Source organism: Streptomyces sp. NPDC047453 (assembly GCF_040643155.1).
GTDB lineage: Bacteria > Actinomycetota > Actinomycetes > Streptomycetales > Streptomycetaceae > Streptomyces.
In genome coordinates, this window is sequence record NZ_JBEYTS010000014.1 from 1 (window position 1) to 114226 (window position 114226).

General features: G+C 72.0%; 98 protein-coding genes, 1 tRNA gene, 1 pseudogene and 1 riboswitch (1 of these 101 cut by a window edge). Of the genes and pseudogenes, 57 read left to right on the forward strand and 43 right to left on the reverse strand.

The genetic code is table 11. The features are described from left to right. Window positions 1-175: 175 nt before the first annotated feature. The 3 genes from ABZ818_RS15275 to ABZ818_RS15285 are packed head-to-tail and all read right to left on the reverse strand — an operon-like array spanning window position 176 to window position 3221. Entirely contained in the window at window positions 176-1309 is a 1134-nt protein-coding gene (locus tag ABZ818_RS15275; protein ID WP_361414352.1) for an Mrp/NBP35 family ATP-binding protein, read from the reverse strand. A gap of 42 nt (window positions 1310-1351) precedes the next feature. Next, window positions 1352-1948, reverse strand: coding sequence for a DUF1003 domain-containing protein (locus tag ABZ818_RS15280; RefSeq protein WP_361414354.1), 597 nt, complete (start codon window positions 1946-1948; stop codon window positions 1352-1354). Then, a complete protein-coding gene (locus ABZ818_RS15285; RefSeq protein WP_361414356.1) occupies window positions 1938-3221 on the reverse strand; it encodes a CBS domain-containing protein in 1284 nt (427 codons plus the stop codon). Before ABZ818_RS15285 ends, ABZ818_RS15280 begins: the two co-directional genes overlap by 11 nt. Before the next feature lie 219 nt (window positions 3222-3440). On the opposite strand from ABZ818_RS15285, the gene ABZ818_RS15290 reads away from it, so the two are divergent. After that, a complete protein-coding gene (locus ABZ818_RS15290; RefSeq protein ID WP_361414358.1) occupies window positions 3441-4187 on the forward strand; it encodes a hypothetical protein in 747 nt (248 codons plus the stop codon). 33 nt (window positions 4188-4220) lie between these two features. Here the strand turns inward: ABZ818_RS15290 and ABZ818_RS15295 are convergent, their stop codons facing one another. Then, the gene (locus tag ABZ818_RS15295; RefSeq protein ID WP_361414360.1) at window positions 4221-4733 is read right to left on the reverse strand and encodes a hypothetical protein; all 513 of its coding nucleotides are present in this window, start codon (window positions 4731-4733) and stop codon (window positions 4221-4223) included. Window positions 4734-4755: 22 nt separating this feature from the next. Next, on the reverse strand, window positions 4756-5871 hold the full coding sequence (locus ABZ818_RS15300) for a magnesium and cobalt transport protein CorA (protein ID WP_361414362.1): 1116 nt from the start codon (window positions 5869-5871) through the stop codon (window positions 4756-4758). A gap of 489 nt (window positions 5872-6360) precedes the next feature. On the opposite strand from ABZ818_RS15300, the gene ABZ818_RS15305 reads away from it, so the two are divergent. Beyond that, a complete protein-coding gene (locus ABZ818_RS15305; protein WP_361414364.1) occupies window positions 6361-6945 on the forward strand; it encodes a suppressor of fused domain protein in 585 nt (194 codons plus the stop codon). A gap of 30 nt (window positions 6946-6975) precedes the next feature. Here the strand turns inward: ABZ818_RS15305 and ABZ818_RS15310 are convergent, their stop codons facing one another. Beyond that, window positions 6976-8232: an MFS transporter gene (locus tag ABZ818_RS15310; protein ID WP_361414366.1), complete on the reverse strand. Its 1257-nt coding sequence runs from the start codon at window positions 8230-8232 to the stop codon at window positions 6976-6978. 149 nt (window positions 8233-8381) lie between these two features. Here ABZ818_RS15310 and ABZ818_RS15315 point away from each other — a divergent pair, with 149 nt between their 5' ends. The 3 genes from ABZ818_RS15315 (at window position 8382) to ABZ818_RS15325 (ending at window position 10707) form a co-directional block, all read left to right on the forward strand. Then, complete coding sequence (locus ABZ818_RS15315; protein WP_361414368.1) at window positions 8382-9023, forward strand: DUF6758 family protein; 642 nt, start codon at window positions 8382-8384, stop codon at window positions 9021-9023. A gap of 166 nt (window positions 9024-9189) precedes the next feature. After that, window positions 9190-10047 (forward strand): PHP domain-containing protein, encoded by an 858-nt coding sequence (locus ABZ818_RS15320; RefSeq protein WP_361414370.1) that lies wholly within the window; start codon window positions 9190-9192, stop codon window positions 10045-10047. 54 nt (window positions 10048-10101) lie between these two features. Then, on the forward strand, window positions 10102-10707 hold the full coding sequence (locus ABZ818_RS15325) for a MarC family protein (RefSeq protein ID WP_361414372.1): 606 nt from the start codon (window positions 10102-10104) through the stop codon (window positions 10705-10707). Window positions 10708-10806: 99 nt separating this feature from the next. Here ABZ818_RS15325 and ABZ818_RS15330 read toward each other — a convergent pair whose 3' ends face one another. Further along, window positions 10807-10959 carry a hypothetical protein gene (locus tag ABZ818_RS15330; RefSeq protein WP_100568199.1) on the reverse strand — a complete coding sequence of 51 codons (153 nt, stop codon included), beginning with the start codon at window positions 10957-10959 and terminating at the stop codon, window positions 10807-10809. A gap of 195 nt (window positions 10960-11154) precedes the next feature. On the opposite strand from ABZ818_RS15330, the gene ABZ818_RS15335 reads away from it, so the two are divergent. Further along, entirely contained in the window at window positions 11155-12051 is an 897-nt protein-coding gene (locus ABZ818_RS15335; RefSeq protein ID WP_361414374.1) for an NYN domain-containing protein, read from the forward strand. Here the strand turns inward: ABZ818_RS15335 and ABZ818_RS15340 are convergent. Both ABZ818_RS15340 and ABZ818_RS15345 read right to left on the reverse strand, forming a co-directional pair. Beyond that, window positions 12048-12935, reverse strand: a complete 888-nt coding sequence (locus ABZ818_RS15340) for an alpha/beta hydrolase (RefSeq protein WP_361414376.1) — start codon at window positions 12933-12935, stop codon at window positions 12048-12050. The two genes, ABZ818_RS15335 and ABZ818_RS15340, sit on opposite strands and share 4 nt — an antisense overlap. A 166-nt stretch (window positions 12936-13101) precedes the next feature. Further along, the gene (locus tag ABZ818_RS15345) at window positions 13102-15606 is read right to left on the reverse strand and encodes a DEAD/DEAH box helicase (RefSeq protein ID WP_361414378.1); all 2505 of its coding nucleotides are present in this window, start codon (window positions 15604-15606) and stop codon (window positions 13102-13104) included. A 490-nt stretch (window positions 15607-16096) separates the two neighbouring features. Here ABZ818_RS15345 and ABZ818_RS15350 point away from each other — a divergent pair, with 490 nt between their 5' ends. Further along, a complete protein-coding gene (locus tag ABZ818_RS15350) occupies window positions 16097-16843 on the forward strand; it encodes a ferritin-like fold-containing protein (RefSeq protein WP_361414380.1) in 747 nt (248 codons plus the stop codon). Between the two features lie 47 nt (window positions 16844-16890). Here the strand turns inward: ABZ818_RS15350 and ABZ818_RS15355 are convergent, their stop codons facing one another. The 4 genes from ABZ818_RS15355 to ABZ818_RS15370 all read right to left on the reverse strand — a co-directional run bounded on the left by ABZ818_RS15355 (window position 16891) and on the right by ABZ818_RS15370 (window position 18834). Beyond that, window positions 16891-17160 carry a hypothetical protein gene (locus ABZ818_RS15355; RefSeq protein WP_361414382.1) on the reverse strand — a complete coding sequence of 90 codons (270 nt, stop codon included), beginning with the start codon at window positions 17158-17160 and terminating at the stop codon, window positions 16891-16893. A gap of 177 nt (window positions 17161-17337) precedes the next feature. Next, window positions 17338-17565 carry a DUF3107 domain-containing protein gene (locus tag ABZ818_RS15360; RefSeq protein WP_141358638.1) on the reverse strand — a complete coding sequence of 76 codons (228 nt, stop codon included), beginning with the start codon at window positions 17563-17565 and terminating at the stop codon, window positions 17338-17340. A 175-nt stretch (window positions 17566-17740) separates the two neighbouring features. After that, window positions 17741-18385, reverse strand: coding sequence for a TetR/AcrR family transcriptional regulator (locus ABZ818_RS15365; RefSeq protein WP_361414384.1), 645 nt, complete (start codon window positions 18383-18385; stop codon window positions 17741-17743). Window positions 18386-18621: 236 nt separating this feature from the next. Then, window positions 18622-18834: a hypothetical protein gene (locus ABZ818_RS15370; RefSeq protein WP_361414386.1), complete on the reverse strand. Its 213-nt coding sequence runs from the start codon at window positions 18832-18834 to the stop codon at window positions 18622-18624. Between the two features lie 213 nt (window positions 18835-19047). On the opposite strand from ABZ818_RS15370, the gene ABZ818_RS15375 reads away from it, so the two are divergent. The 7 genes from ABZ818_RS15375 (at window position 19048) to moeZ (ending at window position 28098) form a co-directional block, all read left to right on the forward strand. Further along, the gene (locus ABZ818_RS15375) at window positions 19048-20244 is read left to right on the forward strand and encodes an alpha/beta hydrolase (RefSeq protein ID WP_361414388.1); all 1197 of its coding nucleotides are present in this window, start codon (window positions 19048-19050) and stop codon (window positions 20242-20244) included. 8 nt (window positions 20245-20252) lie between these two features. Further along, window positions 20253-21749, forward strand: a complete 1497-nt coding sequence (locus ABZ818_RS15380) for a DUF3152 domain-containing protein (RefSeq protein ID WP_361414391.1) — start codon at window positions 20253-20255, stop codon at window positions 21747-21749. A gap of 231 nt (window positions 21750-21980) precedes the next feature. Next, a complete protein-coding gene (locus tag ABZ818_RS15385) occupies window positions 21981-23720 on the forward strand; it encodes a DUF3492 domain-containing protein (protein WP_361414393.1) in 1740 nt (579 codons plus the stop codon). Next, complete coding sequence (locus ABZ818_RS15390; protein WP_361414395.1) at window positions 23717-24925, forward strand: hypothetical protein; 1209 nt, start codon at window positions 23717-23719, stop codon at window positions 24923-24925. The genes ABZ818_RS15385 and ABZ818_RS15390 overlap by 4 nt, the downstream gene beginning before the upstream one ends. Before the next feature lie 231 nt (window positions 24926-25156). After that, the gene (locus ABZ818_RS15395; RefSeq protein WP_361414397.1) at window positions 25157-26119 is read left to right on the forward strand and encodes an NAD-dependent epimerase/dehydratase family protein; all 963 of its coding nucleotides are present in this window, start codon (window positions 25157-25159) and stop codon (window positions 26117-26119) included. After that, complete coding sequence (locus tag ABZ818_RS15400; RefSeq protein WP_361414399.1) at window positions 26107-26856, forward strand: spherulation-specific family 4 protein; 750 nt, start codon at window positions 26107-26109, stop codon at window positions 26854-26856. Before ABZ818_RS15395 ends, ABZ818_RS15400 begins: the two co-directional genes overlap by 13 nt. 63 nt (window positions 26857-26919) lie before the next feature. Then, window positions 26920-28098: an adenylyltransferase/sulfurtransferase MoeZ gene (gene moeZ, locus ABZ818_RS15405; RefSeq protein WP_361414401.1), complete on the forward strand. Its 1179-nt coding sequence runs from the start codon at window positions 26920-26922 to the stop codon at window positions 28096-28098. A gap of 155 nt (window positions 28099-28253) precedes the next feature. Here the strand turns inward: moeZ and ABZ818_RS15410 are convergent. The 3 genes and pseudogenes from ABZ818_RS15410 to ABZ818_RS15420 form a co-directional block, all read right to left on the reverse strand. After that, window positions 28254-29588: pseudogene (locus ABZ818_RS15410) on the reverse strand (alpha/beta hydrolase); the annotation flags it as partial. Window positions 29589-29792: 204 nt separating this feature from the next. Further along, window positions 29793-31334, reverse strand: a complete 1542-nt coding sequence (locus tag ABZ818_RS15415) for an alpha/beta hydrolase (RefSeq protein ID WP_361414403.1) — start codon at window positions 31332-31334, stop codon at window positions 29793-29795. Window positions 31335-31407: 73 nt separating this feature from the next. Continuing rightward, complete coding sequence (locus tag ABZ818_RS15420) at window positions 31408-34260, reverse strand: lysylphosphatidylglycerol synthase domain-containing protein (protein ID WP_361414405.1); 2853 nt, start codon at window positions 34258-34260, stop codon at window positions 31408-31410. Window positions 34261-34446: 186 nt separating this feature from the next. Here ABZ818_RS15420 and ABZ818_RS15425 point away from each other — a divergent pair, with 186 nt between their 5' ends. The 5 genes from ABZ818_RS15425 (at window position 34447) to nudC (ending at window position 44886) form a co-directional block, all read left to right on the forward strand. Further along, a complete protein-coding gene (locus ABZ818_RS15425) occupies window positions 34447-34833 on the forward strand; it encodes an MGMT family protein (RefSeq protein WP_361414407.1) in 387 nt (128 codons plus the stop codon). Window positions 34834-35145: 312 nt separating this feature from the next. Further along, window positions 35146-38658: a UvrD-helicase domain-containing protein gene (locus ABZ818_RS15430; protein WP_361414409.1), complete on the forward strand. Its 3513-nt coding sequence runs from the start codon at window positions 35146-35148 to the stop codon at window positions 38656-38658. Between the two features lie 100 nt (window positions 38659-38758). After that, window positions 38759-42373, forward strand: a complete 3615-nt coding sequence (locus ABZ818_RS15435; RefSeq protein ID WP_361414411.1) for a UvrD-helicase domain-containing protein — start codon at window positions 38759-38761, stop codon at window positions 42371-42373. A gap of 10 nt (window positions 42374-42383) precedes the next feature. Beyond that, entirely contained in the window at window positions 42384-43787 is a 1404-nt protein-coding gene (locus tag ABZ818_RS15440) for a dipeptidase (protein ID WP_361414413.1), read from the forward strand. Window positions 43788-43941: 154 nt separating this feature from the next. Further along, window positions 43942-44886: an NAD(+) diphosphatase gene (gene nudC, locus ABZ818_RS15445; RefSeq protein WP_361414415.1), complete on the forward strand. Its 945-nt coding sequence runs from the start codon at window positions 43942-43944 to the stop codon at window positions 44884-44886. An 80-nt stretch (window positions 44887-44966) separates the two neighbouring features. On the opposite strand, the gene ABZ818_RS15450 is transcribed toward nudC, so the two are convergent. After that, the gene (locus ABZ818_RS15450; RefSeq protein ID WP_141358602.1) at window positions 44967-45209 is read right to left on the reverse strand and encodes a mycoredoxin; all 243 of its coding nucleotides are present in this window, start codon (window positions 45207-45209) and stop codon (window positions 44967-44969) included. Between the two features lie 213 nt (window positions 45210-45422). Between ABZ818_RS15450 and ABZ818_RS15455 the strand changes: the two genes are divergently transcribed. The 5 genes from ABZ818_RS15455 to ABZ818_RS15475 all read left to right on the forward strand — a co-directional run bounded on the left by ABZ818_RS15455 (window position 45423) and on the right by ABZ818_RS15475 (window position 49405). Further along, window positions 45423-47630, forward strand: a complete 2208-nt coding sequence (locus ABZ818_RS15455; RefSeq protein ID WP_361414417.1) for an ATP-dependent DNA helicase UvrD2 — start codon at window positions 45423-45425, stop codon at window positions 47628-47630. A 175-nt stretch (window positions 47631-47805) separates the two neighbouring features. Beyond that, window positions 47806-48126, forward strand: a complete 321-nt coding sequence (locus ABZ818_RS15460; protein WP_361414419.1) for a hypothetical protein — start codon at window positions 47806-47808, stop codon at window positions 48124-48126. Window positions 48127-48300: 174 nt separating this feature from the next. After that, window positions 48301-48669, forward strand: coding sequence for a WhiB family transcriptional regulator (locus ABZ818_RS15465; protein ID WP_141358597.1), 369 nt, complete (start codon window positions 48301-48303; stop codon window positions 48667-48669). Further along, window positions 48666-48989: a hypothetical protein gene (locus ABZ818_RS15470; protein WP_361414421.1), complete on the forward strand. Its 324-nt coding sequence runs from the start codon at window positions 48666-48668 to the stop codon at window positions 48987-48989. The genes ABZ818_RS15465 and ABZ818_RS15470 overlap by 4 nt, the downstream gene beginning before the upstream one ends. 212 nt (window positions 48990-49201) lie before the next feature. Then, window positions 49202-49405, forward strand: a complete 204-nt coding sequence (locus tag ABZ818_RS15475) for a hypothetical protein (protein WP_361414614.1) — start codon at window positions 49202-49204, stop codon at window positions 49403-49405. Between the two features lie 13 nt (window positions 49406-49418). On the opposite strand, the gene ABZ818_RS15480 is transcribed toward ABZ818_RS15475, so the two are convergent. Together ABZ818_RS15480 and ABZ818_RS15485 are read right to left on the reverse strand one after the other, a co-directional pair. Next, window positions 49419-50798, reverse strand: coding sequence for an AarF/ABC1/UbiB kinase family protein (locus ABZ818_RS15480; RefSeq protein WP_361414423.1), 1380 nt, complete (start codon window positions 50796-50798; stop codon window positions 49419-49421). Continuing rightward, on the reverse strand, window positions 50791-52005 hold the full coding sequence (locus tag ABZ818_RS15485) for a TOMM precursor leader peptide-binding protein (RefSeq protein ID WP_361414425.1): 1215 nt from the start codon (window positions 52003-52005) through the stop codon (window positions 50791-50793). Before ABZ818_RS15485 ends, ABZ818_RS15480 begins: the two co-directional genes overlap by 8 nt. Before the next feature lie 296 nt (window positions 52006-52301). On the opposite strand from ABZ818_RS15485, the gene ABZ818_RS15490 reads away from it, so the two are divergent. The 4 genes from ABZ818_RS15490 to ABZ818_RS15505 all read left to right on the forward strand — a co-directional run bounded on the left by ABZ818_RS15490 (window position 52302) and on the right by ABZ818_RS15505 (window position 56210). Then, window positions 52302-52901 carry a M48 family metallopeptidase gene (locus tag ABZ818_RS15490; RefSeq protein WP_361414427.1) on the forward strand — a complete coding sequence of 200 codons (600 nt, stop codon included), beginning with the start codon at window positions 52302-52304 and terminating at the stop codon, window positions 52899-52901. 134 nt (window positions 52902-53035) lie between these two features. Next, entirely contained in the window at window positions 53036-54745 is a 1710-nt protein-coding gene (locus ABZ818_RS15495; RefSeq protein WP_361414429.1) for a TerD family protein, read from the forward strand. Window positions 54746-54756: 11 nt separating this feature from the next. Next, complete coding sequence (locus ABZ818_RS15500; protein WP_361414431.1) at window positions 54757-55437, forward strand: AIM24 family protein; 681 nt, start codon at window positions 54757-54759, stop codon at window positions 55435-55437. 17 nt (window positions 55438-55454) lie between these two features. After that, the gene (locus ABZ818_RS15505) at window positions 55455-56210 is read left to right on the forward strand and encodes an AIM24 family protein (protein ID WP_361414433.1); all 756 of its coding nucleotides are present in this window, start codon (window positions 55455-55457) and stop codon (window positions 56208-56210) included. Window positions 56211-56271: 61 nt separating this feature from the next. Here ABZ818_RS15505 and ABZ818_RS15510 read toward each other — a convergent pair whose 3' ends face one another. Together ABZ818_RS15510 and ABZ818_RS15515 are read right to left on the reverse strand one after the other, a co-directional pair. Next, window positions 56272-56787 (reverse strand): NUDIX hydrolase, encoded by a 516-nt coding sequence (locus ABZ818_RS15510; protein WP_361414435.1) that lies wholly within the window; start codon window positions 56785-56787, stop codon window positions 56272-56274. After that, window positions 56784-58250: a zinc-dependent metalloprotease gene (locus ABZ818_RS15515; protein WP_361414437.1), complete on the reverse strand. Its 1467-nt coding sequence runs from the start codon at window positions 58248-58250 to the stop codon at window positions 56784-56786. Before ABZ818_RS15515 ends, ABZ818_RS15510 begins: the two co-directional genes overlap by 4 nt. A gap of 193 nt (window positions 58251-58443) precedes the next feature. Between ABZ818_RS15515 and ABZ818_RS15520 the strand changes: the two genes are divergently transcribed. From ABZ818_RS15520 to ABZ818_RS15530, 3 genes are all read left to right on the forward strand, one after another. Continuing rightward, window positions 58444-59553, forward strand: a complete 1110-nt coding sequence (locus ABZ818_RS15520) for an SDR family oxidoreductase (protein WP_361414439.1) — start codon at window positions 58444-58446, stop codon at window positions 59551-59553. A 175-nt stretch (window positions 59554-59728) separates the two neighbouring features. Further along, complete coding sequence (locus ABZ818_RS15525; RefSeq protein WP_361414441.1) at window positions 59729-60187, forward strand: molybdenum cofactor biosynthesis protein MoaE; 459 nt, start codon at window positions 59729-59731, stop codon at window positions 60185-60187. 356 nt (window positions 60188-60543) lie between these two features. Next, the gene (locus ABZ818_RS15530; RefSeq protein WP_361414443.1) at window positions 60544-61641 is read left to right on the forward strand and encodes a PDZ domain-containing protein; all 1098 of its coding nucleotides are present in this window, start codon (window positions 60544-60546) and stop codon (window positions 61639-61641) included. A gap of 54 nt (window positions 61642-61695) precedes the next feature. Here the strand turns inward: ABZ818_RS15530 and ABZ818_RS15535 are convergent, their stop codons facing one another. Beyond that, window positions 61696-62238 carry a PPA1309 family protein gene (locus ABZ818_RS15535; protein ID WP_361414445.1) on the reverse strand — a complete coding sequence of 181 codons (543 nt, stop codon included), beginning with the start codon at window positions 62236-62238 and terminating at the stop codon, window positions 61696-61698. Between the two features lie 155 nt (window positions 62239-62393). On the opposite strand from ABZ818_RS15535, the gene ABZ818_RS15540 reads away from it, so the two are divergent. The 3 genes from ABZ818_RS15540 (at window position 62394) to ABZ818_RS15550 (ending at window position 67598) form a co-directional block, all read left to right on the forward strand. Further along, window positions 62394-65405, forward strand: a complete 3012-nt coding sequence (locus ABZ818_RS15540; protein WP_361414447.1) for a UPF0182 family protein — start codon at window positions 62394-62396, stop codon at window positions 65403-65405. Window positions 65406-65623: 218 nt separating this feature from the next. Further along, window positions 65624-67453: a tetratricopeptide repeat protein gene (locus tag ABZ818_RS15545; protein WP_361414449.1), complete on the forward strand. Its 1830-nt coding sequence runs from the start codon at window positions 65624-65626 to the stop codon at window positions 67451-67453. A 71-nt stretch (window positions 67454-67524) separates the two neighbouring features. Further along, window positions 67525-67598 (forward strand) — tRNA-Met (locus tag ABZ818_RS15550). A 136-nt stretch (window positions 67599-67734) separates the two neighbouring features. On the opposite strand, the gene ABZ818_RS15555 is transcribed toward ABZ818_RS15550, so the two are convergent. After that, on the reverse strand, window positions 67735-68151 hold the full coding sequence (locus ABZ818_RS15555; protein WP_361414451.1) for a Fur family transcriptional regulator: 417 nt from the start codon (window positions 68149-68151) through the stop codon (window positions 67735-67737). Between the two features lie 143 nt (window positions 68152-68294). On the opposite strand from ABZ818_RS15555, the gene ABZ818_RS15560 reads away from it, so the two are divergent. Next, the gene (locus ABZ818_RS15560; RefSeq protein ID WP_361414453.1) at window positions 68295-69746 is read left to right on the forward strand and encodes a catalase; all 1452 of its coding nucleotides are present in this window, start codon (window positions 68295-68297) and stop codon (window positions 69744-69746) included. Between the two features lie 72 nt (window positions 69747-69818). Here the strand turns inward: ABZ818_RS15560 and ABZ818_RS15565 are convergent, their stop codons facing one another. Further along, window positions 69819-70229, reverse strand: coding sequence for a CBS domain-containing protein (locus ABZ818_RS15565; RefSeq protein WP_361414455.1), 411 nt, complete (start codon window positions 70227-70229; stop codon window positions 69819-69821). A gap of 177 nt (window positions 70230-70406) precedes the next feature. Further along, a complete protein-coding gene (hisN, locus tag ABZ818_RS15570) occupies window positions 70407-71204 on the reverse strand; it encodes a histidinol-phosphatase (RefSeq protein ID WP_361414457.1) in 798 nt (265 codons plus the stop codon). Window positions 71205-71383: 179 nt separating this feature from the next. On the opposite strand from hisN, the gene ABZ818_RS15575 reads away from it, so the two are divergent. After that, the gene (locus tag ABZ818_RS15575; RefSeq protein WP_361414459.1) at window positions 71384-71992 is read left to right on the forward strand and encodes a TetR/AcrR family transcriptional regulator; all 609 of its coding nucleotides are present in this window, start codon (window positions 71384-71386) and stop codon (window positions 71990-71992) included. 25 nt (window positions 71993-72017) lie between these two features. Here the strand turns inward: ABZ818_RS15575 and ABZ818_RS15580 are convergent, their stop codons facing one another. The 4 genes from ABZ818_RS15580 to ABZ818_RS15595 form a co-directional block, all read right to left on the reverse strand. Next, the gene (locus tag ABZ818_RS15580) at window positions 72018-72341 is read right to left on the reverse strand and encodes a multidrug efflux SMR transporter (protein ID WP_361414461.1); all 324 of its coding nucleotides are present in this window, start codon (window positions 72339-72341) and stop codon (window positions 72018-72020) included. A 120-nt stretch (window positions 72342-72461) separates the two neighbouring features. Beyond that, entirely contained in the window at window positions 72462-73472 is a 1011-nt protein-coding gene (rsgA, locus tag ABZ818_RS15585) for a ribosome small subunit-dependent GTPase A (protein WP_361414463.1), read from the reverse strand. 18 nt (window positions 73473-73490) lie between these two features. Then, window positions 73491-74807, reverse strand: coding sequence for a 3-phosphoshikimate 1-carboxyvinyltransferase (gene aroA / locus ABZ818_RS15590; RefSeq protein ID WP_361414465.1), 1317 nt, complete (start codon window positions 74805-74807; stop codon window positions 73491-73493). Window positions 74808-74965: 158 nt separating this feature from the next. After that, the gene (locus tag ABZ818_RS15595) at window positions 74966-75688 is read right to left on the reverse strand and encodes a M50 family metallopeptidase (RefSeq protein WP_361414467.1); all 723 of its coding nucleotides are present in this window, start codon (window positions 75686-75688) and stop codon (window positions 74966-74968) included. Window positions 75689-75738: 50 nt separating this feature from the next. On the opposite strand from ABZ818_RS15595, the gene ABZ818_RS15600 reads away from it, so the two are divergent. The 10 genes from ABZ818_RS15600 to ABZ818_RS15645 all read left to right on the forward strand — a co-directional run bounded on the left by ABZ818_RS15600 (window position 75739) and on the right by ABZ818_RS15645 (window position 86062). After that, entirely contained in the window at window positions 75739-76554 is an 816-nt protein-coding gene (locus ABZ818_RS15600) for an SOS response-associated peptidase (RefSeq protein WP_361414469.1), read from the forward strand. Between the two features lie 64 nt (window positions 76555-76618). Then, a complete protein-coding gene (locus ABZ818_RS15605) occupies window positions 76619-77254 on the forward strand; it encodes an alpha/beta family hydrolase (RefSeq protein WP_361414616.1) in 636 nt (211 codons plus the stop codon). A 255-nt stretch (window positions 77255-77509) separates the two neighbouring features. Next, entirely contained in the window at window positions 77510-78205 is a 696-nt protein-coding gene (sigR, locus tag ABZ818_RS15610) for an RNA polymerase sigma factor SigR (RefSeq protein ID WP_361414471.1), read from the forward strand. Continuing rightward, window positions 78202-78513 (forward strand): mycothiol system anti-sigma-R factor, encoded by a 312-nt coding sequence (gene rsrA / locus ABZ818_RS15615; RefSeq protein WP_361414473.1) that lies wholly within the window; start codon window positions 78202-78204, stop codon window positions 78511-78513. The genes sigR and rsrA overlap by 4 nt, the downstream gene beginning before the upstream one ends. 236 nt (window positions 78514-78749) lie before the next feature. Next, on the forward strand, window positions 78750-80183 hold the full coding sequence (locus ABZ818_RS15620; RefSeq protein WP_361414475.1) for an HD-GYP domain-containing protein: 1434 nt from the start codon (window positions 78750-78752) through the stop codon (window positions 80181-80183). Next, window positions 80180-81418, forward strand: coding sequence for an HD domain-containing protein (locus ABZ818_RS15625; RefSeq protein ID WP_361414477.1), 1239 nt, complete (start codon window positions 80180-80182; stop codon window positions 81416-81418). The genes ABZ818_RS15620 and ABZ818_RS15625 overlap by 4 nt, the downstream gene beginning before the upstream one ends. A 105-nt stretch (window positions 81419-81523) precedes the next feature. Then, window positions 81524-82504 carry a hypothetical protein gene (locus tag ABZ818_RS15630; protein WP_361414479.1) on the forward strand — a complete coding sequence of 327 codons (981 nt, stop codon included), beginning with the start codon at window positions 81524-81526 and terminating at the stop codon, window positions 82502-82504. 162 nt (window positions 82505-82666) lie between these two features. After that, entirely contained in the window at window positions 82667-83317 is a 651-nt protein-coding gene (gene def / locus ABZ818_RS15635; protein ID WP_361414481.1) for a peptide deformylase, read from the forward strand. Window positions 83318-83606: 289 nt separating this feature from the next. Further along, on the forward strand, window positions 83607-84692 hold the full coding sequence (gene cyc1 / locus ABZ818_RS15640; protein ID WP_361414483.1) for an epi-isozizaene synthase: 1086 nt from the start codon (window positions 83607-83609) through the stop codon (window positions 84690-84692). Then, window positions 84689-86062 (forward strand): cytochrome P450, encoded by a 1374-nt coding sequence (locus tag ABZ818_RS15645; protein WP_361414485.1) that lies wholly within the window; start codon window positions 84689-84691, stop codon window positions 86060-86062. Before cyc1 ends, ABZ818_RS15645 begins: the two co-directional genes overlap by 4 nt. Before the next feature lie 21 nt (window positions 86063-86083). Here ABZ818_RS15645 and ABZ818_RS15650 read toward each other — a convergent pair whose 3' ends face one another. Next, entirely contained in the window at window positions 86084-87049 is a 966-nt protein-coding gene (locus ABZ818_RS15650; RefSeq protein WP_361414487.1) for a helix-turn-helix domain-containing protein, read from the reverse strand. Window positions 87050-87142: 93 nt separating this feature from the next. Between ABZ818_RS15650 and ABZ818_RS15655 the strand changes: the two genes are divergently transcribed. Next, window positions 87143-87397, forward strand: a complete 255-nt coding sequence (locus ABZ818_RS15655; RefSeq protein ID WP_361414489.1) for a hypothetical protein — start codon at window positions 87143-87145, stop codon at window positions 87395-87397. Here ABZ818_RS15655 and ABZ818_RS15660 read toward each other — a convergent pair. The 6 genes from ABZ818_RS15660 to ABZ818_RS15685 all read right to left on the reverse strand — a co-directional run bounded on the left by ABZ818_RS15660 (window position 87310) and on the right by ABZ818_RS15685 (window position 94395). Next, window positions 87310-88323 (reverse strand): ribonucleotide-diphosphate reductase subunit beta, encoded by a 1014-nt coding sequence (locus ABZ818_RS15660; RefSeq protein WP_361414491.1) that lies wholly within the window; start codon window positions 88321-88323, stop codon window positions 87310-87312. The genes ABZ818_RS15655 and ABZ818_RS15660 overlap by 88 nt on opposite strands. Next, window positions 88323-90674 carry a ribonucleoside-diphosphate reductase subunit alpha gene (locus ABZ818_RS15665; protein ID WP_361414493.1) on the reverse strand — a complete coding sequence of 784 codons (2352 nt, stop codon included), beginning with the start codon at window positions 90672-90674 and terminating at the stop codon, window positions 88323-88325. Before ABZ818_RS15665 ends, ABZ818_RS15660 begins: the two co-directional genes overlap by 1 nt. Window positions 90675-90796: 122 nt before the next feature. Next, window positions 90797-90951, reverse strand: a riboswitch (cobalamin riboswitch). A 45-nt stretch (window positions 90952-90996) separates the two neighbouring features. Continuing rightward, window positions 90997-91503: a GNAT family N-acetyltransferase gene (locus tag ABZ818_RS15670; RefSeq protein WP_361414495.1), complete on the reverse strand. Its 507-nt coding sequence runs from the start codon at window positions 91501-91503 to the stop codon at window positions 90997-90999. Between the two features lie 77 nt (window positions 91504-91580). Continuing rightward, window positions 91581-93191 carry a monocarboxylate uptake permease MctP gene (mctP, locus tag ABZ818_RS15675; protein ID WP_361414497.1) on the reverse strand — a complete coding sequence of 537 codons (1611 nt, stop codon included), beginning with the start codon at window positions 93189-93191 and terminating at the stop codon, window positions 91581-91583. Further along, window positions 93188-93487: a DUF3311 domain-containing protein gene (locus ABZ818_RS15680; protein ID WP_361414499.1), complete on the reverse strand. Its 300-nt coding sequence runs from the start codon at window positions 93485-93487 to the stop codon at window positions 93188-93190. The genes mctP and ABZ818_RS15680 overlap by 4 nt, the downstream gene beginning before the upstream one ends. A gap of 143 nt (window positions 93488-93630) precedes the next feature. After that, on the reverse strand, window positions 93631-94395 hold the full coding sequence (locus tag ABZ818_RS15685) for a GntR family transcriptional regulator (RefSeq protein WP_141358515.1): 765 nt from the start codon (window positions 94393-94395) through the stop codon (window positions 93631-93633). Between the two features lie 464 nt (window positions 94396-94859). Here ABZ818_RS15685 and ABZ818_RS15690 point away from each other — a divergent pair, with 464 nt between their 5' ends. The 4 genes from ABZ818_RS15690 to ABZ818_RS15705 all read left to right on the forward strand — a co-directional run bounded on the left by ABZ818_RS15690 (window position 94860) and on the right by ABZ818_RS15705 (window position 99566). Further along, a complete protein-coding gene (locus ABZ818_RS15690) occupies window positions 94860-96143 on the forward strand; it encodes an extracellular solute-binding protein (protein WP_361414501.1) in 1284 nt (427 codons plus the stop codon). A gap of 109 nt (window positions 96144-96252) precedes the next feature. Next, complete coding sequence (locus tag ABZ818_RS15695; RefSeq protein ID WP_361414503.1) at window positions 96253-97239, forward strand: sugar ABC transporter permease; 987 nt, start codon at window positions 96253-96255, stop codon at window positions 97237-97239. Continuing rightward, window positions 97236-98066 (forward strand): carbohydrate ABC transporter permease, encoded by an 831-nt coding sequence (locus ABZ818_RS15700; protein ID WP_361414505.1) that lies wholly within the window; start codon window positions 97236-97238, stop codon window positions 98064-98066. Before ABZ818_RS15695 ends, ABZ818_RS15700 begins: the two co-directional genes overlap by 4 nt. A 9-nt stretch (window positions 98067-98075) precedes the next feature. Further along, complete coding sequence (locus tag ABZ818_RS15705) at window positions 98076-99566, forward strand: glycoside hydrolase family 3 protein (protein WP_361414507.1); 1491 nt, start codon at window positions 98076-98078, stop codon at window positions 99564-99566. 988 nt (window positions 99567-100554) lie between these two features. Here the strand turns inward: ABZ818_RS15705 and nagB are convergent. Continuing rightward, a complete protein-coding gene (gene nagB / locus ABZ818_RS15710; RefSeq protein ID WP_361414509.1) occupies window positions 100555-101340 on the reverse strand; it encodes a glucosamine-6-phosphate deaminase in 786 nt (261 codons plus the stop codon). A 698-nt stretch (window positions 101341-102038) separates the two neighbouring features. On the opposite strand from nagB, the gene ABZ818_RS15715 reads away from it, so the two are divergent. Continuing rightward, on the forward strand, window positions 102039-103505 hold the full coding sequence (locus tag ABZ818_RS15715; protein WP_361414618.1) for a PAS domain-containing sensor histidine kinase: 1467 nt from the start codon (window positions 102039-102041) through the stop codon (window positions 103503-103505). Window positions 103506-103688: 183 nt separating this feature from the next. On the opposite strand, the gene ABZ818_RS15720 is transcribed toward ABZ818_RS15715, so the two are convergent. Then, the gene (locus tag ABZ818_RS15720; protein WP_016639615.1) at window positions 103689-103946 is read right to left on the reverse strand and encodes a WhiB family transcriptional regulator; all 258 of its coding nucleotides are present in this window, start codon (window positions 103944-103946) and stop codon (window positions 103689-103691) included. Window positions 103947-104262: 316 nt separating this feature from the next. Further along, window positions 104263-105231: a diacylglycerol kinase family protein gene (locus tag ABZ818_RS15725; RefSeq protein ID WP_361414511.1), complete on the reverse strand. Its 969-nt coding sequence runs from the start codon at window positions 105229-105231 to the stop codon at window positions 104263-104265. 116 nt (window positions 105232-105347) lie between these two features. On the opposite strand from ABZ818_RS15725, the gene ABZ818_RS15730 reads away from it, so the two are divergent. Beyond that, a complete protein-coding gene (locus tag ABZ818_RS15730) occupies window positions 105348-105824 on the forward strand; it encodes a hypothetical protein (protein WP_361414513.1) in 477 nt (158 codons plus the stop codon). Window positions 105825-105883: 59 nt separating this feature from the next. On the opposite strand, the gene ABZ818_RS15735 is transcribed toward ABZ818_RS15730, so the two are convergent. The 3 genes from ABZ818_RS15735 to ABZ818_RS15745 form a co-directional block, all read right to left on the reverse strand. Further along, window positions 105884-107011, reverse strand: a complete 1128-nt coding sequence (locus ABZ818_RS15735; RefSeq protein ID WP_361414515.1) for an RNA polymerase sigma factor SigF — start codon at window positions 107009-107011, stop codon at window positions 105884-105886. Window positions 107012-107028: 17 nt separating this feature from the next. After that, window positions 107029-107445: an anti-sigma regulatory factor gene (locus ABZ818_RS15740; protein WP_361414517.1), complete on the reverse strand. Its 417-nt coding sequence runs from the start codon at window positions 107443-107445 to the stop codon at window positions 107029-107031. Between the two features lie 249 nt (window positions 107446-107694). Beyond that, a complete protein-coding gene (locus ABZ818_RS15745; RefSeq protein WP_361414519.1) occupies window positions 107695-107955 on the reverse strand; it encodes a UBP-type zinc finger domain-containing protein in 261 nt (86 codons plus the stop codon). A gap of 77 nt (window positions 107956-108032) precedes the next feature. Here ABZ818_RS15745 and ABZ818_RS15750 point away from each other — a divergent pair, with 77 nt between their 5' ends. Beyond that, window positions 108033-109628 carry a Na+/H+ antiporter gene (locus ABZ818_RS15750; RefSeq protein ID WP_361414521.1) on the forward strand — a complete coding sequence of 532 codons (1596 nt, stop codon included), beginning with the start codon at window positions 108033-108035 and terminating at the stop codon, window positions 109626-109628. Between the two features lie 222 nt (window positions 109629-109850). On the opposite strand, the gene ABZ818_RS15755 is transcribed toward ABZ818_RS15750, so the two are convergent. Then, entirely contained in the window at window positions 109851-110768 is a 918-nt protein-coding gene (locus ABZ818_RS15755; protein WP_361414523.1) for a pyridoxal-phosphate dependent enzyme, read from the reverse strand. Between the two features lie 222 nt (window positions 110769-110990). Here ABZ818_RS15755 and ABZ818_RS15760 point away from each other — a divergent pair, with 222 nt between their 5' ends. The 3 genes from ABZ818_RS15760 to ABZ818_RS15770 all read left to right on the forward strand — a co-directional run. After that, window positions 110991-112397 (forward strand): family 2B encapsulin nanocompartment shell protein, encoded by a 1407-nt coding sequence (locus tag ABZ818_RS15760; RefSeq protein ID WP_361414525.1) that lies wholly within the window; start codon window positions 110991-110993, stop codon window positions 112395-112397. A 126-nt stretch (window positions 112398-112523) separates the two neighbouring features. Beyond that, a complete protein-coding gene (locus ABZ818_RS15765) occupies window positions 112524-113699 on the forward strand; it encodes a family 2 encapsulin nanocompartment cargo protein polyprenyl transferase (RefSeq protein WP_361414527.1) in 1176 nt (391 codons plus the stop codon). Between the two features lie 175 nt (window positions 113700-113874). Continuing rightward, a protein-coding gene (locus tag ABZ818_RS15770; RefSeq protein ID WP_361414529.1) for a GNAT family N-acetyltransferase crosses the window boundary here: on the forward strand, window positions 113875-114226 show its 5' portion. The gene runs 272 nt beyond the window's last position; the window shows 352 of its 624 coding nt (coding positions 1-352); it begins with the start codon at window positions 113875-113877; the stop codon falls past the right edge of the window.

Below are 114226 nucleotides of genomic sequence, written 5' to 3' on the forward strand. Positions count from 1 at the left end.
GGTAGTCCAGTGCACGCTCGCGCGGCTCGGACCTGCCAAAACGGTGGGCGAACCGGGCATGCAGCCCGGCCATCCCCTCGGACCACGACTCAACCTGCTCGACCGTCAACCCATCAGCACACAGTCACATCAACGACAGACGCCGTTGATCGTCACCCCAGATGCGGTTGCAGTACTAGAACTTGTTCCTCGGGGTGATCCCCAGCGACAGTCCCGCGAGGCCCCGCTGCCGGCCCGCGAGCTTGTCGGCGATCGCCCGCAGGGCCGAGCCCGCGGGGGAGTCCGGGTCGGTCAGGACGACCGGCTTGCCCTCGTCGCCGCCCTCGCGCAGGCGGACGTCGATCGGGATGGAGCCGAGCACCGGGACCGTGGCACCCGTGGTGCGGGTCAGGCCCTCGGCGACCGCCTGGCCGCCGCCCGTGCCGAAGACGTCGACCATCTCGTCGCAGTGCGGGCAGGGCAGGCCGGACATGTTCTCGACCACGCCGACGATCTTCTGGTGGGTCTGCACGGCGATGGAGCCCGCCCGCTCGGCCACCTCGGCTGCCGCCTGCTGAGGCGTCGTCACCACCAGGATCTCGGCGTTCGGCACCAGTTGGGCCACGGAGATCGCGATGTCGCCGGTGCCGGGCGGCAGGTCCAGCAGGAGGACGTCCAGGTCGCCCCAGTACACGTCCGCCAGGAACTGCTGGAGCGCGCGGTGCAGCATCGGCCCGCGCCAGACGACCGGCGCGTTGCCCGGGGTGAACATGCCGATGGAGATGACCTTCACGCCGTTCGCCGACGGCGGCATGATCATGTTCTCGACCTGGGTCGGGCGGCCGTCCGCGCCCAGCATCCGCGGCACGCTGTGGCCGTAGATGTCGGCGTCGACCACGCCCACCTTCAGACCGTCGGCCGCCAGCGCCGCCGCCAGGTTCACCGTCACCGAGGACTTGCCGACGCCGCCCTTGCCGGAGGCGACGGCGTAGACGCGGGTGAGGCTGCCGGGCTTGGCGAAGGGGACCTCGCGCTCGGCCTGGCCGCCGCGCAGCGCGGCCGTCAGTTCCCGGCGCTGCTCGTCGCTCATCACGTCGAGCGTGACGTCGACCCGGGTGACGCCCTCGACGCGGGAGACGGCGTCGGTCACCCGCTGGGTGATCGTCTCGCGCATCGGGCAGCCGGAGACCGTCAGGTAGACGGTGACCGCGACCACTCCGTCCGCGCCGATCTCCACCGATTTGACCATGCCGAGCTCGGTGATGGGTCGGTGGATCTCGGGATCGTCAACCGTCGCCAGAGCTGCGCGCACCGCGTCTTCCGTAGCCATAAGGACGATGGTACGGCGCTCCGTGCGGGCCCCGGGACCCCGTCACCGGTCGTCCATGTCACGTGTGTGCGGGTGATCCGCCGGGAATACCCCGTGCCGGCGGTGGCCGTCGACGGTCCGCTCCTCCAGCTCCTTGACCAGGTCCTGGAGCTCCGAGCGCATCCAGTCGCGGGTCGCCACCTCGCCCAGGCCCATGCGCAGCGCGGCGATCTCGCGCGTCAGGTACTCGGTGTCGGCGATCGACCGCTCGTCCTGCTTGCGGTCCTGCTCGAGGTTGACCCGGTCCCGGTCGTCCTGCCGGTTCTGCGCCAGCAGGATCAGCGGGGCGGCGTAGGAGGCCTGAAGGGACAGGGCCAGGGTCAGGAAGATGAACGGGTACTCGTCGAACCGCAGATGCCGGGGCGCGGCCACGTTCCACAGCACCCAGACGATGATCACCACCGTCATCCAGACGATGAACCGCCCGGTGCCCAGGAACCGTGCGATGCGCTCGGACAGCCGCCCGAAGGCGTCCGGGTCCCACTCCGGCAGCAGTCGGCGCCGGGGCGGGCGCGGCTGGTCCAGCCGGCCGGCCCGCGGCCGCCCGGCGGCCGTGGCCCCCACCGGCCGCTCGCGGATGACCTCTCGCTCAGCCGCCATGCGTCGCCGCCCCCTCGTCCAGGTCGTACTCCGTCTCCCGCCAGTCGTCCGGCAGCATGTGGTCCAGGACGTCGTCCACGGTGACCGCGCCGAGCAGCGAGCCGGACTCGTCGACGACGGGCGCCGCCACCATGTCGTAGGTCGCGAAGAACCCGGCGACGACCGGCAGCGTGGCGTCGGGCGCGAGGGGTTGCAGGTCGTCGTCGAGGATCGAGCCGACGAGGGTGTAGGGCGGGTCGCGCAGCAGCCGCTGGAAGTGCACCGTGCCCAGGTACTTCCCGGTCGGGGTCTCGTCGGGCGGGCGGCACACGTAGACCTGGGCGGCCAGCGCGGGGGAGCGGTCGCGGTTGCGGACGCGGGCCAGGGCGTCGGCGACGGTCGCGTCCGGGCGCAGCACGATCGGTTCGGTCGTCATCAGGCCGCCCGCGGTGTGCTCCTCGTACGACATCAGCCGGCGCATGTCGGCCGCGTCGGCGGGCTCCATCAGCCCCAGCAGCCGCTCCTGCTCCTCCTGCGGCAGCTCGGCGAGCAGGTCGGCGGCGTCGTCCGGGTCCATCGCCTCCAGCACGTCGGCCGCGCGCTCGCCCTTCAGCTTGCCGAGGATCTCGATCTGGTCGTCCTCCGGGAGCTCTTCGAGGACGTCCGCGAGCCGGTCGTCGTCCAGCGCGGCGGCGACCTCGGCACGCCGCTTGGAGGACAGGTGGTGCAGCACGTTGGCCAGGTCGGCGGGGCGCAGCTGCTCGAAGGTGGCGAGCAGGCTCTCCGCGCCCTGCCCGTGCTCCTCCAGCGAGAAGCCGGTGACCGCGGACCACTCCACGGTCAGGGCCTCTCCCCGGTTGCGCCGGAACGCGCCGCCCTTCCTGCCCTTGCGTACGAAGACGCGGTCGACCTCCCAGTCTCGGCGCGCGGACAGCTGCCGCACCGACATGTCCAGGACCGTGACCTCCTCGCCGGTCTCCACGAGCGTCACCCGCCGGTCGAGCAGTTCGCCGAAGACGAGACGTTCGGTGGGGCGCTGCTCGAAGCGCCGGACGTTGAGTACGCCCGTGGTGATGACCTGGCCCGACTCGATGCCGGTCACCCGGGTCATGGGCAGGAAGATGCGGCGCCGGGTGGCGAGTTCGACGACCAGCCCGAGCAGACGGGGCGGCCGGCGCCCGACGCGCAGCATGACGACCAGATCGCGGACGCGGCCCACCTGGTCGCCCGTCGGGTCGAAGACGGCGACTCCGGAGAGATGCGAGACGAAGATCCGGGGGGCGCCCGCTGCCATGGCTGCGCCTCCTTTGCACGGCTGTGTGGTGCGTGTGTTGCGTGTCGTGTGTGCCGGGTTTCTTTTCCCAAATGCCCGCTCAGGTGCGCTTCAGGCTAGCCCGTCCACCTCGGATACGCCCTGGTGAGGGTCCGGACGAGCCGGGTCCGCCGGGCGCCCTCGGCCCCGGTACGCTGCCGTACGCCGCTCAGGACACCCGTCAGAAAGGCAGCTCCACCTGTGACCGTGATTCCCCAGGGCCGTACCCGCCGGGCCGCGCTGACGAGCGCGCTGTGTGCTCTGGTCGTCGCGGGCGCGGGTCTGACGGGGTGTTCCGGGGACGATCCGGACGCGGGCACCAACGGGGTGGGCAGACTCCCGGCCGACAAGATCCAGGCCAGGACGAAGGCGGCGGCCGCCACCGCGGACACCGTGCACCTGTCCGGGAACGTGGTCAGCAACGGCCGTACGTACCGGCTCGACATGCGTCTGAAGGACGACGGCGGCTCCGGTTCGGTCACCTCGGAGGGGGTGACCTTCGGGCTGCTGCGGGTCGGGGAACAGCTGTACCTGAAGGCGGACGCCGAGTTCTGGGGCAAGGTCGACGGCAGCGGCAAGGCCACCGGGGCCGCCGACAAGCTGGACGGCAAGTACGTGAAGGTGCCACAGGGCGACCCCGCGTACAAGCGGTTCAGCGGCTTCACGGACAAGGACCTCCTCCTCGACGGGCTGCTGACACTGCACGGCGCGCTGGCGACCGACGGGCACCACGCGCAGGCGGGCGTCCGCACGATCCGCATCACCGGCGGCAAGGGCTCCGGCGGCACCCTGGACGTCTCCCTGGAGGGCACCCCCTACCCGCTGCGCCTGGTGCGCGCGGGCGACGCGGGGACGCTGAGTTTCTCGGACTGGGGCAAGGACTTCGCCGTGGCCCAGCCGGCGAAGGACGAGACGGTCGACTACGGCAAGCAGTTGCCGACGTCCTGACCTCCGTGCCCCTCCCCGGTTTTTTGGAGGGGGCTACTTCCGGCGCCGTCTCTTCACCAGCAGCCGCGGCAGCCCGGCCGGGACCGGCCGGCGGGTCGTCGCCGGGGTCGGCAGCGGTGCCTCGGCCAGCGAGCCCTCCGGCAGCGGCGCGGTCGTCCCCGTGGGCTCCAGGCGCAGCACTCGGCACTCGCGGGCCCAGCGCGCCGTCATGGCCTCGCCGTCGGGCGCGTTGAGCCGCTTCCCCTTCAGCTCGGCCACGACCTCCTGCCACCGCGGGGTGTCCGGCGCGACCTCCACGACCCGCGCGGCCCAGGTGACCAGGCGGCCACCCTTGTCCTTGCTGCGCACCATCACCTCGGCGGCGGCCCCGTCGGCCAGTCCGGGCAGCGGCTGCTCGCCGGGCCCGTCGCCCACCACGCACGCGGCGCCCTCGTGCCAGACGTGCCACAGGGCACGCGCCGGGACGCCGGGGCCCTTGACCCAGATGAGGCCGGACTTCTTCGTGGCCTCCTCGACGAGGGCCTGGTCGAGCAGCTCGGTGTTCATGGCAGAAGAGTAACGAGCCCGCTCACAGCCAGCCGTTGCGCTTGAGCGTGCGGTGGATGCCCAGGCAGATCGCGGCGGTGACCGCCACGATCAGCGGGTAGCCGTACTTCAGGTGCAACTCGGGCATGTACTTGAAGTTCATGCCGTACACCCCGCAGACCATCGTCGGTACGGCGATGATCGCGGCCCAGGCCGTGATCTTCCGCATGTCCTCGTTCTGGGCGACGGACGCCTGCGCCAGGTTGGCCTGGAGGATGGAGTTGAGCAGCTCGTCGAAGCCGATGACCTGCTCCTGCACACGGGCCACGTGGTCGGCCACGTCCCGGAAGTACTTCTGGATGTCCGGGTCGATCAGCCGCATCGGACGCTCACTCAGCAGCTGCATGGGCCGCAGCAGCGGCGACACCGCCCGCTTGAACGCCAGTACCTCGCGCTTGAGTTGGTAGATCCGGCTGGCGTCGGTGCCGCGCGGGGTGCCGCCCCGGCCCGGCGAGAACACCTCCGTCTCGACCTCGTCGACGTCCTCCTGCAACGCGTCCGCGACCGCCATGTACCCGTCGACGACGTGGTCGGCGATGGCGTGCAGCACTGCTGAGGGGCCCTTGGCCAGCAGCTCGGGGTCGTCCTGCAGCCGGTGCCGCAGCGCGCGCAGCGAGCCCTGCCCGCCGTGCCGGACGGTGATGAAGAAGTCCCGGCCGGTGAAGCACATCACCTCGCCGGTCTCCACGATCTCGCTGTTGGCGGTCAGCTCGTCGTGGTCCACGTAGTGGATGGTCTTGAAGACCGTGAAGAGCGTGTCGTCGTAGCGCTCCAGCTTGGGCCGCTGGTGGGCCGTGACCGCGTCCTCCACGGCCAGCGGGTGCAGCCCGAACTCCCCGGCGATACCGGCGAACTCGGCCTCGTTCGGCTCGTGCAGGCCGATCCACACGAAGCCCCCGTCGCGCCGCACCTGGCGCATCGCCTCCTGCGGGGTGAGCGGGCGGTCGGTCGGGACGCGGGAGCCGTCGCGGTAGACGGCGCAGTCCACGATGGCCGAGGGCGTGGCCGGGTCGCGCGTGGTGTCGTACGCGCCGTCGTCCTGGCGCGCGGCCGTGCGGGAGGGGCGGACCACGGAACGCAGGTCGCGGATCATCGACATGGCGGGGCTCCTTCGCAGCGAGCGACGAGGGCCGCCGACGGCGGTTGGAACTGCCCGGAATGAGGACGTGTGGCCTCAAGGATGTTTGGCACGTCCACAAAGCGGGGAGCACCGCACCGTCGCGGTGGCGAGCTTCGTCACTGGTTCAGATCAGACAGATCAAACGAAACGAAGTGCTCTTCCGTATGACGTGCGCGAGGGCACGAACGCGAGAGGTGGCGGCCGACCGGAGTCAGAGCGACGACATCAGCGGCGGGAAGAGCGGGTGCTACTGCACGGTCGACTTCGATCCATGACAGCCCCACCTCCTCCGGCCGGTCCCTCGTAAGGGAGTCCCATCGGCGTCAGGGCCGGATCGAGACCTCCCAGGGCTGAACACCTGGGGGGCATCCCGCAGTGCGCTGCCCCGGACGACCGGCCAAGAGTATCAGCAGCCCGATGTGTCAAGGTGCCGCTTTGCCTGCCGCTGACGAGTTCTATGCTCGCCGCATGGCTGATGTTCTTCCTCTGGTAGAGGCCCGGTTGTGTTCCGCGCTGGGTGAACCGGACGCCCGCGCCGCGGTCACCTTCCTCGGCACGGACCGGTTCGAGGTGCTGCGCTTCCACGAGGGGGACATCGTCCGGTACGCCACCCTCGGCATGTCCGCGCGGCCCATGTCCGACCCCACCGCGCTGCTCGCCGACCCGGTCAAGGGGCCGCGCGCGGAACTGGTCCTCTCCGTCCGCGCCGGACTCGCCGACACCGACAAGGTGCTCCGCCCGCTTGCCGTGCTGGGAGCGTCTCCGCAGGTCGAGGGCGTGGTCGTGGCGCCGGGTGCCTCGCTCGACGTGGGCGAGCCGCTGTGGCCCGGCGCGTCCTTCACCTCGGTCCTGGTGGCCGAGCCGGGCGGCCTGGTGGAGGACCTGGAACTCGACGAGCCGCTGGACCCCGTACGGTTCCTGCCGCTGCTGCCGATGACCCCGAACGAGGCCGCCTGGAAGCGGGTGCACGGCGCGCAGGCCCTGCGCGAGCGCTGGCTGAGCCACGGGACGGACCTGCGGGACCCCGCCCGCGGTTCCGTCCCGCTGGAGTGAGCAAGCTCACCAACAGGCCGCCGGTCGGCGTCAGTTGGCGAAGACCGTGACGCTGTCCTCGGTGGCGTGCCGCGGCTGGAGCTCCTCCGCCTCGTGGGTGAGGGCTCCGCGCCGGACGGCGACCACCACCGCGCCCGCCACCGCGGTCGCTCCCGCGGCCACGAACGGCACGTGGATGTCCGTCCACTCCGCGATCTTCGGCGCGAAGAAGGGCGCGGCGGCGGCCGCGAACCAGCGCACGAAGTTGTAGCCCGCGCTCGCCACCGGACGAGGGGCGTCCGACACTCCGAGGGCCAGCTCGGTGTAGACGGTGTTGTTCACGCCGATGAAGGCACCGGACAGGATGGTGCAGACGACGGCGCTGGTGTGGTCGCCGTAGCCGAGGACGACCACGTCGGCGGCCAGCAGCACCAGCGAGCCGCCGAGCACCTTCAGCGAACCGAACCGCGCCTGCATGCGCGGCGCCACCACCACCGAGAACAGCGCGAGCAGCACACCCCAGGCGAAGAACACCGCACCCGACTTGTACGGGGTCATGTTCAGCACGAACGGCGTGAAGGCCAGCACGGTGAAGAACGTGTAGTTGTAGAAGAACGCCGAGACCGCAGCCGAGGCCAGGCCGCCGTGGCCGAGCGCCTTGACCGGGTCCAGCAGGGAGGTCTTGCGGGCCGGCTTCGGCTGCTCCTTCAGGAACGCCGTGATGCACAGGAAGCCGACGGCCATCAGGAACGCGGTGCCGAAGAACGGATAGCGCCAGCTGGCGTTGCCGAGCAGCGCGCCGAGCAGCGGGCCGCAGGCCATGCCGAGGCCGAGCGCCGACTCGTAGAGCAGGATGGCCGCCGCGCTGCCGCCCGCCGCCGCGCCGACGATCACCGCGAGGGCGGTGGAGACGAAGAGCGCGTTGCCGAGGCCCCAGCCGGCCCGGAAGCCGACGAGCTGGGCGACGGAGCCCGAGGTGCCGGCGAGTCCGGCGAAGACCACCACGAAGGCGAGGCCGAGCAGCAGGGTCTTGCGGCCGCCGATGCGGCTGGAGACGAAGCCGGTCACCAGCATCGCGAAGGCGGTGATCAGGAAGTACGAGGTGAAGAGCAGGGAGACCTGGCTCGCGGTGGCGTTCAGGCCCTTGGCGATGGAGGGCAGGATCGGGTCGACAAGCCCGATGCCCATGAAGGCGACGACGGACGCGCCGGCCGTCGCCCAGACCGCCCTGGGCTGCCGCAGGATGCTTCCCGCGCCCGCGTCGAACGGGTCGTCGCCCTCCGCGGGGCCTCCTGTGCTGCTGTGCATGCTGCTCCCTCCGATCGTTGCTGTTTACACATAATAAGTTAGCTACCCTAATTGATGCAACATGCATCTAGTTGGCTGTGGCCGGGTGCCCGGGCCGGACGGGTGATCGTCCTTGACGTGGCGCTGCCGGGGTAGGACCGTGGGGCCCTATGAGGGGCGAACCCAGTTGCCCGAAGTGCGGTGGCCGGGTCAGGGCTCCCGGACTCTTCAGCGATTCCTGGCAGTGCGACGTGCACGGGACCGTGTATCCGCTGCAGCCCGTGATCCCGCCCAGCGTCGAGGCCCTCGGTGTCGTGGTGCAGCGCACCCAGGTGCCCGTGTGGATGCCGTGGCCCCTGCCGGTCGGCTGGCTGTTCACCGGCGTGGTCTACGCCGGGGACGACCGCAGCGGCGGCCGGGCCACGGCCGTGGCCTGTTCCGGACCCGGTCCGCTCGGCGGCATGGGGGAACTCATCCTGGTCGCCGAGGAACTCGGCGTCGGCCTCGGCGCGCGCTACGCCGGCATCGACGGCCCGGACCCCGGCACCTACCTGGACGTGGAGAAGCCACCCGACGCCAAGGTCCTGGCCGGCGGCCGCCCCACCCCGCTGTGGCACGTGTCCGGCGCCCCGGACGACCGTGCCGTCTTCGCGGGCGAGGCGCTCGGGCTGTGGCTGTGGGCGGTGGTGTGGCCCGAGCGGTCCGGGCTGCTGATGTACGACGAGCTGGTACTGGCGGACCTGCGGGACGCGGGCGCCGAACTCGAACTGGTCCCGTGCGGGGCGCTGTCGCCGCGACTGCTCCGTCCGTAGGGGCCGCCGAGAGCCGCAGGGAGTGCGCGAGCACGGGGGTGCGTGAGCCGCAGGAGCGCGTGAGTCGTAGGGGGCGCACCGCTCTTGCGGGTGTGACAGGGCACCCCTGGGCGCCCGTTATCCTGGGGTGTCCCCTTCCGTCCCGTCAGAGCCTGGAGTCCGTGTCGTGCGCATCGATCTGCACACCCACTCCAACGCGTCCGACGGCACGGACACCCCTGCCGAGCTGGTGCGCAACGCCGCCGCGGCGGGTCTGGACGTCGTCGCGCTGACCGACCACGACACCACCCGCGGGTACGCCGAGGCGATCGCCGCGCTCCCCGAGGGGCTCACCCTCGTCACCGGTGCCGAGCTCTCCTGCCGAGTCGACGGCATCAGCATGCACCTGCTGGCCTACCTCTTCGACCCCGTGGAGCCCGCGCTGCTCGCCGAGCGCGAGCTCGTCCGCGACGACCGGGTGCCGCGGGCCAAGGCCATGATCGCCAAGCTGAACGCGCTGGGCGTGCCGATCACCTGGGAGCAGGTCGCGCGGATCGCCGGCGACGGCTCGGTCGGGCGGCCGCACGTCGCCTCGGCGCTGGTCGAGCTCGGCGTCGTGCCCACCGTGAGCGACGCCTTCACCCGGGACTGGCTGGCCGACGGCGGCCGCGCCTGGGTCGAGAAGCACGAGACGGACCCCTTCGAGGCGATCCGGCTGGTCAAGGGCGCGGGCGGAGTGTGTGTGTTCGCCCACCCGGCGGCGGCCAAGCGGGGCCGTACGGTGCCGGAGCCCCGTATCGCCGAGATGGCCGCGGCCGGGCTGGACGGCCTCGAGGTCGACCACATGGACCACGACCCCGACGCCCGTGCGCGGCTGCGCGGGCTGGCCGGCGAACTGGGCCTGCTCGCGACCGGCTCCAGCGACTACCACGGCAGCCGCAAGACCGTCTCGCTCGGTGAGTTCACGACGCATCCCGACGTGTACGGGGAGATCACGCGACGGGCCACCGGCGCGTTCCCGGTCCCGGGGACCGGCGGGGTCTGAGGCCCGCCTCCCCCGCCCTCACGTCACTTCTCTCTTCCTCAAGGCCTCTCACCGATGTTCGACGCTGCCGTTTTCGGTTCCCTGTTCCTCACCCTTTTCGTCATCATGGATCCCCCCGGGATCACCCCGATCTTCCTCGCGCTGACCGCCGGACGACCGGCCAAGACGCAGAAGAGGATGGCCTTCCAGGCCGTCTGCGTGGCCGGCGGAGTCATCGCCGTCTTCGGCGTGCTCGGCAACCAGATCCTGGGCTACCTGCACGTGTCCGTCCCGGCGCTGATGATCGCCGGCGGACTGCTCCTGCTGCTGATCGCGCTCGACCTGCTCACCGGCAAGACGGACGAACCCAAGCAGACCAAGGACGTCAACGTCGCGCTGGTCCCGCTCGGCATGCCGCTCCTCGCCGGTCCCGGCGCGATCGTGTCCGTCATCCTCGCCGTGGAGAAGGCCGGCAGCGTGGCCGGCCAGGTCTCGGTGTGGTCGGCGATCCTCGCGATCCACGTGGTGCTGTGGCTGGTCATGCGCTACTCGCTGCTGATCATCCGGGTCATCAAGGACGGCGGTGTCGTCCTGGTGACACGGCTGGCGGGCATGATGCTCTCCGCGATCGCCGTGCAGCAGATCATCAACGGGGTCACGCAGGTGATCCAGGGCACCTGAGCGCGTACATGCGCGAAGCCCCCGTACGGCAGCCGTACGGGGGCTTCGAAGCTTCTGCGGTGGTCCGCGTCTGTTATGAGGCCGGGGTCTCGGCCTCTGTCATGAGGCCGTGGTCTCGGCCGGGCGGATCCACAGCCGCTGCCCGACAGCGGCGGCCTGCTGAACGATCCGGTTGACGGAGGCGGCGTCCACGACGGTGCAGTCCACGGGCGTGCCGTCGACCTCGTCGAGTCGCATGATTTCGAAGCGCATTGCCTCTCCCTTCGTCTGGTCATCCTCCTGAGGAGAACTACTGGCTTCACCCGGGTACAACGACCTGCACGATGCAAACATTCCCTACGCTAAGGAAATTTTTCGAATGTCTAATCAGTGACCGGTAAGACAGCTTCAATTGACCGACCGGGACCGGTTGTGTTCGCAGCGTGACCGCCGGGACAATGGAAGGCGATGAACGATGACCTCGCGGCGCTGTCCGCCCGCATCGACCGCACGAACGAGTTGCTGGAACGCATGCTCGCCGAGGTGGCGAAGACGCCCTCGACCCATGCGATCTTCGTCGACGCCGGGTACCTCTACGCGGCGGCGGGGCGGCTGGTGGCCGGGACGGAGGACCGCCGCGCCTTCGACCTGGACGCCGAGGGGCTGATCGACGCGCTCATCGACCGGGCCCGCACCGTCTTCGCCGACAGCCGCCTGCTGCGCGTCTACTGGTACGACGGCGCTAGGCGCCGCATCCACACCGCCGAGCAGCAGTCGATCGCCGAACTGCCGGACGTCAAGGTCCGCCTGGGCAACCTCAACGCCAACAACCAGCAGAAGGGCGTGGACTCCCTCATACGCACGGACCTGGAGTCACTGGCCCGGCACCGTGCCATCAGCGACGCCGCGCTGCTCGGCGGCGACGAGGACCTGGTGTCGGCGGTGGAGGCCGCCCAGGGCTACGGCGCCCGGGTGCACCTGTGGGGCATCGAGGCCCCCGACGCCCGCAACCAGGCCGAGCCGCTGCTCTGGGAGGTCGACAGCCAGCGCACCCTCGACCTCGAGTTCTTCAAGCCGTACGTCTCCCGGCGCACCGCCCCCGCGTACGACCCCGCCCAGACGGCCCGCCCGACCCGCGAGAACGTCCGCTTCGTGGGCGCGCAGATCGCCGCCAAGTGGCTCGCGGCGCGCGGCCGCGAAACCCTGGCGGAACTGCTCCCCGGGCATCCGTATCTGCCGGGGTCGGTGGACCAGGACCTGCTGGTCGAGGCCGAAGGCATCCTCCAGTACTCCCTGCGCGGCCAGGCGGACCTGCGACGCGCGCTGCGGGACGGCTTCTGGGAGCACCTTCAGACGCAGTTCTAGCCGGCCGTCCGGTCCTCCGTGTCCCAGAAGCCGGCGAGGGCGTGGGCGGTGGCGAGCGGCTGGTCGCAGTTGGGGGAGTGCTCGGCCCCCTCGACGACCGCGCGCCGGGCGCCCAGCCGCCGGGCCATGTCGTCCAGGAGGGGCACCGGCCAGGTGTCGTCCCGCGCGCCCGAGAGCACGTGGAACGGCAGCGGCAGGGCGGCGAGTTCGGCGACGCGGTCCGGCTCGATGCACAACTGGAGCCCGGTCGCCAGCAGTTGGGCGGGCTTGTGGCCCAGCCAGCGGCGGCGCAGGTCCGCGCGGTCGTCGAGGCCCGCGTCGAGTCCGGCGCCGGTGTCGGTCTCCTCGGGCGGTTCCATCGCCTGGATGACCTCCCACACCTCGGCCATCGACATCACGCCGAGCGCGTCCCGCAGCAGTTTCACGCGCTGCTGCTGGGAGCCGGAGATCTGCGCCGGGCCGGAGGCCATCAGGGTGAGCGAGGCGAAGGGGGAGTGGTCGAGGAGCACGGCCGCGCGTGCGACCAGCCCGCCCAGCGAGTGCCCGAGCAGATGCAGCGGCGTGCCGAGCGCCTCCGCCTGCGCGAGGACGTCCCGGGCGAGTTCCCTCTGGGCGTACGCGGAGTCGTCGTCCACCGGCCCGTCCGACTCGAACTGCCCGCGGCCGTCCACGGCCACCGTGCGATACCCGCGCGCCGCGAGCGGCTCGTGCAGCGGGTTGAAGTCCTCCTTGCTCCCGGTGAACCCCGGCAGCAGCAGCGCGGTGCCCCGCGGCTCGGCACCGGCCGCGACGGGCGCGTCGACCACGGCGAACTCGCCGCGCGCGGTGCGCAGCCGGTAGGCGCGCGCCCCGGGCGGCGGGACGAACGTAGGGGGCCTGCTCATGCGCCGAGGCTATCGGGCGCGGCGCCCTCGGGGGCGTGGGGACGGCAGTTCGGGTGAACCGGTCGGCGGTCGGGGTGGACCGGCCGGGCCGCCGCGTACGCCGGCGGCCCGGTCCCACACGGGGTGGGCCGGGCCGCCGGGTCGTACGGGCGCCTGGAGCGCTGGATCAGGCCTCCGTGGACTCCACCGCGGTGGCGGTCTTCCCGGTGGTCTGCGCCGGGATCTCGGCGGCGTCCACCGTTGCCTTGGCGGCGGCCGCCGTCTTGCGCGTACGGCGCGGCTTCGGCTCGGCGGCCGTGCTCCCGGCCGTGTCGACGGCCTCCGCGGGGGCCTCGGCGGCCTTGCGGGTCCGGCGGCGGGGCTTGGCCTCTGCCTCTGCCTCTGCCTCCGCCGTCGCCGCGACCGCCTTCCGGGTGCGGCGGGGCTTGGCCTCGGCGGTGTCCGTCACGGTCTCGGGCGCGGTGGCCGTGGCCTTGCGGGTGCGGCGGGGCTTGACTGCCGTGGCCTCGTCGGTGAGGGGTGCGTCGGCCGTCTCGGCGGCCTTGCGGGTCCGCCGGCGCGGCTTGGTCTCCGCCTCGCCGGTGGTGCCCTCGGCGGTGTCCGTCACGGTCTCGGGCGCGGTGGCCGCGGCCTTGCGGGTGCGGCGGCGCGGCTTGGTTTCCGTAGCCTCGGCGACGCCGACCGCCGCCTCGGCGGCGCTGTCGGGCCCGTCGGCCACCTGGGCCGGGATCTCCGCGGCGACCGTGTCGGCGGCCTTGCGGGTGCGGCGCGGCTTGGCCTCGGCAGCGGCTTCCGGCGCGTCCGTGGCGGCCGTGGCCTTGCGGGTGCGGCGACGGGGCTTGGTCTCCGCCTCGTCGACGGTGCCCTCGGCGGTGTCCGCAGCCGCTTCCGGTGCGGTCGCCGCGGCCTTGCGGGTCCGGCGGCGCGGCTTGGCCTCCGCCTCGTCCGCGGTGGACTCCGCCGTGGCCAGGGCCGTCTCGGCGCCGGTCTCGGCCGGAGCCGCCGGTTCCGGGGCGACCTCGGTCTCGGCCGGGGCCGTCGTGACCGCCTGCTCCGCCGACTTGCGGGTACGGCGGCGGCGCGACTTCGCGGGCGCCTCGGTGGCATCGAGAGCGAGGCCCTCGGCCGTCGTCACCGCGGACTCGGCGGACGCAGCGGACTCGACGGGCTCAGCGGGCTCGGACGGTCCCGTGGGCTCGCCGGCCGTCACCGGCTGCGCCGGCGCACCGCCGCGCAGACGGCGCCGGCGGCGCGGAGTGCGTGTGGCGGATGCCTCCTCCGCGACCGTGGACTCGACCGGCACGGCGTCGGCCGACGTGCCGTCGGCCGGCGTGACCGCTGCCGGGTCCAACGGAGCGCCGCCACGGGTGCGGCGACGGCGTCGCGGCGTACGTGCCGGGCGCTCGCGCTCCGCCGAACGCTCACGGTCCGCCGGGCGGGCCTCGCCCCGGCCACCGCGGCCGCGTGCACCGCGACCGCCGGTCTCGCCGAGGTCCTCCAGCTCCTCCGCCTCCAGTCCGGCACGGGTGCGCTCCGAGCGCGGCAGGACACCCTTGGTGCCCTCGGGGATGCCCTGCTCGGCGAAGAGGTGCGGCGAGGTGGAGTACGTCTCGATCGGGTCGTTGAAGTCCAGCTCCAGCGCCTTGTTGATGAGCTGCCAGCGCGGGATGTCGTCCCAGTCGACGAGCGTGATCGCCGTACCCTTCGCGCCCGCGCGGCCCGTACGGCCGATGCGGTGCAGGTACGTTTTCTCGTCCTCGGGCGACTGGTAGTTGACGACGTGCGTGACGCCCTCGACGTCGATGCCCCGGGCGGCGACGTCGGTGCAGACGAGCACGTCGACCTTGCCGTTGCGGAAGGCGCGCAGCGCCTGCTCGCGGGCGCCCTGGCCGAGGTCGCCGTGGACCGAGCCGGAGGCGAAGCCGCGGCGCTGGAGCTGCTCGGCGATGTCGGCGGCCGTGCGCTTCGTCCGGCAGAAGATCATCGCCAGTCCGCGGCCGTCGGCCTGGAGGATACGGGCGACCATCTCGGGCTTGTCGAGCGAGTGCGCGCGGTAGACGAACTGCTTGATGTTCGCGACCGTCGCGCCCTCGTCGTCCGGCGCGGTGGCGCGGATGTGCGTCGGCTGCGACATGTAGCGGCGGGCCAGACCGATGACCGCGCCAGGCATGGTGGCCGAGAACAGCATGGTCTGCCGCCTGGCCGGCAGCATGTTGATGATCTTCTCGACATCGGGCAGGAAGCCCAGGTCGAGCATCTCGTCGGCCTCGTCGAGCACCAGGCACTTGACGTGCTTCAGGTTCAGCTTCTTCTGGCCGGCGAGGTCCAGCAGGCGGCCCGGGGTGCCGACGACCACGTCGACGCCCTTCTTCAGGGCCTCCACCTGGGGCTCGTAGGCCCGGCCGCCGTAGATCGCGGTGACGCGTACGTTGCGCACCTTGCCCGCGGTCAGCAGGTCGTTGGTGACCTGGACGCACAGCTCGCGCGTGGGGACGACGACGAGCGCCTGCGGGGTGTCGGTGAGGGCCTCGGGCTGCGCGCGGCCCGCCTCGACGTCGACGGGGACCGTGACGCGCTCGAGGAGCGGAAGGCCGAAGCCGAGCGTCTTGCCGGTGCCGGTCTTGGCCTGGCCGATGACGTCCGTGCCCGTCAGGGCCACGGGCAGCGTCATCTCCTGGATGGGGAAGGGAGTGGTGATGCCGACGGCTTCCAGGGCCTCGGCGGTCTCGGGGAGGATCCCGAGTGCTCGGAACGTCGTAGTCAGGGTGCTGCCTCTTCTGTGTGCGCGGTGCGAGGCGAGCGCGGGGGTCGTGTCTGACCGGGCCGGGGACGTCGGCCGCCCACGCGGGCGGGCCGTGTGGCACGGGACCACAGCCGACGCTCTAGCGCTCGAACCGCTTGGAGGTCCCTCCGATCGTCGTACGCACAGTGCCGTACGGTCAGGGAGGGCTGTCGGGTCGGAGCCGATCGGGCCACCGACCGGGCATCCTCATGCGTGCGGCCTGTCGACATACGCCGAAACACGTCGGCGTACTCAGCAGGCGCATTACCACCATACCCCGGAAACACGCACACGTGATGGCCGATTCGGTCACGTAGTCGTCATCACACTGGTTGGCCAGGTCCTTCGCAGGCGCGGAGGGCGGGCTATTGTGCGCTTCATGACGAGCTCTGACAAGTCTGACAACGCCTCCGACGCGCCCGCCGAACCCACCGGCATCGCCGCCCAGGGCTGGGCGACGGCCGCCACCGACCCGCAGTACCGCGCCGCGGTCGTGGACCTGCTCGGGGCCCTCGCGTACGGGGAGCTCGCGGCGTTCGAACGGCTCGCGGAGGACGCCAAGCTGGCGCCCACCCTCGCGGACAAGGCCGAGCTGGCGAAGATGGCGTCGGCCGAGTTCCACCACTTCGAGCGGCTGCGCGACCGGCTCGCGGAGATCGGCGAGGAGCCGACGCTCGCGATGGAGCCGTTCGTGGCCGCGCTCGACGGCTTCCACCGGCAGACGGCGCCCTCGGACTGGCTGGAAGGGCTCGTCAAGGCCTACGTCGGCGACTCGATCGCCAGCGACTTCTACCGGGAGGTCGCCGTCCGTCTGGACTCCGACACGCGCGAGCTGGTCCTGGCCGTCCTGGACGACACCGGGCACGCCGGCTTCGCGGTGGAGAAGGTGCGCGCGGCGATCGACGCGGACCCGCGCGTGGGCGGCCGGCTGGCGCTGTGGGCGCGACGGCTGATGGGCGAGGCCCTGTCGCAGTCCCAGCGGGTCGTGGCCGACCGGGACGCGCTGTCCACGATGCTCGTCGGCGGCGTCGCGGACGGCTTCGACCTCGCCGAGGTCGGCAGGATGTTCTCCCGGATCACCGAGGCGCACACCAAGCGGATGGCCGCGCTGGGGCTGGCCGCGTAGGACCACCGGGAGGCGCGGTCAGGGGGTGCGCCGCCGTCGGCGCCGGATCAGGCCGGCGCCGACCGCCGGCGCAGTCTTCCCGCGGGGCGCACCAGCAGGGACAGCGAGGCGGCCGAGACGACCACCGCGCCGAGCAGTGTCGGCAGCAGGCTGCCGGAGCCCAGCGCGCTGTGTGTGACGAAGCCGCCGAAGAGACCCCCCGCGACACCGGTCGACTGCACCAGGAGACGGGACGGCAGACGGTGGGACAGGCGGTGGAACGCGGTCCAGCCGAACAGCAGACCGATCAGCGCGGAGCCGAGCGTTTCCAAGAACATGTTTGTTCCCTCCCACACGATCGGCCGGTGCCTGACGGTCGTAGCCGGTCATACCCCTGACCTGCGGAAGGCAACCCTCCCTGTGAGTGGATTGTGCGCCACCCGTGAAAGGGAGACACGGGAGGGGCCCGGCGGTTCTCCACCGCCGGGCCCCTCCCGTCGTTCGTGACGCGGCGACTACAGCGCGCCGAAGCCCACCTTGCGCGGGGCCGGCTCACCGAGCTCGACGTACGCGAGGCGGTCGGCCGGTACCAGCACCTTGCGGCCGTGTTCGTCGACGAGGGTCAGCAGCTGTGACTTCCCGGCCAGCGCCTCGGACACCGCCCGCTCGACCTCCTCGGCAGTCTGACCGCTCTCCAGAACGATCTCGCGGGGCGCGTGCTGCACGCCGATCTTGACCTCCACGGCTATGTCCCTCCGACGGTCAGTGAAGTGCGCGACCTTCCGCGCCGTACCAGCACACATTAGCCCGGTGAGGGGACGAGCACGCTCCGCCCGGGAACGCCAGGAGCGAACAGCCCACGGGAACAGAACCCCCGTACGGCGGTGTCCCGGCGGGGTGCCGTGGTGCCGCCGGCGCTCAGTGGTGCTGCTCGGCGCCGTGCAGCGGGAAACCGGCGATGCCGCGCCATGCCAGGGACGCCAGCAACTGGACCGCCTGGTCGCGGGGGACGCTGCGGTCGCTGTGCAGCCAGGAGCGGGCCACCACCTGGGCGAGTCCGCCGAGGCCCGAGGCCAGCAGCATCGACTCCGCGCGCGAGAGGCCGGTGTCCTCCGCGATGACGTCGCAGATCGCCTCGGCGCACTCGTTGGCGACCTTGTCGACGCGCTCGCGCACCGCCGGCTCGTTCGTCAGGTCCGATTCGAAGACCAGCCGGAAGGCACCGCCGTCGTCCTCGACGTAGGCGAAGTACGCGTCCATCGTGGCGCGCACGCGCTGCTTGTTGTCGGTGGTCGAGGCGAGCGCGCCCCGCACCGACTGGATGAGCGCCTCGCAGTGCTGGTCCAGCAGGGCGAGGTAGAGGTCGAGCTTGCCCGGGAAGTGCTGGTAGAGCACCGGCTTGCTGACGCCGGCGCGCTCGGCGATGTCGTCCATGGCGGCCGCGTGGTACCCCTGTGCCACGAAGACTTCCTGGGCGGCACCCAGCAGCTGGTTCCGTCGGGCACGGCGCGGCAGGCGCGTGCCTCGCGGGCGTGCCGCCTCTGTCTGCTCGATGGCTGTCACGCCGCCTCCCAAAGTCGTCCACATGCGGTGTGCGCCGCGCCGCCATCGTACTTTTCGGTAACCGTGGTGTGCGCGGTGCGAGCGCAGGATTTCACGGACCGGACGGCGACAAAAGCGGCATAGAGCGTTTCAAACGGACTCAAGATGGGCATAAAGCTCCGCTCCTGCTCAGCGGCGGTCTTTGCCGTCGCGTGTCCCGAGCGTCGCCTCACGCGCCACCTTGTCCGCCCCGCCCCTCACCGGTAGTCGTCCTCGTCGATGGAGACGACCCGCGCCTGTTCGATGAGATCGGCCTCGTTGGCCCTGTCCGGGTCCCCGGTGAGGGGTTCGTCGCGGTCCGGCGCGACGTCCGCGTGCTGCTCGGCGGCGTCGCCCTCCGGGGCCTCGACGGCGATCTCCGTGGCGTCGTCGTCCTCGAACGTCTCGGGATCGGTGGGGTCGAATGCCATGCTGGGCTCCCTTCCTGCGGAATGTCCCTGCGGAATGTCCCTGGAAGAAGCAGGGGCCATGGGCGGGTGCCCTCTGTATGAGCGTAGGAGACACCCGATCGCGACGCTATGCGATCCGCGGCCCGATCGGCGGTCCTGTACGCGCACAATCTGTGACCGCGAACACAGGCGAACACGCGAGTCGCTACGTGATCGTCTCGTAACATTGCCCGCATGTCTTCGACCGAGCTGCCCTTTGTGCCGCCCGCCAACGTATTTCCGCGGGTGACGCCCGTCGGGGTCGAGGAGGGCGAACGGCTGCGCTCGGTCGAACTGCCGGGGATGACGCTGTCGGTACGCGCGCGGCCGCCCGCGCGGGAGGGACTGCCGCCCGCGCTGTACGTGCACGGCCTCGGTGGCTCCTCCCGGAACTGGTCCGCCCTGATGCCGCTGCTCGGCGATGTCGTCGACGGCGAGGCGGTCGACCTGCCGGGCTTCGGCGACTCCCCGCCACCGGACGACGGCGACTACTCCGTCACCGGGCACGCGCGCGCGGTGATCCGCTTCCTCGACGCCTCCGGTCGCGGACCGGTGCACCTGATGGGCAACTCGCTGGGCGGCGCCGTGTCCACGCGCGTCGCGGCGCTGCGGCCCGATCTCGTGCGGACGCTCACGCTCGTCTCGCCCGCGCTGCCCGAACTCCGGGTGCAGCGCACCGCCGTGCCGACCGGCCTGCTCGCGGTGCCCGGCGTGACCGCCCTGTTCACCCGGCTCACCCGGGAGTGGACGGCGGAGCAGCGGGTCCGCGGGGTCATGGCCCTGTGCTACGGCGACCCGGGGCGGGTGACGCCCGAGGGGTTCCGCAACGCGGTGGGGGAGATGGAGCGGCGGCTTCAACTGCCATACTTCTGGGACGCGATGTCGCGCTCCGCGCGCGGGATCGTGGACGCGTACACACTGGGTGGCCAGCACGGCCTGTGGCGGCAGGCCGAGCGGGTCCTCGCGCCCACGCTGCTGATCTACGGGGGCCGCGACCAGCTCGTCGGCTTCCGCATGGCGCAGCGGGCGGCCCGTACCTTCCGCGACTCCCGCCTCCTCACCCTGCCGGACGCCGGCCATGTGGCGATGATGGAGTACCCGGAGACCGTGGCCACCGCGTTCCGCGAACTGCTGCTGGACACGGGAGAGTTGGAGACCGGATCGATGACGGAACCGGGAGCGGCCGCCGGGGCCGAGGGGGACGGCGGTGTACGGACCGGTGTCGAGTCCGCCGGGGCCGAAGCCGGCCGTGGGGCTTCCAGAGCCGAGACGGCCGGCCGGACTTCCGGCGCGCAGACCAGCGGTGGCGCTTCCGGCGCGGGGGCGGTCGGTGGTGCTTCCGGCTCGGAGGCCGGCGGTGGAGCCTCCTCCGGCGCGGGTGCGGGGGGCTGAGGGCCGACGTGGGACGCCACAGCCGCCGCGGGCCCGCGCCCAAGGGCAGGACCGAGAACACGAGCACCGGCCGGGACGACCGCGCACCCCAGGAGGGGTACGGACCACGGGACGGCCACGGGCCGCACGGCGGTCCGGAGCGCTGGGACGCACGCGAGAACCGGGACGGCGCCGAGCCGTGGCACGGCCCGAGCGGTCGGCCGGGGCCGGGTTCGAGGCCGAGCCCTGGCCCGATACTCGGACATGGCACACCGGCTCGCGGGGTAACGCGGTTGCCTGACGGGACGCCGGCCGGCGGGATTCCTCCGGTTCGTGGTGGGCACCCGGAGCCGCGGGAAGCCGGTGGCGGCTGGGGGCAGTTGGGAGCGCAAGCCATGAACGGGAGCGGGGCGCAGGGGCCGACGACCGCCGGTCTCGGCAGCTCGACGGGCCTCGGCGGTTCCGCCGTTCCCACCGCCGCCTCCGTGCGCACCCGCGCTCCGATTCCCCGGCAGCGGCGGGCGTCGTCCGCCGGGCCGAGGCAGGACTACCTGGACGCCTTCGACGAGGACGACGACGTCTTCGCCCCCCGGCCCCGCCGTGACGTGAGCACCGCGAGCCCGTCCGTGGCGCCGCCCTCCGCTCCGGCCCGGCAGAACGCGGTGGACGACGGGGACGACGACGCCGCACATCCGACCGGCGAGCCCGCGCGGGGCACCGCGGCCAAGGGGAAGACGTTCACCGGCATAGCGGCCGCCGCCGTCACCACGGTGCTCGCCGTCGTCGTCGCCGGACAGGTCGCCGAGGACCAGTCCGGCGCCGGGGCGCTCTCCCAGTCCGCCACCGACCAGGCGGGGCCCGACGCCGCCGACATCGCGGGCGCGGACGGCAAGGCGGCCCCGCCCGCGCCGCCGAACGTGTCGGCACTGACGTACGACCAGAAGATGAGCACGAAGTACCCGCTCAGCCCCGCACTCAAGGGCTCCGGCCGGTTCGACGCGGTCCCGGGCTTCGCCAAGGCGCCCGGCACGGGACGCAAGTACACCTACCGCGTCGACGTGGAGCAGGGCCTCGGCCTGGACGGCGAGCACTTCGCCGCGGCCGTGCAGAAGACGCTCAACGACCGCCGCAGCTGGGCCCACGGCGGCGCCCGCACCTTCGAGCGCATCTCCTCCGGCCGCCCCGACTTCGTCATCACGCTCGCCAGCCCGGGCACCACCGCCACCTGGTGCGCCAAGTCCGGCCTGGACACCACCGTGGACAACGTCTCCTGCGACTCGGCCGCCACCGAACGCGTGATGATCAACGCCTACCGGTGGGCGCAGGGCTCCAAGACCTACGGCGACGAGATGTACGCCTACCGACAGATGCTGATCAACCACGAGGTCGGCCACCGGCTCGGTTACGGCCACGTCACCTGCGACAAGGACGGCGCGCCGGCGCCCGTCATGCAGCAGCAGACGAAGTTCCTCGACCACGACGGAATCCACTGCCTGCCCAACGCGTGGCCCTACCCGGGGAATTGACCGGAGGTCGGCCGGACCGGTTCGCGGCGTGACGTTTCGTGTCCGGCTGATCTCCTAGCGCGACGGAACGCCGTCCGTACGGGAAAGTTACGACTGTTCACCCCTTTTGGTGGCGTGATGGACAACCGTCCATCGCGCCACCGTCATGTCCGCATACGTTCGTCCCGCTGCGAGCCGCCGGTGCCACGGCGGCTCCCCACACGGGACAGACGGGAGATCGGGGGTGCACGCGTGCGCATCGGACTGGTGACGGAGGGTGGCTTTCCGTATGTGAGCGGTGACGCCGGACTCTGGTGCGAACGGCTCGTGCGCGGGCTCGAACGGCACGAGTTCGACCTCTACGCGCTCAGCCGCAGCCGGCAGCAGGAGGACGAGGGCTGGGTGCCGCTGCCGCCACAGGTCAGCCGGGTCCGCACCGCGTCCCCGTGGGCGGCCGAGGACGACGGGGCCGTGTACGGACGGCGTGCGCGCCGGCGCTTCGCCGAGTGCTACGGGGAGTTGGCGTCGGCACTGGTCGCGGCGAGCGGCGGCGATCTGCGCGAGTTCGGCGAGCCTGGCACGGCGGCGGCCACCGACGGTGCCGGAATTGAGGCGGACCGTTTCAGCAGCGGGCTGTACGGCCTCGCCGAACTCGCCCGCGACGAGGGCGGCCTGGCGGACGCCCTGCGCTCGGAAGCCGCCGTCCGCGCGCTGGAACGCGCCTGCCGCGCGCCCGGCGCACCGCGGGCGGCGAGCGAGGCCCGCGTCCCCGATCTGCTCGCGGTCGCCGCGCACCTGCGGCAGGCGCTGAGCCCGCTGTCGCTCGACTGGTACGAGGACGACGGCCTCGGCGCCACCGACCTCTGCCACGCGGCGGCCGGCGGCACGGCGGCCCTGTCCGGTCTGCTCGCCCGCCACTTCACCGGCGTGCCCCTGCTGGTCACCGAGTACGGCGTACAACTGCGCGCGCACTACCTCGCCACCGGCGCCGACGGGACCGCCCCGGCCGTGCGGGCCCTGCTCGCCGCCTTCCACGGCAGTCTCGCCGCCGAGGTCTACCAGCGGGCCGCCGTCGTCACCCACGGCAACGCGCACGCCCGCCGCTGGCAGGAGCGCTGCGGCGCAGACCGCGCCAAGCTGCACACCGTCCACCCGGGCATGGACGCCGCTCCCTTCGCCGAGGCAGGGGAGTCGCCGGAGGCCGCCGACCCGGACACGCTCGTGTGGGTCGGCCGCGTCGGGCCGGCCAAGGACCTGGTGTCCCTGCTGCACGCCTTCGCCGAGGTGCACAAGCGGGAACCGAAGGCACGGCTGCGGATCGTGAGCGCGGGAACCGGCTCCGACGGCGCCGCCTACCTGGGCCACTGCAGGGCGCTCGCCGCCCAGCTCTTCCCCGACGAGGCCGAGGGCCCGCACACCGTCGGGCACAACCCGGTGTCCTTCGAGGAGGTCGGTGGCCCGGAGGTGCCGACCCTCGCCGACGCCTACGCCTCGGGCGCCGTGGTCGTCCTGTCGAGCGTGGTCGAGGGCTTCCCCCTCGGCCTGGTCGAGGCCATGCTCTGCGGCCGTGCGACGGTCTCCACGGACGTCGGCGCGGTCGTCGAGGTCGTCGGCGGCACCGGGGTGGTCGTGCCCCCGCGCAATCCACGGGCGCTCGCCGAGGTGTGCGTGAACCTGCTGCGCGACCCCGAGCGCCGTGCGCGCCTCGGCGCCGCCGCCCGCGCCCGCGCACTCGAACTGTTCACCATCGAGCAGAACATCGCGGCCTTCCACGGCATCTACCTGGAGGTCGTCTCGCACTGTCCGGTCCAGCGCGTCGTTCTCGACGAGACCGGTGAGCCCCTTCCGTTCGCCGCCCCCGCCGAGGCCCATGTGCCCGGCCGCTGGACCCGGGCCGTGGACCACGTCGCGGCACGCTCGCGCCCCAGCTGGGCCACCGGCTCACCGACGGGGTGCGCGGCCCCCACGACCACCACGGAGGCTTCCCGATGAGCGGTCCGAGAACAGGAGACGACCTCGGCACCCCGGCCGACTGGGGCGGTCCGGTCGGCGGTTTCGGCGGGCCCGCCCTCGACCCGAGCCCCTCCGTGCCCTCCCGGCGCGGTGCGGCCGACCCGGTCAAGGTGCTGATGCACCGTCACCGCGAGCTGTGCGAACAGGCCGTCGACCCCCTGGAGATCGCCGCGGGCCTGGAGGCGCACGGCGTCACCGACCGCACCGCCGCCCGCTTCCGCCACCGTGACGTCTTCTCCCTCGCCGAGGAGATGTACGCCCGGATCGGCCGAGACGCCGAGACACCCCAGCGGCACGAGACTGCCGCCGTACCCCGGCTGGGCCTCGGCCGGGCCGCGTTCGGCCTGCTGCCCGGCGCCCTGTGCGCGGCCGCCGTGGCCGGACTGCGCCTGACCGAGGGCCGGACGCGGCTGGGCGTCGCCGCGCTTGGTGTCGTGGCCGTGGGCCTGGGCCTGCGCGCCGTACTCCGCCGCGGCCCGCTGAGCGCCGAGGAGCGTACGCCCCCAGGCCCGCACACGCCCGGCACCCGCACGTGGACGTGCTGGCTGCTCGGCTACGCCCTCCTCGGCGACGGCCTGCTCGGCGCGGCCGTCGGCGGCGGGCCCGACGGACTGCCCGACGGCACCGCGGCCGGGTCCTGGCCTCTGGCCACCGCCCCCGTGCTGGCCCTCGCCCTGGCCTGCGCACCGGCGGCCTGGACCGCGCACCTCTTCACCGTGGGCGCCCGGCGCAAGGTGACCGCAAGCCGGGGCCTCAAGGAGTTCGCCGCGTCCGTACGGCCCCTGCTGCTCGGCGCGTTCGGCCTGTTCCTGTGCGCCTTGGCCGCCCTGCTCGCGGTGTGCGGCGCGATCCTGGACGAGCCCGTCGGCTACGCCTCGGCCCTCACACTGGGCGCGCTGCTGCTGCTCGCGCGCCTTCTCACCACGCACGGCTTCACACACGCCCCGGCCGTCGCCCTCGGCGCCGCGGCCGCGGCCGAAGTGGCGGCCCAGGCCATCGTCTTCACCGCCCGCCTCCCCGGCTGCGGCGCCCTCGCCGCCCCGGTCGACACCCTCGTGGCCGCCTGGGGCCCCGGTGGCGTACCCGCCCTCGCCTGCGGAGCCGCCGCCCTGGCCCTCCTCCTGCACGCGATCCGCACGCTGACCCGGGCCTCCGCCCATGCCCTGGCGGAGCGGCAGCCGTGAGGGACACGGGGCCGGTCCCGGTCACCCCTGCGCGCCCCCGTACGGCCGCAGCCACGGGTCCAGCCTGCGTTTCCCCGCCGACCGCAGGCACTTGAGCCGACGCAGGCCCCCGGCTCACCGCCGGAGCCCGTCGCACCACCGCCCAGAAGGAGAACACCAAATGATCACCGCCCGATCCGGAGCGTCCGGAGCATCCGGAGCCACCGGAGCGCACACCCCGGGAGCCGCCCGATGAGGGTTCTGCTGATCGGAGCCAGCGGATACCTCGGCCGCTTCGTCGCCGACCGCCTGCTCGCCGACCCGGCCGTCCAGCTCACCGCGCTGGGCCGCGGCGACGACGCCGACGTCCGCTTCGACCTCGCGTCCGGCAGCCCCGGAGCGCTCACCCGCTTCCTGGACGCGGTCCACCCCGGCGTCGTCGTCAACTGCGCGGGCGCCACCCGCGGCGGCGCCCGCGACCTCACCCGGCACAACACCGTCGCCGTCGCCACCGTCTGCGAGGCCCTGCGCCGCAGCGGCTGCGGCGCCCGCCTGGTGCAGGTCGGCTGCAGCTCCGAGTACGGCCCCAGCCAGCCCGGCTCCTCCACGGCCGAGGACGCCGTGCCCCGCCCCGGCGGCCCGTACGGCGTCAGCAAGCTGGCCGCCACCGAACTGGTTCTCGGCTCCGGCCTCGACGCCGTGGTGCTCCGTGTCTTCTCGCCCGCGGGACCCGGCACCCCGGCCGGCTCGCCGCTCGGCCGGCTCGCCGAGGCCATGCGCCGCGCCATGCAGTCCGGCGACAGCGACCTCAAACTCGGCGGTCTCGGCGTCCAGCGTGACTTCGTCGACGTCCGCGACGTGGCCCGCGCCGTCCACGCCGCCTCCCTCTCGGCCGCGCAGGGTGTCATCAACATCGGCTCGGGCCGCGCCGTCCGGCTGCGCGACGCTGCGGCGATCCTCGCCCGTGTCGCCGGATACGGGGGCGCCCTGCACGAGCTCGACGGCCCGCCCGGCGGCCACCTCAGGGCCGCCATCGGGCACCCCCGGACCGAGTCGGACCACCCCGCCCCGGTCGCGTACCCGTACCCCGACGGCTGCGGCAGCTGGCAGCAGGCCGATGTACGCACGGCCCGCGACCGGCTCGGCTGGCGGCCCCGGATCAACCTCGAAGAGTCCCTGGCCGACATCTGGATGGAGGCGGCATGCCGTATCTGACCAGCACCCCTGTGGGCATCTCGAGCACCGGACTGCGCACCGGACTCGGTGTCCCCGGCTGGGCCCACCCCCTTCTCGCCCCGGCCGAGTGGAGCGAACTCACCCGGCCCGGCACCCCTCTGCACTGGGTCGTCCTCAACGTCGCCGATGGCCCCGGCGTCCAGCCCGACCCGCACTGCCTGGAGGCGGCGGGACGGCTGCGCAACGCGGGCGTCCGCGTCCTCGGCCACCTCGACGCCGGGCACGGCGCCCGGTCCTCCACCGAGCTGATCTCCGAAGCGCGCCGGTACCTCGAGTGGTACCGGGCCGACGGCTTCCTGCTGGACCGCTGCCCCGCCGACCGCGCCGGGCTGCCCGAGGTCCGCCGTACGATCGGCGCGCTGCGGGCCGTGCGTGACGATGCCCATATCGTCCTCGGCCACGGCGCCCACCCGCACCCCGGCTACGCCGAGAACGCCGACCAACTGGTGACCTTCCGCGGCCCGTGGAGCGACTACCGCTGGTCGCAGGCCGCGGAGTGGACCGCCGACTATCCGCCCGAGCGCTTCTGCCACTTCGTGCACGGCGTTCCGCGCGGCCACCTCGACGAGGCGCTGCGCATCGCCCGCTGGCAGGGGGCGGCGACCATCTGGTTCACCGACCGCTCCGACCGCGACGGCACGGCCGCCCCCTGGGAGGACATGCCCGGTTACTGGGACGAAATCGTCTCGCGGATCGGACGAGGTGTCTCGGAATGAAGGAGGCCGTGGCAGTGTTACCAGAAGAACAACCGTAGTGTTTGACCGACCAACGGAGTCCCCGTGTCGCTGCCACCCCTGGTCGAGCCCGCTCCCGAGCTCACCGTAGACGAGGTCCGCAGGTACTCCCGCCACCTGATCATTCCCGACGTGGGGATGGACGGGCAGAAGCGGCTGAAGAACGCCAAGGTGCTCTTTGTGGGTGCCGGCGGGCTGGGTTCGCCGGGTCTGATGTACATGGCCGCGGCGGGCGTCGGCACGCTTGGCATCGTGGAGTTCGACGAGGTGGACGAGTCGAACCTGCAGCGCCAGGTCATCCACAGCCAGTCCGACATCGGCCGCCCCAAGGCCGAGTCCGCGCGCGACACCATCAAGGGCATCAACCCGTACGTGGACGTGGTCCTTCACCAGGAGCGGCTCGAGGCCGACAACGTGAAGGAGATCTTCAGCCAGTACGACCTGATCGTCGACGGCACGGACAACTTCGCGACCCGGTACCTGGTCAACGACGCCTGCGTGCTGCTGAACAAGCCGTACGTGTGGGGCTCGATCTACCGCTTCGACGGCCAGGCCTCCGTCTTCTGGTCCGAGCACGGCCCCTGCTACCGCTGCCTCTACCCGGAGCCGCCGCCGCCCGGCATGGTCCCCTCCTGCGCCGAGGGCGGCGTCCTGGGCGTGCTGTGCGCGTCCATCGGCTCCATCCAGGCCAACGAGGCCATCAAGCTCCTGGCGGGCATCGGCGAGCCGCTGGTCGGGCGCCTGATGATCTACGACGCCCTGGAGATGCAGTACCGCCAGGTCAAGGTCCGCAAGGACCCCGACTGCGCGGTCTGCGGCAAGAACCCGACCGTCACCGAACTCATCGACTACGAGGCCTTCTGCGGCGTCGTCTCCGAGGAGGCCCAGGCGGCGGCCGCCGACTCGACGATCACTCCCAAGCAGCTCAAGGAGTGGATCGACGACGGTGAGAACATCGAGATCATCGATGTCCGCGAGCCGAACGAGTTCGAGATCGTCTCCATCCCGGGCGCCCGGCTGATCCCGAAGAACGAGTTCCTCATGGGCTCCGCCCTGGAGAGCCTCCCGCAGAACAAGAAGATCGTCCTGAACTGCAAGACGGGTGTCCGCAGCGCGGAAGTCCTCGCCGTGCTGAAGTCCGCGGGCTTCGCGGACGCCGTGCACGTCGGCGGCGGCGTGATCGGCTGGGTCAACCAGATCGAGCCGGACAAGCCGGTCTACTGATAGCCCGGTTCCGTCGACCAGCGAGACTGACGAAGCCCACGGTTCTGACCAGGTCGGATGCCGTGGGCTTCAGTCGTTGTCGGCACGAGGCCGGCACTCGCTCACGCCGACCGCCCCCAGCCGCAGCCTTCGGGTGCCCGGAGCCCCCGGCGTCGTCAGGGACAGACCTTGCCGTCCCTCGGCACCGTGCCGTGCAGCAGATAGGCGTTCACCGTCGAGTCCACGCAGTCGCTTCCGCTGCCGTACGCCCCGTGGCCCTCTCCCTTCCAGGTGAGTTCCACACCGACGCCCTTGCCGAGCGCGTCCGCCATTCTCCGGGCGCCTTCGTAGGGCGTCGCCGGGTCCCCGGTGGTGCCGATCAGCAGGATCGGCGCCGCACCCGGCGCGCTGACCCGAGGGGTGTCGTACTGACCGGGCACCGGCCAGTCGTGGCACCAGCCGGCCGTGTCCCAGGCCATGAAGGCGCCGAACACCGGCGAGATCCGCTCGAACTCGGGCAGCAGCTTCCTCGCCTCCTCCGGCGTCTGCCGCTGCTTGGCGTCCAGGCACGATATGACCCGTTGGGCGTGGGTCGTCGTGCCGTAGTGGCCCGAGTCGTCACGGTCGTTGTAGGCGTCGGCGAGGGACAACAGCCCTGAGCCGTCGCCCTGTTCCGCCGCGGCGAGGGCGCTTGTCAGGGCCGGCCAGCCGCTCTTGCTGTAGAGCGGCAGCGCGATGCCGGTGAGTGCCGACGCCTGCGTCAGCTTCCGCCCGGAGGAGGTCGTGGGCAGCGGCTCGGCGTCGATTCGCCGCAGCAGGTCCGCGATCTTCTGCGAACCGCGCTCCGGATCCTGGCCGGTGGACTTCAGGTAGGCGTCCAGCGCCCGCTGGAATCCCCTGGTCTGGTTCAGCGCGTGGCCCACGGAGTCCGCGGTCGGGTCCACCACCGCGTCCAGCACCACCCGCCCGACGCGCTGCGGGAACAAGTGGGCGTACACGCCGCCGAGTTCTGTGCCGTAGGACATGCCGAAGTAGTGCATCCTGGCGTCGCCGAGCACATGGCGGATGAGGTCCATGTCCCGGGCGGTCTCGGTCGTCGAGACGTGGGCGAGCAGCTTTCCGGCCGCCTTCCGGCAGCCCTGGCCGAAGTCGGCCGCGTCCTGGAAGTAGGCCCGCTCCTCGGCCGCGGTGTCCGGTGTCACGTCGATCGCCTCGGCGGCCTGGATCCGCCGGTCGCTGCGGCAACGCACGCCCGAACTGCCGCCGACCCCGCGCGGATCCCAGCTCACCAGGTCGTATCGCTGCCGCAGGGCGGTGACCCCGGACGCGTACGACGGCAGCGCGGCCACGCCCGAGCCACCGGGGCCGCCGAAGTTGAACAGCAGGGAACCGGTGCGCTCCGCGGTGGCCGTGGCACGGATGAGGAAGAGGCCGATGGTCTCGCCGTCCGGCCGGGACCAGTCCAGCGGTGCCTTGAGCGTCGCGCACCGCCATTCGTCGCCCGGCGCGGGCCAGCAGCACCGCGGCGGCGACCGCGGCCGCCCACTGCGTCAGACGCGCCATGTGCTTCCCCCCTCACAGGCTCTCCGCGGATCGGCCGCGGGAAGCGTTCAGGCCATGGTAGGCGGATCCCACCACCCTCGTGGGAGCCTGTGGATAACCATCTGACCTGCTCTTTTGTGTGTGAGATGGGGAGGTAGCGGCCCCTCGCCCGGCTACGCGCAGACCGTCCCGGCCGGTGGCACCTTTCCATCGAGCAGATAGCTGTTCACCGCGTTCTGCACGCAAGGGTTCTTGCTGTTGTACGCGCCGTGCCCCTGGCCCTGCCAGGTGAGTTCGATGCCGACGCCCTTGCCCAGCGCGTCCGCCATCCTCTTGGCGCCGCCGTACGGAGTCGCCGGGTCGCCGGTGTTACCGACCACGAGGATCGGCGCCGAACCCGGCGCGCTCACGTCGGCGTGGGCGGCCGCACCCGGCACTGCCCATTGGGTGCAGCTGAGCATGCCCCAGGCGAGGAAGTCCCCGAACACCGGCGAGGCGGCCCGGAACTCGGGCAGCTTCTGCTCCACGAAGGCGGGGGTGTAACGCTGCTTCTGGTCGGCGCAGTTGATGGCGGTGTTCGCGGCGGCGAGGTTGTTGTACTCGCCGTTGGCGTTGCGGCCGTTCAACGCGTCGGACAGCAGCATCAGGATCTGGCCGTTGCCGGCGTAGGCCAGCTGGAGCCCCTCGGTGAGCGGGGCCCAGAGCTCCTTGGAGTACAGGGCCTGGGCGATGCCGTTGGTCGCGGCGGTCCGCGTCAGCCGGCGCGGGAAGATGCCGGAGAGCGGATTGGTGTCGAGCTTCTTGAGCAGAGCGGCGATGCGGTCCTCGACGTCCCGGACGCTGCTGCCGATCGGGCATTTGGCGCCCTTCGAGGCGCAGTCCTTCGCGAAGCTGTCGAGGGCGAGCTGGAAGCCCCTGGCCTGGCCGAGCGAGCCCTGCTCGGGCGTCTGCGTGGGGTCGACGACCCCGTCGAAGACTGCGCGGCCCACGTGCTTGGGGAACAGATGCGCGTACACGCCGCCGAGTTCGGTGCCGTAGGAGATGCCGAAGTAGTGCAGCTTGGCGTCGCCGAGGACCTGGCGGATCAGGTCAATGTCGCGGGCGGCGTCGGTGGTGCGCACATGCGGCAGGATCTTCCCGGAGTTCTTCTCGCAGGCGGCGTTGAACTGCTTGGTGTTGTTCACGAACGTGGCACGTTCGGCGGCGGTTTGCGGTACCGCGTCCTGCTGGAAGTGCTGGTCGAGCTGTGCGTCGGTCTTGCATTTCACGCCGGCGCTGCGCCCCACCCCGCGCGGGTCGAAGCTCACCAGGTCGTAGCGGGAGCGCAGCTTGGTGTAGTCCTGGGCGATCGCGGGCAGCGTGGCGACGCCGGAGCCGCCCGGGCCGCCGAAATTGAAGAGCAGCGAGCCGATGCGCTTGCCGGGCCCGATCGCCTGCGTCCGGATCAGCGCGATGTCGATCGTGTCGCCCTTTGGCTTGCTCCAGTCCAGCGGCGCCTTCATGGTGGCGCACTGCCACTTGCCGCCGTTGGGCAGCGGCGAGGGTGCGGCCCCGCCGCCCTCCGACGCGGATGGCGCCGGGCAGTCCTTCCAGTCCAGCCCCGAGTCCGTCGGCCCCCCGCCGACGGAGAGCCCGCCGCAGCCTGCCGTCAGGGCGCTCAGCAGGACGATGGTCGTGGTCAGGGCGGCGGCGCGCAGCCCGTGGCGCTTGTGCATGCCCCCATCCTCACGCCGTCGGCGGCCACCCGCGCGGGACGCGGGCCGTTCGGAGTACGTGCGGCCGCCGTCCCTACAGGGCGCCCTTGCGGGACAGGTGGTTGAAGGCCAGCCAGCCAGGCAGGACCGGCAGCCACAGCGTCAGCAGCCGGAACATCAGCACCGCGGGCGCGGCCACTTCCTTCGGCAGGCCCACCGCGATCAGGCCGACCGTGAGGGTGGCCTCGACCGCGCCCACGCCGCCCGGGGTCGGCGCGGCCGAGCCGAGCGCGTTGCCGGCGAGGAAGACGACGGCGACGCTGGCGATACTGAGTGAGGTCGACTGGTCGCCGAAGGCCCGGATCGAGGCGTCCAGGCACATCACGAAGCAGAACGTCAGCAGCAGCATGCCGCCGATGCCGGTGACCAGCTTCTGCGGCCGCTGGAGCACGTCCAGCATGCGCGGCACGACACCCGCGAAGAGCGAACGCACGCGCGTGACGACGAACTTCCGCAGGAACGGCACCGAGGTGACCACCAGCACGAGCACCGCGACCGTCAGCAGGCCCGCGATGACCGTCCGGGACGGCGACAGGGACGGCGTCTTCTCGGTGCCGGTCAGATAACCGAAGGACAGCAGCATCAGGATGTGGCAGCCGAGCCCGAACAGCTGTGAGGCGCCGACGCTGGCCACAGCGAGCCCCGGGCGCACGCCCGCGCGTTGCAGGAAGCGCGTGTTCAGGGCCACGCCGCCGACCGCGGCCGGTGCCACGATCTTCACGAACGAGCCGGCGACCTGCGCCGCCACCGTCCGTACGAACGGGACACGTTCCGGTACGAAGCCCAGCAGTGCCATGGCGGCGGCGACATAGCTGAGCGCCGAGAAGAGCACCGCCGCGATCACCCAGCCCCACTGGGCGTGGGCGAAGAGCGTGCCGAACTCGATGTGCGTGAGCTGGGTCAGCAGGTAGTAGGCGCCGATGGCACCCGCGATGAAACTGATCAGCGTGCGGGGCCGGACCCGCTCCAGCCGGGCCGGCTCGACCGGCGCCTGCGGCCTGATCCGCAGGACCTGGTGGCGGATCTGGGTGAGCAGATCCTCTTCGCGGGCCTCCTCCAGTGCCTCGCCGATGGCCCGCTTCTCCGCCCGTGCCTCGGCGCGCTCGGCCTTCTTGTCCTTCTTGTCGGGCCTCTCCGGCTTCTCCAGCTTTCCTGCTTTTTCCGGTTTCTCTGTCTTCTCTGTCTTCTCTGTTCTTTCCAGGTCGACCGTGGCGGTGTCGCCGGTGCCACCACTGTCCTGGGCGGCCTGCTCCAGGCGGGCCTGCTTGGCCTGCCGGGACGACTCGAGCACCGCCTCGCGTTCCCGCTGCGCCCGCTCCCGGGCCAGCCTGCGCAGCGTCGCGCGCGTGGAGCGCGTCAGCGCGATGGGCTGGAGCATGGGCAGACAGTCGGCGACCGCGTCGGGTCCCAGGACGCCGACCGCGGAGGCCACGGAGCGCTCCGCGCCCACCCGCAGGCCGAGCGTCGTCAGCAGTTGGGCGATGTCCATGCGCAGCAGCAGATCACCGGCCGCGATCTCGCCGCCGCGCAGGTCGGTGAGGATCACCTTGCGGGAACGGTCCACCAGGATCGCGTCACCGGCCAGCCTGCGGTGTGCGATGCGCCGTGACTGCAAGGCCCGCACCTGCTGCCAGGTGTGGTGCAGCAGTTCGTCGGTGATCTCTTCGTCCGCCAGCGAGTCGAGCGTGCGTCCGCCGGTGTGCTCGTAGACGAGCATCACGGCGTCGGGGCCGAGCTCGGAGGTCGCGATCAGCTTGGGCGCGTTGGCACCGGCCGCGATGGCCGCGTAGGCGAGGAGGGCCTCCTGCTCCAGGGCCTGGCGCAGCGACTGCAGGCTGCGGCGGGTGGCGAAACCGCGCAGCGTGAGGTTGCGCCACACACGGTAGAAGAAGCCCTGTGCCTGCTGCTCGCGGTCGACGACCGTGACGTCCAGCGGTGGTCCGTCCTCCAGGGTGACGAAGTAGCGCCGGCCGCGGTCGCCGCTGTCCGCCGTCTCGGCCGCCTCCTCGCGGGCCGCGCTGACCGGGTGGAAGCCGACGGTCCGCAGGCCCGCCACCAGGGTCCGTCCCGTGGGGCGGACGTTCGGTGAGCCGACCGCGTACAGGGTTCCGTAGGCGATGGTCCAGCCGATCAGCACCGTCAGGATGATCGAGAACGGCGTGGTGTACCCGGTGACCAGCATCGAGAAGGCGTCGAGCAGCAGCACGATCCACAGCACCGCGCGCCAGCGTGGTCGACGGGACATGCCGACCGCCGTCATGTACGCGATGACGGGGGCGAGGTAGCCGTGCACCGGATCGGTGAGCGCGTGGACGTTGCCGGGGGAGGGCTGGGTGAGCGCGTCCTGGATCGAGTGCGGGGCGCCCTTGGCGACCCACAGGTCGGTGGCGAGCGTCACCCCGTGCGCCAGGACGGCCGCGAGCACGCCGTCGGCGATCCGCAGCCCGTCCCGTTTGATCAGCCGCTCGATCGCGAAGGCGACCGGGACCAGCAGGATCGCGATGCTGGACGCCAGCCCGGCGATCTTGATGAGCAGGTCGGGGGCCTGGCCGGTGCCCTTGTTGATGTCCTGTTCGAGGCCCGAGGTGGTGCCGTGCGCGAACCCGGCGATCGCCAGCAGTACGACGATGGCGAGCACGCCCACCAGCAGCCGCATCAGGTCGGAGGGACGGTGCACGCGCGCGGGGAGCAGCGGCTCGTCGCCCTCGAGTTCGTCGGCGTGCGTCACGACGTCCTCCTCCGCGGGCTTCCTGCCCGCCTTCGGAGCGTCCGTGTCACCGGCCTTCGGAGAGCCCGTGCCCCCCGCCCTCCGAGCGTCCGTGCCGGGGCGCGACGAAACTCCAGAAGTGCCCTCCGCGTCATCGGGGTGCACGCCCTGCTGCTTCATGGTCTCTTCTTGGTCTCGTATCACCGGTCACCGCCCGCACGATGGTGGCATGTCCCACCGGCACACAGGGGCATCAGGGTGCATATGCGGGGCCGCACAGTCTGCCCGAGGCGCCGCCCGGGAGCGAGGGCCGCGCCCCGAACGCGGCACGGTCCGCTGTCGGTGGGGTGGGGCAGGATGGGACGGATGAGCGAAGTGAGCACTTCGGACGACGGCCGCCCCGAGCACCCCGACGCGCTGCCCGAGTACGCCGAGCGGATCCTGGAAGTCGCCGAGATGATCCCGCCCGGGTGCGTCATGACGTACGGCGACGTCGCCGAGTGGCTGGAGCGGGGAGGTCCCCGCCAGGTGGGCCGCGTGATGGCCCTGTACGGCGGCGCCGTCCCGTGGTGGCGGGTCGTCCGCGCCGACGGGGTCCTGCTCCCGGGCCACGAACTGCGTGCTCTCGCCCACTACCGCACGGAGGGCACACCCCTGAAGGAGGCGAGCAGGGCGGCCGAGGGCCACCTGCCCCGCCTCGACATGAGACGGGCCCGGTGGGACGGCGGCGAACGTGCGCAGGGTCACACCTGACAGCTTCCGCCATTCGAGGGGCCTGTGGGGAGCCCATGGCCCGTACGAGGGAATCGAGGGACGTCCGTGGCATGCCGTACGTTCGTGGTTCGGGGGACACACGTGACGGCGGTGTCGAGGGAGGACCGGGAGAAGCAGGGGAAGAAGGCGAAGCCCTCCTTCCGCGCCCGGCCGCGGCGTAGCGTCGGCTCCGCGTGTCCCCCTCACCCCAGCGGCCACCGCCCCACGCCCCGGGCCGTCCGTCCCCGCGACGACGGCGCTGCGCGCCGGCCGTGACAGACCCCAGCACACCCACCAGGACCGGCGAACCACGTGAGCTCCTCTTCCTCCACCAGGCGCCTGCCGCACCCCCGGGTGCGGCAGGGGGACCCTGGCGCCTACCGACTGGTGCGTACCCCGCCGACCAGACCGGATCCCCCTCGTCTGGACGCCGCACAGCGCTCCGTGGTTGACCACCGGACCGGTCCGCTGCTCGTCCTCGCAGGTCCGGGCACCGGCAAGACCACCACGCTGGTCGAGTCCGTGGCCGCCCGGATCGCCCGCGGCCAGGACCCCGAGCGGATCCTGGTGCTCACGTTCAGCCGCAGGGCCGCCGTCGACCTGCGCGACCGCATGGCGCTGCGCACCGGCGCGGCCCACGTCCCGCAGGCGACCACCTTCCACTCGTTCTGCTACGCCCTGGTCCGCGCCCACCAGGCCGGCGAACTGTTCGTCGAGCCTCTGCGGCTGCTGTCCGGACCCGAGCAGGACGTGGCCGTCCGCTCGCTGCTGGCAGGCCAGGTCGACCTGGAGCGGCTGGGCCTGGCGCACGTGCGCTGGCCGGACGAGCTGCGCGCCTGCCTGACCACCCGCGGCTTCGCCGACGAGGTCCGCGCGGTCCTCGCCCGCAGCCGCGAGTTGGGCCTCGGACCCGACGCCCTGGCCGACTTCGCCCGCCGTATCGGCCGCCCCGACTGGCAGGCCGCGGCCGCCTTCCTCGCCGAGTACCTCGACGTCCTCGACCTGCGAGGCGTCCTCGACTACGCCGAACTGGTCCACCGCGCGGTACTCCTCGCCCGCCGCCCCGAGGTCGCCGAACAGCTCGCCGCGCGGTACGACGCGGTCTACGTCGACGAGTACCAGGACACCGATCCCGCCCAGGCACGGCTGCTGCGCGCGCTGGCCGGAGACGGCCGCACCCTGCTCGCCTTCGGCGACCCCGACCAGTCGATCTACGCGTTCCGGGGCGCGGACGTGAACGGCATCCTCCAGTTCCCGCAGACGTTCCCGCGCGCGGACGGCACTGCGGCGCCCGTGCGGGTCCTGCGCACCTCACGGCGTTCGGGCGCCGCCCTGCTGGCCGCGACCCGGCTGCTGACCCGCCGGATGCCGCTCACCCGCCTGCCCGCCGACAAGGTCCGCGCCCACCGCGAGCTCACCCCGGTGCGCGACGGCGGCCGCGTCGAGGCCCACACGTACCCGACTGCGGGCACCGAGGTGGACAACATCGCCGACATCCTGCGCCGGGCGCACCTGGAGGACGGCGTCCCGTGGGGCGAGATGGCCGTCCTGGTGCGCGCCGGCGCCCGCTCCATCCCGGGCCTCCGCCGCGCCCTGACGGCAGCCGGAGTGCCCCTGGACGTCGACGGCGACGACCTGCCGCTGCGCCACGAGCCGGCGGTGGCGCCGCTGCTGACGGCGCTGCGGGCGGTGGCGACCGCGGAGACGGTGCGGCGCTCGGAGAAAACGGAGAGAGCAGGGGGAGCGGCGGAAGGGGTTGCCGAGGAGCAGGTCGCCGACGCCGACGGGCCGGCCGCAAGCACCGGGGAGCAGGCTGCCGTCACAGGGGAGCAAGCTGCCGGCAGCGGGGAGCAGGCCGCTGGCAGTGGAGAAGAGGCCGCCGTCACCGGAGAGCAGGCCGCCCCAGCGCAGGCCCCGGAGCGGCCCGAAGCGGATCCGGAGGCGGACGCCTGCTGGCTGGACACCGAGACCGCGCTCTCCCTCCTTGCCTCGCCGCTGGCCGGCATGGACGCCGCCGACCTGCGCCGCCTGGGCCGCGCCCTGCGCGAGGAGGAACGCGCCGCGGGCAACCCGCTGCCCCCGCCCTCGGACGAGTTGCTCGCGAGGGCGCTTGCGGAACCCGAGCGCCTGGTCGCGCACGACCCCACGTACGCGCGTGGTGCCCAGCGCCTCGGCGCGCTGCTCAGGAAGGCAAGGGAGCGTCTGGCGGGCGGAGGGACCGCCGAGGAGGCGCTGTGGGACCTGTGGGACGGCACACCGTGGCCCTCCCGCCTGGAACGGGCGGCCCGGCGCGGCGGCGCGGCGGGCCGCAACGCGGACCGCGACCTCGACGCCGTGTGCGCGCTGTTCGCGACCGCCGCCCGCGCGGAGGAGCGCACCGGCGGCCTGGGCGCTCTGAACTTCCTGGCCGAGGTCGAGGCCGAGGACATCGCCGCCGACACGCTCACCCGGCGCGCGGTGCGCCCCGACGCCGTGCGGCTGATGACGGCGCACCGCTCCAAGGGCCTGCAGTGGCGCCTGGTCGTCGTCGCGGGCGTCCAGGAAGGCCTGTGGCCGGACCTGCGGCGCCGTGGCTCCCTGCTGGAGGCCGACCGCATCGGCCGCGACGGACTCGCCGCCCCGCTCACCCCCGGCGCGCTGCTCGCGGAGGAGCGGCGGCTGTTCTACGTGGCCGCCACGCGCGCGCGTGAACGCCTCGTGGTGACCGCGGTGAAGGCCCCCGCCGACGACGGCGACCAGCCCTCCCGCTTCCTCACCGAACTCGGTGTCGAACCCAGGGACGTCACCTCCCGCCCGCGCCGCCCGCTGTCGGTGGCGGCACTCGTCGCCGAGCTGCGTGCCACGACGGTCGACCCGCGCGCCTCCGCCACCCTCCGTCAGGCCGCCGCGCACCGGCTGGCCCGGCTGGCCGCGCTCGCCGACGAAGAGGGCCGTCCGCTGGTGCCCGCGGCCCACCCCTACCGCTGGTGGGGCATGGCCGACCCGACCGAGAGCAAGGTGCCGCTGCGCGACCGCGACCAGCCCGTGGCGCTGTCCGGCAGCGCCCTCGACCAGCTCGCCAACACCTGTGCCCTCCAGTGGTTCCTCAGCCGCGAGGTCAAGGCCGACGCCCCCGCGACCGCCGCCCAGGGCTTCGGCAACGTGGTGCACGTCCTCGCCGACGAGGTCGCCTCCGGGCGCAGCCCCGCCGACCTCGCGGTCCTCATGGAACGCCTGGAGACGGTGTGGAACGCGCTCGCCTTCGACGCGCCGTGGAAGTCGGCGCAGGAGAAGGAGCACGCGCGCGTGGCGCTGGAACGCTTCCTGAACTGGCACGTCCTGGAGCGCGCCGGCCGCACCCCGGTGGCCGGCGAGCACGACTTCGACGTGACCCTGGAAGCGGGCGGCTACCAGGTGCGCATCCGCGGCTCCATGGACCGCGTGGAGGCCGATGGCGAGGGACGTGCCTACGTCGTCGACTTCAAGACCGGCAAGCAGGCGCCCACCGGGGCCGAGGTGGCCCGCCATCCGCAGCTGGCCGTCTACCAGCTCGCCGTCCGCGAGGGCGCCGTCGACGGAGTCTTCGACGGGGAACGCCCCGAACCGGGCGGTGCCGAGCTGGTCCAGTTGCGCCAGGGCGCGGCCAAACGGGACGGCGGCGACGGCCTGCCCAAGGTGCAGACCCAGGAGCCGCTGGAGGGCGAGTGGGCCGGCGAGCTGCTGGCCACCGCCGCCGGGAAGGTTCTCGACGAGCGGTTCACGCCGACGGCCGGGCAGCACTGCGCGCACTGCGCCTTCCGGGCGTCGTGCAGCGCGCGGCCGGAGGGGCGCCACATCGTCGAGTGACCCGCGTGACGAACGGCACCACCCGTGCTGACCTGCGTGTCTTTCGACCCCGGCGGCCATCTGGCACGGATTGTCAGTGCCCGCCGCTAGCCTCTGTGAGGTGCCCGCCAGTATCACCGATCCCGAGCAGCTCAAGGAGCTCCTCGGGATTCCGTTCACCCCGGAGCAGACGGCCTGCATCATCGCGCCGCCGGCCCCGCAGGTGATCGTGGCCGGCGCCGGCTCCGGCAAGACGACCGTGATGGCGGCCCGCGTGGTGTGGCTGGTCGGCACCGGGCAGGTGGCCCCCGAGCAGGTCCTCGGGCTGACCTTCACCAACAAGGCTGCCGGCGAGCTCGCCGAACGCGTCCGCAAGGCCCTGATCAGGGCCGGCGTCACCGACCCCGAGGCCATCGACCCCGACAACCCGCCGGGTGAGCCGCTGATCTCCACCTACCACGCCTTCGCCGGCCGTCTCCTGAAGGATCACGGACTGCGCATCGGGCTCGAACCCACCGCCCGCCTGCTCGCCGACGCCACCCGCTACCAGCTCGCCGCGCGCGTGCTGCGCGAGGCACCCGGCCCCTACCCGGCGCTGGCCCGCTCCTTCCCGGACCTGGTGAGCGACCTCCTGGCCCTCGACGCCGAGCTCGCCGAACACCTCGTACGCCCGGAGGACCTGAGCGCCTGGGACACCGGGCTGCTGCGCACCCTGGAAGGCGCCAAGCTCACCAACGCCGACCTGCGCAAGGTCCCGGAGACGGCCGCCGCCCGCCGGGAACTGGCCGAGCTGGTGCTCCGCTACCGGGCCGCCAAACGCGAGCGGGACCTGCTCGACTTCGGCGACCAGATCGCCCTGGCCGCACGGCTGGCCCGCCTGCCGGAGGTCGGTCGCGTCCTGCGCGAGGAGTTCCGGGTGGTCCTGCTCGACGAGTACCAGGACACCTCCGTAGCGCAGCGCATCCTGCTGGCCGGTCTCTTCGGCGACGGCACCGGCCACCCCGTCACCGCCGTCGGCGACCCCTGCCAGGCGATCTACGGCTGGCGCGGCGCCTCCGTCGCCAACCTCGACGACTTCCCCGAGCACTTCGCGCACGCCGACGGCCGCCCCGCCACCCGTCAGGCCCTCAGCGAGAACCGCCGCAGCGGCGGCCGCCTCCTCGACCTCGCCAACGGCCTCGCCGAACCCCTGCGCGCCATGCACGCGGGCGTGGAGGCCCTGCGCCCGGCCCCCGGCGCGGAACGTGACGGCCTGGTGCGCTGCGCCCTGCTGCCCACCCACGCCGAGGAGATCGACTGGGTCGCCGACTCGATCGCCCACCTCGTGGGGACCGGGACGGCACCCGGCGAGATCGCCGTCCTGTGCCGTACGGCGGGCGACTTCGCCGAGATCCAGGGTGCCCTGGTCGCCCGTGACGTCCCGGTCGAGGTGGTCGGCCTGTCCGGGCTGCTGCACCTGCCCGAGGTCGCCGACCTCGTCGCCGTCTGCGAGGTCCTTCAGGACCCCGGCGCCAACGCCGCGCTGGTACGGCTGCTCACCGGCCCGCGCTGGCGCATCGGCCCGCGCGACCTCGCGCTCCTGGGCCGCCGGGCGAGGCTGCTCGTCGCCCACGCGCGCGTGGACGCCGCCGACGACCCCGACAGCCGACTCGCCGAGGCCGTCGAGGGCGTCGACCCGGCCGAGGTGATCTCGCTCGCGGACGCCCTCGACACCTTCCTCGAAACGCCCCTGGACGGTGCCCGGGACGACGACCGGCTGCCGTTCTCCCCGGACGCGCGCGTGCGGTTCGCCCGGCTCGCCGCCGAACTGCGCGACCTCAGGCGTTCGCTGTCCGACCCGCTGTTGGACGTCCTGCACCGCGTCCTGGCCGTCACCGGTCTGGAGGTGGAACTGTCGGCCTCCCCGCACGCCCTGGCCGCCCGCCGCCGCGAGACCCTGGCGAACTTCCTGGACATCGCCGCCTCCTTCGCCGCGAACGAGAGCGAGGCGAGCCTGCTGGCCTTCCTCGGTTTCCTGCGCACCGCCGCCCAGTACGAGAAGGGCCTCGACAACGCGCTGCCCGGCGGCGAGAACACCGTCAAGGTGCTCACCGCGCACAGGTCCAAGGGCCTGGAGTGGGACGTCGTCGCCGTCCCCGGCCTGGTCACCGGTACCTTCCCCAGCGGGCAGGGCCGGGAGAAGTGGACCAGCCAGGGCAAGGTGCTGCCGCACGCCCTGCGTGGCGACGCCGACACCCTCCCCGACATCGACGGCTGGGACGCGCGTGGCATGAAGGCCTTCCACGAGGCCATGAAGGACCACCAGCACACCGAGGAGCTCCGCCTCGGCTACGTCACCTTCACCCGTCCCCGCTCCCTGCTCCTCGGCTCCGGCCACTGGTGGGGCCCGAGCCAGAAGCGGCGCCGCGGCCCGTCCGCGTTCCTTCAGGCCCTGTACGACCACTGCGCCGCCGGCCACGGCGAGATCGAGGCCTGGGCGGACGAGCCCGGTGAGGACGAGGAGAACCCGGCCCTGCACCGGGCCACCGCCGACCAGGTGTGGCCCCTGCCGCTGGACGAGGCCGCCCTGGCCCGCCGCCGTGAGGCCGCCGCGATCGTCCTCGCCCACCTGGAGGACCTCGCCACCGGCGCGAACGGCCGCCCGGAGGCCACGCACGACCCCGCGTCCCACGACGACCCCGACTGGCCCGCGGCACCGCAGGACGACGCACCTCCAGACGACGAGGCACTTCCGAGCGACGACGGACCTCTGCACGACGACGCGCCTCCGTACGACGGCGAGCCGCCCTTCGGCGAGGAGGACCCCTTCGAAGACGACAACCCATTCGAGGGAGACACCGACGACTGGGACTCCTGGAGCGGCGACCGCCCGACCGTCCCGCACCAGGCGCCCCCGCCCGACCACCATCCGGCGCCCCCAGCCGCACGCGAGCGCTCGGAGCGCCTCAACCCGGACCGCGCCCCGGACCATGCACCCGGATCCAGCCCCCTCACCCCGGAGGAGGCCCGCATGATCGCTTCCTGGGACCGCGATCTCGAAGCGCTGACGGGAGAACTCCGGCGCGCCCGGCAGACCGTCACCGACGTACCCCTGCCGACGACCCTGACCGCGTCGCAGTTGCTGCACCTGGCCGCCGACCCCGACGGGTTCGCGCGGGAACTCGCGCGCCCCATGCCGCGCCCCCCGCAACCGGCCGCACGCCGTGGCACCCGCTTCCACGCCTGGGTGGAATCCCGCTTCGAAGAGCTGACGCTGCCCATGCTGGACCCCGGGGAACTGCCTGGTGGCGACGCCGAGATCGCCGACGAACGCGACCTCGAGGCCCTCAAGGAGGCCTTCGAGCGCACCCCGTACGCCCACCGCACGCCCCACCGCGTCGAAGCGCCCTTCCAGCTCGCCCTCGCCGGCCGTGTCGTCCGGGGCCGGATCGACGCCGTCTACAAGGAGGGCGACGGCGAGCGGGCGACGTACGAGATCGTGGACTGGAAGACGCTCCGCTCCCGCACGGCGGACCCGCTCCAGCTCGCCGTGTACCGGCTGGGCTGGGCCGAGCAGCGGGGCATCCCCCTGGACCGTGTCACGGCCGCGTTCGTCTACGTACGCACCGGCGAGGTGGTACGGCACGACGACCTCCCGGGCCGTGCCGAGCTGGAACGGCTGCTGACGGAGGAGCCGCAGCCCGAGCAGCGGTGGTGTGACGAACCGCCCGAACGGGAAGCCATGGCGGGCCGATAGGCTCGGAGCCATGAGCCAGACCCCGGACAGCGCCGTCCGTACGTACATCGAGCAGCACCGCACCGCCTTCCTCGACGACCTCGCCGAATGGCTGCGCATCCCGTCCGTGTCGGCCCAGCCCGACCACGCGCCCGATGTACGGCGCAGTGCCGACTGGCTCGCCGGCAAACTCCAGCAGACCGGTTTCACCACCACCGAGGTCTGGCAGACCCCGGGCGCCCCCGCCGTCTTCGCCGAGTGGCGCTCCGACGACCCCGAGGCCCCCACGGTCCTCGTCTACGGCCACCACGACGTCCAGCCCGCCGCCCGCGAGGACGGCTGGGACAGCGAGCCCTTCGAGCCCGTCGTCCGCGAAGGACGCCTCTACGCGCGCGGGGCGGCCGACGACAAGGGCCAGGTGTTCTTCCACACACTCGGCGTCCGCGCCCACCTCGCCGCCACCGGCCGCACGGCCCCGGCGGTGAACCTGAAGCTGCTGATCGAGGGCGAGGAGGAGTCCGGCTCCCCGCACTTCCGGGCGCTCGTCGAGGAGCACGCGGAGCGCCTGGCCGCCGACGCGGTGATCGTCTCCGACACCGGCATGTGGTCCGCGGACACCCCCACGGTGTGCACCGGAATGCGCGGTCTCGCCGAGTGCGAGATCCGGCTGTACGGACCCGACCAGGACATCCACTCCGGCTCCTTCGGCGGCGCCGTGCCCAACCCGGCGACCGCCGCGGCCCACCTCGTCGCCGCCCTGCACGACGAGCACGCGCGCGTGGCCGTCCCCGGCTTCTACGACGGCATCGTGGAACTCACCGACCGGGAGCGCCGGCTCTTCGCCGAGCTGCCGTTCGCCGAGGAGCAGTGGCTGCGCACCGCCAAGTCGTACGCCGCCCACGGCGAGGCCGGGTACACCACCCTGGAGCGCATCTGGGCCCGCCCCACCGCCGAGGTCAACGGCATCGGCGGTGGCTACCAGGGCCCCGGCAGCAAGACGATCATCCCCTCCACGGCGATGGTCAAGCTGTCGTTCCGCATGGTCGCCGGCCAGGACCCCGACCAAATCGAGAAGGCCGTCCGCGCCTGGGCCGCCGAGCAGGTGCCCGCGGGGATACGGCACGAGATCGTGTTCGGCGCGGCCACGCGCCCGTGCCTGACGCCGCTGGACCACCCAGCCCTGCAGTCCGTGGTCCGCGCCATGGGCCGTGCCTTCGAGACCCCCGTCCGCTTCATCCGCGAGGGCGGCTCGGGCCCGGCCGCCGACCTCCGGGAGGTGCTCGGCGCGCCCGTCCTCTTCCTGGGCATCTCCGTCCCCTCCGACGGCTGGCACGCGCCGAACGAGAAGGTCGAGCTCGACCTCCTGCTCAAGGGCGTCGAGACCAGCGCGTACCTGTGGGGCGACCTCGCGGAGCACTGGCACGATGCGCCCTGACGGGCGCCCACCGGCCCGGGCGGTGTCGTGCCGGGCGCACACTGGTAAGGCCGTCCCGTGCCCCCAGGCCCCGCCGGACGCGGACGCCTCCTGTCGCACGTCCCGCTGAACCGCCGCCGAAACAACCGTTGCACCGGGGGAGTTGGAAGCACCCGTGACCACCTGGACCGACCACACCGCCGATCGACCCATCTCGCTCACCGCGCCCAGCGGCATCGACCGGGCCGCCCACCACCGGCTCGACGAGGCCTGGCTCGCCGCGGCGTGGAGCCACCCCTCGACGCGCTGCTTCGTGGTATCCGGCGGTCAGGCCCTGATCGACGAGACACCCGACGGCCGGACCGAACTGGTCACGACGCCCTCCTTCGAGGCGCCCCTCACCGAGGCGCACCGCTACTTCCTCGGCACGGACGCGGAGGGCGTCAGCTACTTCGCCCTGCAGAAGGACTCCCTGCCCGGCCGCATGGACCAGTCCGCCCGTCCGGCCGGCCTGCGCGAGGCCGGCCTGCTGCTGTCACCCCGGGACGCCGGCCTGCTGGCGCACGCGGTGGCCCTGGAGAACTGGCAGCGGCTGCACCGCTTCTGCTCCCGCTGCGGTGAGCGGACCGTGATCGCCGCGGCCGGACACATCCGCCGCTGCCCGGCCTGCGGCGCCGAGCACTACCCGCGCACCGACCCCGCCGTGATCATGGCGGTCACCGACGACGAGGACCGCATCCTGCTCGGCCGCCAGGTGCACTGGCCCGAGGGCCGCTTCTCCACGCTCGCCGGCTTCGTCGAGCCCGGGGAGTCCATCGAGCAGTCGGTGCGCCGCGAGGTCCACGAGGAGGTGGGCGTCACCGTCGGCGAGGTCGAGTACGTCGCCAGCCAGCCCTGGCCGTTCCCCTCCAGCCTCATGCTGGGCTTCATGGCACACGCCACCTCGACCGAGATCGCCGTCGACGGCGACGAGATCCACGAGGCCCGCTGGTTCTCCCGCGAGGAACTGCGCGCGGCCTTCGAGTCCGGCGAGGTCCTGCCGCCCTACGGCATCTCCATCGCGGCCCGGCTCATCGAGCTCTGGTACGGCAAGCCGCTGCCGACGAGGAGCGCCGTCTGAGGCCCTCGGACGACGAGAAGGCGGCCTCCCGGGGATGCCGGGGAGGCCGCCTTCGGCGTCTGCCGTGCGGTGCGCCGCGATCAGGCGCCGACCTTCTCCTTGACCTGTGCCAGCGACGGGTTCGTGAGAGTCGAACCGTCCGGGAAGAGCACGGTGGGAACCGTCTGGTTTCCGCCATTGGCCTTCTCGACGAAGTCCGCGGACTCCGGGTCCTGCTCGATGTTGATCTCGGTGTACGCGATGCCCTCGCGGTCCATCTGGCTCTTCAGCCGGCGGCAGTAGCCGCACCACGTGGTGCTGTACATCGTCACAGTGCCCGGCATGTCTCTCGCGCTCCTTCGGCGGCTCGGGGACGTATTCGTCGCAGGGAAGGAACGTACGCCATCGCTCCGGCATTCCCACCGGGGGTATCCGGCAGGGCGTGACGCGCGGCACGAGGAGCCGCGGCACGAGGACGCGCGGCATTAGTACGACCGCGGGGGCTGCCTGTGGACAACCGGCTCATACGTCCCACGGCGACCTGGCAGCATGGCTGTGTGACAGCAGCAACGCACTCCCCGCCCTTCCCCCGGGTCCCGGACTCCGCCGACGCGGTGCTCGAAGGGCTGGACCCCGAGCAGCGCGAGGTGGCCACCTCTCTTCAGGGCCCGGTGTGCGTCCTGGCGGGCGCCGGCACGGGCAAGACCCGGGCGATCACCCACCGCATCGCCTACGGAGTGCGCGCGGGTGTCCTCCAGCCCTCCAGCGTGCTGGCCGTCACCTTCACCAACCGTGCCGCGGGGGAGATGCGGGGCCGGCTGCGCCAGCTCGGCGCGCACGGCGTGCAGGCCCGCACCTTCCACTCCGCCGCCCTGCGGCAGTTGCAGTACTTCTGGCCGAAAGCGATCGGTGGCGCCATGCCCCGGCTCGTCGACCGCAAGATCCAGCTCGTCGCGGACGCGGCCGCCGCCTGTCGCATCCGCCTGGACCGGGGCGAGCTGCGGGACGTCACCGCCGAGATCGAGTGGTCCAAGGTCACCCAGACCGTCCCGGCCGACTACGCCCTCGCGGCCGCGAAGGACGGCCGCACCGCCCCCCGCGACCCTGCCGAGATCGCCCAGCTGTACTCGGTGTACGAGGACCTCAAGCGGGACCGCTCGGTGATCGACTTCGAGGACGTCCTGCTGCTGACCGTCGCCGTCCTCCAGGACCGGGCCGACGTCGCCGAACAGGTCCGCGCCCAGTACCAGCACTTCGTGGTGGACGAGTACCAGGACGTCTCCCCGCTCCAGCAGCGCCTGCTGGAGCTGTGGCTGGGAGACCGTGACAGCCTGTGCGTCGTCGGCGACGCCAGCCAGACGATCTACTCCTTCACCGGAGCGACCCCCGACCACCTGCTCGACTTCCGCACCCGCCACCCCGGCGCCACCGTCGTCAAGCTGGTCCGCGACTACCGCTCCACCCCGCAGGTCGTCCACCTCGCCAACGGACTGCTCGCCCAGGCCCGGGGCCGGGCCGCCGACCACCGGCTGGAACTGGTCTCCCAGCGCGCCCCCGGCCCCGAGCCCGCCTACACCGAGTACACCGACGAGCCCGCCGAGGCCGAGGGGGCCGCCCACCGCATCCACGACCTCATCGCCTCCGGCGTCCCGGCGAGCGAGATCGCCGTCCTGTTCCGGACGAACGCCCAGTCCGAGACCTACGAGCAGGCCCTCGCCGACGTCGGCGTGCCCTATCAGCTGCGCGGCGCCGAGCGCTTCTTCGACCGGCCCGAGGTGCGCAAGGCCGGCGTCGCCCTGCGGGCCGCCGCGCGCTTCGGCGGCAACGACTCCCTCCTCGACGACGCCGCCGACCTGCCCTCACAGGTGCGTGCCGTGCTGTCGGGGGAGGGCTGGACCCCACAGCCGCCGGCCGGCTCCGGCGCGGTCAGGGAACGCTGGGAGTCGCTGGCCGCCCTGGTGAACCTCGCCCAGGACTTCGCCGCCGCCCGGCAGGGCGCGACGCTCGGCGACCTCGTGACGGAACTCGACGAGAGGGCGAACGCCCAGCACGCCCCGACGGTCCAGGGCGTCACCCTTGCCTCCCTGCACTCGGCCAAGGGCCTGGAGTGGGACGTCGTCTTCCTGGTCGGCGTCGCCGAGGGCATGATCCCCATCACCTACGCCAGAACCGACGAACAGATCGAGGAGGAGCGCCGCCTCCTCTACGTGGGTGTCACCCGCGCCCGCGAGCGGCTGCACGTCTCCTGGTCGCTGTCCCGCTCGCCCGGCGGCCGTCCCAGCCGCCGCCCCAGCCGCTTCCTCGACGGGCTGCGCCCCGGCTCGGCCGGCGCCGCGGGCCGCACCGCGCCCGGCGGCTCAGGGGGCATCGAGCGCGGCTTCACCGCGGTCGCGGGGACGCGGGAAACGCCCGCCCCGCGGCGCACGCAGCGCACCCCGGCCCGGTGCCGGGTCTGCGGCCGCACGCTCACCGAGGCCGGCGAGATGAAGCTGATGCGCTGCGAGGGCTGCCCCTCCGACATGGACGAGGGCCTGTACGAGCGGCTGCGCGAGTGGCGGGCGGGCCAGGCGGGGCGCAGCGGGCAGCCCGCCTTCTGCGTCTTCACCGACAAGACCTTGATGGCGATCGCCGAGGGCGTCCCGGACGACGAGCGCGAACTGGCGCGCATCCCCGGAGTGGGGATGCGCAAGCTGCGCCGGTACGGATCGGATGTTCTCGCCATCTGCGCAGGCCGGGAGCCCGCGGGAGAAGCGGTCGAGGACTGATCGAGGACTGAGGGGAACTCGTCGGAAAAATAGTTTGCGTACCCGCCGTCCGTCCCCATAGGTTCTTGGTCACGGGAACGGTGGCCTTCCTGAGGCCCTGATTCCGTGTTCTACTTGCATATCCGTACGGACTGGCTCACCCCAGTCCCTCAGACGCCGAGAGGAGGCGAGCCCAGTGATCACTCTTAAGACCAGCTCCATCAGCACCGCCAAAATGACCGATCGCTCGGTCGTCTCCCTGTGCATGCTCGGCGCCTTCAACCAGGGCACCGGTCTGTCCGGCATCGCTGCCGTGCGTCCGGAGTCCTTTGTGTCCCTCGCGGGTCTTCCCGTCCGTGAGCGTGACGAGCGACCGACCGAGGCACTGGAAGCAGTAGCGGCACAGGCACAGGCCTATGCCGTTCAGGCGGCCGGTGCCGGTAACCGGGAGCAGACGAAGCAGCACCACCTGACGTGGGCCTTCCGTGGGCCAGAACCCTGGAGTGATCCAGCCTGATCGCCGATCAGGCCGGCGCCTTCAGGGCCGCGGAACCCCATCCGGGATCCGCGGCCCTTCTGTTTTCCCCGAACGGGGACAGCGAAGCGAAGGGGCCTCGGGACAAGACAAGAACCCGGTAGCCAGCCGACACCCGGCCGACCGGCCGACCCGAACAGACGAGGAAGACGAACCGTGCAACTCGAAGCGCACGTCCCGTCCGTACCGCCTTCCGACACGATCCCCAAGCCTGGTCTCACGGAGGACCCCGCCTTGACCCCGCTCACCGCGCTCACCGCGCTCGACGACGCCATCGAGAACCTCGGCGTGCCCGTCCCGTGCCGCTCCTACGACCCGGAGGTCTTCTTCGCCGAGTCGCCGGCGGACGTGGAGTACGCCAAGTCCCTCTGCCGCACCTGCCCGCTGATCGAGGCCTGCCTCGCCGGCGCCAAGGAGCGGCGTGAGCCCTGGGGCGTCTGGGGCGGCGAGCTGTTCGTCCAAGGTGTCGTCGTCGCCCGGAAGCGGCCGCGTGGCCGCCCGCGTAAGAACCCGGTCACGGCATGAACACCGCAGGAACGATCGACCGCCCCCTCACGCACGACCCCCAGAAGCAGGCCCCGATGAAGCCGTCCGCCAGCGAGCCCGCAGGCTCCGCGACCGAAGACGTCACCACCACCGGCGCGAACGACTCGCGTCAGAACAGGAACCGAGAGATGCAACTCATCCCAGAAGCGCTGGCTCGTGCGCATATGCACGAGCGGCTGCACGAGGCGGAGAGGGAGCGCCAAGCCGTACGCCTGGCGGCCGCCCGCCGGATGCAGCGCCGCGCCGAGCGCGCCTCGCTGCGCGCCCGCCGCGCGCTCGCCATGGCAGTGATGCACTGACCCACAACGCTGTTCCCCACCGCCTGGCGGTGGCCTCCCGGCCCGGGAGGCCGGAACTCTCCCCGCGGGGGCCGGTCCGTTCGGACGGACCGGCCCCCGCGGTGCGTTGTTCCCGCCGATCAGCGGCCCGGCGGTATGGTCGCGGAGTGACGAGTCTTCCCGGAGGCACGAACCACGCGAGCGCGGCCCACGCGGGCACGGCGCACCGTGGTATGACCCGCGACGGCACGGACCGCGACGGCGAGAGCGCGGAGCGTCCCGCCCTGGTGTGCGCGCGCTGCGGCACCCTGGCCGAGGGCCGGCCGCCCACCTGGACCTGCTCCGTGGAGAACGGCGCCCGGCGCTACTTCTGCGACGCCTGCTCCCGCGAGAACCTCCGCTCGATCGAGGGGCGCCTGGACTCCGCCTGGTGGTAGTCCCCCCGCGTGCTCACGCCTCGGCGGCCGACTGCTCGTCGTCCGGCTCCTCGCCTTCCGGACGGGCGGCGAAACCCGGCAGCCACTCCTCCAGCTCCTCCCGCAGCCGCACCGTGGCCCCCAGCTGGCACAGCACACCGATGGTGCTGAGCGTGACCCGGTGGATGAGCAGGTACGACGGGGGCAGATTGAGCTGCTTGCCCAGTTGGTAGGCGGGAGAGCGGGGATCGGCGATCCGGGCCGCCTGACTGCGCATCCAGCCGCGGGTGAAGGTGAACTCCTCCACCTGGGCCGGTTCGATGATCGGCAGGAGGTAGTCGAGGACGGCGTCCGGGTCCAGCTCGATGGACTCCTTCACGAAGCCCTCCGTGGAGAGCATCTCGTAGACCGCTTCCGCCTCTCCGTCGAGCGCCATGCGCAGCGCTGAGCCGATGGGCGTCGGCAGGCCGCCGGGAAGGCGGTCGACGGTACCGAAGTCCAGGACGCCCAGGCGCCAGTCGTCCTCGCCCTCCGGTCCGCCGGGCAGAAGACGGAAGTTGCCGGGGTGCGGGTCGGCGTGCAGCAGGCCGGTGCGGGCCGGGCCGGAGAACAGGAAGCGGGCCAGCAGCTGGCCGGCGCGGTCGCGTTGGGCCTGGGTGCCGTCCGCGATCACCTCGGACAGCGGAACACCGTCCATCCACTCGGTGACCAGGACCTGGTCGCGCTGGTGGACGACCGCCGGGACGACGACGTCCGGGTCGTCGGCGAACTCCTCGGCATGAGCCTGCTGGGCCTGCGCCTCCAGTCCGTAGTCCAGCTCCTCGGAGACGCGGTCCTTGAGCTCGGCGATCAGCGGCTTGATGTCCACGCCGGGAACCAGCGGCCCCAGCAGACGGGCGAAACGGCTCAACTGGGTCAGGTCGGATACGAGGGCCTCACCGGCGCCGGGGTACTGCACCTTGACCGCGACCTCGCGGCCGTCGTGCCATACCGCCCGGTGCACCTGCCCGATCGAGGCCGCCGCGGACGGCTTGTCCTCGAACTCCTCGAACAGCTCGCGCCAGTGCGCCCCGAGCCGCTCCTTCAGTACGGAGTGCATCGTGCGCGTCGGCATCGGCGGCGCCGCCTCCTGGAGCTTGGTCAGCGCCACCCGGTAGGGGCCGGCGACCTCTTCGGGGAGCGCCGACTCGAAGACGGACAGCGCCTGCCCGAACTTCATCGCCCCGCCCTTGAGCTCGCCGAGCACCTTGAACAACTGCTCGGCCGTGCGTTGCTGCAGCTCACGGCCGACGAGATCGGCGGACTCGCCGACGATCCGTTTGCCGAGTCCCCAGGTCGCTCTCCCGGCGAAACCGAGCGGGAGCGCGGCGAGCTTGGCGGTCCGGGTGACCGCCTTCCGGGGAAGATCAGACATGCGCCCTCCAAGTCCCAGCAAGCCGCGCCGCGTCTGCCCGACGGCAGGGCGTCGATGACGGCCGTTGCCCAGCCATTGTCGCGCGTGCCTCCCCGTTCTTTGAGGCGCGCTCCCTCTCGGCTCTCCCGGCCGCGCCGCACGAACAGGACGGATGCGGCCACACCGGTCGCGCGCGCCAGTTCAGGCCGGGCAGCGACACCTCCCAGCGGGCGCCCGCGCTGGAGGGCGACTCCCCGTCCAGGAAGGCGAGCGCGTGCGCGGCCGACAGGGCGGCCACGGTCGCGGCGAGAGCCAGATCACACGGACGTACGTGACGTGGCCTGCCCGAGCGCCACTGCGCCACCAGACGCGGCCACGTCCCGTCCCGGTCCGTGCGGTCCCGGTGCAGGCAGCCGGCGCAGCCGGTCTCGCCGGGCAGGACGAGCGGGCCCACGACGCCCGTGCCCTCCACCACCCCGGCGTACAGATGAGGGGTTCCGGACTCGATCAGGGCGGCGGCCGCGGACGGATCGGGCGCGTGCACGGCGATGTCGTCCCGCGGGGCGAGGACCACCAGGGCGAATCCCCGCTCCTCCCGCTCGGGCTGCGTCCGGGGGGTGCGGCGGGCCGGACGGTCCGGGGCCGCCGCCCGCACGGCCCGCCGCGCCGCGGTGTCCCGGCGTTCGCCGACGGCCTCGGCGGACATCCCGCCCGGGGCGACGTCCCACGGCTCCACACAGCCGCCGTCGCGCACGTCGACCTCGCCGACCCCCGCCCCGGACAGCAGCGCGGCCAGGACGGCGCCCACCCGGCCCGCGCCTTTGACCTGCACACGCGCCTCACGTCTGGCGGCGAGGCGTTCCACCGCCTCGCCGGGTTCGCGCGTGATCAGGGAGAGGGAGGCGAGATCGGGCCCCAGCCGGTCCATGGCCTCCTTCCGCTCCCGCAGCGCGCCGGCCGCCGCGCCGCCGCCCCGGGCGTCGTCCAGGAGCCCGGCCTGGGCCAGCCGCTCCACCAGACGGTCGACATGGCCGTCGGGCAGATCCATGCGGCGCGCCTCCTCCCGCAGCAGGGGCAGTCCGCGCGTGCCGTTGAGCAGGTCCAGGAAACTGCCCGTCGCGGTGTCCAACAGGCCCAGTGTCATCGCGTGCGCGGGAGTCATCCCGAACTGCACGGTGCCGAGATCACGCCAGCCGCGCCTGAGCGCGGGTTTCACCATCGGATGCATGCGAGCCCCCGTAGCCCGAAGAAGGAGAAGCATCGAAAACGAAGGAAACGAACAGAGCGAAGGGAACGAAGGAAGTGAAGAAAGGCATCGGGACGTCCTCGTGCGCCGGTGGAGCCGGTCCGAGCCGCCACCGACGACTGCCACGACTGCCAGCATGCCCGGCCCGGACAGCGGGTGCCGGAAGTTGTCCACAGGCGGTGGGTACTCATCGTACGAATCGGACCCTCGGTGGGGGATCCGCACGGAACCGTTCCGGGCCCGGGACTTCTCGTCCCCGCACCCGGTAACGTCGGGGCGTGTCCGCCGACCCACTGAACCGTGCCGGAACGCCACAGCGCGGCAAGACCAGCCGGCCGCCGGAGGGCGAGGCGGCGAGCGAGATCGAGGTCCGCAGGAGCGCCCGGCGCCGCCGGACGGTCTCCGCGTACCGCGAGGGCGGTCGCACCGTCGTGCTCATCCCCGCCCGGATGTCCGAGGCGGAGGAGCGGCGCTGGGTGAGTGTCATGCTCGACAAGCTGGCCGCCCAGGAGAGCCGGCGGGCGCTCGGCGACACGGAGCTGGCCGAACGCGCCGAGCGGCTGTCCGCCCAGTACTTCGACGGCCGTGCCCGGCCCGCCTCGGTCCGCTGGGTCACCAACCAGAACACGCGCTGGGGCTCGTGCACCCCGGTGGAGGGAAGCATCCGCCTGTCCCACCGTCTTCAGGGGATGCCCGAGTACGTCGTCGACTACGTGCTGCTGCACGAGCTGGCCCATCTGCTCGTCCCCGGACACGGCCCCGACTTCTGGCGGCTGCTGGAGGCGTACCCGCGCACCGAGCGGGCCCGGGGCTACCTGGAGGGGGTGGCCGCGGCCGCGCGGCTGCCGCATCCTCCGCAGGGAACGCGCGGCGAGTGACCGGGCCGCCGGGGGCGTCCGGTACGCCGGACTGTGTTTGTGTACCGGGTCTGTACCGACTTCGTCCGGTGTCGGAGTTTGCCGTTAGCCTGGCGCGACGCACTCGCACTCGGGACGGGGGACGGTCGTTACGCATGCCCAGGGAATTCCAGCGCGGCCACAAGGCCAGGATCAGTGACCTGACCGCGGGGACGGATCTGTACGTAGGCGTGCAGATCTCGGCACCCGGACTGACCGTCGACATCAGCTGCTTCGGGCTGGACGCCGACGAACGCCTCTCGGACGACCGTTACTTCGTCTTCTTCAACCAGCCGAAGTCCCCCGAGGAGGCCATCCAGCTGCTGGGCGCTCAGGCAGGCGACACGGAGTCCTTCCGGGTCACGCTGGAGAAGATCCCGCCGCACATCCGGAAGCTGTCGTTCACGGCCGCCGTCGACGGTGCCGGGCAGATGTCGCAGATCGAGTCCGGGTACCTGCGCATCGTGGCGGGCGGCGAGGAGGTGGCCCGGTACGCGTTCGACGGCTCGGAGTTCTCCACCGAACGGGCCGTGATGCTGGGCGACTTCTACGTCAAGGACGTGTGGCGGTTCGCGGCCGTCGGCCAGGGCTTCGACGGAGGCCTCGAGGCGCTGCTGAAGAACTTCGGCGGCGAAGTCCTGGAAGAGGAGGAGGGCCCCGCCGCGGGCCAGGACCCGCAGCCCGGTGCCGCTTCGGGCTTCGCCTCGCCCGCCCAGGCCACCGCGCCCCCGGAGTTCGCCGTCCCCTCCGGGCCGGCCGCACCGGCCCCTGCCGCTCCCGCGCCCCCTCCGGCCAGCCCTGCTCCACCCCCGGCCGCCCCCGCGCCGCCACCCGCCGCGCACGGCTTCACGCCGCCCCCGGGAGCCACCCCGCCGCCCCCGCCCCCGGCGCCGGGTCCCGCGCCCTCGGTGCACGCGGCGCCGACGATCATCGCCCCCCTGACCCCGCCCGGCGGCCCGGTCCCGCCGCCCGCCCCGGCACCCGCGCCCTACGGGCAGCCGCCGTACGGCCAGGCACACGGCCAGACCCCGCCCCCGCCGCCCGCCCAGTACCAGGCACCGCAGGCCCCGCCCCCGCCTCCCGGCTACGGTCACCAGCCGCCTTTCGGCCAGGTCCCCGGCCAACCCGCGCCGTACGGAGCGCCGCAGGCCGCTCCCCAGGCCGCCGGGGTGTCCACCGCGCTGAACCTGTACAAGGAGGCGCCCACCGGCCGGCGCTGGACCCTGCAGAACAGCAAGCTGGTCCGCGCCGACCTCGGCACGGAGGGCGGCCGGCCCGTGCTGGCCCGGCAGGGCAGCATGGTGCTCTACCAGGGCAAGGTCGACTTCACCTACAAGGGCGCCGGCTTCGCGGGCCGGATCACGGGCAACGTCACGGGCCAGGAGATGCAGCTGATGCGCTGCACCGGCCAGGGCCAGGTGTTCTTCGCCGAGAACTCCACCCATCTGCACCCGGTCGAGCTTCAGGGCGACGCGATCTGCGTCTCCGCCGAGAACGTGCTCGCCTTCGACGAGAGCCTGGAGTACGAGGTCCGCCGCGTCGAGGGACACGGCATCCCCGGCGGCGCCCTGTTCACCATGCAGTTCCAGGGCACCGGCACGATCGTCGTCAAGACGCACGGCACACCGGTCGTCCTGCCCGTGACGCCGACGACGTTCGTCGACTCCAACGCCGTGGTCGCCTGGTCGGCCGCCGCCCAGGTGATCGTCTCCAGCCAGGTGCGGATGCGCCGCAACGCCTACCCGGGCGACACCGGAGAGGGCGTCAACCTCCAGTTCCGCGCAGCCCCCGGCAATTTCGTCGTCGTCCAGCCCTATGAGGTCTGAGGGAGCCCGTCATGAACCAGCCGCTCGCGGGTTACGCCCCCGCACCCGTCACCGCCCGCATGGAGAACCACGGCAGCCACATGCTGAAGGTCGCCATGCAGACCGGGAACGACCTCTTCGCGCGCGTGGGCTCGATGGTCGCCTACGAGGGCTTCATCCAGTACGAGCCCAGCCCCTCGGCCGTGCGCCAGATCGCGCGTGACTGGGTCACCGGCGAGGGCGCCCCTCTGATGAAGTGCACCGGCGACGGACTGCTCTACCTCGCCGACTACGGAGCCAACGTCGTCGTCATCAACCTCGGCGGTGACGCGATCTCCGTCAACGCCACCAACCTGCTGGCCTTCGACGCCGGCCTGACCTGGGGCGTCGAGCGGGTCAAGGGGCTGGCGAAGTTCGCCGGGCAGGGCCTGTGGAACACCAGGATCTCCGGACAGGGCTGGGTGGCGCTGACCTCCCGGGGCGAGCCGATCGTCGTCGACTGCGGCGAGGGCGAGAACGAGACCTACGTCGACCCGGACGCCCTCGTCGCCTGGTCGCCGAACCTGAAGGTGAAGGGCAAGCGCAGCTTCAGGGCGCAGTCCCTGATCGGCCGGGGCAGCGGAGAGGCCTACCAGATGGCCTTCTCCGGTCAGGGCATCGTCGTCGTACAGCCCAGCGAGGACAGCACCGACCGCCTGCGGACGCGCGGCTGAGGGGGAGACAGGAGACCATGCAGAGCCCGCTTTTCGCCTTCAACGAAGCCCAGACGCAGGAGCGCTGGAGCGTGCAGAACAAGCAGATGCTCCGCGTCACCCTGGAGGGCCACGACGACATCCTCGCCCGCAAGGGCACGATGGTCGCCTACCAGGGCATGATCGAGTTCGACGCCGAGTACCAGACCCGCAGCCAGGCACGCACGCGCGCGTACACCGGCGAGGGCCTTGACCTGATGCGCTGCCACGGACAGGGCACGGTCTACCTCGCCAACCTCGCCCAGTACGTGCACATCATGGACGTCGAACAGGACGGCCTGACCGTCGACAGCAGCTATGTGCTGGCGATGGACTCCTCGCTGTACCACGAGGCCGTCGCCGTCGACAGCATGTACGGCATCTCCGGCTCGGGGAAGTACCAGCTGAACATCACCGGCCACGGCAGGGTCGCCCTGATGACCTCCGGCGCGCCGCTGCTGATGCAGGTGACGCCGGACAAGTACGTCAACTGCGACGCCGACGCGATCGTCGCCTGGTCCACCGGACTGCGCGTACAGATGCAGGCCCAGACGCACTCCACTGGTGTGTGGCGTCGCCGCGGCAACACCGGCGAGGGCTGGGAGCTCAGCTTCATGGGCAGCGGCTACGCGCTCGTCCAGCCCAGCGAGCTGCTGCCGCCGCAGAACGCGGTGATCGGGCAGGGCCTCGCCGCGCAGTTCGGCATGGGGCAGCAGGGGGCGCGGGGACAGAACCAGGGGAACGTCTGGGGCTGAGCCGAGGCCACGGGCAGGGGCGACCACCACGGTGGTCGCCCCTCGCACGGTCAGAGCACGGTCAGACCCGGGCGCGCGTCGCCTCCAGCAGGCGGACGACCGACTTGTCCGCCACGTCCGGCACGTCGTCGTAGGCGAACCAGCGCAGGTCCAGGGACTCGTCGCTGATGGCCGCGACCGCCCCGCTCGGCGCGAGCGCGGCGTACTGGACGTCGAGATGCCAGGCGCACGGCGTGTGGTGGCGGTCGAGGCGGACGGGACCGCCGGGCAGCAGGACCAGCCCCTCGATGCCCGACTCCTCGGTCGCCTCGCGCAGGGCGGCGTCCGCCAGCGTGGCGTCCTCCGGCTCGCAGTGGCCGCCCATCTGGAGCCACATGCGTAGCTTCCTGTGGAGGGTCAGCAGCACCCGGCCGCGCTCCGGGTCGATCACCAGGGCGCTCGCCGTGATGTGCCCGTCCGCGCAGGCCTTCCACAGGCCGTTCGGACGCGTCCGCAGGTGCTCCAGGTAGAGCGGGCGCAGATCCTCCTGGTCCCCGTACTCGCGCAGGACGAGGACCGCGTCGTCGTGGAGGCTCACTCGGCGTTGTCGCCCTTGTCGTTCTCGGAGTCCTTGTCGGCTTCGGTGCTCTCGGTCCTCTTGTGCAGGTCCGGCTTCGGCGCGGAACCGCCCGCCGCCTCGCCGAGCATCCTGTCCAGCTCGGAGAAGTCCATCTGCTCGCGGTGCACGAAGCCGTCCGGGTCGTCCAGGTCGGCGGCGGTGGGCAGCATGTCCGGGTGCGCCCACAGGCCGTCGCGGCCCTCCACCCCGCGCGCGTCGGTGAGCGAGGCCCACAGACGGGAGGCGTCGCGCAGCCGGCGCGGGCGCAGCTCCAGGCCGATCAGCGTGGCGAACGTCTGCTCGGCCGGGCCGCCCGAGGCCCGGCGGCGGCGCAGCGTCTCGCGCAGCGCGTCGGCGGACGACAGGCGCGGCTTGGCCGCCGCGTGCACCACGGCGTCCACCCAGCCCTCGACGAGGGCCAGAGCGGTCTCCAGGCGGGCCAGGGCGGCCTTCTGCTCCGGGGTGTCCTCCGGCTGGAACATGCCCTGCTGGAGGGCGTCCTGCAACTGCTCGGGGTTCTGCGGGTCGAACTGGCCGACCACGTCCTCCAGCTTGGCGGTGTCGACCTTGATCCCGCGCGCGTACCCGTCGACCGCGCCGAACAGGTGCGAGCGCAGCCACGGCACGTGGGAGAACAGGCGCTGGTGGGCGGCCTCGCGCAGGGCGAGGTACAGCCGCACCTCCTCCTTGGGCACGCCCAGGTCCTTGCCGAACGCCTCGATGTTCAACGGCAGCAGCGCGGCCCTGCCGGCCGGGCCGAGCGGCAGACCGATGTCGGTCGAGCCGACGACCTCGCCGGCCAGCACGCCGACGGCCTGGCCGATCTGCGTGCCGAACATGGCGCCGCCCATGGAACGCATCATGCCGATCAGCGGGCCGGCCATGGCCTGCATCTCCTCCGGCAGCACGTCGCCCATGGCGGTGCCGACCCGCTCGGCGACGGGGTCGACGAGCTCCTGCCACGCCGGGAGGGTGGCCTCGACCCACTCCGCGCGGGACCACGCCACCGCGGAGCCGGCGCCGGACGGCAGGGACGTCACGTCGTCCAGCCACAGGTCGGCGAGCCGGACGGCGTCCTGGACCGCGGTGCGCTCGGCGGGGCCGACGCTGGCGTCCTTGGTGCCGTCGGAGGTGCCCTGGGAGACCGTCTGGCGGGCGATCTGCTTGGCCATGTCCCAGTTCACCGGCCCGCCCTCGTAGGAGAGCATCTGGCCGAGCTGCTGGAACGCCGCGCCCAGGTCGGTGGGGTTCAGCGAACCGAACATGGCTGCGAGCGGATTGTCGGCGCCGGGCCCGCCAAAGCCTCCGGCTCCGGGCAGTCCGAAACCGAACGGGTTGGCCGGTCCCTGCTCACCGCCGCTCTGCTGGTCCTTCTTCTTGCCCTCGTCGCCGTCGTCCGGCTCCTCCGGCGGAAGGCCGAATCCGAATGGGGTGTCACTCACGGGGTTCCTCGGCTGGTAAGGCCACCGGTTCTCTCCGGCGGCGCGGCTGCCCGACAACACCACCCAGCGTAGACACCGCGAGCGGTTCGGGCCTCGGTGCTTCGCCGACAGAACGCCTGCGGCAGGATGGATGCCACCTGGTACGTACGCGTCATTCGCGCCCGTATGTGAAGACAACCGCTGGAGACGCCCGGTGAGTTCCCCAGATCCACAGGTTCGCGCAGCGCGAAACCACGAGAGCACTCCCGCCGCGCGCGGGCCCGTCGTCGCGGTCACCGGAGCCGCCCGCGGGATCGGCGCGCTGCTCACCGAGCGGCTGGCCGAGTCCGCCGAGGTCAGGCAGGTCATCGCCATCGACGAGCGGCGCGGGGAGTGCGCGGCGGCGCAGTGGCACATCCTCGACGTGCGGGATCCGGTGATCGCGGAGAAGCTGCGCGGCGCGGACGTCGTGGTGCACCTGGCGCTCGACCTCGACCTGGAGACCGATTCGGCCGCCCGGACGGCGTACAACGTCCGGGGGACGCAGACCGTGCTGACCGCGGCTGCGGCGGCCGGGGTGCACCGCGTGGTGCTGTGCACCTCCGCGATGGTCTACGGGGCGCTGCCGGACAACGAGCTGCCGCTGTCGGAGGAAGCGGAGCTGCGGGCGACCGCCGAGGCGACCGGGGTCGGCGACCTGCTGGAGATCGAGCGGCTGGCGCGGCGCGCGCCGCGGGCGCACCCCGGGCTGAACGTCTCCGTGGTCCGGCCCGCGGTGCTGGTCGGCGGCACGGACACCGCTCTGACCAGGTACTTCGAGTCGCCGCGCCTGCTGGTCGTGGCCGGGTCGCGGCCCGCGTGGCAGTTCTGCCACGTGGAGGACCTGTGCAGCGCGCTGGAGTACGCCGTGCTGGAGAAGGTCGACGGGGAACTGGTCGTCGGGTGCGACGGGTGGCTGGAACAGGAGGAGGTCGAGGAGCTCAGCGGGATCCGCCGCATGGAGCTGCCGTCGGCGGTCGCGCTGGGGGCGGCGGCCCGGCTGCACCGGATCGGGCTCACGCCGTCTCCGGCGGGGGACCTGGCCTACACGATGTACCCGTGGGTGGTGAGCGGCAGCCGGCTGCACGACGCCGGATGGCGGCCGCGGTGGACCAACGAGGAGGTCCTTGAGGCGCTGCTGGAGGAGGTGTCCGGGCGGCACACGGTCGCCGGGCGGCGCCTGGGCCGCAAGGACGCGACGGCGGCGGGGGCGGCCGGGGCGACGGTGGCCCTGCTGGGCGCGGCGGCGGTGGTGCGGCGGGCCCGCAAGGCACGCCGGCGCTGAGAGGCGGACCGCGGGGCCTTTCGGACGCGGCCGTCCCCGCATGAGCAGTCCTTGTACGAGCCCTTGTACGAGCCCCTGTACGAGGCACCCCCTGTAGGACACTCCGAACCCGCACGCGCGCGTGCGGGTGATCGCGCTATTCCCCGGCCTTCCGCGTGTGCGGCACGATGGACGCATGGCAGCCACCAACGATCATCCCGGCGAGTACGCCGCCGAGGACCCCATCAAGCTGATCGGCGTCAGGGAGACCCCGCTTTCCCTGGACGAGGTGTTCAAGGCGCTCGGGGACGACGCCGCCGGCGGGACCGCGCTGTTCGTGGGGACCGTGCGGAACCACGACGGGGGCTCGGGTGTCGACGCGCTCGGATACTCCTGCCATCCCAGCGCGGAGGCGGAGATGCGCCGGGTCGCCGAGAACGTCGCGGCCGGGTACCCCGTCCGGGCGCTGGCGGCCGTGCACCGTGTGGGGGACCTGAAGGTGGGGGACCTCGCCGTCGTCGTCGGGGTGTCGTGTCCGCACCGGGGCGAGGCCTTCGAGGCCTGCCGGAAGCTGATCGACGACCTCAAGCACGAGGTGCCGATCTGGAAGCACCAGAGGTTCTCGGACGGCACCGAGGAATGGGTCGGCGCCTAGCTCGCCGTCGCCCGGGGCTCGGAGCCCCGTCGCCGCAGTTCCGGTTGCGTAACCGAACCCCTGCCGTGAGCGTTGTCAGTGCGGATGGTTAATCTGCTGATCAGTCAGTTGCTGTCGCTCATCTGGGGTTGGGAGGTCGGCATGGCGGCGCTCGCCTGGTTGCTGATTCCGTTTATGGCTGCGATAGGCGCCGGACTGTGGGGGAGCTGGGCGAACCGGACCCGCAGGGCGCGCAGCGACGGTCCCGAGCTGGACGGTTACGCCCGTTTCCGTGAGGCCATGGAGAGGTCCCACTCCGGTACATGAGCGTTCCGCCCTGACGGTGCGCTGACAGAACCGTCCCGTACTGTCGAGTCATGCCACGCCGCACCGCGACGATGCTCGCCTCCACCCTGATGCTGATCGCGCTCCTGTGTGCGGGAGTCCTGTTCCCCGTGCCGTATTCGGAGATGTCACCGGGGCCGACGGTCAACACCCTGGGCGAGCACGGCGGCGAGCCGGTGCTGCAGATCTCCGGCCGCAAGACCTACCCGGCGGACGGCCATCTCAACATGACCACCGTCCGGGTCACCAGCGCCGACTACCGCATGAACCTCGTCGAGGCCGTCTACGGCTGGCTGGCGCACGACAGCAAGATCGTCCCGCACGACACGCTCTACCCCGACGGCAAGACAGAGGAGCAGTCGACCCAGGAGAACGCCGAGGAGTTCACCCTCTCCCAGGAGAGCGCCAAGGTCGCCGCACTGAAGGCACTCCGCATCCCGGTGCAGTCCTGGGTGATCGTCTCCACGGTCGTCAAGGACACCCCGGCGCAGGGCAGGCTGCACGCGGGCGACGTCATCAAGGCCGTCGACGGCACGCCGGTCAAGCAGCCCTCCGACGTCTCCAAGCTGGTCACCAAGCACGAGCCCGGGCAGAACGTGGTCTTCACGATCGTGCCGGCCAAGGAGCAGGCCGCCGCCGCGAAGCAGCACAGGACGGCGACCGTCACCAAGGACGTCACCATCACGACCGCGCAGTCCGCCGACACCGGGGCCAAGCGGGCCATCGTCGGGATCTCCGCCGGGACCGATCACACGTTCCCGTTCACGATCGACATCAAGCTCGCCGACGTCGGTGGCCCGAGCGCGGGGCTGATGTTCGCGCTCGGCATCTACGACAAGCTCACACCGGGCAGCCTGACCGGCGGGAAGTTCGTGGCCGGCACCGGGACGATAGCCGATGACGGCAAGGTCGGCCCGATCGGCGGGATCGAGATGAAGACCGTCGGCGCGCGCAGCAAGGGTGCCCGGTTCTTCCTCACCCCCGCCGAGAACTGCGCGGCCGCCGCCAAGGACACCCCCTCGGGGCTCACCCTCGTCAAGGTGCACACGATGGGCGACGCGCTCACCGCACTGAAGGAGATCCGCGGCGGCAAGACCGCCGATCTGCCGAAGTGCACGGCCAAGGGCTGACGGGCAGCGCCCCGGCCGTGTACCGGACGGGTACCGAAGGGCGGCGGGCGGAGCTCAGTCCTCGAAGGTCGCGGCCAGGGCCTCGGCCAGACCCGGCACCAGGTCGGCGCCCGTGAGGACCTCCGTGGCGGAGTCCTTCTCACGCAGGCGCAGGGCCGACTCGCGGGCGCCGTCGCGCAGGACCGCGACCGTCATGCGGACCTCCTGTCGCTCGGGGTGGCCGGCCACCCATTTCGCCAGCTTCGGCCCGTCCAGTCCCTGCGGGACCTGCGCCTCGGCGGACGGGGGCAGCATCAGGCGCTCCACGGTCAGCGCGCAGCCGGCCACCGCATCTGGCCAGGCGATGGTGGCGAGGAACTCGTCGAGGGGCCGGTCGGCCGGGACCTCGTCCTGCTCGACCGGGGTGAGACCGGAGGTCTCCTGCTCGTCCTCCAGGCCGAGCTGGGCCGCGAGGGCGGGTTCCTGGGTCCGCAGCCGCGCGGTGTCTACGAGGGCGAAGAGGCGAGCGGGCTGGTCCCAGCCGAGGCCGGAGGCGTACTCGTCGATTTCGAGTACCGCCCGGGTGAGCGGGTTCGCTGCCATGGGAGTGTTGGACATGGTCACAATCCTGCCTCGTTCCTGGGCGGAATCGGGAACCGAGTAAACGGTGAGTAAGTTGCATAGGTGTGGGCCCACGATTCCGGGGGCCCACCGTACGGTCCACGGACTCGGGGGCCTGACGCAACGAAACCGAACCAACAGCGACTTTCGAGGTGCACACCTTGGCTTTCCAGATGCCGGACCGCGGCGGAGGCCCGACAGGGCCGCGGATGAGAGTGGGCCGTCCGTCCCGGCGTTCCAGGACCCTGCTCATGACACTGGGCGTCCTCGCCGTCCTCGGCATGGTCTTCGCCATGTTCGCGGGCTTCTGGACGGACTGGCTGTGGTACCGGTCGGTGCATTACTCGTCCGTGTTCACGACCACACTGTGGACCAAGATCGGACTGTTCTTCGTCTTCGGCCTGCTGATGGCGGCCGCGGTCGGACTGAATGTCTGGCTGGCGCACCGGCTGCGGCCGCCGCTGAGCGCCATGTCGATGGAGCAGCAGAACCTCGACCGCTACCGGATGAGCATCGCGCCGTACAAGAAGTGGCTGCTGTGCGGCATCACGGCGCTGGTCGGGCTGATCGCCGGTGCCTCCGCCGCGAGCGAGTGGCGGACCTGGCTGATGTGGGTCAACGGCGTGCCGTTCGGCAAGCAGGATCCGCAGTTCCACCTGGACGTCTCGTTCTACGCCTTCGACCTGCCCTGGTACCGCTTCCTGCTGGGCTTCGGCTTCGCCGCCACGATCCTGTCCCTGATCGCCGCGGTGCTCACCCACTACCTGTACGGCGGGCTGCGCGTCACCAGCCCCGGCGCGCGTGCCACGGCCGCGGCGACCGGGCACCTGTCGGTGCTTCTCGGCGTCTTCGTGACGCTGAAGGCGGTGGCCTACTGGCTCGACCGGTACGGACTGGCGGTGAAGTCCAGCGACTTCAAGGCGACCGGCAACTGGACGGGCCTGAGGTACGTCGACGCCAACGCCTATCTGCCGGCCAAGACGATCCTGTTCTGCATCGCCGTCATCTGCGCGGTGCTGTTCTTCGCCACCCTGTGGCGGCGCACCTGGCAGCTGCCGGTCATCGGCTTCGGCCTGATGGTGCTCTCGGCCATACTCATCGGCGGCCTGTACCCGGCGATCGTGCAGAAGTTCCAGGTCGAGCCGAACGAGCAGGCCAAGGAAGCCCCGTACGTCCAGAAGAACCTCAAGGCGACCCGTGAGGCGTACGGCATCGACGACTCCAAGGTCGCCGACTACGCGGGCACGAGCAGCACCCAGGACAAGGCGAAGCTGCGGGACGCCGCCGCCGACACGGCCAGTTACCGGCTGATGGACCCGAACATCGTCTCGCCGACGTTCGAGCAGCTCCAGCAGGTGCGCAACTACTACGGGTTCCCGTCCAACCTGGCCGTCGACCGGTACAAGACCAAGGACGGCAAGGTCCAGGACACCGTCATCGGCCTGCGCGAGCTGAACCTCGCCGGGATCCCGAAGAACAACTGGATCAACGACCACTTCCGCTACACCCACGGCTACGGTGTGGTCGCGGCCAAGGGCACCGAGGCCGACTCCGAGGGCCGCCCGGTCTTCACCGAGTACAACCTGCCGTCCACGGGCGACCTCCCGCGGTACGAGCAGCGGATCTACTACGGCGAGAAGACCAGCACCTACTCCATCGTCGGCGGTCCCCAGAAGGAGATCGACTACTCCGACGACAGCGGTGAGAAGACCACCAGCTACAAGGGGAACAGCGGTGTCAGCCTCTCCAACCCGCTGAACCGGGCCGCGTACGCGATGGCGTTCAGCGAGCCGCAGATCCTCTACTCCGGCGCGATCGGCGACGGTTCGCGGATCCTGTACAACCGCACGCCCAAGCAGCGCGTCGAGGCGGTCGCCCCGTGGCTGACGATCGACGGCGTCTCGTACCCGGCGGTGGTCGACGGGCGCGTCCAGTGGATCGTCGACGCCTACACGACCACCAACGGCTATCCGTACTCCTCGCGCACCACCCTCGGGGACACGACGCTGGACTCGCTGACCGCCGCCAACAACCAGCGGGTGGTGGCCCAGCAGAACCAGGTCAACTACATCCGCAACTCGGTCAAGGCGACCGTCGACGCCTACACGGGCGAGGTCAAGCTGTACCAGTGGGACACCAAGGACCCGGTCCTGAAGACCTGGATGAAGGCGTTCCCGGGCACGGTCGAGCCGAAGAAGGACATCTCTCCGGAGCTGATGTCCCACATCCGGTATCCGCAGGACCTGTTCAAGGTGCAGCGCGAGCTGCTCACGCGCTACCACGTCACGGACGCGCAGACCTTCCTCAGCGGCAGCGAGGTGTGGCAGATCCCCAACGACCCGACCAACAAGTCGGGCGACGCGGTGCCGCCGTACTACCTGAGCCTCAAGATGCCCGGTGAGTCGTCCCAGACGTTCTCGCTGACGACGACGATGACGCCGAACGGCCGTGACAACCTGAGCGCGTTCATGACGGTCAACGCCGACGCGAACACGAGCGACTACGGCAAGATCAGCATCCTGAAGCTGCCCACGGGCAAGACGATCGACGGCCCGAAGCGGGTGCAGAGCCAGTTCAACTCCGAACCCTCCATCGCCGAGTCCATCCGGCTGCTGAAGGGCGGCGACTCGGAGGTCGAGTACGGCAACCTGCTGACGGTGCCGCTCGACGGCGGACTGCTCTACGTGGAGCCGGTCTACCTGCGCGGCGGCGGCCTCAAGTACCCGCTGCTGCGCAAGGTCCTGGTGACGTATGGCGGGAACACCGCGTTCGAGGACACGCTCGACAAGGCGCTCAACAAGGTCTTCGGCACGGAGGGTTCGACGACTGAGCCACCCGGCTCCGAGACCGGCGGCGGTGGCACCGGCAGCGGCAAGACCAACCCGCCGCCATCGAACAACCCGACGGTCCAGGAGGCGTTGAAGGACGCCCAGAAGGCCTTCGACGACGGTCAGACCGCCCTGAAGAACGGCGACTGGCAGGCGTACGGCCAGGCGCAGAAGGACCTTCAGGACGCGCTGAAGCGGGCCGAGGACGCGCAGGCGCAGGCGGAGAAGGCCGGCGGCAGCGGCAAGAACGGCGCCGGCGAGGGCGGCGCGAGCCCTGGGGCGAGCGCCGGTCCGACTCCGGACAGCAGTCCGAGCGGTAGCCCGAGCGGGGGCTGATCGCTCCCCGTCGAGCCCAAGGGCCCGGATCCGTACTGCGGATCCGGGCCCTTCGCCGTGGGCGAACGCATGTGCCGACGGGCCCGGCGGCCGTGCCGCCGTGGGGAGTTGGGCGATCTGTGTTTGACTTGTCTCTCTGTGGGCATGTCGACAAAACGCTGAAGTGACCTCACTGGCTGGGGTATTACAGATGTACCCGGGTTGCAGGTGGTGCGACGATGGACGTTATGGGGGACAAGGCAACTCTGTTCGAGACGGGGCGATTTGTGCAGGCTTCCGACTCCGAGGAGACCGGGGGCGAGACCCGGGACGAGTCCGTGGCGGCCGCCGACGAGGCCGCCGAGCTGGCGCGCCGTCGCCTCGCCGCCGAGGCGGGCGACGTCGAGGCCATGAGCGTCCTCGGGGCCATGCTGCTGCGCCGCGGCGATCTCGACGGAGCCGAACCCCATCTGCGCTCCGCCACCGCGGGCGGTGACCGCGCAGCGGCCAACAACCTGGGAGTCCTGCTCCACCAGCGCGGATACGCCGACGAGGCCGCCGGGTGGTGGCGTATCGCCGCCGTCGCCGGCTCCGCGGCGGCCGCGCACGCGCTCGGGCGGCACCACCGCGAGCGCGGCGACGAGCCCGCAGCCGAATACTGGCTGCGCCAGTCCGCCGAGCAGGGGCACGTCCTCGGCGCCTACGTCCTCGCCGACCTGCTGGAGCACCGCGGCGACACCGGGGCCGAGCGCTGGATGCGGGTCGCCGCGGAGCGGGGGCACCGGGAGGCGGAGTACCGGCTGGCGCGGGCTCTGGACCGGCGGGCCGGGGGAAAGCCCGGCGGCGACGGGGCCGGGCTGATGGCGGAGGCCGAGCAGTGGTACCGCCAGGCCGCCGCGCGCGGGCACCGGCGGGCCGCCCTGCACCTGGGCGCCATCCTGGAGCGGCGCGGCGACCTCAAGGAGGCCGGCCGCTGGTACCTGACCTCGGCCAAGGACGGCGAGGCCAGGGCCGCCTGCGCGCTCGGGTTCCTGCTGCGGGACGCCGGCGACGCCGAGAACGCCGCCCTGTGGTGGCTGAGGGCCGCGCAGGACGGCGACGGCAACGCGGCGAACGCGCTGGGCGCGCTGCACGCCGAGCGCGGCGAGACGCAGACCGCCGAGCGGTGGTACCGGGCGGCGATGGACGCGGGCGACGTCAACGGCGCGTACAACCTCGGGCTGCTCTGCGCCGAGCAGGGCCGTACCGCGCAGGCCGAGCAGTGGTACCGGCGCGCGGCCTACGCGGGGCACCGGGAGGCGTCGAACGCGTTGGCCGTCCTGCTGCTCCAGGGCGGCGACACCGGCGGTGCCGAGCCGTGGTTCTCCAAGGCGGCGGAGTCCGGGAGCGTCGACGCCGCGTTCAACCTGGGGATCCTCTACGCCGGACGGAACCTGGACGCCCAGGCCCTGCGGTGGTACGAGCGGGCGGCGGCGGCCGGGCACACGGAGGCCGCGTTGCAGGTGGGGATCGCCCGGCTGCGGGCGGGCGACGAGCGGGCGGCCGAGCGGCACCTGCGGTGCGCGGCCGGCGGCGGGAGTGCGGAGGCCGCGTACCGGCTGGCCACCGTGCTCGACGCCCGGCGCCCGTCGGCGCCCGCGCACGGGCTCGGGGAGCCGGCGATCCAGGAGAAGACCGAGTGCGAGGAGTGGTACGAGCGGGCGGCCGACCAGGGGCACCGGCGCGCGCAGGTGCGGGTCGGGATGCTGGCCGCGGCTCGCGGGGACGTGGTCGAGGCGGCGCGGTGGTACCGCAGGGCGGCGGAGTCCGGGTCCCGCAACGGCGCGTTCAACCTGGGGCTGCTGCTCGCCCGGGAGGGCAGTGAGCCCGAGGCGGCCACGTGGTGGGCGCGGGCGGCCGACGCCGGGCACGGGCGGGCGGCGCTGCGGCTCGCCCTGGTGCACGCGCGGCGCGGCGAGCTGGCCGAGGGGCAGGGGTGGGCCGACCGGGCCGTGGCGCTGGGGCCGGCGGAGGTCGCCCAGCGGGCCGCGCGCCTGCGGGACGCGCTGCGCGAGGAGCTGTCGGCCTGACGAGGATCACCGGCGTCCCCGTAAGCGATTTGCTTCTTGGTCCGCCGGTCACGTAATGTTCCATTCATCGACGCGGGGTGGAGCAGCTCGGTAGCTCGCTGGGCTCATAACCCAGAGGTCGCAGGTTCAAATCCTGTCCCCGCTACTGAAGGCCGAGGGCCGGAATCCGATCAAGGATTCCGGCCCTCGGTGTTTCCGGAGGCGCTTCCGAGGGCGGATCACGAAAGAAGGACCCCCGGCACCGTCGAGGTGCCGGGGGTCCTTCTCGCGAGTGTGGCGGGTCAGGCCGCCGTGCAGTTCGGGCAGAGGCCGCGGTACGTGACCTCCACGTCCGAGACCGTGAAGCCGAAGCGCTCCGAGTCGGGCAGGTCGGCCAGTGGGTTGCCGCTCGGATGGACGTCGCGGATCGCGCCGCAGCCGGCGCAGACCAGGTGGTGGTGCGGCTGGTGCGCGTTGGGGTCGTACCGCTTGGCGCGCTTGTCCGTGGCGACTTCCAGGACCTCGCCGAGGGAGACCAGCTCGCCCAGCGTGTTGTAGACGGTCGCCCGGGAGATCTCGGGCAGCTTGGCGACAGCCCTGGCATGGACCTCGTCGGCCGTCAGATGCACGTGTTCGCCGTCGAGGACCTCGGCCACCACGCGCCGCTGCGCGGTCATCCGCCATCCGCGTCCGCGCAGCCGTTCCAGAAGGTCACTCATACCGACCAGCCTAACAGCAAGGGGAAATAGTTCCCGAACCAGTGTGACTTTGGAGCTCCACTTGACTTGGACTAAGTCCATTGTAGGATCGAGACTGGCTTTGGCCAAGAGACAGGCACGATGGAAATGACCCAGGAGGCGACGTGACCCAGGGGCCGCTCACGACGGAGGCCGGTGCTCCGGTTGCCGACAACCAGAACAGCGAGACGGCGGGCGTCGGCGGCCCGGTGCTCGTCCAGGACCAGCTCCTGCTGGAGAAGCTCGCCCACTTCAACCGCGAGCGCATCCCGGAGCGCGTGGTGCACGCCCGTGGCGCCGGCGCCTACGGCACCTTCACGGTCACGGCCGACGTCACCCAGTACACGCGTGCCAAGTTCCTCTCCGAGGTCGGCAAGCAGACGGAGACCTTCCTCCGCTTCTCGACCGTGGCGGGCAACCTCGGCGCCGCCGACGCGGTCCGCGACCCGCGCGGCTGGGCGCTGAAGTTCTACACCGAAGAGGGCAACTACGACCTCGTCGGCAACAACACCCCGGTGTTCTTCATCAAGGACGCCATCAAGTTCCCCGACTTCATCCACACCCAGAAGCGCGACCCCTACACGGGCAGCCAGGAGGCGGACAACGTCTGGGACTTCTGGGGCCTGTCTCCGGAGTCGACGCACCAGGTGACCTGGCTGTTCGGCGACCGCGGCATCCCGGCGTCGTACCGGCACATGAACGGCTACGGCTCCCACACCTACCAGTGGAGCAACGAGGCCGGCGAGGTCTTCTGGGTCAAGTACCACTTCAAGACCGACCAGGGGATCAAGAACCTCACCGCCGAGGAGGCCGCAAGGCTCGCCGGTGAGGACCCCGACTCCCACCAGCGCGACCTGCGCGAGGCCATCGAGCGCGGCGAGTACCCGACCTGGACCGTGCAGGTGCAGATCATGCCGGCGGCCGACGCGGCGGCCTACCGCTTCAACCCGTTCGACCTCACCAAGGTGTGGCCGCACGAGGACTACCCGCCGATCGAGATCGGCAAGCTGGAGCTCAACCGCAACCCGGAGAACATCTTCGCCGAGGTCGAGCAGTCGATCTTCAGCCCCGCCCACTTCGTGCCGGGCATCGGTCCCTCCCCGGACAAAATGCTCCAGGGCCGCCTCTTCGCGTACGGCGACGCCCACCGCTACCGCGTCGGCATCAACGCCGACCACCTGCCGGTGAACCGTCCGCACGCCACCGAGGCGCGCACCAACTCACGTGACGGCTACCTGTACGACGGCCGCCACAAGGGCGCGAAGAACTACGAGCCGAACAGCTTCGGCGGGCCGTTCCAGACGGACCGGCCGCTGTGGCAGCCCGTGCCGGTCTCCGGCGTCACCGGTGACCACGAGGCGGCGGTCCACGCCGAGGACAACGACTTCGTCCAGGCCGGCAACCTCTACCGCCTGATGTCGGACGAGGAGAAGGAGCGCCTGATCGGCAACCTGGCGGGCGCCATCTCGCAGGTCTCGCGCGAGGACATCGCCGAGCGCGCGATCGGCAACTTCCGTCAGGCGGACGGCGACTTCGGCAAGCGGCTGGAGGCCGCGGTCCAGGTCCTGCGCGGCTGATCTCCAGCACTGGACCGCTTGTCGTGGACGGCGGGCCGGATCCCTTCGGGGGTCCGGCCCGCCGGCGTGAGTTCAGGCCGTGCCCGCACCCGCGGCCGCCACGTGCTGCCGGACCGGCGCCCAGCAGCGGATGATGTCGCGGACCGAGACGATGCCCGCGGGCTCGTCGTGGTCCAGGACGATGAGGTGCCGGAAGCCGCCGCGGGTCATGGCCCGGGCCGCCTCCTCCAGGGTCCAGGACGGCGCGGCGAACACGACGTCGGTGGTGGTGTGCGCGTGTACACGCTCCGTGTCCGGGTTCTGGCCCAGGCCCACGGAGTTGAGGACGTCGCGTTCGGTGAGGATGCCGATGCCGCCTGCGTCCGGGTCGTGGACGACGGCGGCGCCGACGTGGCGCGCGGACATCAGGGCCGCCGCCTGTCGGAGGGTGTGTGCGGGACCGATGGTGAGGACCACCGTGCTCATGGCGTCGCGGACGAGCATGGGATGGAGCCACCTCCTCGGGGAATCCGGCTGATGCGTGCCCGGCGCCGAAGGCGCCTGTGGATCACTGCACAAGTTCACAAGTGAGGGAACTCCCAGAGTCTCAGGCAAAGCGGGGGCCAACAAGGGGGCGTGCGCGGTCGGCCGGGGGCGCGCGCACGCGGCCCCTGTCGAGCGTCAGCGCTGGTTGAGATACCCGAGCATCTCGTCGTGCAGCAGCCCGTTGGACGCGGCGGCGTTGCCGCTGTGCGGACCGGGGCGGCCGTCGAGGCCGGTGAAGGTGCCGCCGGCCTCGGTCACGATGATCGCGTTCGCGGCCATGTCCCACAGGGACAGCTCCGGCTCGGCGCAGAAGTCGATCGAGCCCTCGGCGACCATCATGTACGGCCAGAAGTCGCCGTAGGCGCGGGTGCGCCAGACCGCGCGGGTCAGGTCCAGGAAGCCGTCCAGCCGGCCCCGCTCCTCCCAGCCGCCGAGCGAGGAGTACGAGAAGGAGGCGTCGGCGAGTTCCGCCACGCGGGACACCTGGAGCCTGCTCGCCTGCGCCAGGCTGCGGCCCGTGAAGGCGCCGTGGCCCTTGGCGGCCCACCAGCGGCGGCCCAGGGCGGGGGCGGAGACGACGCCCACGACGGGCTGGTAGCCGCCCGCGCCGGCCTCCATCAGGGAGATGAGAGTGGCCCAGACCGGGACGCCGCGCACGTAGTTCTTGGTGCCGTCGATCGGGTCGACGACCCAGCGGCGGGGGCCGGTGCCCTCGATGCCGTACTCCTCGCCGAGGACCGCGTCGCGGGGACGGGCGCGTTGCAACTGGCCGCGGATGAGTTCTTCCGCCGCCTTGTCCGCTTCGCTGACCGGGGTCATGTCCGGCTTCGTCTCGACCTTGAGGTCGAGGGCCTTGAAACGGTCCATGGTCGCGGCGTCGGCGGCGTCCGCGAGGACGTGGGCCAGGCGCAGGTCGTCGAGGTAGTCCGGCATGCGAGAACCGTATCCGTCCGGGGCGACACGGGGCTACGGGGGGCCGGGTGGCCCGGTGTGCGGAAGTGCCGCGCGACGCGGGTGCGGCGCCCGCAGTGGTGCGCACGCTGTCACGGACCCTTGACAGTGCGTTCGGGGGCGTCAAATCTGGGCGCAGAGCCGCTCGCCCCAGGGAGGCGATGATGCCTGCAGCGCGGGAATCCCTGCTGGACGCCGCCTACACGGCGCTGACACGGCGGCCGTGGTCCGCGGTACGGATGGTCGACGTGGCCGCGGCGGCCGGGGTCTCCCGGCAGACGCTGTACAACGAGTTCGGCAGCAAGGAGGGGTTCGCGCGGGCCCTGGTCAGGCGAGAGGCGGACGGCTATCTCGCCGGGGTCGAACGGGCCCTGACCGCCCCCGCCGACCCGCGCGAGCGGCTCACCGCCGCCGCCGAGTGGACCGTCTCCGCCGCCCGGGACAACGCGCTGGTGAAGGCGATGCTCACCGGCTGCTGGAGCGGACGGCTGCCCTCGCCGACGCTGTCGGCGGTGCCGTCCTCCAGCGCGGTTCCGGCCCAGCGCCGGGCCGACGGCCCGCTGCCGTCGCCCGGCGACTTCGTGGCGATCGTCCGCGACCGTGCCGTGACCCTGCTCTCCGCCCCCGGCACACCCAGGGCGGACACCGCCGAACTGGCCCGCGCCTGCGAGCTGGTGATCCGTCTCGCCCTGTCGTGCGTGGCGGCGCCGCCGGGCCAGGGCGGGGTCGCCGAACTGGTACGCGGCGCGCTCCCGCGCCAACCGGCCTGACCCGTCCGCTCTCCGCGCCGTCGCGTCAGTGCGTGGAGCCGGACAGCTGGAGCCCGATCACCCCGATGATGACCAGGCTGATCGAGACGATCTTCAGCGTGGAGACCAGGTCGCCGAGGAAGACCATGCCGTAGATCGCGGTGCCCGCCGCGCCGATGCCGGTCCACACCGCGTACGCGGGACCCACGTCGAGCTTCTTCAGGGACAGGGTGAGCAGACCGAAACTGCCCAGGGCGAAGCAGCAGAAGGCGATGGTCGGCCAGAGCCGCGTGAAGCCGTGCGACAGTTTCAGGCACACGGCGAAGCCGGTCTCGAGCAACCCGGCAACGATGACCAGCAGCCACGCCATGTGCTGTCCTCCCGTGGGTCCGCATGCCGTGACCGCTTGGTCGTGCTTGGGGCAGGTCATGATCCGGCTCCGTGCGATTATGCACTTGCCGGACCGCACCGCACCCAAACAACGCGGAGGTCAGTCGCCTTCCTTGCGCTCCCGCGTGGCCAGCAGGCGGCGCAGCGAGTACAGCCGGGCCGGGTCCGCGTGCCCCTCGGCGACCCACGCGTCCAGCGCGCAGTCCGGCTCGTCGTGGCTGCACGCACGCGGGCAGCCCTCGGTGCCCGGTTCCAGGTCGGGGAAGGCGTGGATGACCCGGGACGGATCGATGTGCGCGAGCCCGAACGACCGTACGCCCGGGGTGTCCACGACCCAGCCGTCCGCGCCCGCCAGCGGCAGCGCGAGCGCGGAGGTGGTGGTGTGCCGGCCCCGGCCGGTCACCGCGTTCACATGTCCCGTCACCCGCCGCCGCTCCGTCGGCACCAGCGCGTTGACGAGTGTCGTCTTGCCCACGCCGGAGTGGCCGACGAACGCCGTGACCTTCCCGTCGAGATGTTCGCGCACCCGGTCCGCGGCGGCGCCGGCGTCCAGCTCCGCGCGGCTGGTGACGACGTAGGGGATGTCCAGATCCCCGTACAGCCCCAGGAGTTTGTCCGGCGGGGCCAGGTCCGACTTCGTCAGGACCAGCAGCGGCTCCAGACCGCCGTCGTACGCCGCCACCAGGCAGCGGTCGATCAGCCGGGGGCGCGGCTCGGGGTCGGCCAGCGCGGTGACGATGGCCAGTTGGTCGGCGTTCGCGACGACCACGCGCTCATAGGGGTCGTCGTCGTCCGCGGTGCGGCGCAGGACCGAGGCCCGCTCCTCGATGCGGACGATGCGCGCGAGGGTGTCCTTCTTTCCGGAGAGGTCACCGACCAGGGCCACCCGGTCGCCCACGACGGCGGCCTTGCGGCCGAGTTCGCGGGCCTTCATCGCGACGATCGCGCGGTCGTCGACGAGGCACGTCAGCCGTCCCCGGTCGACGGTGAGGACCATGCCCTCGGCGGCGTCCTCGTGCTTGGGGCGGATGTTCGTGCGCGGCCGGTTGCCCCTTCGGTTGGGGCGGCTGCGGATGTCGTCCTCGTCGGTGTGCTTGCCGTAGCGGCGCATGGCGTGATCCCCGCGTCCCTACGCCCCGAGCATCCCGGTCCACAGATCGGGGAAGTCCGGCAGTGTCTTCGCCGTCGTCGCCACGTTCTCGATCTGCACGCCCTCGACCGCCAGGCCGATGATCGCGCCGGCCGTCGCCATGCGGTGGTCGTCATAGGTGTGGAAGACCCCGCCGTGCAGGCGGCGCGGGCGGATGCGCAGGCCGTCGGCCGTCTCGGTCACGTCACCGCCGAGCTCGTTGATCTCCTTGGTCAGCGCGGCCAGGCGGTCGGTCTCGTGCAGCCGCAGATGGGCCACGCCCCGCAGAGTCGAGGGCGAGTCCGCGAGCGCGGCGACGGCCGCGATGCCCGGGGTCAGCTCGCCGACCTCGCCGAGGTCCACGTCGATGCCGTGCACGGCACCCGAACCGGTGAACACCAGGCCGTAGTCGGTGAGTTCGCAGGAACCACCCATCTCGGTGAAGATCTTCCGCAGCCGGTCACCCGGCTGGGTCGTCCGGGCCGGCCAGTCGGGGATGACGACCTTGCCGCCGGTCACCAGCGCCGCCGCGAGGAAGGGCTGGGCGTTGGACAGGTCGGGTTCCACGACCAGGTCCCGGCCGAGCAGGGCGCCCGGGGTGACCCGCCAGACGTTCGGCTCGCCGCCCGACTCGGGGGTGTCCACCTGGGCGCCGACCGCCCGCAGCATGTCGACCGTCATCCGGATGTGCGGCAGCGACGGCAGCGAAGACCCGGTGTGCCGGACCTCCACGCCCTGGTTGAAGCGCGGTCCGGACAGCAGCAGGGCGCTGACGAACTGGGACGAGGAGGAGGCGTCGATCTCGACAGGCCCGCCATCCAGCGCGCCGCTGCCGTGCACGGTCATCGGCAGCGCGCCGCGGCCGTCGTCGTCGATCCGGGCGCCGAGGACGCGCAGTGCGTCGATGACGCCGTCCAGCGGGCGCTCGTACGACCGCGGGTCGCCGTCGAAGCGGATGGGGCCGTCGGCCAGCGCGGCGACCGGCGGCAGGAAGCGCATCACCGTGCCGGCGTTGCCGACGTCGACCGTGGCCGGGCCGTGCAGCCCCGCGGGGATCACCCGCCAGGCCTCCCCGGTGCCGTCCGGCCCCACGCCCTCGTCGATGCCGACGCCCATGGCCCGCAGCGCGCCGGCCATCAGCAGCGTGTCGCGGGAGCGCAGCGGGCGGCGCAGCCAGCCCGGCTCGGAGGCGAGGGCGGCGAGCACCAGGGCACGGTTGGTGACGGACTTCGACCCCGGCACGTGGACCGTCGCGTCGACGGCTCCGCTCGCGTGCGGGGCGGGCCAGAGGGCGGTGTGCGCGGGGTTCGGGGCCATGGTCCCCACCTTAATGGGCGGCCGTGGTTCGGGTACGGCCGCGTAGTCGCTGGTCGCGCCCCACTGCGGAGCCGCACACCGGCACGCTCGCACGCCCCCTCGGAGCCCGTCGCCGCCTTCCCGCCCGCCCGGCGACGAGGGAGGCCGGAGGGACCGCCTCACCCCGCCAGCAGCCACCGCCCGCCGCCGATCAGCGAGCACAGCGACACCGCGTGGAACAGGAACAGCCACAGCGCCGCCGGGACGTGCGTCAGCCGCGACAACTGGTCCGCGTCCGAGTCCCCGGCGCCCCCGCGCGCCCGCTTGGCCTGGAGCTCGAAGGCCGGGCGCACCCCGCCGAGCAGCAGGAACCACACCACCACGTACGCGAACGCGGCCTGCACCTGGGGCCCGGTCAGCCAGGACACCAGCAGGAACGTGCCGCCGGTGAGGAGCACGGTGAGCGCCCCGTAGGCGTTGCGGATCATCACCAGCATCGCCACCAGCAGCGCCGTGGCCACCCACAGCAGCAGCGTGATGCGACCGGTGGCGAGCAGGGCCGCGCCGCCCAGGCCCAGCAGCGGGGGAGCGGTGTAGCCGGCCGCCGCCGTGAGGATCATGCCGACGCCGTGCGGCTTGCCCCGGCTGACGGTCAGGCCGCTGGTGTCGGAGTGCAGGCGTATACCGGTCAGCGTCCGTCCGGTGAGCAGCGCCACCAGCCCGTGCCCGCCCTCGTGCGCGATGGTGATCGCGTTGCGCGAGACACGCCACAGGCCGTGCGGGACGACCACCGCGAGCGCGGCGGCCGCGGTGATGAGCACCACCCACAGGTCGGGGTCGGGCTGGGTGCCGACGAGCCGGTCCCAGAGATCGGGCAGCGCGGTGGCGGCGAGGCTGTCCATGTTTCCGAGTGGCTCCCTGTCCGTGTGCGCGGTCTGGCAGTGTTGCACGTATGTGCGGACGGTATGCAGCGAGTCGCGGCCCCGAGGATCTCGCCGGAGTCTTCGAGGTCGAGAAGTGGGACCCGGAGGAGACCCTGGAGCCCGACTACAACGTGGCCCCGACCAAGGAGGTCCACGTCGTCCTGGACCGTCCTTTGAAGGACGCCGACGACCGCAGCCCGGTTCGCCAGCTGCGGAAGCTGAGGTGGGGGCTCGTCCCGTCCTGGTCGAAGTCCCCCGAGGGCGCCGCCCGGATGATCAACGCGCGCGCGGAGACCGTGCACGAGAAGCCGTCGTACCGCCGCGCCTTCGCCGCCCGGCGCTGTGTCGTGCCCGCCGACGGCTACTACGAGTGGGTCACGGGCACCCAGGAGCGGGATCTGGAGGTCGAGGGCAGGCGCAAGCGGCCGCGCAAGCAGCCCTACTTCGTGACCCCGGCGGACGGATCGGTCTTCGCGATGGCCGGGCTCTACGAGTTCTGGCGGGACCGGACACTGCCCGACGACCACCCGCGGGCCTGGTGGGCGACCTGCTCGGTGATCACCACGGACGCCGAGCAGACCCCGCTGGCGGTGGCCCCGGCCGAGGGACCGAGCTCGCTGGCCGACATCCACCCCCGGATGCCGCTGATGCTGACCCCGGACCGCTGGGACGCCTGGCTGGATCCGGCCCGCACCGGCCCGGACGACCTGCGCGCGCTGCTCACCCCACCGCCTCCCGGCCTGATGCGCGCCTACGCGGTGTCCACGGCCGTCAGCAACGTCCGCAACAACGGACCGGAGCTGCTCGAGGAGCTCGCGGCACCGGAAGAGGGCACACTCTTCTGACGTGAGCGACGTGAGCGACATGAGCGACCTGAGCGACGTGAGTGACGCAGCCGACGGGAACGACATGAGCGACGTGAGCGAGATCGTCGAGACGGAGGCGGGCGCGGCCCGGATCACCTGGCACCGGGCCCACGGGTCACGTCTGGTGCTCGCCGTGAGCCACGGAGCCGGCGGCGGCGTCGAGGCCCGCGACCTCCAGGCCCTGGCGCGCACACTCCCCGGGCACGGGGTCACCGTCGCACTGGTCGAGCAGCCCTGGCGGGTGGCCGGCAAGAAGGTGGCGCCCGCGCCGCGGACGCTGGACGCCGGCTGGCGCGGCCTGTGGCCCGCCGTCACCGGGCCGGGGCTGCCGGTGGTCGCCGGCGGCCGGAGCGCCGGGGCACGTGTCGCCTGCCGTACGGCGGCCGAGCTGGGCGCGCACGCCGTGCTCGCCCTCAGCTTCCCGCTGCACCCGCCGAGCAGGCCCGAGAAGTCCCGCGCCGACGAGCTGCTCGGCGCGGGGGTGCCCACGCTCGTCGTCCAGGGCGGCAACGACCCGTTCGGCAGGCCCGGGGAGTTCCCGGAGGGTCCCTACCGGCTCGTCGAGGTGCCGTACGGCGATCACGGCTTCGTCGTGCCGAAGCGGGCGGGGATCACGCAGGACCAGGTCCTGGAGATCATCACCGAGAGCGTCGCCCAGTGGATCGCGTCACTCCCGTGACCCCCGGGAATGCCTGGCGGACCGCCGCTGTTGAGCCGGTCAGTAGTGCCGCTCAGCGGCGCCGACGTCACACGAGAGGAAGTCCGCCGCATGGGTTCGACCGTTTGCCCGAGCCGCAGCAGCCGCACTGACCTGGACTGGACGGTGCTGCACGCGGCGAGGACCGCTCCTGTTCGAGCGGCGGCAGGCACGCGTCGTCGTCTATCCTCCGATTCGAGTGGAACCGCATTCGGTGCCACGACGTCGCTTGAGGAGGTGGGTCCGGTTCCCGGTACCGACGCAGGGACCGACAACGGCCAGGCGGAGCAGCCCGAGGGCCGGGGCACGGGCGTGGGCGCATCCGCGGAGTCGACGGCCGCACGCAGCGCGCGCTTCGAGCGGGACGCGCTGGAATTCCTCGACCAGATGTACTCGGCCGCCCTGCGCATGACGCGCAACCCGGCCGACGCCGAGGACCTGGTGCAGGAGACGTACGCCAAGGCGTACGCGTCCTTCCACCAGTTCCGCGAGGGCACCAACCTCAAGGCGTGGCTGTACCGGATCCTCACCAACACCTTCATCAACTCCTACCGCAAGAAGCAGCGCGAGCCGCAGCGCAGTGCCGCCGAGGAGATCGAGGACTGGCAGCTCGCCCGTGCCGAGTCGCACATGTCGACCGGTCTGCGCTCCGCCGAGTCGCAGGCGCTCGACCACCTGCCCGACTCGGACGTGAAGGAAGCGCTCCAGGCGATCCCCGAGGAATTCCGCATCGCCGTCTACCTCGCGGACGTAGAAGGCTTTGCGTACAAGGAGATCGCGGACATCATGGGGACACCCATCGGGACGGTGATGTCCCGGCTGCACCGGGGCCGCCGTCAACTCCGCGGCATGCTCGAGGACTACGCCCGCGAGCGCGGACTGGTCCCGGCCGGCGCCGGAGAGTCGAACGAAGCGAAAGGCTCGGGCTCATGAGCTGCGGAGACCCGCACGAGACGGACTGCAGTGAGGTACTCGACCACCTCTACGAGTTCCTCGACAGTGAGATGCCGGACGTCGATCGCACCAAGTTCGAGCACCACTTCGAGGAGTGCTCGCCGTGCCTCGAGAAGTACGGCCTTGAGCAGGCCGTGAAGAAACTGGTCAAGCGGTGCTGCGGGCATGACGACGTCCCCGCCGACCTGCGCGCCAAGGTCATGGGGCGGCTCGATCTGATCCGCTCCGGCCAGGCCGTCCCCGAGCACGACGTGACCGCGGCACCGGTGACTCCGCAGGAGTCCTGAGCCGCCGCGCGCGGACGCCCGCGCGGCGCCCCGCCGGACACCCCTCGCACCCACCGCCCGCACCCGGCGCTCGCACAGACGTCGGACGCGCCTCGGACATGCGTGCGGACCCGCTTCGGGCACCCACCCGGAGGCTCTTCACCCGAACGTGCTAATCCCCGGGTCTTCGGCCCGTGGACTCCCGGCTGTGCGCCCTACGCTCCCACCCTGGACAGGCATGACGGGGGAGGGGCGGCATGGAGGCGGTTCCACCGCGGGCCCGTGCGTACGTCGCCTGTACCGTCCTCGGCGCCCTGGCCTGTCTGCTGCCGCTGCCGGTGACGCCCACCCCCTGGTGGGCGGTCGCCCTGCTCACCGCGCTGTACGCCGGGTGCAGGCAGTTCGCCCGGCTCGGCTTCGCCGGACCCTTCTACCCCGTACTGCTCGCGGCGGTCTTCCTGCTGCCGCCGCCCGCCGCCGCGCTCGTCCCGCTGCCCGGTGTCCTGCTCGCCCGCGCCGGACGGCGGCCCGAGGGGCTGCGCCGGATCTGGCGGGCCGCGCAGCTCGCCCTCGCGGTGTGGGCGGCCGCCCGGGTGCACGGGGCGCTGGGCGGCCGGGACGCCGTCGGCGGGTGCGACTTCCCCTATGTCCTCCTCCCCGCGGGCGCCGCCGTGCTCGCCTTCTGCCTGGTGCTGACGGCGCTGGACGGCGGGGTTCTCGCGCTCGCCGAGCACGTGCCGGTACGGCGCGCCTGGCAGGAGCTGTTCGCCCGGTCGCCGGCGCCCATCGCGGTGCACGGGCTCGCGGGGCTGATGATGGCCGTGCTGTGGCTCAGCCCCTACGGTCCGGTCGCCGCGCTGCTCGTGCTGCTGCCGATGTGCGTGTCCGGCTGGGTGTACGCCCAGTACCACCGGGAGCGGTCCGCGCACCGGGCCACCATCCGCGCGCTGGTGCAGGCCGTCGACATCAAGGACGGCTACACGCGCGGGCACAGCGAGCGGGTGGGGCAGGCCTCCATGCTGATCGCGCGCGAGCTCGGCATGGACGACGAGCGGGTCGAGGTGCTGCGGTTCGCGGGCATCCTGCACGACGTGGGCAAGCTGGGCGTCCCCACCCGGCTGCTGCGCAAGGACGGGCCGCTGACCCCCGAGGAGCGGCGCGTGATCGAGCTGCACCCCGAGTACGGGCACGAGATGGTGCGCGGGATCTCCTTCCTGGGCGAGGCGCGCTCGGCGATCCTGCACCACCACGAGCGGCTCGACGGAGGCGGCTACCCGTACGGACTGGCAGGTGGTCAGATCCCGGAGAGCGCACGTGTGGTGGCCGTCGCGGACGCCTTCGACGCGATGACGTCCACCCGGTCCTACCGGCGGGCCCGGCCGGTGCCCGCCGCGCTGGCGGAGCTGGAGCGCTGCGCGGGCAGCCAGTTCGACCCGCGGATGGTCACGGCGCTGGTCCGGGCCCTGGACCGGTACGGCTGGCACCCGGCCGTGACCGCGCAGGACGGTACGCCCGTCGCCCCGCCGGCACCGTTCCGTGCCGTCCCCGGCACCACGGGCCCGACGGCGGCGGCTCTCGGCGGCGCGGAGGACGCGCCCGTCGTTCCGGCGGCGCGGCACGCCCCCGAGGGCGGTGGCCCCGGCGGCGCGCCGGGGCGGTCCGCGGGCGGCCGGCCGGAAGCCCGTCGATGAGCCGGTCCCTCCTGCTGCTCCTCGTCCGCGGCTCGGCGGTCCTGGTCGCCCTGCTGTCCCTCGCCGTCACCCTGTGGACCGGCCTCGAGGAGCGCGGGGCCGCCCTCGCCTTCGGGCTGCTGGTCCTCGTCGGCGAGCTGACCCGGTGGACCGGGTCCGAGGCCCGGGAGGCCGCGCCGCTCGGCGCAGCCGGGGCGCTGTCGTACGCCCTGCTGGGCGAGGACGCCGGCCTGCCCAGCCACCACGGCGCCTTCCAGGTCGTCGCCGTGGTGCTCGCCGCCTGCCTCCTGGGCGGAGTGCCGCACATCGCGCGCGGGCGCGGGCGGACGCTCGACCACCTGGTGCGGCGGATCCTCACCGTCGCCTTCGCCGCCGTCTGCTTCCAACCCCTTTACGGCAAAGGGGCGTTCCGGGGGTGGGTCGGTCCGGCGTACGCCCTGCTGCTGCTCGCTCTCCTGGTGCTCACCGCGCTGTGCGGCGCCGTGCTCGCCGCCGTGCAGGCGCACTGCCGCACCCGGTGGCCGTTCGGCCCGCTGCTGCGGGAGGAACTGCGAAGCCTGCTCGGGATCGGTTCGGCGGTGTGCGCGACCGGCGCGGTCATGGCCCTCGCCGTCGCCGTGGCCGGACTGTGGGCGCTGCCCGTGTTCTCGCTGCCGCTGCTGCTCACCCAGCTGTCCCTCAGACGGTACGCGGCCGTGCGGAGGACCTATCGGCAGACCATCGCCTCCCTGGCCCGGGCCACCGAGGTCGCCGGGTACACCCCGGCCGGGCACGCCCGGCGGGTGGCCGCGCTCAGCCGGGCCGTGGGCCGGGACCTGGGCCTGACCGAACCGGAGCTGACCGTCCTGGAGCACGCGGCCCTGATGCACGACATCGGGCAGCTCAGCCTGGTCGACCCGGTGCCCGCCGGGGCCACCGCGGGGCTGCCCGCCGAGGAGCAGCGGCGGATCGCGCTGCTCGGCGGGGCCGTGGTGCGGCAGACCGGGGTCGACGCCCGGGTCGCGGTGGTGGTGGAGCGGCAGGCCGACCCCTGCCCGGAGCAGCCGCTGCCCGCGCGGATCGTGCGGGCGGTCAACGCCTACGAGGAGAAGGCCCGCGACGCCGGGCCCGGCGGCCCGCTCACGGCCCTGGAGGAACTGCGGCTGGCGGGGGCCGGCGCGTACGCCCCCGAGGTGGTGGAGTCACTGGGCCGGGTGCTGTCGCGGGACCGCCTGACCCTTCCCGCCGAGGGGTAACCCATGGGTAATGAGCGTCCCTCCAGTCGTACGTGGTTGGATGCGAATGAGAGGGTGTCCGGGGGCAGAAGCCGACCCACTCGACGGAACTGGCAGGCGGGAATCGTGAGGATCTTCGGCAAGGGACGGCACCGGCCCTCCGCCTCCTGGCGGCAGGCCACCGACCGGGCGTTCACGCTGATCGGCGACGGCCGGTACGAGGACGCGGGCGCGCTGCTGACACGCGCCGCCGATCTGGAGCCCTGGCTGGCCGAGTCCTGGTTCAACCTCGCCCTGCTGCACAAGTTCCGGCACGACTGGGAGCAGGCGAGGGCGGCGGGCCTGCGCGCCGTGGCCCTGCTGGAGAAGGAGACCGGGGCGCCGGACTGGTGGAACGTCGGCATCGCCGCCACCGCCCTCCAGGACTGGCCACTGGCCCGGCGGGCCTGGCAGGCGTACGGACTGAAGGTGCCCGGAAGCGCGGCCGCCGCCGGGGAGCCGATGGGCATGGAGCTGGGCAGCGCGGCCGTGCGGCTGTCGCCGGAGGGCGAGGCCGAGGTGGTCTGGGGCCGGCGCCTGGACCCGGCCCGGATCGAGGTGCTGTCCATCCCGCTGCCCTCCTCGGGGCGGCGCTGGGGCGAGGTCGTGCTGCACGACGGCGTGCCCCACGGGGAGCGGACCACCGCGGTCGGCCACACCTACCCCGTGTTCGACGAGATCGAGCTGTGGGCGCCCTCGCCGGTGCCCACCTGGGTGGTCCTGCTCGAGGCCGCCACCGAGGCCGACCGGGACGCGCTGGAGCAGCTCGCCGCCGACGCCGGCTTCGCCGCCGAGGACTGGTCGTCGTCCGTACGGCTGCTGTGCCGGATGTGCTCGGAGTCGCGGATGCCGTCCGACGAGGGCGACGGCGTGCACCTCGACCCGCACGACCACAGTGAGCCGGGGCACCCGGGACCGCTCGGGCACCGCACCGACGGGCAGCTGTGGGTGCCGGAACGGGAGTGCGGAGTGGCCGCTCCGGCGTCGCTGGTCCGCGGGCTGCTGGACGGGTGGGTGGCCGACAGCCCGGACTCGCGGGACTGGCGGGACCTGGAAGAGGTCTGTTGAGGACGCCGGTCCGCTCAGGGCCCCGGGCGGGTCCGCCGTGGCCGGCCGAGTCCTCCCGGCACAGTCGCATATCGGACACTCCTGGGCCGGGTCGGGGGCGCGGGCCCCGTACTCTGTATCAGAATTCACTCCTCGTTCTTGTCAGGAAGGCGTACGTCGGTCATGGCGCAGCAGGACACCGATCAGCAGCACGCGGGCGTGCTCCCCGTCGACGACGAGGGGTACGTCGTCGACACGGAGGACTGCGAGGAGCGCGAGACGGCCTGGCGTGAGCGCGGCACCTCCCGGCCCATCACGGTCGTCGGGAACCCCGTGCTGCACAAGGAGTGCAGGGACGTCACCGACTTCGGCGAGGAGCTCCAGCAGCTGGTCGCCGACATGTTCGCCAGCCAGCACACCGCCGAGGGCGTGGGCCTGGCCGCCAACCAGATCGGCGTGGACCTGAAGGTCTTCGTCTACGACTGCCCGGACGACGAGGGCGCCCGGCACGCCGGGGTCGTCTGCAACCCCCGGCTGGTCGAGCTGCCCGCCGAGCGGCGCCGGCTGGACGACAGCAACGAGGGCTGCCTGTCCGTGCCCACCGCCTACGCTCCGCTCGCCCGCCCCGACTACGCCGAGGTGACCGGGCAGGACGAGCAGGGCAACCCGATCAAGGTGCGGGGAACCGGCTACTTCGCGCGGTGCCTCCAGCACGAGACGGACCACCTCTACGGCTACCTCTACATCGACCGGCTCTCCAAGCGTGAGCGCAAGGACGCGCTGCGGCAGATGGCCGAGAGCGAGCCGCGCTACCCCGTGGTCGCCAACGACTGAGCCTCTGCCGCCCGTTGGGGCGCGCATGGCCCGTGCACACGGCGCCCGACCGGAACGTCCGGTCGGGCGCCGTACTTGTGTCCTCACCCACTCGATCCTCTGTGCGCTTCTGGTGATTCGTAATCAGTCACACAAGGGGAGATTCTCGGCATCCCGGGGTGATGAATGGAGCAAATCCATTCCCAGGACGGTCAGTTGTGGTGCTGAATGGGGGTGCGGGGATACGCGACGGCGTGCGCCCGGCACGGCGGAAGGGCGTGCGCCACCGGCGGCTGAGAGGGGTTTGTTCGTGCCAGCTTTCCCATACAGCACCACACCGACGACGACAGCGGTCGCAGTCCCACCATCGCTCGCACTTCCGGTGATCGAGGCCGAGTTTCCCAGGCAGGTGCACGGGTATTGGCCCCAACTCCAGGAGAAGACACGCGGCTGGCTGCTGGAAAAGCGGCTCATGCCCGCGGACAAGGTGGAGGAACACGTCGACAGCCTGTGCTACACGGACCTCATGGCGGGGTACTTCATCGGCGCCCCCGACGAGGTGCTCCAGGCGATAGCGGACTTCAGCGCGTGGTTCTTCCTCTGGGACGACCGCCAGGACCGCGACGTCGTCCACGGCCGGCCCGCCGCCTGGGAGCGGCTGTGCCACGCGCTGCACACGGCCCTGGATTCCCCCCAGGACCACCTGCACCACCAGGACGCCCTGGTCGCGGGGTTCGCGGACAGTGTGCTGCGCTTCTACTCGTTCCGGTCGGCGCGGTGGAACGCCCGCTTCGCGCGGCACTTCCACGCGGTGATCGACGCCTACGACCGGGAATTCCAGAACCGCGTCGGAGACGTTGTGCCCACGGTCGAGGAATACCTCGCGCTGCGCCGTTTCACCTTCGCCCACTGGATCTGGACCGACCTGCTGGAGTCGAGCGCCGGCTGTGAACTCCCGGACGCCGTCCGGAAGAATCCCGCGTACCGGCGTCCGGCGCTGGTCAGTCAGGAATTCGCCGCCTGGTACAACGATCTGTGCTCACTGCCCAAGGAAATAGCGGGCGACGAGGTGCACAATCTCGGGATCAGTCTCGTCAAACACGACGGGCTGAGCCTGGAGGAGGCGATCGCGGAAATGCGCGGGCGCATCGAGGGGTGCGTATCCGAATTCCTGCTCGCGGAACAGGAGGGACTGCGATTCGCCGACGGCCTCGCGGACGGCACGGTACGGGGTAAGGAGCTCAGCGTCGCCGTAAGGGCCTGCCTCGGCAATATGCGGAACTGGTTCAGTTCCGTCTACTGGTTCCACCACGAGTCCGGCCGGTACATGGTCGACAGCTGGGAGGACCCGGCCACACCCCCGTACGTCGACGACGAAGGGGCGGGTGGGAAATGACCGCCGAATCAGTGCGGTCGGAAACCCGGCACAACGCCCCGGGATCGCACGAGCCACCGGTGGCCGGGGGCGGGGTGCCGCTTCTCGGCCACGGTCTGAGACTGGTCCGCGATCCGCTGGCCTTCATGTCCCAACTGCGCGACCACGGCGACGTCGTCCGGCTCCGGCTCGGCCCGAAGACGGTGTACGCGGTCACCACGCCCGCTCTCACGGGCGAGGTGGCCCTCAGCCCCGAGTTCATCATCTCCGGCCCGCTGTGGGAGTCCCTGGAGGGCCTGGTCGGCAAGGAGGGGGTGGCCACCTCCAACGGCGCGCTGCACCGGCGCCAGCGCCGTACCATCCAGCCCGCCTTCCGGCTCGACGCCATCCCCGCCTACGGGCCGGTCATGGAGGAGGAGGCGCACGCGCTGACCGAGCGATGGCGGCCCGGGGAGACGATCGACTGCGCCTCGGAGGCCTTCCGGATCGCCGTGCGCATCGCCGCCCGCTGCCTGCTGCGCGGCCAGTACATGGACGAGTGCGCCGACCGGCTGTGCGACGCGCTGGCCACCGTCTTCCGCGGGATGTACCAGCGGATGGTGGTGCCGCTCGGGCCGCTGTACCGGCTGCCGCTGCCGGCCAACCGCGAATTCAACCGCGCGCTGGCCGATCTGCATCTCCTTGTCGACGAGATCATCGCAGAGCGCCGGGCCTCCGGCCGGCATCCGGACGATTTGCTGACGGCATTGCTGACGGCGAAGGACGACAATGGCGAGCCCATCGGGGAGCAGGAGATCCACGACCAGGTGGTCGCGATACTCACTCCGGGCAGCGAAACGGTGGGAGCCACGATCATGTGGCTGCTCCGGGTGCTCGCGATACACCCGGAACACGGCGACCGGATCCGCGCGGAGGTCGAATCCGTGACCGGCGGCCGCCCCGTCGGATTCGACGACGTCCGCAGGCTCACGCACACCAACAATGTCGTCGTGGAGACGATGCGTTTGCGGCCCGCCGTATGGGTATTGACGCGGCGGGCGGTGACCGGGACCGAACTCGGTGGCTATCGCATTCCGGCCGGAGCGGACATCATCTACAGCCCTTACGCCGTCCAGCGTGATCGGCGCTCGTATCCGGACAACCTGGAGTTCGACCCGGACCGCTGGCTTCCCGAACGGGCCAAGGACGTACCGAAATATGCCATGAGCCCGTTCGGTGTGGGTAACCGCAAGTGCCCCAGCGACCACTTTTCGATGGCGCTTCTGAGTCTGTTCACCGCCGCGGTGGCGACGAAGTTCCGTTTCGAGGAGGTTCCCGGGTCGGACGGCACGCCCCGGGTCGGTATCACCCTGCGGCCGCAGAAGATGCTGGTGCGGCCGGTGCTCAGGTGAAGTGAGCGGCGCGGCGCGCGTTCAGGCGGCCTGCGGGCCCCGGAACGCGCGCCGGTAGGAGTTCGGGGTGGTGCCCAGTGCGCGGACGAACTGGTGCCGCAGCGCCGCCGCGGTGCCGAACCCCGTGCGGTCCGCGATCGTGTCCATGGTCTCGTCCGTCGCCTCCAGCAACCGCTGTGCCAGCAGCACGCGTTGGCGCAGCAGCCAGCGGTACGGAGTGGTACCCGTCTCCTGCTGGAAGCGGCGGGCGAAGGTCCGCGGCGACATATGGGCGCGGGCGGCGAGCTGTTCGACGGTGACCTCCTGGTCCAGGTGCTCCTCCATCCAGACCAGCACCTGGCCGACCGTGTCGCAGGAGGACTTCGGCAGTGGCCGCTCGACGTACTGGGCCTGCCCGCCGTCGCGGTGCGGGGGCACCACCATCCGCCGGGCGATCTTGTTGGCGACCTCCGGGCCCTGCTCCTTGCGCACGATGTGCAGACAGGCGTCGATGCCGGAGGCGGTGCCGGCCGAGGTGATCACCGGGTCCGCGTCCACGTACAGCACGTCCGGCTCGACCATCGCCCGCGGGAAGCGCCGGGCCAGTGTGTCCGCGTGCCTCCAGTGCGCCGCGCAGCGCCGCCCGTCCAGCAGGCCGGCGGCGCCCAGCACGAAGACGCCCGAGCAGACGCTGAGCACTCGCGCGCCCCTGTCCACCGCCCGGCGCAGCGCGTCCAGCAGTTCGGGCGGGTAGCCGCGCGAGGTGATGGCGTCCGCGGCCGGCACCGTGATCAGGTCGGCCTCCTCCAGCCGGTCCAGGCCGTGCGGTGTCGAGACCGTGAGGCCGGGGACATGCGTGCTCAGCGCCGGGCCCTCCGCGGAGACGACCGCGAAGTCGTAGACCGGCAGCCCCTCGTCGCTGCGGTCGAGTCCGAACACCTCGCAGACCACGCCGAGTTCGAAGGGGTGCACTCCGTCCAGCAGCACGGTGGCCACGTTTTTCAGCATGGCTCCAGTGTGCCCCCGCGGTGGCAGGATTTTGAAGGTGTACGGCAGTCCTGCCACTCACGGTAAGGAGCGTTCAGCGCGACATTGGTGTCCATGACTACGACACAGACGCAAGGCCTGATCTCGATGCTCGTCGTCCTCGGACTCCTGGTCCTCATGGTCCTGCCGTCGGTGGTCGGCATCGTCCACGACCGACGTGCCGACCGCCGGATCCGTCAGGCCCACGAGGACCAGGAGGGCCGCGAGAGCGGCGACGAGGCTCAGAAGTCCTCGTCCAGGTCGACGGTTCCCTCCACCGCCACCTGGTACGCCGACGGGCGCCGCTCGAAGAAGTTGGTCAGCTCCTGAACGCCCTGGAGCTCCATGAAGGAGAAGGGGTTCTCGGAGCCGTACACCGGAGCGAAGCCGAGGCGCGTCAGGCGCTGGTCGGCGACGCACTCCAGGTACTGCCGCATCGAGTCGGTGTTCATCCCCGGCAGGCCGTCACCGCACAGGTCGCGCGCGAACTGGAGCTCGGCCTCGACGGCCTCCCGCAGCATGTCGGTGACCTGCCGCTGGAGGTCGTCGTCGAAGAGGTCCGGCTCCTCCTTGCGCACGGTGTCGACCACGTCGAAGGCGAAGGACATGTGCATCGTCTCGTCGCGGAACACCCAGTTGGTGCCGGTGGCAAGACCGTGCAGCAGGCCGCGGCTGCGGAACCAGTAGACGTAGGCGAAGGCACCGTAGAAGAACAGGCCCTCGATGCACGCGGCGAAGCAGACGAGGTTGAGCAGGAAGCGCCGACGGTCCGCCTTCGTCTCCAACTGGTCCAGCTTCTCCACCGAGTCCATCCACTTGAAGCAGAACTCGGCCTTCTCCCGGATGGAGGGGATGTTCTCCACCGCGGCGAAGGCCGCGGCGCGGTCCTCCGGGTCGGGGAGGTAGGTGTCCAGCAGCGTCAGATAGAACTGGACGTGCACGGCCTCCTCGAACAGCTGCCTGCTCAGGTACAGGCGCGCCTCAGGGGAGTTGATGTGCTTGTAGAGCGTGAGCACCAGGTTGTTCGCCACGATCGAGTCACCGGTGGCGAAGAAGGCCACCAGCCGTCCGATCAGGTGCTGCTCGGCGGGGCTCAGCTTGGCGAGATCGGCGACGTCCGAGTGGAGGTCGACCTCCTCCACGGTCCAGGTGTTCTTGATGGCGTCCCGGTAGCGCTCGTAGAAGTCCGGGTAGCGCATCGGACGGAGCGTCAGCTCGAAGCCGGGGTCGAGCAGGTTCTTGGTCTCGCTGGTCATTACTGGCAGGCCTCGCAGGACTCGGGGTTTTCCAGGGAGCAGGCGACCGCCTCGGGGTCCGGCGTCGCCTGGACGGGGACAGTGGCGCGGGCGGCCCGCGCGATCCGGGTCGCGGGGCGGGAGCGCAGGTAGTACGTCGTCTTCAGGCCCTGCTTCCAGGCGTAGGCGTACATCGAGGAGAGCTTGCCGATGGTCGGCGTCTCCATGAACAGGTTCAGGGACTGGGACTGGTCCAGGAACGCGGTGCGGGCCGCGGCCATGTCGATCAGGCCGCGCTGCGGGATCTCCCACGCCGTGCGGTACAGCGTCCGCACGTCCTCGGGGATCCAGGCGAAGTCCTGCACCGAGCCGTTCGCCTCGCGCAGCGCCTCGCGGGTCCGGGCGTCCCAGACGCCGAGCGCCTTCAGATCGTTCACCAGGTACGAGTTGACCTGAAGGAACTCCCCGGAGAGTGTCTCGCGCTTGAAGAGGTTGGAGACCTGCGGCTCGATGCACTCGTACACGCCCGCGATCGAGGCGATGGTGGCGGTCGGGGCGATGGCGAGCAGCAGCGAGTTGCGCATGCCGACGGCGGCGATCCGCTCGCGCAGGGCCGCCCAGCGTTCCGGCCAGGTCAGCTCGACGTCGTAGTGGTCGGGGTGCAGCACGCCCCGGGCCGTACGGGTCTTCTCCCATGCGGGCAGCGGGCCCTCGCGCTCGGCGAGGTCGGCCGACGCCTCGTACGCGGCGAGCATGATCCGCTCGGCGATACGGGTGGACAGGGCCTTCGCCTCCGGGGAGTCGAAGGGCAGCCGCAGCTTGAAGAAGACGTCCTGAAGGCCCATGGCGCCCAGGCCCACCGGCCGCCAGCGGGCGTTGGAGCGGCCCGCCTGCTCGGTCGGGTAGAAGTTGATGTCCACCACGCGGTCGAGGAAGGTGACGGCGGTGCGGACGGTCTCGTCCAGCCGCTCCCAGTCGATGTCCCCGCCGGCCACGAACGCGCCGAGGTTGACCGAACCCAGGTTGCACACCGCCGTCTCGCCGTCGTCGGTGACCTCCAGGATCTCCGTGCAGAGGTTGGAGGAGTGGACGACGTGGCCGGGCTGTGCCGTCTGGTTGGCGGTGCGGTTGGCGGCGTCCTTGAAGGTCATCCAGCCGTTGCCGGTCTGCGCGAGGGTGCGCATCATGCGGCCGTACAGGTCGCGGGCCGGCATGGTCTTCCTCGCCAGGCCCCGCGCCTCCGCGGTGCGGTACGCGGCGTCGAACTCCTCGCCCCACAGGTCGGCCAGCTCCGGCACGTCCGCGGGGGAGAACAGCGACCACTGCCCGTCGGCGTTCACCCGGCGCATGAACTCGTCCGGGACCCAGTGCGCGAGGTTGAGGTTGTGCGTCCGGCGGGCGTCCTCGCCGGTGTTGTCGCGCAGCTCCAGGAACTCCTCGATGTCCGAGTGCCAGGTCTCCAGGTAGACCGCGGCGGCGCCCTTGCGCCGGCCGCCCTGGTTCACGGCGGCCACCGAGGCGTCCAGGGTCTTCAGGAACGGCACGATGCCGTTGGAGTGCCCGTTGGTGCCGCGGATCAGCGAACCGCGGGAGCGGATGCGGGAGTAGGCGATGCCGATGCCGCCGGCGTGCTTGGACAGACGGGCGACCTGGAGGTAGCGCTCGTAGATCGAGTCCAGCTCGTCCCTGGGGGAGTCGAGCAGGTAGCAGGACGACATCTGGGGGTGACGCGTCCCGGAGTTGAAGAGCGTGGGGGAGGAGGGCAGGTAGTCGAGGCGGCTCATCAGCCCGTAGAGCGCCTCGACCTCGTCGACCGACCGCGCGGTGGCGTCCTGCGCGAGACCCGCCGCGACCCGCAGCATGAAGTGCTGCGGCGTCTCGATCACCTTGCGGGTGATCGGGTGCCGCAGCAGGTACCGGCTGTGCAGGGTGCGCAGGCCGAAGTAGCCGAAGCGGTCGTCGGCGGCCCGGTCGATCAGCGCGTCCAGGCGGTCGGCATGGGCGCGTACGAACTCGGCCGTCCGGTCGGCGATGAGGCCCTCGCGATGCCCCACGGCGACCGAGTCGGTGAAGGAGGCGACGCCCTGGGAGGCGGCCTCGGCGCGGACGGCGAGGGTCAGCAGCCTGGCCGCGAGCCGGGAGTAGGCGGGGTCCTCGGAGATGAGCCCGGCGGCCGCCTCCGTGGCCAGCTCGCGCAACTCGGCCTCGTCGGCCCGCGCCGACCGGCCGCGCAGCGCGGCGGCGGCGACCCGGCCGGGGTCGGCGTCGGGGAGGTCGGCGGTCAGCTCGGTCAGGGTCCGCAGCAGTACGGCACCTGGACCGTCGGTTTCCGGAGCTGTGACTGAAACCGGGTCTGCTGGCGCGATGGTCACGTGGAGCTCTCCCTCGCTCGGCACGGGGCCTCGCCGAGGGCAGGGGGCGGCACACGAGCGCACGCGGCGCCGCGTCCACCGGCCCATTCCACGAGGCCCGGACGTCAGGGCACCCGGACCGGACGGCCGGGCGCACTGTCGGCAGGTCCTCGGACTGACGCTCGTGGCGGCCCATGGGGGCATACGTGCACGAGTACACCGTTGCGGGACAGTTCCGGATTCGCACCGGATTCCCCTGCGGCGACAGTGAGCACGAGCATACATCTTGTGCTGAGTGAGTCGGGCACCCCCATATGTTGTGCCGCGTCGACTCCGGAACGTGTCAGAATGTCAACTCGTAGGTGAGCAGCATGATGTCGTCCAGGTGCGGGAGGGGGTTCCAGTCCCGGCCCGGCGTGCGGACGAAGCCCAGACGCTCGTAGATGCGGTGGGCGGTGTGCATGGTGCCCTGGGTGGACAGCACCACGCGGACACAGCCCTGCACGGCCCGTGCCCGGTCCAGGCAGGCCCGTACGAGGGCCTCGCCGACGCCTCGGCCGCGCGCCGTGTGGGCGACCGCGAGCATCCGTATCTCGGTCTCCCCGGGACCGGCGAGGTCGGCCATGGGGCCAGTGCCGGGGACGAAGGTCACGCCGCCGAGCACCGTCCCGTCCGCCACCGCCACCAGCACCTCGGCCGCGGCCGCCCGCTTGGCCACGTCCCGCAGCTCGCCGAGATACTCGTCGCTCTCGCCGAAGTCGAGGAGCCCGTCCCGGAGGTAGGCCTGGGCGGTGATCTCACCGAGGGTGCCGTACTCGCCGGGTTCCACCGGCCGGATCGCGATGTCCATGGCCCGAGTGTGCCGCACGGGCACGGCAGCGGGCCGCCGGATTTCTCCGGCGGCCCGTGGGATGCCCCTCCCGGGTGTCAGTGCGGCGCCGCCGCCGTGGTCGGCGGGAGCTCCACCTCGACGCCCGGGTCGCCGGCGTCCGCCGTGTAGTCCTCCGGCCGGGTCTCGTCCACGCCCTGAGGCGCCTTGACCGCCCTCAGCACGAACGTCAGGACCACCGCGACGACCGCGTTGAGCACGAACGCCGTCAGGCCGATGTAGCCGATCTCGCCGATGCCCGGGATCTCCTTCGCCGAACCGCCGAAGTGCTTCTGCGTCGGCGAGGCGACCCCGTAGGCGGCGACCGTGCCGTAGACCATGCCGACCGCCCAGCCCGCCAGCAGCGCCCAGCGGTGGAACCAGCGGGTGAACAGGCCGCCGACCAGGGCCGGGAAGGTCTGCAGGATCCAGATGCCGCCGAGCAGCTGGAAGTTGATGGCGACCGTCTTGTCCATGGTCAGGACGAAGACCAGCGCGCCCACCTTGACCAGCAGCGACACGATCTTGGAGACCCGGGTCTCCTCCTTCGGCGTCGCGTGCGGGCGGAGGAAGTCCTTGTAGATGTTGCGGGTGAACAGGTTCGCGGCGGCGATCGACATGATGGCCGCCGGCACCAGCGCGCCGATGGCGATCGCCGCGAACGCCACGCCCGCGAACCAGTCCGGGAACATGTTCTCGAACAGCTGCGGAATGGCCAGCTGGCCGTTCTTCACCTGCACGCCCGCCGCGATCGCCATGAAGCCCAGCAGGGCGAGCAGGCCCAGCATCAGCGAGTACAGCGGCAGGATCGTGGTGTTGCGGCGGATCACCTCGCGGCTGCGCGAGGACAGGGTCGCGGTGATCGAGTGCGGGTACATGAACAGCGCGAGCGCGGAGCCCAGGGCCAGCGTGGCGTACGTCCACTGGCCGGCCGCCGCCGGCACCAGGCCGCCCGTCCCCGACTCGCTGAACTTCTGGTCCGCCTTGGCGAACACCTCGCCGAAGCCGCCCAGCTTGATCGGGATGTAGATGATGGCCACCGCGATCACGATGTAGATCAGGGTGTCCTTCACGAACGCGATCAGCGCGGGCGCGCGCAGTCCCGACGAGTAGGTGTAGGCCGCCAGCACACCGAAGGCGATCAGCAGCGGCAGGTCCTTCACGAACCAGTGGGTGCTGTCGCCGCCACCGACGCCCATCACGTCAAGCACGGCCTGGATGCCGACCAGTTGGAGCGCGATGTACGGCATGGTCGCGAGGATGCCGGTGAGCGCCACCGCCAGCGACAGGCTCTTGGAGCCGAACCGGCCGCGGACGAAGTCCGAGGTGGTCACGTATCCGTGCCGGTGGGACACCGACCACAGCCGCGGCAGGAACGTGAAGATCAGCGGGTAGACCAGGATCGTGTACGGCACCGCGAAGAAGCCGGCCGCGCCCGTGGCGTAGACGGCGGCCGGCACGGCCACGAAGGTGTAGGCGGTGTACAGGTCGCCGCCGAGCAGGAACCAGGTCACCCAGGTGCCGAACGACCGGCCGCCCAGGCCCCATTCGTCCAGGCTGTGCTCGTTCTCGGCACGGCGCCAGCGCGAGGCCAGGAAGCCCATGACGGTGACGAGCAGGAAGAAGAAGACGCAGACGCCGAGCGCGACGCCGTTGACACCGTCCTTCACTTGACCGCACCCCCGTCCTCGGGCGTGGCGGCAGGGGCGGTCCGCGCGGCCCGCGAGGCCCGGGCGGCGCGCTGATCACGCAGCCACAGCCGGTATGCGGTCATCGTCAGGGCCGCGGAGAGGACCACCCACAGCATCTGGTACCAGTAGAAGAACGGGATCCCTGTGAACACCGGATCCGTCTTCGCGTACGACCCCACCCACAGCAGCGCCACGAAGGGGGCGACGAGGCAGAGGGCGATGACGACCCGTAAGGGTGTCACCACCGCTCTGGTGGCTTCCGGGGCATTCGACATGTGGCGACTCCGTCCCCTAGCTGATCACCGGCGAGCGTCCGTGCAGTGCGCAGGCAATCTAGGTCACGGTGTCACAGGTGCGGAATCCCTCGCGCGCATGACGCCGCGGACCGCCACGAGATTCTTACGCCATCACAGGACCCTTACTCCTGTGGCCGCTTGAGACGCGCCACGAACTTGTAGCGGTCCCCGCGGTACACCGACCGCACCCACTCCACCGGCCGGCCCTCGCGGTCCAGGGAGTGCCGGGAGAGCAGCAGCATCGGCAGGCCCACGTCGGTGCCGAGCAGGCCCGCCTCGCGCGGAGTGGCCAGCGAGGTCTCGATGGTCTCCTCGGCCTCTGCGAGATGGACGTCGTAGACCTCGGCGAGGGCGGTGTAGAGGGAGGTGTACTTCACCAGGCTGCGCCGCAGCGCGGGGAAGCGCTTGGCCGACAGGTGAGTGGTCTCGATGGCCATCGGCTCGCCGTTGGCCATGCGCAGCCGCTCGATGCGCAGCACGCGCCCGCCGGCGGTGATGTCGAGCAACTCGGCCAGGCGGTCGTCGGCGGTCACGTAGCCGATGTCCAGCAGCTGCGAGGTCGGCTCCAGGCCCTGGGCGCGCATGTCCTCGGTGTAGGAGGTCAGTTGCAGTGCCTGGGAGACCTTCGGCTTGGCGACGAAGGTGCCCTTGCCCTGGATGCGCTCCAGCCGGCCCTCGACGACGAGTTCCTGGAGCGCCTGCCGCACCGTGGTGCGCGAGGTGTCGAACTCGGCCGCCAGGGTCCGCTCCGGCGGGACCGGAGTGCCCGGCGGCAGCGTCTGCGTGATGTCGAGCAGGTGCTTCTTCAGGCGGTAGTACTTGGGCACGCGCGCGGTACGGACGGTCGCCCCACCCTCGTTCTCCGCACTGCTGACGTCGGTGCTCATGCTCCGCCTTCCCGGCTCCAGTGCCGAAGCGGCCGACGTCCCGTCGGCCCCGGCTCACATCGTGGCACGGCTTCGCGTGCCGGGTGGTCACCCGTACGCTCCGTGATCTCCTCTGTATACCGTTGCGACTCCGGCTGGTCTAGTCCATCGCCCCGGCCAGGGCGGGTGGTCCACCTGGCCAGGGCGGCCGGCAGGCCGCGTGCGACCGCCACTGGTCCAGTGGAACGCGGGCGTCCATTTTGCCGGACGAACAATGAAAGGTCCCTGCATATCGCGGTCGCATAACGGACCACGTGAGCGGGTCGGCGCACTCTTGACAGCCCTATTGGTCTGGGCCAAGCTCCCCGTACTGGTCTACACCATTGGTCCAGGTCCCGGCCCCACGGGCGGTTACGCGCCGACGCTCGGATGTCGCTCAACCGCGGGGAGGCAGGGGGGTTTGTGGCATCCCTGAGGAGGGTGGCGTGAAGCGCAAGCTGGTAGCCGCGATCGGTATCGCGGGCATGATGGTCTCCGTCGCGGCGTGTGGGGGCGGCAAGGGCGACGACGGGGACAAGGCCAAGAGCGGCAAGGACGGCTACGCCGGCCAGACGCTCACCGTGTGGGTGATGGACGGCTCGTCCCCGGACCAGTGGCAGAAGGACGTCACCGCGGCCTTCGAGGCCAAGACCAAGGCGAAGGTCAAGTTCGAGATCCAGCAGTGGGACGGCATCCAGCAGAGGCTGACCACCGCCCTGTCCGAGGAGAACCCGCCGGACGTCTTCGAGGTCGGCAACACCCAGACCCCGGCCTACGCCAAGACCGGAGGCCTCGCCGACCTCGCGGACCTGAAGTCCTCGATCGGCGGCGACTGGACCGCGTCCCTCAACAACTCGTCCGTCTTCGACGGCAAGCAGTACGCGGCGCCGTGGTACTTCGCCAACCGTGTCGTCCTCTACAACAAGAAGCTCTGGGCCGACGCCGGCATCAAGGACACGCCCAAGACCCGCGACGAGTTCTACGCCGACCTCAAGAAGGTCGGTGACAAGACCGGTGCCGAGCCGATCTACCTGCCCGGCCAGAACTGGTACCACTTCGTCGGCCTGGTGGTCGGCGAGGGCGGCGAGCTGGTGAAGAAGGACGGCGACAAGTACGTCTCCAACCTGGCCGACCCGAAGGTCGCCGCCGCCATGGAGACCTACAAGAAGTTCCAGGCCCTGTCCAAGGCGCCCAAGGACAAGGACGAGGCCAACCCGCAGCAGGGCGAGGTCTTCGCCAAGGGCAAGGTCGGCGCCTTCATCGGCATGGGCTGGGAGGCCGGTATCGCGATCAAGGCCAACCCGAAGATCGAGAAGGAGATCGGCTACTTCACCATCCCGGGCGTCACGGCCGACAAGCCCGAGGGCGTCTTCCTCGGCGGCTCCAACCTCGCCGTCGCCGCGGGCAGCAAGAAGCAGGAACTCGCCCGGGAGTTCCTGAAGATCGCCCTGTCCGACCAGTACGAGGGTCAGCTCGCCAAGGAGAACGGCGTCATCCCCAACAAGGAGTCGCTGCAGAGCAACCTCCAGGGCAACGCCGTCGCCGAGGCCGCCGCCCCGGCCGCCGCTGGCGGCGGCACCACGCCGCTGATCCCGGAGTGGGCCGCGGTGGAGAACGATCCGAACCCGGTCAAGGCATACATGACCGCCGTGCTGAACGGGAAGTCCCCGGCCGAGGCCGCCAAGCAGGTCGAGGGCGAGTTCAACAAGCGCCTGGCGCAGAAGCAGTAGCACCGGGTGAGCCGGGGCGGGGCAGCCGTACGACGGACGGCCCCGCCCCGGCACCTGTACGCGGGTCGACGTACCTAGGGCCCCTCGGCCGAGAAGAGAGATCGCGAGCATGACCGTGCAGACCGAACGGCCGCCCTCAGGCCCGGTGGACGCCCGCAGGGCGGACGGCCGGGCATCCGGCGGTCCGACACCGCGAGCCGCCTCGCGCAGGGGCGGGGCGGCCCCCTATCTGTTGCTGCTGCCCGCCTGCGCGGCCACCGCGCTGCTGCTCGGCTGGCCGCTGCTGAAGGACTTCCTGCTGTCGTTCCAGAACCTCAACATGACGCAGCTGATCCAGCACGTCACCGAGTGGAACGGCGTCGACAACTACAAGGAGACCCTCACCAGCGAGGACTTCTGGCGAGTCACCCTCCGCTCGGTCCTGTTCACGGCGGTCAACGTCGCCCTGATCATGGTCCTGGGCACGTTGATCGGCCTGCTGCTCGCCCGCCTCGGCAAGCGCATGCGGTTCGCGTTGCTGATCGGCCTGGTGCTGGCCTGGGCCATGCCCATCGTGGCGGCCAGCACCGTCTACCAGTGGCTGTTCGCCCAGCGTTTCGGTGTCGTCAACTGGGTGCTGGACAAGCTCGGCTGGCACTCGATGGCCGACTACAGCTGGACCAGCAGCCAGATGTCGACGTTCTTCGTCATCACCGCGCTGATCGTGTGGGGGTCCATCCCGTTCGTCGCGATCAACCTGTACGCGGCGACCACCACCATCCCCGCCGAGCTGTACGAGGCGGCATCCCTCGACGGCGCCGGTGCCTGGCGGAGCTTCACCACGGTCACCCTGCCGTACCTGCGGCCCTTCCTCTACGCGACGACCTTCCTGGAGATCATCTGGGTCTTCAAGGCGTTCGCACAGGTCCTTCTCATCAACAACGGCGGCCCGGACCGGCTCACCGAGATCTTTCCCGTCTACGCCTACATCGAGGGCATCGGCAACCAGCACTACGGCATGGGTGCGGCGATCGCCGTCCTGACCATCCTGATGCTGCTCGGGCTGACCGCCTACTACCTCAGGATCGTGCTCAAGCAAGAGGAGGACGAGCTGTGAAGCGCTCGCTCTTCGGCCGCCTGTGGCCCAACGCCATGGCCGTCGTCCTGTTCATCGGCTTCGTCTTCCCCGTGTACTGGATGTTCTCCACGGCGTTCAAGCCGACCGGCGACATCATCTCCGAGGACCCGGTCTGGTTCCCCGTCGACTTCACCTTCGAACACTTCAGGACGGCGACACAGGTCGACCACTTCTGGACGTACGTCACCAACTCGGTGACCGTCACGGTCCTCGCCGTCGTCTTCTCGCTGATCATCGCGTTGGCCGGCTCCTTCGCCCTGGCGCGGATGCGGTTCAAGGGGCGGCGCGGCTTCGTCATCGGCTTCATGCTGGCCCAGATGGCGCCCTGGGAAGTCATGATCATCGCCATCTACATGATCGTGCGGGACGCGTCGATGCTGAACAGCCTCGTGCCCCTGACGCTCTTCTACACGATGATGATCCTGCCCTTCACCATCCTGACGCTGCGCGGCTTCGTCGCCGCCGTGCCGAAGGAACTGGAGGAGGCGGCCATGGTGGACGGCTGCTCCCGTATGACGGCCTTCCGCCGGGTCATCCTGCCGCTGCTCGCCCCGGGCCTGATGGCCACCTCGCTGTTCGGCTTCATCACCGCCTGGAACGAGTTCGCCCTCGTCCTGGTGCTGAACAAGGACATCGAGGCCAAGACGCTGCCGCTGTGGCTGTCCAGCTTCCAGACCCAGTTCGGCGACGACTGGGGCGCGACCATGGCGGCCTCCTCCCTCTTCGCCGTCCCGATCCTGATCCTCTTCGTCTACCTCCAGCGCAAGGCTGTCAGCGGCCTGACCGCGGGCGCCGTGAAGGGATAACGCCACCCGATGACGACAATCGCCAGCGGCACCGACACACTCACCCGCGACGCGCTGACCGTCCTCCAGCCCGGCTTCACCGGGACCACGGCCCCCGACTGGCTGCTCCGGCGCCTGGGCGAGGGCCTGTCCTCGGTCGGCCTGTTCGGCCGGAACATCGCCTCGCCCGAACAGTTGGCCGCCCTCACCGCCCAGTTGCGCGCCGAACGCGAGGACGTTCTGGTCGCCATCGACGAGGAGGGCGGCGACGTCACCCGTCTGGAGGTGCGCACCGGCTCCAGCTTCCCCGGCAACCACGCGCTGGGCGCGGTGGACGACGTGGAACTGACCCAGGCCGTCGCGCGCGAACTCGGCAGGCGGCTGGCCGTGTGCGGAGTGAACTTCAACTGGGCGCCCTCCGCGGACGTCAACTCCAACCCCGGCAACCCGGTCATCGGCGTACGGTCCTTCGGGGCCGCCACCGACCTGGTCGCCCGGCACACCGCCGCCTACGTCACCGGCCTCCAGTCCGCCGGGGTCGCCGCCTGCACCAAGCACTTCCCCGGGCACGGCGACACCGCCGTGGACTCCCACCACGCGATGCCCCGCATCGACGTGGGCGCCGAGGTGCTCCAGGAGCGCGAACTGGCCCCGTTCCGCGCGGCGATCGCCGCCGACAGCAAGGCCGTGATGAGTGCCCACATCCTGGTGCCGGCCCTGGACCCCGACCTTCCGGCAACGTTGTCCCGCCGGGTGCTGACGGACCTCCTGCGCGGCGAACTCGGCTACGAGGGCCTGATCGTCACCGACGGCATGGAGATGCGGGCCATCGCGGACAACTACGGCCTCCGGCGCGGCAGCGTCCTGGCCATCGCCGCCGGGGCCGACGCGATCTGCGTGGGCGGCGGACTGGCCGACGAGGAGACCGTGACCGGTCTGCGCGACGCCCTGGTCGCCGCGGTCCGCTCCGGCGAACTGCCCGAGGAGCGGCTGGCGGACGCGGCCGACCGGGTCCGCGCCCTAGCCCGCTGGACCACCGCGGCCGCGGGCCCGGCCGGGACGCGCGGCGACGCCGACCCGGTGGTCGGGCTGCGGGCGGCCCGGCGCGCGCTGCGCGTCACCGCCGCGGAGGACTTCACCCCGCTCACGGATCCGCCCTACGTCGCCGCCCTCACCCCCGTCGCCAACATCGCCGTCGGCGACGAGACTCCGTGGGGCGTGGCCGCCGAGCTCTGCCGCCTCCTGCCGGGCACCCGGACGGGCAGCTTCGCCGGCGAGGACGCGGGCCGCGCGGCCCTTCAGGAGGCCGGCACCCGGCGGGTGGTGGCCGTCGTCCGCGACGAGCACCGCCACCCCTGGATGGCGGCCGCCCTGGACACCCTGCTCACGGCCCGCCCCGACACGGTGATCGTCGAGATGGGCGTCCCCCAGGCGCCCCCACGAGGCGCCCTCCACATCGCCACCCACGGCGCGGCCCGCGTCTGCGGCCGAGCAGCGGCGGAGGCCATCACGGGCGGGTGAACCGCCTGCCGGCGCCCACACCGCCGCTGTCGGCCACTCGACCGCCCGGGTCCGTGACCTCCCGGCGCACCACCGGTGACACACAGCAGACAGCGGCGCCCCGGTGGGCCAGGAGCGGGGCGGTACTGGTCCCTGCGGACCCGGTCCGCGACGCCTTCCGCAGGTCCGGGAGCCGGGAGGTGTTCTTCGGGGCGGACCCGAGCGGGCGCTGCCTGGGCCCGGCCCGGGAGGCGTTGCGCGGTGGTTTTGGCCCCGGCGAGCCCGGGTGGGCGCCGCCTGGTGGCCCCCCGGGGCCCGGGGCGGGGCATTCGCCCCGGCCGACCGGGCGGCTACTGCCTGGGACCGGGCCCACCGCCCGGAGGGGGTGGCATCTGCCCCTATCGACCCGGCAGTGGCCGCCTGCGACCCGTTTCGCGAGGCCTTTCGCGGGGCCGGGAGCGGGGAGGTGCTTCTCCCTCGGCGACGTGGACGGTCGTGGCCCGGGACCGGGCCGGTGAGGTGGCCCGCAGAGCCGGGAGCGGGGGGATGTGCCCTTCCGGCTGTCCCAGGCGGTCGCCGCCTGGGACCCGTTCCGCGAGGCCTTTCGCAGGGCCCGGAGCGGGGAGGTGTTCCCTTCCGGCTGACCTGGGCAGTGGCCGCCTGGGATCTGTTCCGCGAGGCCTTTCGCAGGGTCGGGAGCCCGGCGTGCCGGCCGACCCGCGCCGGGATTCCTCCCCGGCCGACCCGGGCGTGCCGGCTCGGGCTTCCGTGGCGAGGTGGGGGCGGGGCGGCGCCGGCCCGCTCGGCGCCCAGCCGGCGGGACGGTCGCCCGGCGCTGCCGTGCCTCGGGACTGCCCGCTGCCGCGGTTGTGACCCCGCCACGCCCGCCGCCGTGGCGGCACCATGCGTGTGAGGCCGCCCCCGCCACGCCTTACGGCTGTCGACGCGGCGACGCCGGCCGCCCCCTGCGGGGTGGCCGGCGTCGCCGCGGATCGGGCCGCGCGAGTGGCTAAATACCCTGCCAGTCCGGCTTGTTGTTGTACGTGTGGCGGAAGTAGTCGGCGAGCTTCAGCTTGGACGCGGCGGCCTCGTCGACGACGACCGTCGCGTGCGGGTGGAGCTGAAGGGCCGAGGCGGGGCAGACGGCGGCCAGCGGGCCCTCGACGGTCGCCGCGACCGCGTCCGCCTTGCCCTCGCCCGTGGCCAGCAGCACCAGGTGCCGCGCCTCCAGGATCGTCCCGATGCCCTGCGTGATGACGTGGTGCGGCACCTGGTCGACATCGCCGTCGAAGAAGCGCGCGTTGTCGGCGCGGGTCTGCTCGGTCAGGGTCTTGATCCGGGTGCGCGAGGCGAGCGACGAGCACGGCTCGTTGAACCCGATGTGCCCGTCGGTCCCGATCCCGAGCAGTTGCAGGTCGACGCCGCCGGCCTCGGCCAGGGCCCGGTCGTAGGCCGCGCAGGCCGACAGGACGTCCTCGGCGGTGCCGTCGGGCCCGAGGAAGGCGTCCATCCCGATGCCGAGGGGCTCCAGCACCTCCCGGCGCAGCACCGAGCGGTAGGACTCGGGGTGGTCGGCGGGCAGCCCCACGTACTCGTCGAGCTGGGCGATCCGCGCCCGCGAGATGTCCGCGGCGCCGGAGCGCACCTTGGCCGCCAGCGCCTCGTACACGGGCAGGGGAGTGGAGCCCGTGGCCACGCCGAGCAGGGCGTCGGGCTTGCGCCGGAGCAGCCGCGCCATCGCCTCGGCGATGAGTTCGCCGCCCGCTCTGGCATCCGGAACGATGACAACTTCCACGCTGGGCCTGCCGATCTGAGGAGGATCTGGAGGGGACGGACCCGACAACGGGGGTCGTGTGGTTTAGACCAATCCAAGCCCAATCTAACAGAGTCGGGCCCGTCCGTGCGGTACTCCTCCGCCCGCGTGCCCGAGGCGGTGGGGACGGCAGCCCGGGGGGATCGCGACCGGCGTGCGACGGCGTGAGCCGGGGGAGTCGAGGCGCTCACGGAAATCCACCGCGCCATCCGGCCCCGCCGCCGAGCTGGGCGGGCTAGGCTGCGGGGAGCGTGCCGGGAGATCCGGTCGGCAGGCCGGCCCGACTCCGTCCCGACCGGTCGTTCGGTGAAGAAAACACAACAACCGCCGTCCCGCACATGGACAGGGCAAGTGGTCTAGTCCAGAATGCTGTGAGACGTCTAGAAGAGCGCACGCGCGCGGCACCGCCCGCGCACGACAGGTGAACGCACGAGCCTCCGTCTTCCCCGCACAGGAAGGCGGACCGAGGATCCGGAGCTCTCTGCCCTGACTGCTTCGGTTCCTCATCCTTCGGCCGACCGGGACCGCACGCCCGCGGCCGATGCTGCTCCGGGCTGCGGTGCCGGGAGGGTTGAGGGTCCCTCTCAGGCGCCGCGGCCCGCGGGTGTCTCCGGGGCCCGGCGTCTCCGCTTATTTCAGGACCGTACAAACGCCCGGGTACGCTCGCAGACGTGCCCTCCATGAACGAACTCGTACGCCAGCACACCGCGCTCGACGACTCCGATCTCGAGTGGCTGCACATGCTGGTCTCGGAGTGGCAGCTGCTCTCCGACCTCTCCTTCGCCGACCTGGTCCTGTGGGTCCCCACCCTGGATGGCACCCGGTACGTCTCGGTCGCCCAGATGCGGCCCAACACCGGACCCACCTCCTACCAGAACGACATGGTCGGCCACCTCGTCCCGCGCGGCCGCCGCCCGATGCTGGACGCCGCGCTCGACGAGGGCCGGATCGTGCGGGAGGGCGACCCCGAGTGGCGCGAGGAGGTCCCGGTCCGCGTCGAGTCCATCCCGGTGCGGCGGGAGGGGCGCGTCCTCGGCGTCATCGCGCGCAACACCAACCTGCTGACCGTGCGCACCCCGAGCCGGCTGGAGCTGACGTATCTGCAGAGCGCCTCGGACCTGGCGCAGATGATCGCGGCCGGTTCCTTCCCGTTCCCGGACCAGCAGGTCGACATGGACGCCTCGCCGCGCGTCGGCGACGGCCTGATCCGGCTGGACGCGGACGGCATCGTCCAGTACGCCTCGCCCAACGCGCTCTCCGCCTACCACCGCCTCGGCCTCGCCGCCGACCTCGTCGGCCACCACCTGGGCGAAACCACCGCCGAACTCGCCCCCTCCCGGGCCCCGGTGGACGAGGCGCTGGTGAAGCTGGCCAGTGGCTGGGCGCCCCGGGAGTTCGAGATCGAGGCCCACGACGGGGTGATCCAGTTCCGGGCGATCCCGCTCAAGCCCAAGGGCACCCGCATAGGTTCGCTGGTGCTGCTCCGGGACGTGACCGAACTGCGCCGACGCGAGCGGGAGTTGATCACCAAGGACGCGACGATCCGGGAGATCCACCACCGGGTCAAGAACAACCTCCAGACGGTGGCGGCCCTGCTCAGGCTCCAGGCCCGGCGCATCGAGTCCGCACGCGGCCGGGAGGCCCTGGAGGAGGCGGTCCGCCGGGTCGGGTCGATCGCCATCGTGCACGAGACGCTGTCCCAGAACCTGGACGAGCGCGTGGAGTTCGACGAGATCGCCGACCGGGTGCTGGCGATGGTCGCCGAGATCTCGCCGGGCAAGGTGACCGGGCGGCGCAGCGGCCGCTTCGGGATCCTGGACGCCGAGGTCGCCACCCCGCTGTCGATGGTGCTGACCGAGGTTCTGCAGAACGCCCTGGAACACGGCTTCGGCGAGGGCGATACGGGGACGGTGGAGGTCTCCGCGGTCCGCGGCGGCACCTCGCGCGAGGCCCGACTGCTCGTCACCGTTCAGGACGACGGCGTGGGTCTGCCCGACGGCTTCGACCCGCACAGCTCCGGCAACCTCGGCCTCCAGATCGTACGGACCCTGGTCGAGGGGGAGTTGGGCGGCACCTTCGACATGGTGCCGGCCCCGGAGCGCGGCACCCGGGTGATCCTCGACATTCCCGTGCAAGCACACAAGTAGCCCGCACGGCAACAGCATCGGACCCCGCACAGCAAAGAGCCTCGGACCGAAATCGGTCCGAGGCCAGTCGCTCGTTGCGGCTTGTGTGCGCATCGGGGGTACTGCGCGCTGCGGCTCGGGGGCGGGAGATGCGTACTCGCTGTACGCGCCGCCAAGCTCAGGCTGTCAGCGGGGTGGCTGTGGTCAGGCGGAGGCCTGACGAGCCCGGTTGCGGGCGGCGCGGCGCTTCATCGCGCGGCGCTCGTCCTCGCTGAGACCACCCCAGACGCCGGAGTCCTGACCGGACTCGAGCGCCCACTGCAGGCACTGCTCCATAACCGGGCAGCGACGGCAGACGGCCTTGGCTTCCTCGATCTGCAGCAGCGCAGGACCGGTGTTGCCGATGGGGAAGAACAGCTCGGGGTCTTCCTCGCGGCAAACGGCGTTGTGACGCCAGTCCATGGCTGCTACCTCTCTTGGTGTGACGTGCGGTTGCTTGTGAATGTGAACGCTTTCACGAATCCCTCAACAAGGGAAGGGCCGACTGCCAGGTTCCCTGGCGTGGTCCTGTGATTTGGAGAGGGGTTCCGGTGATCTCTGGGGCCCGTGTGGTGGGCCGTCCCGATCGCCACGTAGAGACTCGCAAACCTCGGCGGCGGATACAACCCCTTCCGGAAAGTTTTTTTTGATTCCTCGGTGTCGACTAGGTCACAGCCGTACTTCCATGGGGTGGATCCTGGCCTAAACGTTCGAGTGAAAGGACTTTGGGCCCTTCTACTCACACAATCACACGCAGTGCACGGCGTACGCCTGTGAACGTCACGCTTCTACGCAGCCCCAGGTGGTCACCGTCCATCTGGAGGGGGAGCGGCACCTTCGAATGCAAGGTGAAGCGGCTCAGATCGTGCAGGGAGGCCGCATGCCTGCCATGGGGGCCGCGGTCGAGGGACGAAGTGAGCAACTGGGTGCCATACCGGGCAACCGCGGCGGTGGACAGACGGCTGAGACCGAGCACGTCGAGCCCGGTATCGAACGAGGCCTTAGGCGACGTGTACATCGGGCGATTGCCGAGATACGTCCACGGCGAGGTGTTCGACACTATCGCCACCACCAGTTCGGTGAGCGGGTCCTCCCCGGGCCGCTCCAGGGTGATCGTCCCGTGCCGGCGGCTCTGCTCCCCGAGGAACTGGCGGACCACCTGCCGTACGTACAGGGCGTGCGTGGACTTCTTGCCGCGCTCGCGCTGCTGCTCCACGCGGCCGACCACGCCGGCGTCGAAGCCGAGCCCGGCGTTGAAGGTGAACCAGCGCTCCGGCACCGCCGCGTCGTCGGTACCGGGCGTGCCCGAGGCCAGTCCCAGGCCGACCGTGCGCTCGCCGCCCCGGCGCAGGGCGTCCAGGATCGCGCCGGTGGCCTCCACGGCGTCGTTGGGCAGGCCCAGGGCGCGGGCGAAGACGTTGGTGGAACCGCCGGGCACCACCGCCAGGCGCGGCAGGCGCTCGGGGTCCGGGCCGCGGTGCAGCAGGCCGTTGACGACCTCGTTGACCGTGCCGTCGCCGCCGAGGGCCACCACCAGGTCGATGTCCTCGCTGTCCGCGGCCTGCCGGCCGAGGTCGCGGGCGTGGCCGCGGTACTGGGTGGTGACCGCGTCCAGCTTCATCTCGCTGGCGAGCGCGTGGATCAGGACGTCGCGCGTACGTGCGCTTGTGGTGGTTGCCGCCGGATTGACCACGAGTAGTGCACGCATGAGGTGCAGCGTACCTACCGGACAGTACCCGCCCCACCCCGAGGTAGGGACTGGGTAAGAGATCGGGACGTGAGCCTGCACACGGTGGTCCGTGCCGCGAGGGCTACGCTGCTGGGGTGAGCAGTGACCGCAACCCCACCCCCAGGACCACGGACGGCACGGACGCCCCGGATACAGCGGGTCCGCGCCCGCGGCGGCTGACGTACGCGGCGGCGCTGGCCGCCCTGGAAGGGCTCGTGCTGGTGGCCGGCGGGATTTGGATGCTCGTTGCGGGCATCAGCGGCCATGAGGGCGACCGGCAGACCGGCGTCACCGGCGGCATCACGGTGATCGTGCTCGCGCTGCTGCCGCTGCTCGCCGCCCGCGGACTGCTGCTGCGCCGCAGCTGGAGCCGGGGACCGGCGGTCATCACGCAGATCATGGCGCTGCCCGTCGCCTACACCCTGCTGCGGGCCGACGGCCTGGCCATCCCGGCCGGCATCGCGCTCGCCGTGGTGGCCGTGGCGTCGCTGGTGCTGCTCGTGAACCCGGAGACGACGCAGGCCCTCGGCATCAAGGGCCCGGGCCGGGCCGGGGAGACCGGGCAGCGATAGCCCCGCGGCCGGCCTCCGCCCCGGCCGTTCCGGTCCCCGCGGTCCTCGCGGCCCTTCCGCTACTCCTCCACCAGCAGCTTCTCCCGCAGCTGGGCCAGTGTGCGGGCCAGCAGCCGGGAGACGTGCATCTGTGAGATGCCGACCTCCTGCGCGATCTGCGACTGGGTCATGTTGCCGAAGAAGCGCAGCAGCAGGATCCGCTTCTCGCGCGGCGGGAGATCCTCCAGCAGCGGCTTCAGCGACTCCCGGTACTCCACGCCCTCCAGCGCCTCGTCCTCGGCGCCCAGGGTGTCCGCGACCGCCGGGGACTCGTCGTCCGTGTCGGGCACGTCCAGGGACAGCGTGGAGTAGGCGTTGGCCGACTCCAGGCCCTCCAGGACCTCCTCCTCGGAGATGGCGAGCTTCTCGGCGAGTTCGTGCACCGTCGGGGAGCGGCCGTGCAGCTGGGACAGCTCGGCCGTCGCGGTGGTCAGCGCCAGGCGCAGCTCCTGGAGCCGACGCGGCACACGCACCGCCCAGCCCTTGTCCCGGAAGTGCCGCTTGATCTCGCCGACGACCGTCGGAGTCGCGTACGTGGAGAACTCCACGCCGCGGTCAGGGTCGAAGCGGTCGACCGACTTGATCAGGCCGATGGTGGCGACCTGCGTGAGGTCGTCCAGCGGCTCGCCGCGGTTGCGGAAGCGGCGCGCGAGGTGCTCGACGAGCGGCAGGTGCATGCGGACCAGCTGGTTGCGCAGCTCGGCGTACTGCGCGCTGCCCTCCTTCAGGGAGCGCAGTTCGACGAACATGGCACGCGCGCCACTGCGGTCCTGAGGGTCGTGTCGCGCGTTGTGCACGATCGGTGCGGCCCGCGACCCGGCCTCGGAGTCTCGCTCGTGCTCGCTCATCGTCCCGCCCGCTGCCCTTCCCCGAGCCCTCGCCTCCTTCCCCGAGCCCTCGCCGTTCTCGCCTTCGCTCGAACAGGGGGAGTCTCCGTGAGGGGGAGGACCGCCGTGGCCGGCGACCAGCGGCTCGTCCTCCGGGTGCGGCCTGGCCTGCTCCGGGATGCCGTCGATACCGTCCGCCGCGCGCCGGGCCGCGGCCGGACCGCCCCGGGCGGCCCCGCCCGGGGCTCCGGCCCCGTCCGCGCGTGCGGGAGTCCCGCCCTCGGCCGGCATCTCCCGTGTGCCGCGCTCTTCGTCCCGCACCGGCCCGTCCCCGTTCCTCACGCCGGCCCGGGTCCCGCGCCGCGCTGTTTGTAGAGGCTGATCGACACGGTCTTGTCGTCGTCCACGGCGGAGGAGACCTTGCCCGCGAGAGCGGACAGGACGGTCCAGGCGAACGTGTCCCGCGAAGGCGCGTGACCGTCCGTCGTCGGGGCCGAGACGGTGACCTCGAGCGAGTCGTCGACCAGCCGGAAGACACAACTGAGCACCGAGCCGGGCACGGCCTGCTGGAGCAGGATCGCGCAGGCCTCGTCCACCGCGATGCGCAGGTCCTCGATCTCGTCGAGGGTGAAGTCCAAACGGGCCGCGAGACCGGCCGTGGCCGTCCGCAGCACCGACAGGTAGGCACCCGCAGCCGGCAGCCGGACCTCCACGAAGTCCTGGTTCGCCACGGGCTCGCCTGCGATCTGGGACACCCTCACCTCCAAGGTGGTACAAGCTCTCTCAGGGCCGGGGGCATCCCCCGGGACAACGCGATACATGGTTCAGCGGTGACGCTACCGCGCGCCCGGCCTTTCTGTCCCGGAGCCCCAACCCCTTGCTGTCACTCATAGTAAAGCTACGGATACGCTCCGTGGCTAGGGGTTCTGCGGGCCCAAATGGGAACGGCGGGCGCCGGATTGACGTACCCACACGTCAGACGGTCGAACCGTCCCCGATTCCGGTCACACCAGCACGTGGTCCACGAAGCACCAGCGCCAGTCCTCGCCGGGCTCGAAGGTCCGCATCACCGGGTGTCCAGTGTCCTTGTGGTGCTTGGTCGCATGCTGTCCCGGCGAGGAGTCGCAGCATCCGACGTGGCCACAGGACAGGCACAGCCGCAGCTGCACCGGATGCGTGCCGTCCGCCAGGCACTCCAGACACGTGTCGCTCCCGGGCTCGGGCTCCGGATGCGGCAGCGTGCCGGCGTGCGTGCACTGTTTCATGATTGCCAGATTACGACGGGCGTGCGGGTGACCGCGCGGAAAGCGGACGGGCGACGAACGATGGGTGGGCGAGGACCATGGACGTAGTGCCGCTGCTGTTCCTGGTGGCGGGCAGCGCCGCGGTGGCCGGGGCCGCCCGGCGCACCCCCGTGCCGGCGCCCCTGCTGCTGGTCGCCGTCGGACTGGCGGTCGCCTACGTCCCCGGCGTCCCCGCCTACGCCCTCGACCCCGGCGTGGTCCTGCCCCTGTTGCTGCCGCCGCTGCTGTACACCTCCGCCATCGACAGCTCCTACCTCGACCTGCGTGCGCAACTGCGGCCCGTGGCGCTGCTCTCCGTCGGCTACGTGCTGTTCGCGACCTTCGTGGTCGGCTGGGCCGTGTACCTGCTGGTGCCGGGACTGCCGCTGACCGCGGCGCTGGTGCTGGGCGCGGTGGTGGCGCCGCCGGACGCGGTCGCGGCGACGGCGGTGGCCCGCAGGGTCGGGCTGCCCTCGCGGATCACCACGATCCTCCAGGGCGAGTCCCTGCTCAACGACGCCACCGCGATCACCGCCTACCGGGTGGCGCTGGCCGCAGCGGTCGGCGAGGGCGCGACCTGGGCGGGCGGCGTGAGCGAGTTCCTGGTCGCCGCGATCGGCGGCGTCGGGATCGGGCTGGTGCTGATGGCGCCGCTGCACTGGCTGCGCACCCACCTGAAGGAGGCGCTGCTGCAGAACACGCTCTCCCTGCTGATCCCGTTCGTCGCCTACGGCGTCGCCGAGCAGGTGCACGCCTCCGGCGTCCTGGCCGTCGTCACCGTCGCCCTCTACCTCGGCCACCGCGCGTGGGAGGTCGACTTCGCCACCCGGCTCCAGGAGGACGCGGTGTGGCGGATGGTGGCGTTCGTCCTGGAGTCGTCGGTGTTCGCCCTCATCGGACTTCAGTTGCCGGTCGTCCTCAAGGGCCTCGGTGCGTACTCCGGGCCCGAGGCCGCCTGGTACGCGGTCGCCGCCTTCCTGGTGGTCGTCGCCACCCGGTTCGTGTGGGTGTACCCGGCGGCGTTCCTGCCCCGGCTGCTGTCCCGGCGCGTACGGGAGCGCGAGGAGAACCCCACCTGGAGGGGCGCGATGGTCACGGCGTGGGCCGGGATGCGGGGCGTGGTGTCCCTGGCCATCGCCTTCTCCATCCCGGTCACGCTCCACGGCGGCGCACCCTTCCCGAAGCGCAACCTGCTGCTCTTCCTGACCTTCACGACGGTCATCGGGACCCTGGTGGTGCAGGGACTGACGCTGCCGCCGCTGATCCGCGTGCTCAAGTTCCCCGGCCGCGACGTACGGGCGGAGACCCTGGCCGAGGCGAACGCGCAGGCGCAGGCGTCCCTGGCCGCCGAGCGGCGTCTGGACGAACTCCTGGCCGACGAGCGCAACGCCCTGCCCCCGCCGCTCGCCGACCGGCTCCGCGCGGTCCTGGAGCGCCGCCGCAACTCCGTCTGGGAGCGGCTCGGCCAGGTCAACCCGGTCACCGGCGAGTCGGTCGACGACACCTACCGCCGGCTGTCCAGGGACGCGATCAGCGCCGAACGCGCGGTCTTCGTACGCCTGCGGGACGGCCGCTACATCGACGACGAGATGCTGCGCACCCTGCTGCGCAGGCTGGACCTGGAGGAGGCGGCCGCCTACCGGGAAGCGGCGTGAGGAGCGGGCGGGGCCTCCGAGGGGCCGCGTGGGGGCGTCCGGATGCCGGGCCGGGTGGTGTGGTGAGGGACCGGGCGGTGCCTCCCGGAGGCCGCGTCGTGGCGTCCGGGTGCCGGGTCGGGGCGTGAGGCTCAGGCGGGTGCCGGGTGCGGCGTCATGGCGGGGTGGTTCGGACGGGTGCGAGTGTGACGGCCGGGCAGCGGCGTCCGGTCGACGGGCGGCTCAGGCGGGCATCGGGAAGGGCCTGCCCGTGACGACCGCGGCGATCGTCGTCCCGCGCGGGAAGGCGCCCTCGCCGGCCAGGGTGACCAGGCCGTACAGCAGCTTGGCGACGTAGAGGCGCTCGACGGGGACGCCGTGCCGGGCGGTGAAGTCCTCGGCGAAGGCGTCGAGTTCGGCCGGGACACGGGCGTAGCCGCCGCAGTGGAAGCGCTCGTCGAGCGACCACGTGCCGCGCCGGGCGCCGAAGGCCCGCTCCTGGAGGGCCTCGATGTCCGCCGCCAGGAAGCCGCCCCTGAGGGCCGGTATGCCCAGGGCACGCCGGCCGGGTGCGAGCCCGGCGGCCAGGCCGGCCAGGGTGCCGCCGGTGCCGCAGGCCAGGGCGACGACGTCCGCCTGCTCGCCCAGCTCCTCGCCCAGGGCCCGGCAGCCGCGTACCGCCAGGGCGTTGCTGCCGCCCTCGGGGACCACATGGGCTTCCTCGGCACCCGCGGCGCGCAGCAGGGCCGCCAGCGTCTCGGGCTCGGCCTTGCGGCGGTACGCCGACCGGTCGGCGAAGTGCAGCCGCATCCCGTCGGCCACGCAACGCGCCAGGGAGGGGTTCAGCGGGCGCCCGGCCAGCTCCTGGCCGCGGACCACGCCGACCGTCGGCAGGCCCAGCAGACGGCCCGCGGCGGCCGTCGCACGCAGGTGGTTGGAGTAGGCGCCGCCGAAGGTCACGACCGTCCGGCCGGCCGCGGCCCGCAGGTTCGGGGCGAGTTTGCGCCACTTGTTGCCGGTCAGCTCCGGGTGGATCAGGTCGTCGCGCTTGAGGAGCAGCCGCAGGCCGTGACGGGAGAAGCGGTCGTCGGCGACCTCCTGGAGGGGCGAGGGCAGCCGGGGGGACAGCGCGGCGAGGCCGGGGGCGGCGGAGCTGGTCACCCGGCCATTGTCCCCGCCAGGACCGGACGGTGGCACGGCCGCCGAGATGCCGCGAATCCGCTGGTCACGGAAGGGGGATCCGCCATTTCTGCCCGGGGCGACGGTGATCCATTCCCGCTCTTTCGGGTAATAGCACGACCACGCTCCGTGATGGAAGGCTGACGCACGCAAATCGATGCACGGCGCCGAGCGCGCCGGGCATGAGCGGGAAGGCAATTCTCTATGTCGGTAGGCGAAGAGGTCCGCACGGAGCAGGACCGGCCGCAGCAGAGCCTCGGCACCGCGGCCGCGCGGAACCTGGCCACCACCACCAAGTCCGTTCCCCAGATGCAGGAGATCAGCTCCCGCTGGCTGCTGCGCATGCTGCCCTGGGTCGACGTGCAGGGCGGCACGTACCGGGTGAACCGGCGGCTCACCTACGCCGTCGGCGACGGCCGCATCACCTTCGTGAAGACCGGCGACCGCGTCGAGGTCATCCCGGCCGAACTCGGCGAACTGCCGGCGCTGCGGGGCTACGAGGACGACGACGTGCTCTCGGAGCTCGCCCGGCGCTGCCGCCAGCGCGAGATCGAGGCGGGCCAGGTGATCGCCTCCTTCGGCAACCAGACCGAGGAGGTGTACCTGCTGGCGCACGGCAGGGTCCAGAAGGTCGGCACCGGCCCCTACGGCGACGACCAGGTCCTCGGCGTCCTCGCCAACGGCGCGTACTTCGGTGAGCAGTCGCTCCTCGACCCGGACGCCATCTGGGAGTACACGGCCCGCGCGGACACCGCGTGCACCGTCCTCGTGCTGTCCCGCCACGACTTCGAACAGGTCGCCGACCGCGCCGAATCGCTGCGCACCCACCTCCGGCAGCAGGTCTCGATCCCCGAGCAGGGCGCCAACAAGTACGGGGAGAAGGCGGTCGAACTCGCCGCCGGACACAGCGGTGAGCCGGACATCCCGCACACCTTCGTCGACTACGAGGCCAGCCCCCGCGAGTACGAACTGAGCATCGCGCAGACCGTTCTGCGCATGCACTCGCGCGTGGCCGACCTCTACAACCAGCCGATGAACCAGACGGAGCAGCAACTCCGGCTGACCGTCGAGGCGTTGAAGGAGCGCCAGGAGCACGAGCTGATCAACAACCGCGACTTCGGCCTGCTCCACAACTGCGAGTACGACCAGCGGATCCACCCGCACGACGGCGTGCCGAGCCCCGACGACATGGACGAGCTGCTCAGCCGGCGGCGCGGCACCAAGCTGTTCCTCGCCCATCCGCGCGCGATCGCCGCGTTCGGCCGCGAGCTGAACAAGCGGGGCCTGGTCCCGGAGACCATCGACATGGGCGGCAACCGCATTCCCACCTGGCGCGGTGTGCCGATCTTCCCGTGCAACAAGATCCCGGTCACCGAGGCGCGGACCAGCTCGATCATCGCCCTGCGGACCGGCGAGGACGACCAGGGTGTCATCGGGCTGCGCGCGAAGGGCATCCCCGACGAGATCGAGCCGAGCCTGTCCGTGCGGTTCATGGGCATCAACGAGCAGGCGGTCATCAAGTACCTGGTGACGGCCTACTACTCGGCGGCGGTGCTGGTGCCGGACGCGCTGGGCGTCCTGGAGAACATCGAGGTCGGCCGTTGGCGCTGAGCACGCGCGCCGGCTCCCGGTGTCCCGGCCCGCCGGGCCGGGTACACCCGGGGGGTACGCGCCCAGTTCCGGCTGCGGAAGCGCCGCCGTCCGCGGTCTCTTCGCGGGGGATCGGATGTGGATCGGATGGTTGAGTTCATGACGGAGACGACGCGGCGCCCGACCGGCGTGCCCCGCCCCGCCGGGGCCAAGTGGCCGACGGGACCCGGCTCCGCCGAGACCCTTCCCCGGCCCGCCGCCGGCGGTGGCACGGGCGGACCCGCGGCTTTCGGCGGGCACGACGGGCACGACGCGGCAGTGATCCTCGAACGGTCCCGGGCGTCGGTCGATCCCGAACTGCGGGCGGCCGTCGCCTCCCTGCCCGCCGCGATGCGCCGCATCGCGCGCTACCACTTCGGCTGGGAGCACGCGGACGGCGCCCCGGCCGCCGGCAACGGGGGCAAGGCCATCCGTCCGGCGCTGGTCCTCACGGCGGCCACCGCGCTCGGCGGGCCGCCCGCGCGGGCGGTGGCGGCGCGGGCCGCGACGGCGGTGGAACTGGTGCACAACTTCACGTTGCTGCACGACGACGTGATGGACCGGGACGCCACCCGACGGCACCGGCCCACGGCGTGGACGGTGTTCGGCGAGAACGACGCGATCCTCGCCGGAGACGCGCTCCAGGCGCTGGCCCTGGGGCTGCTCGCCGAGAACCCGCACCCGGCGTCACCGGCCGCCGCCGCCCGGCTCGCGGCCTGCGTCGTCGAACTGTGCGAGGGCCAGCGGGTGGACACCGCCCTGGAACGGCGCGCCCCCGGCGAGGTCACGCTGGCCGAGGTGCTCGCCATGGCCGAGGCCAAGACGGGCGCGCTGCTCGGCTGTGCCTGCGCCGTGGGGGCCCTGTACGCGGGAGCGGGTGAGGAGGAGGTCGGGGCGCTGGACGCGTTCGGCCGGCAGGCGGGGCTCGCCTTCCAGCTGATCGACGACGTGATCGGCATATGGGGCGATCCGGCCCGCACCGGGAAACCGGCCGGAGCCGACCTCGCCGCCCGCAAGAAGTCCCTGCCGGTGGTCGCCGCGCTGACCTCCGGCACCCCGGCCGCGGCCGAACTGGCCGAGATGTACGCCCGGCCCCACCAGCAGGGGGAGGAGGAGCGTATGACGCTGGTGGTGGAGCGGGCCGGCGGCTGGGACTGGGCGCAGGCCCAGGCGGCCGACCGGATGGCCCGGGCCGTGGACGACCTGGCCCGCGCCGTACCGGATCCGGCGAACGCGGGCGGCCTGCTGGCCCTGGCCGAGTTCGTGACCAGACGCACCAGCTGACCCGGCCGGGGGAAGACCCCGGAGCCGTCGGGTCCGAACGGCTCCTGACCCCGTACGGCCGCCGGCGGCTCCGGCGCGGCGGGCCCCGCACTGCCCCACGGCGTGCGGGGACCGCCTCTTTCGCTTAGGCTCAACTCCCGTATTCCGAGCGGCACTTGACCTGAGAGGGCGGAAGATGGGCGTGGGGATCCGGGCAGCGGGGGAAGACGACCGGGAACTGGTCGTGCGGCTGCTGGACGAGGCCTTCCAGGACGACCCGGTCAGCGGCTGGGTCTTCCCGGAGCGGGAGTACCGCCGGACGACCCACCACCGGCTGATGGCCGCCTTCACCGACATCGTGCTCGCCGAGGGCCGGATCGACGTGACCGAGGACGGCACGGCGTGCGCGCTGTGGCTGTCGATGCCGGCGGCCGACGGCGACGGTCCGGACGGCGGGGACGAGGCCGACGACGCCGTGCGGCTGCGTGAGAGCGTCGACCCGGCGAACGCGCGGGTCGAGGAGATCGCCCGCCTGATGGCCGAGTCGC

Coding starts and splice junctions, on each gene's coding strand:
- ABZ818_RS15495 (WP_361414429.1), top strand. CDS start 53,036: ATGCCCAGGGAATTCCAGCGCGGCCACAAGGCCAGGATCAGTGACCTG.
- ABZ818_RS15285 (WP_361414356.1), bottom strand. CDS start 3,221: ATGGCAGCGGGCGCCCCCCGGATCTTCGTCTCGCATCTCTCCGGAGTC.
- ABZ818_RS15355 (WP_361414382.1), bottom strand. CDS start 17,160: ATGTTCTTGGAAACGCTCGGCTCCGCGCTGATCGGTCTGCTGTTCGGC.
- ABZ818_RS15300 (WP_361414362.1), bottom strand. CDS start 5,871: ATGTCGATGATCCGCGACCTGCGTTCCGTGGTCCGCCCCTCCCGCACG.
- ABZ818_RS15595 (WP_361414467.1), bottom strand. CDS start 75,688: ATGGACAGCCTCGCCGCCACCGCGCTGCCCGATCTCTGGGACCGGCTC.
- ABZ818_RS15440 (WP_361414413.1), top strand. CDS start 42,384: ATGAGCCAGACCCCGGACAGCGCCGTCCGTACGTACATCGAGCAGCAC.
- ABZ818_RS15620 (WP_361414475.1), top strand. CDS start 78,750: ATGGAGGCGGTTCCACCGCGGGCCCGTGCGTACGTCGCCTGTACCGTC.
- ABZ818_RS15535 (WP_361414445.1), bottom strand. CDS start 62,238: ATGTCCAACACTCCCATGGCAGCGAACCCGCTCACCCGGGCGGTACTC.
- ABZ818_RS15295 (WP_361414360.1), bottom strand. CDS start 4,733: ATGAACACCGAGCTGCTCGACCAGGCCCTCGTCGAGGAGGCCACGAAG.
- hisN (WP_361414457.1), bottom strand. CDS start 71,204: ATGCCGGACTACCTCGACGACCTGCGCCTGGCCCACGTCCTCGCGGAC.
- ABZ818_RS15575 (WP_361414459.1), top strand. CDS start 71,384: ATGATGCCTGCAGCGCGGGAATCCCTGCTGGACGCCGCCTACACGGCG.
- ABZ818_RS15750 (WP_361414521.1), top strand. CDS start 108,033: ATGGACGTAGTGCCGCTGCTGTTCCTGGTGGCGGGCAGCGCCGCGGTG.
- ABZ818_RS15350 (WP_361414380.1), top strand. CDS start 16,097: ATGACGAGCTCTGACAAGTCTGACAACGCCTCCGACGCGCCCGCCGAA.
- ABZ818_RS15395 (WP_361414397.1), top strand. CDS start 25,157: ATGAGGGTTCTGCTGATCGGAGCCAGCGGATACCTCGGCCGCTTCGTC.
- ABZ818_RS15330 (WP_100568199.1), bottom strand. CDS start 10,959: ATGCGCTTCGAAATCATGCGACTCGACGAGGTCGACGGCACGCCCGTG.
- ABZ818_RS15545 (WP_361414449.1), top strand. CDS start 65,624: ATGGACGTTATGGGGGACAAGGCAACTCTGTTCGAGACGGGGCGATTT.
- ABZ818_RS15470 (WP_361414421.1), top strand. CDS start 48,666: ATGAACACCGCAGGAACGATCGACCGCCCCCTCACGCACGACCCCCAG.
- ABZ818_RS15315 (WP_361414368.1), top strand. CDS start 8,382: ATGAGGGGCGAACCCAGTTGCCCGAAGTGCGGTGGCCGGGTCAGGGCT.
- ABZ818_RS15555 (WP_361414451.1), bottom strand. CDS start 68,151: ATGAGTGACCTTCTGGAACGGCTGCGCGGACGCGGATGGCGGATGACC.
- ABZ818_RS15450 (WP_141358602.1), bottom strand. CDS start 45,209: ATGCCGGGCACTGTGACGATGTACAGCACCACGTGGTGCGGCTACTGC.
- ABZ818_RS15625 (WP_361414477.1), top strand. CDS start 80,180: ATGAGCCGGTCCCTCCTGCTGCTCCTCGTCCGCGGCTCGGCGGTCCTG.
- ABZ818_RS15420 (WP_361414405.1), bottom strand. CDS start 34,260: ATGAAGCAGCAGGGCGTGCACCCCGATGACGCGGAGGGCACTTCTGGA.
- ABZ818_RS15500 (WP_361414431.1), top strand. CDS start 54,757: ATGAACCAGCCGCTCGCGGGTTACGCCCCCGCACCCGTCACCGCCCGC.
- ABZ818_RS15335 (WP_361414374.1), top strand. CDS start 11,155: ATGAACGATGACCTCGCGGCGCTGTCCGCCCGCATCGACCGCACGAAC.
- ABZ818_RS15745 (WP_361414519.1), bottom strand. CDS start 107,955: ATGAAACAGTGCACGCACGCCGGCACGCTGCCGCATCCGGAGCCCGAG.
- ABZ818_RS15645 (WP_361414485.1), top strand. CDS start 84,689: ATGACCGCCGAATCAGTGCGGTCGGAAACCCGGCACAACGCCCCGGGA.
- ABZ818_RS15340 (WP_361414376.1), bottom strand. CDS start 12,935: ATGAGCAGGCCCCCTACGTTCGTCCCGCCGCCCGGGGCGCGCGCCTAC.
- ABZ818_RS15475 (WP_361414614.1), top strand. CDS start 49,202: ATGACCCGCGACGGCACGGACCGCGACGGCGAGAGCGCGGAGCGTCCC.
- ABZ818_RS15485 (WP_361414425.1), bottom strand. CDS start 52,005: ATGCATCCGATGGTGAAACCCGCGCTCAGGCGCGGCTGGCGTGATCTC.
- ABZ818_RS15530 (WP_361414443.1), top strand. CDS start 60,544: ATGCCACGCCGCACCGCGACGATGCTCGCCTCCACCCTGATGCTGATC.
- ABZ818_RS15605 (WP_361414616.1), top strand. CDS start 76,619: ATGAGCGACGTGAGCGAGATCGTCGAGACGGAGGCGGGCGCGGCCCGG.
- ABZ818_RS15725 (WP_361414511.1), bottom strand. CDS start 105,231: ATGCGTGCACTACTCGTGGTCAATCCGGCGGCAACCACCACAAGCGCA.
- ABZ818_RS15345 (WP_361414378.1), bottom strand. CDS start 15,606: ATGACGCTGCCCGTGGCCCTGACGGGCACGGACGTCATCGGCCAGGCC.
- ABZ818_RS15305 (WP_361414364.1), top strand. CDS start 6,361: ATGGCTGATGTTCTTCCTCTGGTAGAGGCCCGGTTGTGTTCCGCGCTG.
- ABZ818_RS15680 (WP_361414499.1), bottom strand. CDS start 93,487: ATGTCGAATGCCCCGGAAGCCACCAGAGCGGTGGTGACACCCTTACGG.
- ABZ818_RS15760 (WP_361414525.1), top strand. CDS start 110,991: ATGTCGGTAGGCGAAGAGGTCCGCACGGAGCAGGACCGGCCGCAGCAG.
- ABZ818_RS15275 (WP_361414352.1), bottom strand. CDS start 1,309: ATGGCTACGGAAGACGCGGTGCGCGCAGCTCTGGCGACGGTTGACGAT.
- def (WP_361414481.1), top strand. CDS start 82,667: ATGGCGCAGCAGGACACCGATCAGCAGCACGCGGGCGTGCTCCCCGTC.
- ABZ818_RS15705 (WP_361414507.1), top strand. CDS start 98,076: ATGACGACAATCGCCAGCGGCACCGACACACTCACCCGCGACGCGCTG.
- ABZ818_RS15565 (WP_361414455.1), bottom strand. CDS start 70,229: ATGCTCGTCCGCGACGCCATGAGCACGGTGGTCCTCACCATCGGTCCC.
- ABZ818_RS15425 (WP_361414407.1), top strand. CDS start 34,447: ATGAGCGAAGTGAGCACTTCGGACGACGGCCGCCCCGAGCACCCCGAC.
- ABZ818_RS15600 (WP_361414469.1), top strand. CDS start 75,739: ATGTGCGGACGGTATGCAGCGAGTCGCGGCCCCGAGGATCTCGCCGGA.
- ABZ818_RS15375 (WP_361414388.1), top strand. CDS start 19,048: ATGTCTTCGACCGAGCTGCCCTTTGTGCCGCCCGCCAACGTATTTCCG.
- ABZ818_RS15580 (WP_361414461.1), bottom strand. CDS start 72,341: ATGGCGTGGCTGCTGGTCATCGTTGCCGGGTTGCTCGAGACCGGCTTC.
- aroA (WP_361414465.1), bottom strand. CDS start 74,807: ATGGCCCCGAACCCCGCGCACACCGCCCTCTGGCCCGCCCCGCACGCG.
- ABZ818_RS15325 (WP_361414372.1), top strand. CDS start 10,102: ATGTTCGACGCTGCCGTTTTCGGTTCCCTGTTCCTCACCCTTTTCGTC.
- ABZ818_RS15685 (WP_141358515.1), bottom strand. CDS start 94,395: ATGAGCACCGACGTCAGCAGTGCGGAGAACGAGGGTGGGGCGACCGTC.
- ABZ818_RS15280 (WP_361414354.1), bottom strand. CDS start 1,948: ATGGCGGCTGAGCGAGAGGTCATCCGCGAGCGGCCGGTGGGGGCCACG.
- ABZ818_RS15370 (WP_361414386.1), bottom strand. CDS start 18,834: ATGGCATTCGACCCCACCGATCCCGAGACGTTCGAGGACGACGACGCC.
- ABZ818_RS15765 (WP_361414527.1), top strand. CDS start 112,524: ATGGTTGAGTTCATGACGGAGACGACGCGGCGCCCGACCGGCGTGCCC.
- ABZ818_RS15670 (WP_361414495.1), bottom strand. CDS start 91,503: ATGGACATCGCGATCCGGCCGGTGGAACCCGGCGAGTACGGCACCCTC.
- ABZ818_RS15715 (WP_361414618.1), top strand. CDS start 102,039: ATGAACGAACTCGTACGCCAGCACACCGCGCTCGACGACTCCGATCTC.
- ABZ818_RS15310 (WP_361414366.1), bottom strand. CDS start 8,232: ATGCACAGCAGCACAGGAGGCCCCGCGGAGGGCGACGACCCGTTCGAC.
- ABZ818_RS15480 (WP_361414423.1), bottom strand. CDS start 50,798: ATGTCTGATCTTCCCCGGAAGGCGGTCACCCGGACCGCCAAGCTCGCC.
- ABZ818_RS15390 (WP_361414395.1), top strand. CDS start 23,717: ATGAGCGGTCCGAGAACAGGAGACGACCTCGGCACCCCGGCCGACTGG.
- rsrA (WP_361414473.1), top strand. CDS start 78,202: ATGAGCTGCGGAGACCCGCACGAGACGGACTGCAGTGAGGTACTCGAC.
- ABZ818_RS15525 (WP_361414441.1), top strand. CDS start 59,729: ATGGCAGCCACCAACGATCATCCCGGCGAGTACGCCGCCGAGGACCCC.
- ABZ818_RS15650 (WP_361414487.1), bottom strand. CDS start 87,049: ATGCTGAAAAACGTGGCCACCGTGCTGCTGGACGGAGTGCACCCCTTC.
- ABZ818_RS15400 (WP_361414399.1), top strand. CDS start 26,107: ATGCCGTATCTGACCAGCACCCCTGTGGGCATCTCGAGCACCGGACTG.
- ABZ818_RS15505 (WP_361414433.1), top strand. CDS start 55,455: ATGCAGAGCCCGCTTTTCGCCTTCAACGAAGCCCAGACGCAGGAGCGC.
- rsgA (WP_361414463.1), bottom strand. CDS start 73,472: ATGCGCCGCTACGGCAAGCACACCGACGAGGACGACATCCGCAGCCGC.
- ABZ818_RS15695 (WP_361414503.1), top strand. CDS start 96,253: ATGACCGTGCAGACCGAACGGCCGCCCTCAGGCCCGGTGGACGCCCGC.
- ABZ818_RS15660 (WP_361414491.1), bottom strand. CDS start 88,323: ATGACCAGCGAGACCAAGAACCTGCTCGACCCCGGCTTCGAGCTGACG.
- ABZ818_RS15655 (WP_361414489.1), top strand. CDS start 87,143: ATGACTACGACACAGACGCAAGGCCTGATCTCGATGCTCGTCGTCCTC.
- ABZ818_RS15415 (WP_361414403.1), bottom strand. CDS start 31,334: ATGCACAAGCGCCACGGGCTGCGCGCCGCCGCCCTGACCACGACCATC.
- ABZ818_RS15720 (WP_016639615.1), bottom strand. CDS start 103,946: ATGGACTGGCGTCACAACGCCGTTTGCCGCGAGGAAGACCCCGAGCTG.